Consider the following 115,343-nt stretch of genomic DNA (forward strand, 5'->3'; position numbering starts at 1 on the left):
TGTACCGATCGGAGATGGGACCAATGCTCAGGCCCTGGTTCGGGTCGAGGGGCGAACAGCCCCCGCGGGGCCCGGGGCAGCGCCCCGGCGCGGCGCGTTGACGCGCGCAGCGCCACGTCCCAAATCCCTCGGGGAGGGTGCACGATGGATGCCATTCGAGGGCGGGACGTTTTTGCCGCTTTTACGATGTTCGCCGCGGTCTGTCAGGCGCCGCGGGACGCGAGCGCGGCGCCGAGCCGCGTGACGTGCCCCGGTGGCGAGCTGCGCGTGGTCGCGCATAAGCTGACGGCGTCGGAGGGAGGCGAGGTGGTCGTCGCGGACGCGGTCGAAACGCCCGACGGGGGGATCGTCGTGGCGGGCCATTTCAAGGGGTCGCTCACGCTCGAAGACAAGGTCCTCCGGAGTGCCGGCGACGCGGACGCGTTCATCGCCGAGATCGACGCGTGCGGGGGGATCCGCGACTTTCGCGGATACGGCGACGCGCTGAATCAGAGGATCCTGGACGTTGCCGTGGATACGGCGGGAAATCGGTATTTCGTGGGCTACTTCGAGGGGCGAATCGATTTTGGCAGCGGCGCCCTCGAAGGTGGCGGGTCCTTCCTTGTTCGGATGGATCCGACGGGCCGAGTGGCCTGGATGCATCGCGCGTACGAGCAGGAAGACATTTACATTTACCATCTCGACATGCTCGCCACGGGTTCCGCGCCCGGGGTCTTCGTGCTCGGCAGCCTGGAGGGGCACGCGGAGCTCGCCGGGATGCCGATCCACACCTCGGGCCTTCAGTCGTTCGTGGCTGCGTTCGATCCCGAGGGGCGGCCCTCGTGGAACACCGTCGTGACACGGAGCACCGACGACGAGGCGCTCGCCATGGAGGTGGACGCGGCCGGCCACGTGGTCGTCGCGGGACACAAGTCGACGGGCGCGAACCTCTTCGCGACGCGGCTCGATCCGCGCGGACAGCTCCTCTGGCACAAGCGATTCCGGGGCACGGGCTCGCAAAACGAGACTTTTTACGGGTTGGCGCTCACGCCCGACGGGGACCTCCTGCTCCGCGCTTACGGCGCGTTCGGCGAGCTCTCCGCGCCGCGCCCCGAGTCCGATACCGAAATCGAGTTCCTGGCCCGGCTGGATCGGGAGGACGGGCGCGTGATCTGGCGCCGGCCGGTCGCGAGTGATTCCACGCGTATCGCGGTGCAGTCCGGGGGCCGTATCCTGCTGGCCGGCCACGCCGCAGATACGGGAGAGCTCACCCTGAGGACGCTCTCCCCCACGGGCGAGGAGCTCGGGGCGCGTCGATTCGGAGGGTCGGTCCGCTTGAACGCGCTCCACGTGACGAAGGCGGATCAGGTCCTGCTCGCGGGGCGATTCACGGGCACTCTCGATTTCGGTGCCGGCCCCCTGTCCTCCGGGGATCTCCCCGCGGCGTTCGTCGCGAGGTTCTCGCCCTGATATCGTGCAACAGCCCTGCCGCTCGGGGGCGTCTCGTCTCCGCTCCCGCCTCCGCTCCGTTCGCCTTAGATTCTCCGAGGAAGGGAGGGAAGGATGAAGAAATCGACGAAGCTCATCGCCGCACTCGCCGCCTTGATGGCATCGGCCATCTCCATGCCCGTGTTCGCGGACGAGGCCGCGAACGCGGCGGAGACGGAGGAAGCCGAAGCTCGGACCGTGACCGTCGGGGGGCTCGGTGAGGTCATGGTGGCGCCCGATTCGCTGCGCACGAGCATTTCGGTCCGTGCCCGGGCCACGACGCTGGTCGAGGCGCGGACGGAGGCCGCGAGCAAGACACGCTCGATCATGCAGGCGCTGGAGCGCCTCCGGATCCCGGATATGCAAGTTCGGACGGTGGAAATCACGGTGACACCCATCACGGAGCGTCAGAGGGAAGAAGATGAGACGCCGCCGCGGATCATCGGCTACGAGGCGGAGAGCAGGCTCTCGGTCGCCCTGCGGGGCGTCGGGACCGAGATCCTGCGCGTCGTCGGCCCGCGGATCCTCGACACGGCGCTCGGCGCGGGCGCCAATGTCGTCGGCGGGATCGATTTCTTCCTGAGCAAACCGCGCGAGGCATACCGGCTCGCGCTTGCGGCGGCGGTGCGCGACGCGGAGGAGAATGCCAAGGTGGTGGCCGGCACGGCGCGGGTGGATCTGCGCGGGCTCCGGACGATATCGACGGAGGTCGCACGAAGCATCGAGTACGCGCAGCAGGCCGTGTACGAAGATTACGGAATGGCTGCCGGAGGGGGGTCGGAGTCCGTCGAATTCCCGGTCGAGCCTGGAGAGATCCGGGTGACGACGCAGGTGACGGCGAGCTTCGATTTCGCGGAGTAGGCGCAGAACGGGGTGATCGCGAGAATCACCCCGTTCGTCCCTTTTCCTGCGGCCGACTCGTCACATGCAGGTGAGGGCCTTGTCGAGCCCCTCGCAATAGGTTGCCTCGAACGTCCCTTGCCGCGTCTCGCCGGTGTCGAACGTGAACGTGTAATCGCCGCGGAGCGTGGTGTCGTCGAACTGATCGACGACCACGTTTCCACCGACGATCTCGCTCGTGAACGTGGCCTTTTTCTCCTCGTAGTGCCGGAACACCCCCCAGGCCACCTTGGCGCTTGCCGGCGTCGTCGCCTCGTCGAACGTGCCGACGTCATAGGTCCCGGGACCGGGATTCTGGGCGTGCAGGGAAAAGGACAGCATGACGTTCACGTTGGGCTCGTTCGTCCCGGTGCACCCGTCGGGAAAGACGCCGCAGGCATCGTCGAAATTCATGATGTGGACCATCGGCGAGATCCACGGCGTCGTCATCGACTCCTTGCGCGCCCAGATCGTCGAGCGGGGCGTGAGAGTCGTGTTTCCCACGGTGATGACGTCTTCCGGCGTGTCGCTGGCGGCATCGGGCGTGGTGCCGCCGCAACCGGCGGCGAGTGCGAAGGAGAGACTGAGGAAAAGATAAGGCTTCACGAAACACCTCCAGACTTGCACGTCATCGCGCATGCGCGCGCTCCGGCAAGCTGGGGGCAGGTTTCCGCCGACCGAGCGACCTCTCGCGTTCGGGGCGAAGGCTTGTTACCCTCGCCGCGCGATGCACCACCGGTTCGTTTCCGGCGCAAAGCTCTTGTCGATCGGAGCGGCGCTTTGGGCCTTCAGCGTCACGACCTCTTCCTCCGCCGCCGAGACGAGGCCGGTGGTGCCGGAGGCGCCCTCGTCGGGGTTCGTCCTCGGCACGAACATGTCGGTCGTCCCCCTCGACGACGACGTCCTTCGCGAGGAGGTGATGCTCGGGTACAAGTTCGGGCGCCTCTTGCTCGGTGTATCCGGGTATTACGCCAAGCACGACGTCGAGCTGCACCCGGAGTTCGGCCATTCGCACATCAAGGAAGAAACGTTTTGGGTCGGCCCCGAGGCTCAGGTCGCGTTTCTTCGTTCCGCGAATGCGCAGGTCGAGATGATCGGCCTCTTCGGAGCCGGCGCAGGGACGTGGAGGCGGTGGAGCACGGAGACGGAGTACGTGGGCACGGACTCGCCGCTCTCCGGCATCGACGGCGAATTCGTGACCAAAGAGACCTCAGGCCAGGGCGTACGCTTGCGGTGGCAGCTCGGGCTCGGCGTGCGATTCTGGTCCCACCCCGGGTTCGGAATCCACCTCGCCGGCGGGATCCTCGGCGATTACCGCCTGAGTAACTCCGGCTCCTTCGCCGAGCCCCCCGTGCAAGGGTTCGTCCAGGCGGGCCTCGTCGGCGTCCTCGGGGCGCCCACCACGGCCGTCACGCAAAAAGAGCCGCGCCCCGGATCGCCGGACTTCGGCATTGCATTGCAATCTGTCGTCTCGTCCTCGCCGCGCGCGGCCCTCGACGCCAACCTCGGGCTCGGGATCACCCTGCACCGTCTCACGCTCCTCGTCGGCGTCGACGTCCCCAAGTTCATCGATTTTGGTGCGTCCATTCCGAACCTCGAGCTGCAGGGGACCGTCTTCCGCTCCGCGGATCGGCGCCTGGAGCTCTTCCTGTCGAGCTCCGGGGGATACGCCGTCTACCCTTCGAGACCCGCGCTCCGCTGGAAGGCTGCGCCGGGGCTACGATTCTGGTCATCGCCTGGCGTGGCGTTCACCGGCGCCGTCGGCGTGCTGGGGGAAACGTACGACAAACCGTACGATCATGGCGACCCGCAAGAGAAGCACCACCACCTCACGATGTTCGGGCGGATCGGGATCCTGTCGGTGATCGGGCTGTGAAATCCGGGATTCCCCAGTCTATTTACACGCCGCTTCGAGCTCCTTGGCAGCCTTGCTCCAGGCTTCCTTCTCTTCCTCCGACCACGCGCTCGGATCCTTCTGCGTGAGCGCGGCCCGCGCCGCCGCTCGTTTCTGCTCGATCGAAGCGATGGACGCAGACGCGGAATGCATTTTCGACTCGCCGGGCGAGACGACGATCGTCACGAGCGAGCCCACGGCGCCGAGCCCCGCCGTCACGATGCCCGTGATACCCGTCACCGTCTTGATCGTCTCGGGGGAGTCGATCACATACGACCCAATGCCGCCGATCGCGCCGCCCACCGTCCCGACGCCGCCCGAGATCGAGCCCATGATGGTCTTGAACTTCTGCTGATCCTGCTTGGCTTCCTCGTAATCGTAGAGGAGCTGCGCCTGACGCTGGCTACAGACACGATCGGCGCGCTCGGCTTGACGCGCCACGTCTTCCGGCCATTGCGGCTCCCCGGTGATCAATGGCTCGCTCGGACGCTTGAGCGGAGTCGTCTCGTTTTTGGCACATCCGATCGACATCACCGCGAGCGCCATCCCCATGACGCTCACCGCCCCGAACGGCCTTCTCCCCACAAAAAGCCCCACGCCATCCCCCATACGTTGCCCCATCGATTTCCCCATGATGCGACCGTACCACCGACGGCGCGCGCCAAACAAGAAGGCCCGCACCTTTTCGTCAGGCGTTCGTCTCGCGCCGTAATCCGAGCCGCTTCATCCGGCTCTGGAGCGTGGTGGGGGGCAGGCCGAGGATGGCGGCGGCGCCCCCTTCCCCATAGATGCGACCGCCCGTCGCGCGGAGGACCCGCTGAATGTGGCGTCGCTCATTTTCGGCAAGCGTGACCAGCGCCTCCGTGGACCCGCCCTCCCCCGCGGCGGGCCGTTTGCGGGCGAGCGACACGAACAGGGCGAGGTCCGCGCGCTCGATCGTGCCCGATGCGGCCCGGATCGCCCCGCGCTCGAGGATATTCGAAAGTTCGCGAATGTTGCCCGGATAATCGTGATGCCGCAGCGCATCCTGCGCCCCCGCGGAGAGGCGGAGCGACGCTTTGCCCACCCGCGCGGAGAGCTCCTGCAAGAGGACCCGGCAAATTGCCGGGAGGTCCTCCATGCGCTCGCGCAGCGGCACGAGGCGCAGCGGGTAGACCGATAGCCGATAATAAAGATCCCCCCGGAACCGGCCCGCGGCGACGGCTTGCTCGAGGTCGACGTGCGTCGCCGCGATGACCCGCACGGAAACCTTGATCGCCTGCTCCGCGCCCACGGGCAAGACCTCGCCTTCCTGCAATGCGCGGAGGAGCTTGCCCTGGAGATCGAGGGGCAGCTCGCCGATCTCGTCGAGAAACAACGTCCCGCCGTCCGCGGCCCGAAAGAGGCCGGGGCGGGCCCGGAGCGCGCCCGAAAAAGCACCACGCTCGTGCCCGAAGAGCTCGCTTTCGAGCGTCCCCGAGGGCAAGGCCGCGCAGTTGACGGGGATGAACGGGCGCTTGCCGCGCGGGCTCTTTTCGTGGATGAAACGCGCCAGCCGCTCCTTGCCGGTGCCCGTCTCCCCGATGAGCAGCACGGTCGAGCTCGTTCCCGCGACGAGGGCCGCCTGCCGCGCGAGCTCGCGCACCTGAGAACTGTCGCTGTCGCCGAGCACGGAGGCGTCCTCGGTGATCTCGCCGATGCGGCGCTCGAGCGCCGCGGCCCGCTCTTCACTTTCGAGGCCCGCGCGGGCGAGCCGCTGGTTCTGGCGAATGCAATGGATCGAGAGCGCGAGCAGGCGCCCGAAGACCTCGACGAGGTCGACCACGGCGCGCGGATAAGGTCCGCACCGCGCGCGGTCGATCGACATGACCCCAAAGACCTCGGAGCCGGTCACGAGCGGCACGACCATGCACGCGTGGCCGTGCGGAAAATCCATCAATCCGTCGAAGAGGTCGCCGTCGCCGTGGGCGTGGTCGTCCTCGGTGAAGACGCGGCTCCTGCGCTCCTCGATGGCGAGCCGGATGGAGGGGAAATGGTCGAGGTGGATCCGGTATTCGCGGACCTCGGGGCGGAAGAGCGAGCCACGCCCGGCCCTCGCGCGGAGCAAGGCGCCTTCGAGCTCGAAGATGACCGCGAGATCGTAGGGCGCGATGCGACCGAGCCATTCGAGGCCCCGGTGCAAGAGCTCGTCGAGCGCCGCCGGCGTCCCGTCCGCCAGCTGCGCCAGGTCCGCGAGCTCGCGCGTACTCCCGGCGACCCACTCGTCGAGATTCATACGGCAAGAGTAACCGACCCGTCTCGACGCGCGCAACGACGCCTCGTTGTTTGAGCACCGACGGTTCGGTGTCGCGCAACGATATTTCGCTGCGCACCGACCGGTCGTTGTCATTGCGCACAGCGTCATCCAGCAAAATCAAGAAGTTACCGGTTCTGGCCGGCTGGTACGTGGTGTGCCCGTCGCGCCGTCTGCGGGGGTGGCTGCGAGGAGGACGAGGATGGAGCGATCGGGGAACGAGAACGGGCGACGGCGCATGAGCGCGTCACGGGTGCTGGCAGGTGTTTTGGCGTCGGTGGCGCTCGTCGGCGCTTGCAGCGGGGAAGATGGGACGGGCGGCAACGCGCCGATCGCGCCCTCCCTCGACCAGGAGCTCACGGAGCTTCTCGCCGCCGAGGGCGTGAAGCCGGTGGAGAAGCCGGCGGCGCAGGATCCGGGGCTCGTGAAGCTCGGGCAATTGCTCTTTTTCGAGAAAGAGCTGAGCGGCCGGCGGAACATCGCCTGCAGCACGTGCCATCATCCTTTGCTCGGGTCCGCGGACGGGCAAAGTCAATCCCGCGGCCAGGGCGCGACGGGGCTCGGGCCGCAGCGGGTGCACGGGCCGAAGAGCCTGTTCTTGGCCCGGAATACGCTCTCGATCTGGAACCGGGGCGTGAAGGGCTGGGACACGATGTTCTGGGACGGACGGCTCGCCGGCAATCCCACGGACGGGTACATCTCGCCCGCGGGCGACGCGACGCCGCAAGAATTCTCGAATGCGCTCGCAGCATTCTTCATCATCCCGATCACGCCGGGCGAGGAGATGCGCGGGTTCCAGGGTGAGCTCGACGTGAACGGGAACCCGAACGAAATCGGCGACCTGACGGACGCGGATTTCGCCCAGATCTGGCCGCTCGTCGTGGCGCGCGCGATGGCCATCCCCGAATACCGGGACGCGCTGCTCGCGGCCTTCCCGGGGACGACGGAGGCCGATATCAACGTGGTACACCTGGCCGAGGCCGTGGGCGCCTTCATGACCGACGCGTTCACGGCGCTCGATACGCCGTTCGATCGGTACCTCGCCGGCAATCATGGGGCGCTGTCGGACGCGCAGAAGCGAGGCGCGATGCTGTTTTATGGGCGCGCGAACTGCGGGTCGTGCCATAGCGGCTCGCTGCAGACCGATTTCGGCTTCCACAACATCGCGGCGCCGCAGGTGGGCACGGGCAAGGGCGAGGAGGCGCCGCTCGACTATGGGCGCGGGCGCATCACGCTCAAAGAGGAGGATCGGTTCAAGTTCCGGACGCCGTCGCTGCGAAACACGGAGCTCGAAGGGCCGTGGATGCACAATGGCGCCTACGCCCACCTGGAGGACGCGGTCCGGCATCACCTCGATCCCGAGGCGTTCTTGAAGGCGTACAACGACAAGCAGGTCGAGCCCGAGCTCTGGGGCACGTACCAAAACAGCGAGGAGACGCGCAAGACGCTGCTCGCGTCACTGGATCCAATGCTGAAGGTGGAAGGCGCGCCGCTCACGGACGCCGAGGTCGCCGATCTGATGGCCTTCCTGTCGGCGCTGACCGATCCCGCGTCGTTGAATCAGCTTTACCTGATCCCGGACAGCGTCCCGAGCGGGCTGCCCGTGGACGATTGACGCCTTAGCCCCTCTCCACGAGCGCCGCCACCCGCTGCCTGAGCGACGCATCCGCCGACGGCCCGAGATACGACGTGGTGTCGGCCGCGAGCGCCGCGATCCGATCCGACCGTCCCCGCGCCCGGAGCAGCCCCGCGAGCCGCTCCACCACGTCGATCCACGGATCCCCGCCCATCGGCCGCGCCAACCGCTCGGCCTCCTCCGCGTGCTCCAGCGCCTCGGGCCCGCGGCCTGTTTTCTCCGCGAGGTCCGCGAGGAGGAGCCGACACTTCACGGCGCGCCCCGACAAACCAAGCTCGGTGCACAACGTGAGCGCGCGGAGCGCTTGCACCTCGGCCTCCAGGAGCTCGCCTTTTTCGCGCAGGTGATGCGCCAGGTGAAACCCCGAGTGCGCCTGCGCCAGCACGTTGCCCTCGCGCACCGCGAGCGCGTGCACCGCCTTCTGATCCTCGATCGCCTCGTCGAGCCGACCCATCGCGGCAAACGTCATCGCCCGACCGCTGCGCGCCGCGACCTGGCCCCACACGGCCGCGAGCGGATCGCCCTCCAAGGCGAGCTCTTCGCCGGCGCGGATCGCCGCCTCGAACACCTCGATCGCCGCGTCGTACCGCCGCACGTCGCGCAGCAAATTGCCGAGGTCGTGGCCAGCCCGCACGACCGCGGGCAGGTTGTCCGAGCCGCGGAGCGTCTCCCAGCCCTTCTCGGCGAGCGCGAGGCCCTCCTCGATTTTGCCCTGGCTGCGGAGCTGAAAGCCACGCGTGCAGAGCGCCTGCGCCGCGTCGAAGGGCCTCCCCGCGCGCCGGAAGAGCTCCTCGGCTCGTTCGAGCTGCGAGACCGCCTCGGGCCAGCGCGCGCGCTGGTGCGCGGTCTCGGCGCAGAGAAGGTGACAGCGCGCGCGCACCGTGAGCGCCTCCTCGCGCGTGTCGTCGCTGAGAAGCGCGAGGCTTTGCTCGACGCGCTCGCTCGCCTCGTCGAAGCGGCCGAGCCAGAAGAGCGCGATGCCGAGGTCGAAGAGCGCGCGGGCCGCCGCGAGCGGGTCGTCGTCCCGCAATCGGCTGCGCAAGGTCTCCGCGGTCATGAGCGCCTCGACCGCGTCGACGAACGCGCCGAGGGCGACGGCGCGGCGGCCCGTGAGGCGCGCATACTGCACGATGCGCTCGATCTCGTCGGTCTGGCTGTAGTGATGGAAGAGCGCGGGCAGGTGCGGCGCGAGCTTGCCGGCGTGCAGGCGCTCGATGGACGCGGCGGCGAGATGGTGCAGTACGCGCTTGTTGTCCATGAGCACCGTGCCGTAGATGGCGTCCCGCGCGAGCACCTGCCGGAAGGCGAACGTCTCCTCGCCGCGCTCCTTGCGGTGCGAGAGGATACCCCGGCGGACGAGCTCGTGAAGATGCCGTTGCGAGGTCCGCTCGTCGCCGAGCGCAGATGCAACGGCGTCAAAAAGATCCGCGCTGAACTCCACGCCGAGGATGCTCGCGTATTGCAGCGTGGTGCGGAGCTCCGGCTCCAGCCGATCGAGGCGCACGAGGAGCATGCCGACGAGCGAAGAGGGCACCGTGAAGCGCCGGAGGGACGCGGCGTCGGCCGTGACCATGCCCTGCTCGCGCAAGGACAGCGAGAGCTCCTCGGCGAAGAGAGGGTTGCCCGCGGCCCGCTCGACGAGCAGGCGCACGACATCCGCCGAGGGCTCCTCCCCCGCGAGGTGGACGGAGATCTCGCGGATCTCGTCGTCCGTGAGGGGCGCGAGCGGGACACGCGTGACCGCGACGTGCTCGGGAAGCGTGGCGATCTCGCCGTCGCGGCTCGTGACGAGGAAGACGACGGGGAGCGTGGAGCGGTAGCCGCCGAGGACGCGGCCGAGGAGGTCGAGGCTCGTCGCGTCGGCGCGGTGCATGTCGTCGAGGACGCAGAGGACGGGCCTTCCGGGCCGAAGCGCGCTCGCCCTCCGCGCGAGGGCTTCGAGCAGAAGGGTGAGCGTCTGCTGCACGCGGCTCTGGAAGCCGTCGGGCCCGTACTGGTCGACGAGGTCGTGCCCGCCGAGGCCGAGGAGGAAGTCGACGACGGGCGCCTTGGCGATGAGCTCGCTGCGGCGGGCATCCTCGAGCGCGGCGGCGAGGGCGCCGATCTCGGTCGTCGTCTGCAGCGCGTCGATCATGGTCGCGCCGGGCGGGAAAAAGACGCGGCGGAGGAAGGCGACCCAGGCGCCGTACGGCGCGGCGGAGGCCGGGTGCGCCCGGACGACCAGGGTACAGCGCGCGTCGTCGACCTCGACGCGCCGCAAGAGCTCGTGCACGAGGCGCGACTTGCCGACGCCGGGCCCGCCCGTGACGAGCCCGAGGTGCAAGCCGCCGCGCGCGCGCGCCTCGGCGAGCAGGCCTTCGAGCGTGGAGAGCTCGGCGTCGCGGCCGACGAAGGAGCGATCCTCGGGGGCACCGGCGCGGCTCTTGCGCGGGCCCTCGGCCTCGGAGGGTCCAAGGATCTCGTAGGCCTCGCTCGGGCGCGCGCGGCCCTTCATCGAGATGGGCCCGAAGTGCCGCTCCGTGAACCTGCCGCCGAGCAGGTCGAGCGTCTCGCGGCTGACCACGACGGCGTTGAGCGGCGCCGAGCGCTGGAGCATCTCGGCGAGGTTGATGCTCTCGCCCGTGAGCATGGCGTCGCCGCCGCGCGTGACGAACCCCGTGTGGACGCCGATGCGCATGGAGAGCGCGCAGCCGATCTCGGCGAGGGTCGCGTTGATCTCGTGGCGGTGATCGAGCGCGGCGAACGCGGCGGCGACGGCGCGCTCGGCGTCGTCCTCGTTCGACGCGTGATACCCGAAAACGGCCATCAAGGACTCGCCCGGCGGCCTGTCGACACGCGCGCCGGCCGTCTCGAAGGCGCGGCCGATGACCTCGGAGATCTGCGTGGCGATCTGCTCGATGTCCTCGGCGCCGAGCGTGCTCTCGCATGGCTCGTCGAGCGCGAGGCCGACCATGGCGATCGTGAGGTGCCTGCGTTCGCCCTTGCGCAGGCTCGGCCGCGGGACGTCGGCCCCGGCGCGCGCGCGGCCGAGCCCGGCGAGCTTCGACTGGATGCCCGCGAGCTTGGGCACGGGCGGCGGCGGCGGGATCGAGACCGTCTTGCCGCGGGTGATCGCGACCGTGGCCTCGTTCTCGAGGCTCGCGCGGCGCGTGGGCACGCTCGATCGTTGCGCGGCGCGGCGCAGGTCGTAGAGCACGGCGCGATCCGCGGCGAAGGGCTCGAGGGCGCGGGCGAAGGCCGCCGCGTCGGGGAACCGTTCGATCGGCTCGATGCGGATGGCGCGCATGACGGCGTCGGCGAGGCCGGGCGGGACGTTCGGCGCGGCGGCGGCGAGGGGGCGCGGGGGCTGCCTCTCGGCGAGCGCCGTGAGGTAGCCGATGAGGCTCGCGCCGGGCCACGGGCGCACGCCGGCGACGAGCTCGTAGAGCACGACACCCGCGGCGAAGACGTCGGTCCACGGCCCGATCGCGCCGTGATCGCGGACCTGCTCGATCGCCATGTAAAACGGCGACCCCACGAGCTCGCCGGGCCGCGTGTTCGGATCGTCGACGAAGTGGGCGACGCCGAAATCGAGCAGCTTCGGGATCTCGCCGAGCACCTCGCTCCGCGCCAGGAAGATGTTGCGCGGCGTGATGTCGCGGTGGATGACGCCGAGCTTGTGGACCTTGTGCAGGACGTCGAGGACCTCGAAGACGATGCGCGTCGCGTACGCCGGCGCGAGCGGCCCATCCGTGAGCCGCTGCTGGAGATCCTCGCCTTCGAGGTACTCCATCACCATGTACTGCGTGTTGTCGTCGAGCCGGTCGATGTCGAAGATCTGCGGCAGGCGATCGTCGCGGATGCGGCTCGCGGCGAGCGCCTCGTTGCGGAAGCGCTCGGCCATCGCGGCCTTGCCGGCCATCTCGGGGCGGACGGTCTTGATGACGACGCGCGAGCCGAGCACGGGGTGCGCGGCCTCGTAGATGATGCCCATCCCGCCCGTGCTCATCACGCGGACGATGGGGAACTTGCCGATGCGCACGCCCTTCTCGAAGGCGCGCAGCGCGGGCCCGACCCCGTCAGGCAGGGGACCGGGCAGCGTCGAGCCCGCGCGCGGCCCTCCTGAAAAGCCGCCGGCCAGCGTGTCGTGATCACGTATGGGGAAGCGCCCCGAAGGGTCCGCCACGCCGTCCTCCGCCAAGACCAGGATCGCCACGCCGGGCGACTGCCCGGGCCGCGCGTCCGCAGCGGGCGTTCGTACCTAGTTTGCCGGGGCTCCGCAAGGGGCGGCGGGTTCGATGTCCTAGGCGGCGCGGTGTCCGTGTCCGCCCTTGCCGACGATCGCGACGGTGCTCGCCTGCGGGCCCTTCTCGCCGAGCTCCTCCTCGTAGCGGACCTCGGTGCCCACGGCGAGCCGCGAGAAGCCGTTGTTGAGCACGCTGTTCTTGTGGAAGTACACGTCGTACCCGTCCTCGGCCTCCAGGAAGCCGTAGCCGCTGTCCGGGAAGATCCGCGCCACCCTTCCGTGCGGTGGCCCGACGCGCGTCTTCACCTCACCCCGCTGCTTCTTCACGTACTCCTGGAGGAGCCGGCGCGCGCCGTCGAACGCCTCGTGCACCGCGACGTACACGTCCTCGTACGCGCGCTGGTGCGGCTCCTCGGCAGACTCGCCGCCGACCACGAGCTCCTCGCCGGGCACGGTCATGTCGATGCGCACCCGGTAGACGTTGCCCTGGTGACGCCGGCGGGACTCTGGCTCGATCGCCACGCGGCACCCCATGATCCCACCGTAAACTTCGTCGAGCTTCTCGGCCTTCTCGCGCACCTCGCGCGCCACGGACTCCGACGATGGCATGTCGCGGAACGTGATCTGGAGCGGTAACTTCATGGAACCTCCATGGCGCCAGTCCGTCGGGCCGCCTCGGGCGCCCGCCGGCCATCGACCCTTCTCCCCCTCACATTCGGCTCCGTCCGCGCTGCGGCAAGACCCGGCGCGCCCGTCAGGGTGTGGCACGGCTTGCTTCTTCGCTCCATGGTCGACCGGACCGCCGAATCGAAGTATGGTGCCGCCGGGACGAACGAGCTCTGATGCGACCGCTCATGATAGGAGTTGCCGGCGGCAGCGGCTCCGGCAAGACGACCGTGGCCCGCCGTATCGCCGAGGCGCTGCCTCCCGCCGGCGTGACCATCCTCGAGCACGACGCGTATTACCGCGACCGTGACGACATCTCCTACGAGGAGCGCTGCGGGCTGAACTTCGATCACCCGGAGTCTCTGGAGACCGAGCTTTTGGTCGAGCACCTCGCCGCCCTCCGACGAGGCGAGGCCATCGACGTTCCCCGGTACGACTTCAAGACGCACCGCCGCGCGCCCGATTCGCGCCGGGTCGCGCCGACGCCCGTGGTGATCGTCGAGGGCATCCTGGTGTTCGTCGAGGCGAAGCTCCGCGAGCAGCTCGACATCAAGATCTACGTCGACACCGACGCCGACATCCGCGCCTTCCGCCGGATCCGCCGCGACATCGAGCACCGCGGCCGGACGTTCGAGTCGATCCGGGAGCAGTACTACCGGACCGTGCGGCCGATGCACCTCATGTTCGTCGAACCCTCGAAACGCTGGGCCGACGTGATCATCCCCGAGGGGGGTGACAACAAGATTGGCATCGATCTCGTGATCGCACTCATCCGCCAGATGCGCGGAGCCGAGATGGCCGGCTGAGTTTGGCGCGACGGCCGGGTGACATCCTGCCCCGAGTTGGGGTAATGGACGCGCCGTGATCAACACCGACCACGATCCGACGAGGCCCGCCTCCCTGCCCCCGCCGCCGACCACGATCCTCTGCGTGTCGAGCTACTTCAAGGGCAACGACTTCCTGAAGCAGGCGCGGCGCGAGGGTTGTCGGGTCATCCTGCTCACGCTCGAGTCCTTGCTCGGCAAACCCTGGGCGCGCGAGGACATCGACGAGATCTTCGGCATGCCGACCTTGAACGATCGGCGCGCCGTGGTGAACGCCGTCAGTTACCTCGCCCGTACGCGCGAGATCGAGCGCGTCGCGCCGCTCGACGACTACGACGTGGAGCTCGCCGCGCACCTGCGCGAGCACCTGCGCATCCCCGGCATGGGCGAGACGACGGCGCGGTATTTCCGCGACAAGCTCGCGATGCGCGCCCGCGCCAAGGATCGCAGCATCCCGGTGCCGGACTTCGTTCACGTGCTGAACGACGAGCGCGTGCGTCGCTTCTTGCGCACGGTGCCGGCGCCGTGGCTGCTCAAGCCCCGCTCCGAGGCCGCGTCGCTCGGCATCAAGAAGCTCGACCGCGAGGAGGACGCTCTGCGCGTCATCGAAGAGCTCGGCGACGATCGTTCGCGTTACTTGCTCGAGCGGATGATCCCGGGCGAGTTCTTCCACGTCGACTCGATTGTCTCCGAGAAGCGCATCGTGTTCGCCGAGGCGCACCAGTACCGGACGTCGCTCTTCGAGGTCGTGAACCAGGGCGGCCCCTCGGCGACGCAGACGATCGATCGGTCGAGCGACCTCTGGCGCGAGATCATCGATATGAACGAGCGGGTGATCGAGCACATGGGCCTCGTGCGGGGCGTGACGCACATCGAGTACGTGCGCTCGGCCGAGGACGGCCGGATCTACTTCATCGAGGCGGCGGCGCGCGTCGGCGGCAGCCACACGGCGGACGTGGTGGAGGCGGCGACGGGGATCAACCTGTGGCGCGAATGGGCGAAGGTCGAAATCGCGCAAGGCGAACGCCCGTACGTTCTCCCGCCGCGGCGGTACGACTACGGCGGCCTCGTGCTCTCGCTGTCGCGGCAGGAGCATCCGGACATGTCGGCGTACACGGATCCGGAGATCGTCTGGCGCACGCCGGAGAAGCCGCACCACGCGGGTCTCATCGTTCGCGCTGACAACCCGGCCCGCGTGCGCGAGCTCGTCGAGGATTATGCCGTGCGGTTCGTCGGTGATTTCACGGCCGTCCTGCCGCCGCCGACCCAGGCGACGGCTTGACCTTGCCTTTTCCCCTCCCCGCCCCTAGGTTCTCTCCCGCCGGCTGACAGCCGGCCCGGACGAGACGCGCCGTACCCGGTCAGGCAAAGACGACGCACCCCGAAGGAAGGAGTGCGTGTCATGGCGTGGGTATCCCTCATCGTCGCAGGGCTGCTCGAGGTCTGCTGGGCCATCGGATTGAAGTACACGAACGGGTTCACCCGCCCGCTCCCGAGCGTGCTGACGATCGCGGCGATCGTGGCGAGCATGTATTTGCTCGCGTTCGCGACGAAGTCTCTGCCGATCGGGACGGCCTACGCGGTGTGGGTGGGCGTCGGCGCGCTGGGCACGGCCATCGCTGGCATCGTGCTGTTCGGGGAGTCGGCGGCGCCGGCGCGGGTCGTCTTTCTCGCGCTTTTGCTCGCCTCGATCGTCGGCTTGAAGGCGAACGCGTGAGCGTGGACCGCCGCCGGGTGTGTCACGACGAACTGCATCGTTGCCGGAGCCGCTCCAGACCGTCGAGGAGCAGCTCGAGCCCGAACTGGAAGTCGTGCACGCCGCGGTGGGCGCCGTCGATGACGAGCTCCGTCAGCGCGCGCATGTAGGGGTATTCGTCGGCGGGGAGCCGCGGGAGGAACATCTTCGCCGCGCTCGCATACTCCGAGGGGTCGAGCGGGAAGTTGAGCTCCTGCATCGTGAACCCGTAGATGTGGCTGTCGATCGCGTTCCACGCGCGATCGGCCATCTCGTAGGAAAAACCCGCTTCCCGCAGGCAGCCGAGCGTCGCATTGATGTAGCGGAGCATCGCCGGCCCCACGTTGACGCGTGATCCGACCAGCATCGGAGCCCACGGGTGGCGCAAGAACACCTCGTGGGCCGAGGTCGCGCGCTTGCGCATGGCCGTCTTCCAGTCGGCGCCGCCGATCGCGGGCACTTCGATCTCGGCCACGACGAGGTCCACGATGCCGTCGAGCAGGTCGTCCTTGCTCGCGACGTGGTTGTAGAGCGACATCGCCTCGACCCCGAGCTCCTGCGCGAGCCTGCGCATGGAGAGTGACGCGAGGCCCTCCTCGTCAGCGACACGGATCGCGGTGCGCAGGATGCGCTCCCGCGTCAGGGGGTCGCGTCGGGGCGCGCGCCGTTCGGGATTTTTGGCTTTGGCCATCTCGTTTCGCGCTGCCACCTTGACATACTTACGGTGTAAGTACAAGCTGTACTTACACCGTAAGTTCGACACGCCACTCCCGACCAGGAGACGGACCATGCACGCGCTCGTTCAACCCGAATACGGCTCGCCCGATGTCTTGCGGCTCGAGGAGGTCGAGACGCCGACCATCGGCGACGACGACGTCCTCGTCCGCGTGCATGCCGCATCGGTGTGCAAGGGCGACGTGCACCTGCTCACGGGCAAACCCTACCTCGTGCGCCTGGGCTTCGGCCTGCGGCGGCCCAATCGCCGCATTGCAGGGCAAAACGTGGCCGGCACGGTCGAGGCCGTCGGACGCAACGTCACCACGACGAAGCCGGGCGACGAAGTCTACGGCCAAGTGACCAGCGGGTTCGCCGAATACGTCCGCGCGCGCGAAAGCGAGCTCGCGCCGAAGTCGACGAGGCTCACGTTCGAGCAGGCGGCCGCGATGCCCGACTCGGGCATGACGGCATTGCAGGCGCTACGCGACGCGGGGCGGCTGCAGGCGGGACAGCGGGTCCTCATCAATGGTGCGTCGGGCGGCGTCGGATCGTTCGCGGTTCCGATCGCCAAGGCCATGGGAGCCGAGGTGACGGCCGTGTGCAGCACGCGGCACGTCGACAAGGTGCGGTCGATCGGCGCCGACGAGGTCGTCGATTACACGAAAGAGGATTTTACGAAACAAACCGGGCGCTTCGACGTGATGCTCGACCTCGTGGGAAACCGCTCGCCTTCAGCGTGCAAGCGGGTGCTGAAGCCGACGGGCACGTACGTGTCGTGCGCGGGTTCGCCGGGCGGGCAGTGGATCGGGCCGGTCGTCTGGATCATGAAGGTGATGCTCACGGGCATGTTCGCGAGCCAGAAGATGGCGCCGTTCCTCACCAAGCCGCGGCGTGAGGATCTGATTGCATTGAACGATCTGGTGGAAGCCGGAGCGCTTTTGCCGGTGATCGAGCGGGCGTACACGTTCCGCGAGGCCGCCGAGGCGGTGCGTCACGTGGCCGAGGGGCATGCGCAGGGAAAAACCGTGATCGTCGTCCGACAGTGAAGGAGGTCAGGCTTGCTTCTTCGCGCGAAATGCCTCGAGCGCTTGGACGGCCCCGCCGGCCGCGTGTGTGCCTCCGGCGGCGTTCTTCGCCCATGAACGCAGAATGGGCATCAGCGCCGGCCGCTGAATCCGAAGCTCGTCCAGCACGGCGTTCGCTTGTCCTCGCACGAGGGAGGCCATGATCCGCGCAACCTCCTCGGCCGTGATGGGCCCCCGAAACCCCTCTACCGCGGCGACGTACGCGCGGTCGTATTTGGTTCGCTCTTCATGCACCCCGCGGGACGCTTCATCCGCGAGCTCGCGCGAAAAACGTCGCTCGATCGCCGCGTACGTCCGCTCCGAAAGTTCATTTCGCCGCAAAATATCGGCACGCGAATCGCGTTGCTCCGCGATTTCAGCCGAGAGCGCGGCAAAATGCTCGATCGTGAAGGTCGCCGGATCGAGCTCGGGCAGAGGCTCGGGCGCGACCTCGACGGGCGCGGGCGGCGCGGCGATTTCGGGTGGCGCGGCGATTTCGGGCGGCGCGGCGGCGCGGACCGTCGCGAGGGGCCCGATCATCGGCGGAGCCGCCGGCAGGCCCGGCGAGACCATGTCCGGCGGCGAGGGGCGCGAAGCGGGCGGCGGATCAAAATGCAGCGCCGGCGCCGGCGGCACGGACGACGGGGGCCGCGAGGGCGGCGGCGCCGGCGGCGGCGCGGGCAATACGCCCCCCAGGACGGCGAGCGGGGCTTTTACGAAGGGCAACGCCGCCCCCGGATCGACCCGCGGAGGCTCGCCCGACAGGCTCGTGGTTTCCTCGACCGAGAGGGCATCCGCGAAATCACCCGGCGCGAATGGCAACGCGGGGGACACCGCCGCCTGCTGGCTCGAGCGCCAGTCGAGCTGCACGGTCCCGGGCGCGCCGTGGCCCGAGAGCTGCCGATCGCTCTCCTCGGTCGTCACCACGACACACCCGTCTTCATTCGACGACGACAGCGGCACCGTGCCCCGCCAGGTGAGCGAGCAGATGCCCCGGTTCGTGTCGATGAAGAGTGTATCGCACCGGAAACGCAGATCCGCGAGCGCCCCGCTCTTCTGCACGAGCGCGCGCGGCGTGATGAGCCGCAGGCGCGTCGAGAGCTGCGGCGTATGCGGGTGGAGGTTCGTCAGCGTGATCCGCTCGTCCCCCCGGAGCTCCGCGACCCGCTGATCGAGCGGCGCCGCATTGAAGAACGACGCGTCGATCCCGGCCGGCAACGGTCCCTCCCCCAGGCGGTGCGGATCCCAGCCCCCCGCATGCCGCGGGAGTTTGTCGCTGCGCTCCGGCCACGTCGGCGCGATCGGCCCGAAGCCGACCGGCGGAATCACGTCCGAAGGCCTCGTCAGGCGGAATCCCGGCGGCACGAGGTTCGGCACGCGCCTCTGGTGCCTCGGGTCGGGCGGCGCATTCGCCTGCACGCCGACCGGGTTCGTCGTCCCCGGCCCGCCCGCGGCCCGCTCCCATCGAAGCGCGATCCGGCCCGCCGGAGGCTCCTCGAGCAGCCGCCCGTCTGTGGTCCACGCGCGCTCGCCATGCACCTCGATCGTCTTGTCGAGCACGTCGGAGACCACGAGCCGCGCGAAAAAAGGCCCACTTTGCGCGGTGTGATGCGCGTAGGCGTGGCCGACGAGCAGGATGTCCACGCCCCGCTTGAATGGGACGAGGTCGCTCGCCCCGCTCAGGCTTCGTCGCTCGTCGTCGTCCCAGTACTCGTCGCGCTCGTTCGGATCGTCCTGCTCCTCGGCGAGGACCGACAGCTCGGGCGCGAGGGCGAAGGTCGCCTTGCAGACGACCGTGAGCGCATACGCGCCCTCCCGCGGCTGCCAGACGATGGAGCCGACACGAAGGGGACACGCCGAGACGACTTCCATCGAGGCCATGACGGAAACGCCGCGCGCCTCAGGGCGCCAGGAGCAGGACGCGCACCTGGCTCGGGACGATGCGCATCCCAGGCGCGTTCGTGCTGTTGTGGATGTTCACGCTCGTCAGGCGCGTGCCCGGCAGGCCGCCCACGAGCACGGAAAACGCGGCCGTGAGGCTGCGCGTCGGGCCCATCACGGTCCCGGACGCCACGCCCGTCGCGATGCCCGGATTGTCTCCCAGGCTGATCGGGATCATCGTCGCCAGGTTGTGCGCGGGCGTGCCGCCATAAAGCACGACCGGGACAAACGGGATCCCGAGCGGGCCGATGGAGAGGTTCGGATACGGGATCGGGATCGGCGCGGGCGCGGGCGGCACGGGGGTCAGGCACACGTCGGGGAAGCCCAGGTTCAGCCCGCCCATCTGCGAATTTGCGAACATGGTCCGAGCCTCCTAACCGAGCTGGATCTGCTTGCCGTCGACCTTGATGAGCTCCTCGGCGTGCACGACCGCGTGCTCGGCGCGCATGGCGAGCGTCGTCTCGGCGGCGTAGTCGACCTTGTTCGCCTTGAGCTGGTCGATGTCCTCGACGGTGCGGAACGAGCGTTTTACGCGCTCGGAGACGCGCTCGAAGATCGACTCCCGCGTGGTGCCCACGGTCTTGATCGCCTCGATCTCGGCCTTGAGGCGATCGCCGAGGTAGGCGAGCTTCTGCACGAAGAGCTTGCCCTCGAGCGCGCTCACCGAAAGCGCCCGGCCGACGAGGCTGATCTCGTCGCCCGACGCGACGCTCACGCCCTTGGCTGCACGCAGGCCGAGTTTGCCGGAGCCTGTGACGAGGTCGAGATCCCCTTCGACCTCGATTTTCGTTGCCGCCTTCGTCTCGCCCTCGGGTCCTTCGAGCACGGCGAGCACGAAGCACCGCCCTCCGGGGCCGAAGGAGCAGAGCACCACGTCGCCCGGAGCGGGCGCGACGAGACAGCTCTTCGCGCGCCGGGCCGCGCAATCGAAATCGCCCACGCGGACCGTGACGACCCCGTCTTTCACGTCGACGACCGTCCCCTCGTCGATCGTCGTGAGCTCGCGATTCAACTTCCGTGCGGCGCTGTGCATGGCGTCTCTCCTGATCGAACGGTCAATACGGCGGGTTCCAGTCCTCGGACGTGACGACCTCGGCCTCGTCTCCGAGGGCGGCGGCGCGGCTGCACCAGATCGTATCCTTGTCTTTGACGCGGTGGAAACGCGTCCGGAAGACCTTCGCCCCGGTGAAGTCGGCCGCCGAGACATCGGCGTGCGTGAAGTCGGCGTAGGTCAGATCGCAGCCTGAAAGCCGCGCCCCCTCGCACGCGGCGCGGTGGAAGATGGCCTCGTCCACGCGCGCGCCCGAAAGATCGGCGAGTGGCATCTTGGCGTCGGCGAAGAGCGCTCGCGTGAGGCACGCCTTCGTGAAGGTCGCGCGCGCAAGCTTCGCCTCGACGAAGATGGCCTGCTGCGCCTCCGCGCCGTCGAAGCACGCGCCCGCGAGGTTCGCGCGCATGAAGTTGCACTGACGCACGATCGCCCGCTCGAAGGAGGCGCCCTCGAGGTCTCCGTCGATGAACTGCGACAGCGTCAGATCCATCGCCGCGAAGCTCACGCCGCGGAGCTTGGCGCCGATGAAGAGCGTGTTGTCGAAGCGCGCCTCGGCGAAATCGGTCTTCTCGAGATCGGCCTTGTAGAGCGTCGTCTGTTTGAGGCACGCCCGGGCGAGGATCATACCTGTCACCGTCGACTCGACGAACCCGGCGCGATCGAGGTTCGAGCCCGAGAGATCGGCGCGCGTGAGATCGCTCTGCGCGAATCCCGAGATCACGAGGTCGGATCCGGCGAACCGCGCCTCCGTGAGATCACACTGGTAAAACTTCACGACGGGCATGTTCCCGCCGCGCAGATCGGCGCCGCGCAGGCTCGAGCGATTGAACACGGCGTGGCGCAGGTTCGCCTTGTCCATGCGGGCGCCTTCGAAGTCGCACTCGCTGAGCACGCTCTCCTTGAACAGGCATCCGCTGAGATTCGCCCCGCGGAACGAGACGTTCTCGAAGATGCCGCCGGAGAGATCGGCGCCGGCGAGATCCAGACCGGAGAGGTCGACCCCGGAGAGGATCTCCCCGCCCTTGACCATCTGCACGAGCTCGCTTTTATCCACGGCTCTCCTTGCTGCCTGGCTTGACCACGGCGCGCGGCGTGGTCGGATCCACCGTGGTCGCGGCGCCCGCGCTGCCCTTCGGCGAGACACGAACCTGCGTGACGAGGGCATCCAAAAAGCTCGTTTTGTCGTCACCGACGGCGCGCAAGAGGTCGGCGCGGAAGAGGTTCGCGCCCTTGAAATCGGCGCGGCCGAGCTTGGCCTTGAGGAAGATCGCGCCCTCGAGGTTCGCCGCGACGAGGCTCGCGCCCGTCAGATCCGCGCGCATGAACAGCGCGTTCTTGGCAACGGCGCGGTAGAGCTTTGCTTCCCGCAAGACGCACTTCGAGAGGTCCGACGAGGAGAGCGTCGCGCCGCTGAAATCCGCGTGGCTGAAGTCGGCCTCGCGCAGCGTCGCCGCGGCGATCGTCGCCCCCGTGAAATCCGCGCCGACGAAGGAGCAGGGCTCGGCGAGCCGCATCCCGCAGAGGTTCGCCTGCAGGAACGACGCGCCGTCGAGCGTGCACCGCACGAGCGAGGCGTGCTCGAGCGTCGCGTTCGCGAAGTTCGCGTTCCTGAGGTCGACCTCGACGAGCATCGCGTGGACGAACGTCGACGCCCGCAGATCACAGCCGCGCAGAAGGTTGCCCTTCATGATGCACTTATCGAAGCGCGCCCCCGCGAGAGCCGCGCCGTCGAGCAGAACGTCGGAGAGATCGGCGAGCTCGAACACGACGTCGCGGAACGACGCGCCCGTGAGGTCGGCTTTGCTGAGGATCGCGCTGTGCAGCGTGACTCCGTCGAGCTTCGCGTTCCTGCCGTTCGAAGCGCCGAGGTTCGCCTCCGTGAGATCGGCGCCCGTGAGATCGGCGCCCACGAACGCGGCCCCCGCGAGCACCACGCGCGAGAGCTTCGCACCTGAAAGGTTTGACCCCGAAAGATCGGCGTTCTCCAGGAACGCCTCCGTGAGATCCACGCCGCGGAGGTCCATCTCGGAGAGATCGGCCCCCGAGAGGTCGATCCGCGCGAGGCTCCGGCCCTCCGCGTGCGCAGCCGCGACGCGCCTCCGCAGCTCGCTGCGCGCGGGTTCTTCGAGGCGACCGGGACGGTGCTCGGCGAGATGGGCTCCGTCGCGATACGCGTTCCGCGCCTCCTCCTCGGCCTTCCGGAGCTTCTGCTCCGTGGCTGGATCCGCGAGCGCCGCGTCGAGATCGGGCGTCGCGACGTTCGCGTTGTGGCAAAGCGTCTGGATGTCGCGCAGGCGCTCGAGCTCCTTGTCCGCGGAAAACTTCGGCGGCCCGGCGGCTTCCTTCTTCATCCGCTGGACCTCGGCGTCGTAGTCGAGGCCCGCCGTGGCGTAGCGCTTGCGCGCGTCCGCGAGCGCCTTCTCGTGCGCCGCGTCCATCTTGCGTTGCGCCTCCGCGAGATCCCGCTCCGAGCGCTCCACGAAGTCCGGAAGGTCCCCGAACGAGGGCCCGTCCACGGGCTTCGGCCCCTCGACGACCGGCACGAGATCCGGATCTCCGCCGGCCGCCAGGATGGCCGCGCGTGTTTTGTCGGCCTCGCGCCGCGCGCGCTCCGCGAGGTTTTTCTGGAGCAGGTTTTCCGAGCGCGTGAGATCGAACATCGCGTCGATCTCCCCGCCTCCCGAGGCCTTGCCGCCCGCGTCCGGCGGCAAGAGATCGCCGTCGCGGAACACCTCGGAGGCCTCGCGTTTCGGATCGAGCCTGCGCGCGAGCACGGCGCGGTAGTGCTCGATCGGCCGGGGCGCCGCGCGATCGTCCGCGGCGACGAGCAGGTGGAGGATGTCGTCGGCGTCATCCTCGGCGATGGCCCAGAGCCCGCGGAAGGAGAGCGCCACACGCTCGTGGTGCGGGAAGAGCTGCACCGTGTCGAGGTGCAGCGGGATCTCGCGGAACACGTCTCCCTCGGCCGTCCGTTGGGTCACAAAGCATCGACCGACGACGCCCGGCAATCGCCCCTCGATCCGAGGTTTGTCGGGGTGCATGTTCTCGACGACGATCTCCTCGACGCCCTCGAAGTAGCCGGCCGCGAGCTTCTGGTCGTTCGGCGCGGCGTTCCACATGGAGAGGTCCATGTCCTTCGCCAGGCCCGGCAGCTCCTCGCGCATCCACTTCGTGTCGTAGGTGCCGATCTTCGGCCACCGCTGGGCCCAGAGCAGATCGTAAGGCCCGAAGCCCGCCGGCTGCGGGCGATCGGACGTGCTCTTGATGAGCTTGTCCGGCAGCTCGATGTTCGGCAGCCGGTGCACCGCGCGCCCGTCCTCCAGGACCTTCGCGAACCCCACGCCGATCGGGTTCTGTGGAAACCCCTCGCCGCCGAAGGCCCGGTCGTAGCGGATGGGCATCTCGGTGAAGAGCTCGGGATCACTCGGCGTGCCGTCGCGCCGGAAGACCCGATCGCCGATGACGTAGAGCGTCTTGTCGATCGGGCCGACCTTCACGCGCACCGAGGCGGCGGGCCGCGGCACGCGATTCGCCGTGTAGCAGCGGCCGTGGACGAGCACTTCGCCACGCTGCTTGGGCATGCACTCGTCGATCACCGCCTCCTTGCCGAGCTCCGCGGCCGCGAGGCGCCAGAGCTCGACCTCGGAAAGGAGGTTTCGAGCGGGGCCGAGATCGCAGAACACGAAGATCGTCGGGACGAAGTAGTGCTTGCGATCGAGCTCGAACGTCCGCGTCAGGACGCCGAGCTTCATGGGCTTGATCGTCTTCAAGGTGCCGTCACGTGAACGTATGCACGCCCGAGGGGTGGATGAGGACGCCGATGGCCACGAGCTTCACCCCGTCCTCGTCGAGCTTCGCGCCCGCGGCCGTGGACTTGAGGCCCGTCGTGCGGAGGTTCAGACCCGTGAACGACATGGCCGTGCCCTTCGCGGAGGCCGTGAGCGCGCCGTAGCTCGTGGACTTGCCCGTCGCCGCTGCTTTGAACACGAACATGTTCAGCTTCACCCCGACAAGGTGCAGCTTGATCAGCATGTTGATGTCGAGGCTCGACGCTTGATGCGTGATCGGGCCCGCCGCGACGTGGATGGTCGCCGCGCCGACGTCCACGGTCTCCGAGCCTCCGATCTCCGTGTCGTAGTTCCCGCCGATGAGCTCGCCGAGCACGGCCCCCGCGTGGATGGTCCGCGCGCCGGCGATGTCCGTCGTCTGGTTGCCGCCGTAGTCCTGAAGAACGATCGCCCCGACGGTCTGATCCCGCGTCGCGCCGTAGGTCTCGGTCCAGTCCGCCGCGATGCTCGTCGTCCGCGCCGCGCCGTACGTCTCGCCCACATCGCCGGAGACGCTCTCTTTCAGGGCGCCGCCGACGATGTTCGCGTGGCTCGCGCCCGTCTGCCGCGCCTCGTTGCCGCCGATGATCACGAGCCGGCTGCCGCCGATCATGCGGATCTGGTTCGCCCCGATGGTCTCGGTCTGGTTTCCGCCGACGGAGAGCGTGTCGTTCGCGCCGATCTGGATGGTCTGGTTGCCCCCGATCTCCTCGGTGTTGCTTGCCCCCACGGTCATGAGCGCGTCGGCGCCGACGTTCTCCACGCGCTCGTTGCCGACGCTCGTGACCATGTCCTTGCCGGCGTTCATGTAGATGCGCTCGCTGCCGGCCGTGTCCTCGAACGAGATCTCGTTGCGCACGCCGCCGCCGGGCGTCGAGAGCGACCACATCGTGCTGTGCGTCGGATTCGTCTGCGCGGGACGGTTTTTCCCGTTGTAAACGCGGCCCGTGACGAAGGGGCGATCGGGATCGCCGTCCTCGAACTCGACGATGACCTCGCTCCCGACGCGCGGGTGCCAGAGGCCGCCCTGGCCGCCGCGCGCGAACGGCTCGCTCACGCGGACCCACTTGCTGGAGGCCTCCTTGGCGAGCCGTTTTTCCTCCGTGTCCCAATGAAATCGGAGGCGCACGCACCCGATCGAGCGCGGGCCCCCGAGGTTCACCTCGGCCCCGCGCGCGCTCGGCTCCGCCGTCACGAACGCGGTCTGGGATCCGAGGATCCGAGGCTTGCGTGTCCTTCGCGCGGGGCGGAAGCGGCTCTCGGAGACGTCGCTCCCGCGCCCGCGGCAGGCGCACTCGATCTCGACGCGGAACGGCTCCGCCGGGGCGCCGCCCGCATCGACCGAGAGCACGCCTTGCTGATGGCCGACGGCCCAGAGGCGCGTGACGAGGTACTCGCCCTCGTACCGGGCCTTGGGGTGCTCCAGCGTGAAGATCGATCCGGCCGAGAGCACGCGCGTGACCCCCTCGCCGACGGCGAAGGATGCCTCGGTGTGGAGCTCGTCGAGCCTCGCCTCCGCGAGGGGCCCTCCGAGCTCGGCGCTCTCGAACGAGCCGCCGTGGAAGGCGTACACGGACAAGTCCTGCGATGCGCCCGAGAGCGCGTCCACGTCGAGCGCAGGCTTCTCCCAGCTATACGCGCCGAGGTGGACCTTGGTCTCGCGCAGCCGTGCGCCGAGGCGGAACGTGCCGATCGCGCGGCCGGGTTTGCCCGGACCGAACACGTCGTCGCCCGGGACGCGCGATCGGCCGAAGTCCTTGTCCGAGAGCACGAGCAGGCTCGCGTCGTCGGTGTGCTCGAAGTGGTAGCTGATCCCCTCTTCTTCGAGCAGCCGCGCCACGAAATCGAGGTCGCTCTCGTTGTACTGGACCACGTACGGCCGCGCCTTCGGATCGTCGAGCCGGCTGCCCTTGATGCGAAACGTGAAGCGCTCGGCCGCGGCCGTGAACGCGGGCGGGCCGACCGGAGGATCGAGCGAAGCGCCCGAGGCGAGCGTCATTCCCGCGTCGGTGCGGAGCACGCTCTCGAGGATCTGCCGCAAGGTCTTGTCGAGGAAGATGCGGCTCCGCGTGCGGTACCGCGCGCGCGCGAGCGGCGGCTCGAGGACCACGCGGTAGACCGAGCCCTCGGGGACGGTGGTGAGGTCCTCGGCCTCGGTGACGACGCCGTGCACGACCTTCCACGCGGGCGCCGAGGCCGTCGCGATCCAGAGGCTCGCGCGCTTGCCGATCATGGCTTCGGGATCGAGATCGGCCTCCTTCGCGAGGAGATGGAGCTCGTAGCGGAAGAGGCGGCTCATCCCCTCCTCGCCCTCGAAGCGCGCGACACGCAAGGGCTCCGGGGCCTCGGCCTCGTCCTCCCACGCAAACACGAAATCGTCGGTGTTCATCGGTTTCCTCGTGCCAACGCGAGCGCCCTCAAAGCTTGATGATGAGCCCGACCCTCGTCTTGACCCCGTTGTTCTGCATGTGTCCCCCGTCGACGCGCGTGAGCAGGCCGAAGAAGTCCACGTCCGCGCCGACGAACTCCAGGTTGAGCCCGGCGGCCGCGGCGCTCACGCCCATCGTCGACGACGAGTACCCCGTGGCGCCGAGCGCGATCCCGCCGATGGTCACGTCGAGGCCCGTGATCGTGTACTTGGCGACGTCGACGTCGCTCCGGTTCGCGTCGAGCGCCTTGTACCGAGGCGCGAGGTAAATCGCGCCGCCACCCGTGGTGAGCGTGTGATCGGCGGCGACCTTCGTCGTCACCGAGCCCGCCACGATGCGGATCGAGGCGGCGGAGACCGTCGTGTCGAGGCTCGCACACGAGAGATCACGGTTGCCCCCGACCATCTTGAGGTGCGCCGCGCCAAACGACTGCGTGTGCGCGCCCGTGATCGTCGTGGTCCGGTTGCCGCCCACGGTCTCGGTCTCCGACGCGGCGACGCTCGTCGTCAGCGTGCCGCCGATCTCTTCGATCACGCCGCCGCCGACGAGCTCGCTGTGCGCGGCGGCAATCGAGATCGACTGATCCGCACCAACAAAATGCCCCTCGTTGCCGCCGATCACCGTCGTCGCGTTCGCGCCGATCGTCGTCGACACGTTCCCCCCGATGAGCGCCGTATCGTTGCCGGCCACCGTGACCGTCTCGTCGCCGCCGATCGTCACGGAGCAGTTCGCGCCGATGGTCTCCGTGTCGTTCGCACCGACCTTCATCGCGCTGTTCGCGCCCACGGTTTCGGTGCGCTCGTTCCCGACGTCGGTCTCCATGTCCTTGCCGGCGTTCGTGTAGATGCGCTCGGCGCCCGAGGTGTCGTCGAACGTGATCTCGTTGTGCACGGCGCCGCCGGGGCTCGCGTTCGACTTCAGCGTGCTGATCGTGGGGGCGCCCCCGTGGTAGGGCCGGTTCTTGCCGTTGTAGACGCGGCCGACGACGAGGGGGCGATCGGGATCTCCCTCCTCGAAGTCGACGATGACCTCCGTGCCCACGCGCGGGTGCCACACGCCGCCCATGCCGCTGCCCGCGAAGGGCTCGCTCACCCGCACCCAGGCACTCGACGGCTCCTTCGCGAGCCGCGCCTCGTCCGTGTCCCAGTGGAACCGGAGGCGCACGCAGCCGATCTGCGCGCCCACCGGCCCGCCGACGTGGATCTCCGCGCCCGACGAGGAAGGATCCGCCGTCACGATGGCCGTTTGTGTACCAACGATCCGCGGCCTCGGCGTGACACGCGGCGGGCGGAACCCGCTTTCCTCGATCGAGGTCCCCTGCCCTCGCCGCGCGCATTCGAATCGCGCAAGGAAAGGCTCGCTCGCGCCGCCGTCCGCGCCGCTCGGGAGCACGCCCGCTTGCTCGGCCACGACCTCGAGCGAGGTCACGAGGTACTCGCCTTCGAGGCGCGTTTTCTTGTGTTCGAGCTTGAAGAGCGTCCCGGCGCCGAGGACCCGCAGGTGCCCCTCGCCCCGCGCGAACCGTGCCTCGGTCCTGTGCCGTTCGAGCCGCGCCTTCGCGAGTGGCCTTCCCTGGCTCGCTTCGTCGGGATAACCGCCCGGATACACCACCTCGAAGAGATCCGCGTCCTTGCCGCCGGCCCGCGCGGCCATCTCGAGACCCGGCTGCTTCCAGTTGTACTCGCCGAGCGAAACCGCCTCGGGCCGCATCCTGCCGCCCGTGTAAAACCCGCGGATCTCGCGCCCGTCGATGCCGATGCCGACGAGGTCCGGCAAGAGGCGCGGGCGGCCCGCGTCGCCGTCCGAAAACACGAGCAGGCTCGTCTCCGCGCCATTCTCGACGTGGTAGGTGATCCCTTCCTCTTCGAGCAGGCGCGAGACGAACGCGAAATCGCTCTCGTTGTACTGCACGACGAACGGTCGAACGCGACGGCTGTCGAGCCGCGAGGTGTCCTCGACGCGCCACGCGAACGCCTCCTTCGCGGGCGAAAACCCGGCGTCGCCGAGATCGGGCGCCAGCGCCTCGGCGCCCGCCTCGTGGACGAGCGGATCGCCGAGGAGCACGGCCGAGACGATCTCGCGGAGCGTCTTGTCGAGGAAGATCCTGCACCGCCGTCGATGCATCGCGCGCGCGAACGGCGGCGCGAGCACGACACGTAGCGTGCGTCCCTCCGGCAGTCGGGAAATCTCCTCGGCCTCCACGACGATGCCGTGCACGGCCTTGAATGCAGGCGCCGAGAGCGTCGCGATCCGCAGTGTCGCTCGTTTGCCCACGAGCGCCGGAACCGCGGTGGTCCCGACCGGATCGAGCAGGAGGATCTCGTAGCGGTAGAGCGACGAGATCGCCTCGATCCCGCGAAACCGCGCGATCCGCAGGGAGGCCCAAGGGGAGGCCCCAGCGGCCTCTTCACAAGCGAACGTGTAGTCGAAGTTCGGCATACGTCCTCTTGGTCTCAAGCCTCGACGTTTGGCCCGCCGCCCTGGTTGTCCACGCCCGACGCGACGAGCCCCACGGCCGCGATCTTGAGGATCCCGCCGCACATCCTCTTCTCGTAACCGTACGCGCTCGGGCTCGCGCCGCTCTTCGACTTGGCGATCCCCGTGATGTCACGGGTCATGCCGATCGCCTCCAGCGTGATCACGTTGATCGACATGGAGGAGCCCTGCGCGTCGAGCTTCGCGCTCTTGATGTCGTCCTCGAATCCCGAGAACGTGAGGTGCAGCGGGCCCGACCGCGTGATCGAGCCGCCGACCTCGAGCGTCTGCGGTCCCCCGCTCGCCTCGATCTCGACCGCGCCCACCTTCGTCGTGACGCTGCCCGTCACCACGGTGCTGTAGTTGCCACCGATCATCATCAGCCGCGCGGCGCTCACGTCGAGCGCGTGCGAAGCCGCGCTCTCGGTCACGTTCCCGCTCACCGAAACCTTCATCATCGCGCCAAAGCTCTCGGTCACCGCGCCGCCCACGGTCGTCTCGCGCGAAGCCCCATATGACTCGTTCACATCCGCGCCGACGCTCTCCGTGACGCTCCCGCCGACGCCGATCGTCTGGGAGCCGCCGACCATGTTCAGTTCGTTCGCGCCGACCGAATGCGCGAGGTTGCCGCCGATGATGGTCACCGCGTTGCCGCCGATGGTGATCGTCTGGTTCCCGCCGATCGTGAGCGTGTCGTTCGCGCCGACGCTCTCCGTGCGATTTGCGGCGATGGTCTCGGTGTTGTCGCCGCCGACGGTCATCTTCGCGTTCGACACCACGCTCTCGCGCCGGAAATTCGCGACGTCGGTCGTCTGGTCTTTGCCGGCGAAGGAGTGCAGCACCTCGCCGCCCGCCGCGTCGCCGAACATGATCTCGTTGTACGTGCCGCCGCCGGGCGTCGAGAGCGACTTCATCGAGCTCTCGTGCCCCGCGCCGCGCGCGGGCAGGTTCGCGCCGTTGTAGACGCGGCCGACGACGACGGGTCTGTCCGGGTCGCCCTCGTCGAAATCGACGATCACCTCGTCGCCGACGCGCGGATGGAACACGGCCCCCTCGCCGGCGCCGGCGAAAATCTGGCTGACGCGCACCCACAGGCTCGAGGGCTCCTTCGCGAGGCGCGCCTTCTCCGTGTCCCAGGCAAACCTGAGCCGCACGCAACCCACGCTGAGCCCGTCCGGCCCGCCGACGTTCACCTCGGCCCCGGTGCCGGGATCGGCCGTCACCACGGCGGTCTGCACGCCACGGATGCGCGGCTTTGACGTGCGAAGCGCAGGGCGGAACCGCGACGGCTCGACGGCGCTCCCCGCGCCGCGCCGCGCGAGCTCGAAGCGCGCCTCCCACGGCACCACGTCCTCGGCCGCCGGCTGTGACAGGACGCCCGCTTGCGCCCCGCGCACGTCGAGACGCGTCACGACGTACTCGCCCTCGTGGTCCGGCTCCTGGGCCTCGAGCTCGAAGATCGATCCGGCCGAGAGCACCCGAACCGAGCCCGCGCCGGCCGCGTACCTCGCCTCCACGTGATACCGATCGAGCCGCGCGGACGCGAGCGGCTCGCCTTTGCCAGGCGCATCCGCGTACGCGCCGGGATAATGGTACTCGGCGAGATCGCCGCTGCCGGCCTTGGCCATGATGTCGAGCGTCGGCTTCCTCCAGTCGTGATCGTCGAGCACGACACGCGTCGGGCGCAGGCGCGCGCCGAGCGCCACGTGACTCACGCTCCGGCCGGGGATCGCCGCGCCGAGCTGCGCGGGCGCGAGGCGCGGCCGGCCGGCGTCGTGATCGGTCAGGACGAGCAAGCACGTCTCCCGGCCGTTCTCGAAGTGGTAGCTGATGCCCTCTTCCTCGAGCAGGCGCGAGACGAACGCGAAATCGCTCTCCTCGTACTGCACGACGAACGCTCGCGCGCGTGGATCGTCGAGCCGCGAGGTGTCCGTCACGCGGAACGTGAAGAGCTCGCGGGCGGGGGAAAAGGTTTCCGTATCGTCGTCGTCTTCGACTTCGGCGGCGCTCCGGTGCTCCATGAGCGGATCGCCGGCGAGGACGGTCTCGAGGATCCGACGGAGCGGTTTGTCGAGGAAGATGCGGCACCGCGTGCGGTGCTGCGCCCGCGCCCAGGGCGGGTCGAGGATCACGCGGAGGAGCGTGCCCTCGGGGACATCGGCGAGCTCCGAGGCCTCGCGGACGATGCCGTGAACGACTTTGAAAGGCGGGTTCGACAGCGTAACGATACGCAACGTCGCGCGTTTGCCCACGAGGTCGCGCGGATCGACGTCGGACGCGCCGGCCTTCGCGAGCAGGGTGATTTCGTAGCGGTACGGCTCGGAGAGCGCTTCCCGACCGCGGAAACGCACGACCCGGAGCGCCCCCCACGCCCCGAAAGGCCCCTCGCCGGGTATGGCTTCGCACGCGAAGGCGAAATCGTCATTGGGCACGCGCGGGTTCCCTTTCCTCGATGGGGATGTTCACCTGGCGCGAGCGGGGTTTCAAGGGGGCTGGTGGCGGTGACGCGAACGTAAACGTTGACGCGCGCGGTAATCGTATGCAAGATTGCTCGTTTTGGCGGGCGTCGCCGCAATCAATTCATTACGAAACGCGACGGAGGACACTCCCGATCCGCACCCCTCGCGAAATCGGAGGCCCAAAGCCTTGCCTTGCCGGCCGGTCGGCAGGTCATCGAGGTTTCGCATACGTTTCTCCACACTTCCGTTCCAGACGATGTAGGATGCGCGCTGGAGAACGAGCTGATGATCGAGCGCGCGACCCTGGGTGGTGTGGAATTCGAATACGATACCGAGCGGAAGACGTTACGCATGGGGGGCAACCCCGGCATTTTCATCTGGGTCGAGAGTACCCTGGCCGGGCTGCTCTCAGGGCTGCAGCGTATGGTGGGCACCGAGCGGATCCGGCTCTCGCTCCACGGCGGCGGGCGCGACGGCGTCGATGAGGATTGGGCGTACATCTGCCAGTCTCCCACCTTCGAACAGGGCTTCGCCCAGCTCACCCAGGTGGCCGCGTCCGCTGGCTGGGGCGTCTGGGAGCTCGTCTCGCTCGATTCAAAGGCCAAGGAGGCCCGCGTCCGTGCCCGAAACCACTGGGAGGCCGACTGCCAGAAGGCGCTCGGGGTGAGCTGGGGCTCGAGTTACCTCGGCGGCAAGTTCGCGGGGATCTTCCAGCGGTTCTTCGGGGTCTCGCAATGCTGGGCCGAGCAGGTCGCATTCGCGACGAAGGGGGAGGACTACGACGAATTCGTCATCCGGCCCTCGGAAACGAGCCTGGAGGACCGTGTCGAGCGCCTGCTCGGCACCGACGAGGCGACCAAGGCCGACCTGGCGGTGGCCCTCGAACGGGTGCGCAAGGAGGTCGAGGAGCGCGCCGAGACCGAAAAAGAGCTGCGGGAAAAACTCGACCTCATCGCGCGTCAGGAGGAGGCCATTCGCGCCCTGTCCACCCCGATCATCGAGGTCTGGGACGGCGTGATCACCCTGCCGCTGATGGGCGTCGTCGATAGCCAGCGCGCCGCCGAGACCATGGAGCGGTTGCTCGAGGCAATCGTGCAGAAGAACGCGCGCAACGCAATCATCGATTTGACCGGTGTGGACGTGATCGACACGTCCACCGCCGACCACATCCTGCGGCTCGTCCGCGCCGCCGAGCTGCTCGGCGCGCGCTGCGTGATCACCGGCATCCGCCCCGCCGTCGCCCAGACGATGGTGTCGATTGGCATCGATCTGTCGAAGCTCGTGACGCTCGCCAGCCTGCGCGACGGCCTCTTGCTCTGCATGGGCGGAGCGCGCACGGCCCGTCGAGCGAGTGCTCGGTAGAACATCCACGTATCTTCAGTTTTCGCCTTCCTTTCCAGCAGACCGCGGCGGCCCCGCGCGAGGCAGCTCCACCGTGAACATCGTTCCGCTGCCCAATGTGCTCTCGACACGAATCGAGCCGCCGAGGGCCTCGACGATGGAACGCACGATATAGAGCCCGAGGCCGAGGCCGGCATACGCGCGCGACGAAACCGCCCGTTCGAACCGTTCGAAGATGTACGGCAGGCGATCGGGAGGGATGCCGATGCCATGATCGCGCACCGTGAGCCGCGCCATTCCATCCGCCTCGCCGACCCAGATCTCGATCGGACGACCGGAGCCGAACTTGATCGCATTCGAGACCAGGTTGGTGACGACCTGCTCCAGGCGGATGTGATCCCAGCGTCCGACCATGGCTGGCTCGGCGTGCAGCGTCAGTGGACAGGCGGCCCGGGACAAGTCCTCCGTGAAGCGCTCGGTGACGTCACGGACGACGGCTGGGAGATCGACGTCCTCGATTTGCAAATGGAGGCGCCCGGTCGTGATTCGCGTGACGTCGAGCAACTCCTGGATCAGGCGCGCGAGCTTTTTTACTTGTCGCTCGACCCGCGTCAGGGACGGCGGCAATGGATCGCCCGATTGCGCTGAGCCTCTCTTCAACGTCTGCACGTCGAGCTGGAGGCTCGCAATCGGCGTGTTCAACTCGTGCGACGCAATCGACAAGATTTCATCACGCAGGCGAACGGCAGCCTGCGCGTCACGGTAGAGGCGCGCGTTGTCGATGGAGATGGCCGCGCGGCGGGCGAGCTCGGTCGCGAGCTCGAGGTCGGCGGGGCTGTATTGCCGACCGAGCGTCGCACAGCCGAGGGAGAGCACCCCGATCGTCTGTCCGCGAACGGAGAGCGGCACGGCCATCGCCGAACGCGTGCCGAGCGCCCGGATCAGGCGCGCATGCTCGTCATCAATGGCGTGCGCCTTGAGGACCTCGTCCGTGACGAGAGGCAGCAGCACGGGCTTGCCCGTGCGGAGGACACGACCCGCCGGCTGGGGCGAGCTCGCGTCGGCCGCGTAGTGCTCCTCGAGCTCGCGGAGAAGCGCCTCATTGGAGGGATCACGGTGCGCGCCGCCGAGGCGCCGGATCACGCCCCCCTCGCCGACGTCGATCACGCACCAGTCGGCCATCGACTGCACGCAGAGCCGCGCCAGCGCGGCGAACCTGGTCGAAAAATCCAGCGACTCCGAAAGGATCTCGGAGGCCGTGGCGAGAAACTTCATGCGCTGCTGCGCCCGCTCGGCGGCGGCTCGCGCCTTCTGTTCTTCGACGACGACCATCGCGAGGAGCAGGATGAGCAGATTGAGGACCGCGACATACGTTTGTACGGTCAGGACGCGCGCAGCCACGGACGCGCTGCTCATGGCGAAGGGGCCGCGTCCTTGACTCGTGTGCAAGGTCGCCATGAAATCGACGATGACCGTGGCCGCCGTTGCGCCTCGGGGTCCGAATCGAATGGCCGCCCATGCCGTCAGGGGGAACAGGAGGGCGGGAAGCGCCGATTCGATCTCACGCGGCCGCACGCTGGCGAACACCCAGTACGCCCCGACCGTCAGTATCACGAGCAGGCTCAATGCTTCGGCAGCGCGGCCGGAGCGCGACGGCTCCGGCTCGGTCCACGTCAGAAACAGCGGACACAGCAGGATGACCCCGAGGGCATCGCTGCTCCACCAGGCGACCGCTACCTTCCAAAACGAGTGTTCGCCCAGCCACGCGACGCTCGCAGCCGCCGCGACGAGGGTGCCGGGAAGCGCCCCGACCACGGCTCCGAGGAAAACCAGACGCACGACGTCCCAGGGGCGCCGGAACACGAAAACCGGGTGCGCCTGTCGGCGCAAGAACGAGGCGCCCGTGAATGGCAGGAGACCGGCCGCGGCGCCCCAGGCGATGGCCAGACCGGGCGGTTGCCCGTGCAGCAAGACGACCAGCACCTCTGCCAGAAAAATAACGAAGAGCCACGCGGACCATTGGGCCGGCGTCGTGCGGAGAAACCAGGCCATGGTCAGCCCGCTGGGCAGCCAGAACACGGCATTGTTGGCGGGCGGGAAGACGAAAAGGTAGCTCGCTTCCGAGAGACCGAGGTGGGCCAAAAAGAGCACGACGCAGGCGAGGACCGTCCGCGCCGGCTGGACGCTCATGAGCCAGCGGCGCAGCCCGCCCGCGAGCACGCCGCTTTCGTAATCGGCGGAAAACGTCCCCATGCGGACCAAAAAACCTTCTGGCCCATACTACGATCGTAGGGCCGCGCGACCACGCGTCACTTCCACTTCCGCCGCCGCTCCGCTCTCGCCTGCGCGGCTGCTCCGGCGTACGCGTTCGGTGTGGCTCGTCCGAGCGTCGCGCTCCCGAAAACCGCAGGACCCAGAAATCAAAGAATTCCGCTCGCGTCGACGGCTCGCGTGATCCATGGTGCCCGCCCCATGGCCACCCGCACGGTTCCAGCGAAGAAAACCTCCAAGCGCACACCCGCCGCGACGAAGAAAAAACCCGCGCGCACGGCATCCGCGAAGCCGGCGCCGAAGCGCGCGCCCGCCGTGGAAAAAGCACCCCCGAGCCCCGAGCAGGCGGCGCACGCCTTCGACGCGGTCGCGTACCGCCGCAACTGGCGAAATGGCTCGCGCGGCGGGCGGGCGCTGCTCAAGAATCCCCATTGCGACTATGGCACCGCGCTGATGCTCTACTGGCTGGGCGCGCCGTACTTCGAGCGGCAATACGCCACCGATCGGGAGATCCCCGAGTTTGCGCGGGCAGATATCGCCCTGATGCGCGAGCTCGAGCAGCGCCTCCTCGCGCGCGACTTCGCCACCGCGGTGGTTGCCTTCAACCCGCGCCGCGACATGCACTGCTCCATCGATCCGCTCGACTGGGTGACGCCCAATCCGAACCATCCGCCGCTCTTGCGCCCGCCCCCGCCCGCGGCGCTCATGGAGCCGAGCGTGCCCGACCCCGCGTGGGAAGCCGCGGGGCGCCCGTCGGGGCGCCCGGTCTGGCAACCCCAAAAGCCCTGACGCCGTCGCGCCCACGCCGCGGGCTCAGAACCCGTCGCGATCGGTCGCCTTCAGCAAAATCGAAAGCCCGCGCTGCGGCGCGCCATTGAGGTCCTGCGGCATTTGCCGCAGGATGTCGACCGTCGCCGCCCACAGGCCGCGCTCCGCCGCGGCGGACAGCAGCGGCCCGTTGCGGTACGAGCGCATCCCCTTGCTGATCGCCATGAACGCCCGGTGCGCCCCGGCGAGGTCGCCGGCCGCGGCCATCACCGCCGAGACCTCTTGGAGTACGATGTCCGGATACCCCTCGCCTCGGGCCATCTCGATCGCTTGATCCAGCAGCGCGGTGCATTCGTCCGCGAGCCCGCCGCGGGAGGCGAGCGCCGCCATGCGCTGGAGCGGCTTGCGCTGCTGCTCCAATTGCTCGCGGGCGCGCGTGAACCACGCCATCCATTCCGGATGCGAAGGATCCAGCGAGCCGAGCACGCCGACGCGCACCTCGAACACGTCCAGCTTGTTCGGCGCGCCCTTTTCGAGCTTCGCCGCGATGTCGAGCCGCCCGAGCGCCGCCGCTGCGCCGGCGAGGTGGCACGGGAAGTCGAGGCTCTGCTTGCGTAGCTTCGGCGCCGCCTTGAGGATCGTCTCGAAATGCTTGCCGGCGCGCTCTGGGGCCACACGCGCGAGGCCTAGCAAGTACTTAGCCGAGCTCTCGTACTTCGGCACGAGCTCCTCGGCCATGGCGGCCTCGGCGCGGGCCGGCTCGCCGGCGGCCGCCATCGCGGCCGCGAGTCGGAGGCGCGCTACGGTGGTCGACAGTCCGTCGAATTCGGAGAGCCACGAGACCGCGGCATCCCATTCCTTCAGCGCGATGAGCCGGGAGAGCCCGCGGTCGAGCAGCTCGAATTCGTTGTGCGCGTCGCGCTCCTTCATCTGCGAAACGAGGGATTTCAGCTCCGCCGCCGACGCGCGCGGACAGATCGCCGAGAACACGGCCCGCGTCTCGGTCCACGACGGCTTCTCATCTCCGCTGGCGATCATGTCTATCGCCTCGTGGATCCGCCCGACCGCGGCCAGGGCCTCGGCGACCACGCCGCGATTCTCGCTCGCATTGGTCTCGGGGTCGACCGTGGCAATGGCCGACGAAAGCAGTTTGTCGCCGCGGGCCTTTTCGCCGAGCAGCACCCAGCCCGCGCCGATCATCGCCTGCGGCCGCGACGCGCTGTGCTGCTTGGCTTCTTTCTTCGTGAGCAGCTTCTCGGCCTCCTCGAGCCACCGGCGCAGGGTCTTCGTCTGCGCGTCTGTCAGCGCCTCGCCTTTGCGCCACGCGAGCGCGGCCACGACCGTCTCTCCGCGTGCCCGGGCCGAAAACCACGGATCGTCCCATTTGGGCCAGCCGCCGGTGCCGTCGAGCGCTGCCGCGGCCCGATCAAAAAGGCCGAGCGCCATCACTCGCTCCGCGAATTCCCGCCGGTAATTGTCGCCGTGATATCTGACGCGAAGCGACTTGATGCCCTCCTCGACCAGCGCCGCGACGTCGTCGATCGAGCCTCCCGGCGGCGGCCACTTCACTTTCTGCGGCCTCGCCGGCGCCTTGCCCTTCTTGCCGAACTTGCGCTTGAACGACGCCGACGCCGCGGGATCGGCCGCCGCCGCCGCCGCGTCCGGCCACACCTTCGCCTCGCCCCAGCGCCACGGCCACGCCCATTTGCGATCGATGACCCACGCGATCTTGGCGTCGATCTCGGCCACGCTGGCGCTCGCGTCGGGCGGCCCGATCACCACGCCCTCGGGCAATGCCGCGGCCACCCGCTCGCCGTCGAGCGGGAATGCCGGATTCCAGTCCCAGGTCGATCCAAAATCGTCGCCGCCGAGCGCGAGGGGGCTGTCGCCGCTCGCCTCGATCGCCGGGCGAAACCGACCGAGCTCCGCCCCGTCGTGATCCCGGAAAAACACAAGCCCTTTCGCCGTATTGCTGACGAGCACGCCGTCGCCATACGCCACGCCGCCGCTCGGCGCGGCAATGTCGAGCCGTTTTGCCGGCGCGTCGCCGAGCTCCCAGACTTGCAGCCGCCCGCCCACCAAAATCGCCGCCGCGCGACCGTCGGGGCGCCACGAGAATTCGTACGTCTCGTCCTCGTCGGTCCGCGGCGCTGGCACGTCGAGGCTGTAGCGGTACGTGCCGCGGTCGTAGATGAAGATCCCCGGTTCCGCCCGCCACTCGTTCTCGGGTTGCACGATCGCCGCGAGCCGCGCGCCGTCACGCGAATAGAGGAGCGACGCGGCACCGACGTGCATGGGCAGCTTGCCATTGGGCAGACCGGTGCTCGCGTCGTAATAAACGATGCCGGCCGGGTGCATCACGAATTCGTTTCCGTCGGGGGAGAACGAGACCGGCGGATGCGCCTTTTGCTCCCACAAGATCTTTCCAGTCTTCGCGTCGAGCGCGAAGACGTGCGACAAACCGCTGGTACCGACGATGCGATCGGGGTGCGACCAATCGATGCCACCCATCGGGTGCAGGCGCGGCTCGGAGTGCGGATCGTTTGGGTCCGAACGGTCGGTCGATTGACACCAGCGCGGCGCGGGCCGCCGACCGACGAGCGGTACGATCGCCCCGAGCGCGAGGTTCGGGCCCCAGCAGGCGATATAGACGTCGCGGCTGTTCGACGACCACGCCCACGACGGCGGCCGGTTCCATCCGTCGGTCACGTAGGCGCACGAATCGGGCTCGCCGGACGCGCCGAACGGGTCGAAGCTGCCGACCCCGTTGGTATCGAACGCGAGGCCGACGCGCTTGCCGTCGGGTCGCCATTGAATGCAGCCGCCATGATCGGGCCAACCGACCCCGCCGCGCACGCGCAGCATGTTCACGCAGCGCCCGGCCCGCACGTCCCAGATTTGCAGCACGCCGCCGTGATCGTAGTCGTCGCCGACCCACGACCCGGTGGCGAGGAAACGCCCGTCGGGCGAGAGCTCGCTCTCACTGACCTCGACGTCGTGCCCGTGCGCGTGCTGCAGCGTCGCGCGGGGTCGCAGTCGCGCCGTCGCGGCGCGGTGGGCCGCCGTGATCCCGTGCGCCGCTTCGTGGGCGTAGAGCACCTCGCGCAGGTCCGAAAGATCGCGATCGGCCTCGAAGTCGTCCCACGGCAGCGCCTCGATCGCGGCCGTGAGCGCAGGCCCGGGCACCTTCGGGTCGAGCGATGCGAACGACGACGACGCGCGGCTCGAACGCGCCGGCGCCTTCTTCTTCTTCGGACCGGCGAGCAGAGCCATCAGTTCGTCCTCGCCGAGCACCGTGATTCCGAGGCGCCCCGCCGCGTCGATCTTGCTGCCGGCCTTCTCGCCCGCGAACAGGACGTGCGTCGACTTGCCGACGCTGCTGCCGATCTTGGCCCCGAGCGCCGCGAGTTGCTTCTCCGCCTCGGCGCGCTTCAGCTTCGAAAAGGTACCGGTGAGGACGACGGTTTTCCCGCGAACATCCAGGGCCATGGCTCACGGATCTACACGTTTTCCCGCGCACGATCCATCGCCAGTGCGCGCTCGATTGACTTCGCTCGCCTGTAACGCTCAACTCTGCCGATGGAGATCGGGGGATGAGCGAAGCCACACTCGATACGAAGCCTGCGGAACCTGAAGCGCCCACCGCGCCCGAAGCGCCGGCCGCGCCCGAAGCGCAGGCCTTGCTTGATTTCGAGCGCGCCGAGTTCGGCGAGCCCGCGGCCAAGCACGTGCAGTGCGGCATCTGCGCGTCGGCCATCACGACCGCGTACTATCAGCTCCTCGACAAGGTCCTGTGCAGCTCGTGTCGTGACGGCGTGCATCGCTCCGTCGAAGATGCCCGCAGCGGCGCGGCCTTCGGAAAGGCTTTTCTCCAGGCCGGCGCCGTCGCCTTCGGCCTCGGCCTCGTGTACGCGCTCTTCGTCCACTTCACCCAGATCCAGCTCGCGCTCGCGACCATCGGCATCGGCTTGCTCGTCGGGCGCGCCGTCCAGCGCGTCACGCGTGGCTTCGGCAGCACGAAACATCAGGTGCTCGCGGTCGTGCTCACGTACCTTGCGTCCGCGATGGGCTACCTCCCGGTGATCCTCGGCGCGTTCCAACAAGGCGACTCCGGGGAGCAGAGCCTCGGCCTCGTGGGCGGCGTCATCTACTTCGTCCTCACCGCGGGCTTGACGCTCGCCGCGCCGTTCCTCGACATCACGAGCGGCTTCAGCGGCGTGCTCGGCGCGCTCATCATCTTCTTCGGCCTGCGCACCGCGTGGCAGGCGTCGCGAGGGATCGGCGGTCCCGTCGCCATCAGCGGCCCGTACCAGGTGAACCCGAGCCCGACCCCGTGAACGACGCCGTCTCGCGCTGCGCGGCCTGCGGAGTGGAGCTCGCCCCGGGCATGCTCGCTTGCCCCGCCTGTCGCAAGCTCGTGCACAGCGCGCGCCTCGCGGCCCTGGCCGCGGACGGCGCGGCCGCCGAGCGCGACGGCCGCTTCACCGACGCCCTCACGCACTGGCGCGAGGCGCTCGGCCTCTTGCCCCCGGGCAGCACGCAACACCGCGTGGTCGGCGAGACGATCCAACGGCTCAGCCTGGCCCTTGAAAAGGCTGGCAACACGCCAAAGTCGCAGGGCGGCCGCGCGAAGGCGGTGGCGGGCCTCGGCGCGGTCGCGCTCGTCGCGTGGAACCTCAAATACTTCCTGCTCTCGCTGCTCGGAAAGGCGAAGCTGCTCCTCTCGGGGCTCGCGTCGTTGCCGACGCTGCTCTCGATGTTCGCGTGGATCGCGCTCGATCGATCCCGCGGGCTCTCGTTCGCGCTCGGGCTCGTGGCCTCGATCTACGTGCACGAGATGGGACACGTCGCGGCGCTTCGACTCTATGGAATCCAGGCGACCGCGCCGATGTTCGTGCCCGGCCTCGGGGCCCTCGTGCGAATGCGGCAGTATCCGATCGACGCCCGCGAGGACGCGCGGGTCGGGCTCGCAGGGCCCGTGTGGGGATGCGCCGCGGCGGCGGTCGCGCTCGCGGCGGGGCTCGTCCTGAAGGAGCCCACGATGCTCGCGGTGGCGAGCGTCGGCGCGACGATCAACGTCTTCAACCTGGTCCCGGTCTGGCAACTCGACGGCGCACGCGGCTTTCGGGCGCTCGATACGCGGCAACGGGGGATCGTGCTGACGATCGCCGCGCTCGCTGCGCTGCTCTCGGGCGACGTGATGGGCTGGGTCGTGTGCGCGGCGGGAAGCTTGCGGCTCAAACGAGATTTGCCGGCGGAGGGAGATCCGCGCGCATTTCGCACGTTCGCCGGGCTTCTCGTCGCCTTGTCGGCGATTGCGTGGGCGGCCGGGAAGGCCGCCCCGCCGGGCTGATGATCAGAAGCAGAACACCTTGCAGAGGACCTCGCCCACGTCGTCCGCGACGTCGGTGACCCCGCCGGCCACGTCGTCCGCGAGGTCCTCGAGGTCCGACACGCCGCCCTCGAACCAGCCCAGGGTCGAATCGAGCGTCGAATTCACGACCGACCCGGCCGTCGAGGTCCAGTTCGTGAGCTCGGCGGCTGCATTCTCGGCCGTGGACATGAGCGCGGTGCTGGCCGTCGCGGCGGCACTGTTGAGCTTCGAGCCGACCTCCTGGGTGGTTCCATGCAGCCAAACCGTCGACTCCCGCGCGGCCTCCCGCGTCCACACCACCGCGACGCCCGCGTGATGGCTGATCACGATACGGCCGTCGTTCACCGCGTCGACGAGGCCGACGCGGACGTCCGCGGTCCAGTCGATTTGCCACGCGTGGAGGTTATAGGCCATGGTCAGGAGCGACTGGTTCCAGCCGACAACCCAGTTCTTCAGCGAATTGAACGAGGCGACGGCGTCGCTGCCCTTCACGTAGACGGAGACGCCGACCGGGACGACCACGAGCGGGACGCTGAACCCGTATTGCCCATCCTTGCCATACTTGAGCTCGCCGTACAGGCCCACGCCGGCCGACAGGTTGAGCGACGCGGTCGTGCCGGAGGGATCACCCACGCCCGTCGTGAGGACGACGAGGTTCGATTCGAAGCCCAGCGAGACGCCGTCGTCCGTGAACATCGCGCCGGCCTGGCCGGAGCCGATCTCCACCGAGCTATACCCGAGCGCGTTCTGCGAGGAGCTCGAGAGGAGCGAGCCCGAATAGGTCATGCCGTAGCGCGACGACTCGAAATCACCCGAAAACGTGCCCACCGCATACGTGCGCCCCTCGGGCAGGCCTTGGCGGGCCGCGTCGAGCTCGGCCGCCTCGACCGTCGTGCCCACGTTCGCCACGAGATCGGAGACCGTCGCGAGCAAACCCGCCTGCTGCGTGACGCTGAGCGTCTCCCAGAAGTCCGTGCCGACGCCGAAGTTGTATCCGGCCGTGCGCAACGCCTCGGCGATCACGAAGGGATCGGCCACGACGAACCCATTGCCGCCCGGCAGCTCGACGACGAGCAGGAGATCCGGGACGCTGTCGGCGTCGACGTCCTGATAGACGAACTTCATGGTCGGCGCCGGGACGTCGTCGAGGGCGTGCGTGAGGGCGAGGCGCGGGCCTTCGAGCGTCGTGCTCTCTTTCGCGGCGAACGCGAAGTTCAGGTACGGCGTGTATTTGGCGCGGATGAGAACGAGCGTGATCTTGCCGTTCGTGTCCGCGTTGATGAAATCGACGAGCGCGTCGCTGGTGAACGAGACGGTCTTGCCCACGTCGGTGCGCTTCACCGTGAATTGCCCGAGCGAATCGACCTCCGAGTTCCGCACGCCGTCGGACGAGCTGTCGATCTCGTTCGAGAACGTCGCGTCGTTCGCCGTCGCCTCGTTGAAGCTCTCGGACGCCGCGCCGTCACGGATCCCGAAGACGGCAAAGTTCAAGCTCTCCGGGACCGTGCCGACGTCCTGGAAGTAATTCGCGACGTCGAGGCGCACGGTGGCCTTCTCGACCTTGGTGCCAGGCGTCATCTCGAAACGAACCACGCCCTTGCGTGTATTGGCGTGCGTGCCGCCGTTGTTCTTCACGAGGATGTTGCTCTCGGCCCCGTGGACCGTCGCATCCCCGTAGCGAGCATAGGTGTCCGCGCCTGCGCCGAGCGTCTCTTCGGCCTGAATGAAGAGGCGCGGCCCACTCAGGGTCGTGTGCTCCTTCGAGGCGAACGCAGTGTCGAAGCTGTTGCTCCGGAGGACACGCGTGATGATGAGCGTGATCACGCCGTCGCTATCGGCGTTGATGAAGTCGACCAGGGCCGCGCTCGAGAATCGCACGGTCTTGTTGAGGTCGGCCTGCGTGAGCGTGATCGTCCCGAGCGGGTCTTTCGCGGTCGTGGCGGGGTTACCGTCGAAGACGCCGGCCGCGGACGTGTTCATGCCCACGGCGGTATTGGTGATGACGCCGAAGAAATTCGACCACTTGGCCGATTCCTCCTCGACGTCTTCCATGGATCCCGAAGCCTCGGCGAGGCCCCAGATCCGGAAGTCGCAGGAGAGCGCCTCGTCGAACCTGGAGAGGTCGAGGTAAAGCGCCGCGTCCGTGGCCTTGTCGGTTGGGTTGATCTGGAACCGCATGACGGCCGACACCGCGTTGTACGATTGGTCCGTGCTGGTGTTGCGCTTCATCTTGACGACGAGCTCGGTCGAGCCGCCGTAAGGGCCCGCGCTCTCGAGGTCCACGTGGGTGTCGTCGGTCGGCGTGACGACGGTGGCGCGGGCGATCGCCGCGTTCCCGACGAACGCGAGCGCAAATGCGATCCATCGCAAGAGGAAGGTCCTGAAGTGGTCGTGGCAGTGGTTCACGGTGCCTCCGAAGGTCGTCGAGGCGGGCTCATCGGCGCCTCACGAATCGAACCTAGCTCGACGCCAAATCTCCACAATGGCCAGGGTTCGCCACGGGATGTCCACGCGTGGACACCCTCGAAGTGGAGATGGCCGAGCCGCGTCGTTCGATGGTAGGCTCGGCCTGACGATGGGGGCATGGCATGGCCAATCTCGGCCACCCGGTGCTCCGGAAACGAACATCTCATGGACCTCGAAGAGCTCCGAGCCTTTCTCGCGGTGGCCGAGGCCGGCTCGTTCCTGGCCGCGGCGACGTCCCTCCACATGCCGCGCGCGACCTTGCGCCGGAGGATCGATCAACTCGAAGCGCGCGCCGGTGTGCCCCTCGTCGATCGGACGCGGGACGGGGTCTCCCTCACCGAGGCGGGCAAACTCCTGGCGGCGCGCGGGCGGCTGATGGTGCAGGAGTCGAACGCGCTCCTGCAATCGGTCCGCGAGGCCGGATCCGAGCCGGCCGGCGTGCTTCGTGTCCTCTTGCCCGTGGGTTTGCCCCCGCAGCTCCTTCTCCACGTGCACGGCATCGCGCGCAAGTACCCGCGCCTCGCCTTCCGGCTGCATTTCAGCGACAATCCCGTCGGGGGTCTCATGGAGAACGTGGACCTCGCCCTCCATTTCGGCGACACGAGCCCCGCGGGGCCGTGGGTCTCACGCGAGCTCATGCGCGTCCGCATGTGGCTGGTCGCGTCGCGTGAATACCTCGCACGGCGCGGAACACCGCGATTCATCGAGGAGCTCGCGAATCACGATTTGCTCGCCTGGGAGGCACCGGGCGAGGATGGACGATCGTGGCCGCTGCTCCGCGGCGGCACGTTCCCGGTCGCGCCGATCGTCACAGCGCAAGACATTCACGTGATTCGGCAGATGGCGGTCGCGGGACGCGGAATCGCGCTCGTCCCCGACCCCGGGATCCCCGACGACGGGGTCCCCGCGGGCACGATCGTCTCGGTCCTGCCGGACGTCGTGGGCCGGGAAATCGGATTCCGTGTTGTCGTGCCGGCCGTGCTCTCCGAGATCCCGCGCATCAAGGCGATGCTCGATCTGCTGGAGCCATTTCTCGGGAAACTCGGGCTGTGATGGTCAGCGACGGCGTTTCACGGGCTCCGGGGATCGGCGTGAGCGGCGTCTTTTGAGGATTCTCTCCCGCGGGCGAACACCGCGTGGAGCAGGATGCCGGTCACGCTGCCGGCCGTGATGCCGCTTTGCAGGATCACCTGAAGCCACGGGGGCAAACTTCGCCAGAACCCCGGAGCGCTGAGCGGGATGAGGCCCACGGCCAGGGTCGCGGCGACGATCAATCCATTCATGCGCCCCTGCTCGCTGTCGAAATCGACCCGCGACAGCGTGCGCAACCCGCTCGCGGCCACCTGCCCGAACATGAGCAGCCCCGCCCCGCCGAGCACGGGCGCCGGAATCGCCGCGACGAGCGCCGAGAGTTTCGGCAAGAGGCCGAGCACGACGAGGATCAGGCCCGCCGCCGCGACGACCCAGCGGCTCCGCACGCGCGAGAGCGCCACGAGGCCCACGTTCTGCGCATACGCGGTGTACGGAAATGCATTCAGCACGCCGCCGAGCATCGTGGACAAACCATCGGCGCGCAGGCCGCGCGCGAGCGCCTCGGGCGTCAAGGGCCTTCCCGTGAGCTCGCCGAGCGCCACGAAATCCCCTGTCGATTCCACCATGACGACCAGCATGACGAGGGCCATCGAGGCCACCGCCCCCGGATCAAAATGCGGAAGCCCGAATGCGAAGGGCTTGGTCACGGCGATCCATTGCGCCTCGCGCACGCCCGCGAGATCGAGCTTGCCGAGCGCCGCCGCGATGAGCGTCCCCGACACGAGCCCGAGCAGCACGGCCACGCCTTGCCAGAATCCCGTGAGCACGCGTTTGTAGAGAAGAACCAGCGCGAACGTGGTGAACGCGAGCCCGAGCGCCGCCGGCGCGCCGAAATCGGGGGACGACGGATCCCCGCCGCCCGCCCAGCGCACGGCGACGGGGAGCAAGGAAATCCCGATGAGCGTGATGATGCTGCCCGTCACGACCGGCGGGAAAAACCGGAGCAATCGCGCGAAAAACGGCGCGACGAGCAAGGTCAGCGCGCCGGCCGCGATGACGGCGCCGTACACGGAAGGGAGGCCGCCCGTCTTGCCAATGAGGATCATCGGGCCGACGGCGGCGAACGTACACCCCTGGATGACCGGCAATCGCACGCCGAAGCCCGGAAAGCCCACGGTCTGCACGAGCGTCGCGAGGCCGCAGGTGAAGAGGTCGGCGCCGATCAGATAGACGAGCTCTTCCCGCGAGAGGCCGAGGGCGCCGGCGACGATGAGCGGCACCGCGACGGCGCCGGCGTACATGGCGAGCACGTGCTGGAGGCCATACGCGAGAAGGCGCGGCAGCGGCAGCCACGCGTCGACGGGATCGGGGGCACTTTGCGAGGCCATGGCCGAGGATCGCCCCGCGCGGCCGCGAACGCAAGACCCGGGCAAGCGCGCCCGCGGCCGTGATGGGCTCGACAATCGTCCTCAGCGCAGCGGCAAGCGGAAGCGCGCCCCCGGGCCCTCGTCTTCCTCGACTTCCGGCGCGAGCGGCGCGGCCATCCGGGCGGCCGAAGGATCGAACGGCACGTCGGCCCAATCGAAGATGCGGCTCATCGCGTGCAATCGCTCGTCCTCGGGCAGGTCTGCGATGTCCACGCCGTGGTGCCCGTCGGGCACGATGTACCGGAATGCGTCGTTCTTCGCCCGGGCCTCGAACGGGTTGGTGCTCCAAGGATCGTTTTCACCATAGATGAAGAGCATCCGCTCGCCACGCACCCACGTCCGCGCTTCGATGTGCGCCATGAGGCCGTAGTCGAACGGGATCGTCACCGGCACGGGCGTCAGGTTTTTCGCTTGATCCTCCCCCGGATACCGCAAGAGGTCCATCAAGGGGGCCTCGTCGAAACGCGGATGGCCGAGCTGGGTGGCCGACTGGTAGAAATAGGGCCCGTAGTACACGTTGATGGTCTCGTCGTCGTAGTTGAACGGGGCGCCGAGGTAGTCGACGAAGAAGTGAAGCAGCTCCTCGTCGCTCGCGTCCGGCGCTGGGAGATGAGGTTCGCAGAAATCCACGGGGCAGAACTGCCAGTAGAAAAACGAGGCCTCGACGACGCCGAACTCGAAGGCCCGGTCGGCCCCCACGATATCGTACGTGAGGCCCCACTCGGCCATCTCCGCCACCATCATCGGCACGATCTGCTCACGCCGGGCCAAAAGGGCGCGCTGGTATGCGATCAACCTCGCCCGCATCACCGGGTCCCCCACCTGACGGATGAAGGTGACGTACCGCGGATCGCTCGGCGAATAGGTGGACGGCGACACGTAGGCGACCGTGCCGTCCACGTCGTCCGGGTGGTAGTAGCGATGATAGATCGAGGTCATGCCGCCCTTGCTGGAGGCGCCGGAAATCCAGCGACCTGAATAGACGGGCCTGAACGCCTGCGCGATCCGGTGATGATCGCCAGCGGCCTGCTCGATATCGAGGTGCTCGTACGTCGGGCCCGGAGGCACGGATTCGCCATAGTAGCGGTGCTCGACGTAGATCTGATTGCCCTGGAGCATGGCCGCGACCTCGCCCTCGATCACCCTCCGCGTGTTCACGGCATACCCGCTGGTGAGGAACGACGTGGGCGCGTCGAAGGAGCGATGCAGAAGGGCGATTTTCTGGGTGAAGCGCGGTCCGTCCGGGTCGTGGTGATCCACGGGCTGCTCGAACTTGAGCACGAAGAAACGCGTGCCCGGGATGTTCGAGGGGTTCTCGCTGACCACCGTGAGCCCGGGGATCGACGCGAGCTCGGCGAGGACCTCGTCGGTCACGGCCGCCTGCGCAGCGGCGACGGATTCGTCCAGCGAAGGGCCCTCTCCGGTGCCGCACGCGGCGACGCCGAAAGCGAGGAGGATCGATATCACGGGAAAGGTACGATTTTGCCGCATGTCCATGCCTTTCATTTTGGCAATCGGCGTGCCGGGCGTCACGCCTCGCAGCAACGCCATGCCCGCGCGCCCCTCCGGTCCCCGTGCACATGTCGAGCAACCGGCTTGCGCGAATCGCGCAAACCGGACGTCGACATCGCGCGATTCGTGCAGTCGAGGACGCGCGTGCCGGCTCTGACGCGGCGCATGAATCGCCGAACAAGCGGGGCGCGACCTGTGGTACGCTCCCGTCACGATGTCCGCGCCCTCCCCTGCCCTCACGTTCCCCCGCGTGTACAACGCAGCCGAGCATTTCATCGATCGGCACCTCGCCGAGGGGCGCGGCGACAAGACCGCGGTCATCGACCCTCAAGGCGCCGTCACCTACGCGGAGCTCGCCGAACGCGTGAACCGCGCGGGAAACGCGCTCCGCGGGCTCGGCGTCCGGATGGAGGAGCGGGTGCTCTTGTGCCTGCTCGACGGCCGTGATTTCCCCGCCGTCTTTTTCGGGACGATGAAGATCGGCGCCGTCCCGGTGCCCGTGAACACACTCCTACAGCCCGACGATTACGCGTACTTGCTCGATGACAGCCGCGCCCGCGTGCTCGTCCTCTCGTCCTCACTTTATCCGAAATTCGAGCAGCTCCTCGGGAAGGCGCAATTCCTCCAGCACGTGGTGCTCGTGGGCGAGGAAGACGAGACCTCCGGAAAACACGCGCACCTCGGCGCGCTCCTCCGCGCCGCCGAACCCACGCTCGCGGCCGCGCCGACGACGCCGGATGACGTGGCCTTCTGGCTCTACTCGTCCGGCTCGACCGGCCGACCGAAAGGCGCGGTGCACCTGCATTCCCATCTCCAGCAGACCGCCGTTCTTTATGGAGAGCGCGTGCTCGGGATCACCCCCGACGACGTGGTCTTCTCGGCGGCGAAATCGTTTTTCGCGTACGGCCTCGGCAATGGGATCACCTTCCCCTTCCACGTCGGCGCGACCGCCGTCTACCAGCCCGACCGCGCGACGCCCGACACCGTGATGCGCGTGCTCCGCGAAAAACGCCCCACTATTTTTTACGGCGTCCCCACGCTCTACGCCTCGATCCTCGCCGATCCCAAAAACAACCGCGAGACCGGCTCCGATCGCCTCCGCGTCTGCGTCTCCGCGGGTGAGGCCTTGCCCAAGGAGATAGGCGAAAAATGGCTTCTGCGCTTCGGCGCGCACATCCTCGACGGGATCGGCTCCACCGAGATGCTCCACATCTTCATGAGCAATCGGCTTGGCGACGTGCGATACGGGACCTCGGGCCGCCCCGTCCCCGGCTACGACGTGAAGCTCGTCGACGATGCGGGCGAGCCCGTGCCCGACGGCGAGGACGGCTCGCTCTGGGTACGCGGGCCGTCGAGCTGCGTGGCCTACTGGAACCAGCGGCAAAAAAGCCTCGACACGTTCCACGGCGCCTGGACCCGCACGGGCGACCGATACGTGCGCGACGCCGAGGGTTATTTTACGTATGCAGGGCGAAGTGACGACATGCTCAAGGTGTCGGGGATCTGGGTCTCGCCGTTCGAGGTCGAGAGCGCCCTCACCGCGCACGAGGCCGTGCTCGAAGCCGCGGTCGTGGGCCACGCCGACGAGGCGAAGCTCGTCAAGCCCAAGGCCTTCGTGGTGCTGAAGCGGCCGGACGAAGCGTCGCCGGCGCTCGCGGACGCGCTGAAGGATTTCGTGAAGGGGCGGCTCGCGCCCTACAAATACCCGCGCTGGATCGAGTTCGTGCGCGAGCTGCCGAAGACGGCGACGGGGAAGATCCAGCGTTACAAGCTGCGGGAGGGATGAGGTCTCGCGCGGATCCCGTCGAGCAAGAGCGCCTTGCAGTGGGCGAAGGCCTCGGGAAAACTCATCCCGAGCGCGGCGAGGACGTCCGGGCGGAGGATGTTCTGCACGTTGTTGATGACGATACGGACGACGAAATCCTCGGGCACGTCGGGCCGGAAGACGCCCGCGCGTTTGCCCGCGGAGAAGAGCGCCCGCGAGCGCGTGTGGACGACCTTGCTCCGCCATTGATCAACGCGCGTCCAGAGCGAAGGCGCGTCGCGCTGCAGATCGGTGAGCAGCGGCCCGCGCGCCTCTTCGTAGCCGGCGGCGACGATACGCATGAAGCGCTCGAGTTTGTCCTCGAAGCCCAAGCTCGTATCGTCGAGCACGGCCGCGAGCTCGGCGTCGATCGCAATGAACGTGGCGTCGATGACCGCTTCGCAGAGCTCCTCCTTGCTCGCGAAATGGCGGTAGAGCGTCTTTTTGCTCATGGCGAGCTCGCTCGCGATCTCGTCCATCGTGACGCGGCCGAACCCGTGCGCGAAAAAGAGACGGCGCGCGGCGGCGAGGATGCGGCCGCGCGCCTCCGCCTCGGCCGTCACGCGACGGCCCGCTGCACGGGCCCGAGGTACCGGAGCGGCGCGCCCTCGGACGGACCCAGGGTCACGTTGCGGCGCACGACGTGCGGCGGCTCGGCCGAGAGCACCTGGAAGCGGTGCGCCGAAAGCAGCGTGCCGAGCACGATCTTCATTTCGTAGAGCGCGAACGCCGCCCCGAGGCAACGCCGCGCGCCGCCGCCGAACGGCAGATACTCGAACGGCGTGAATTTGCGCTCCAGGAATCGCTCGGGCCGGAACACCTCGGCGTCGGGGTACACCTCCGGGTGATTGTGCACGAGCACGATCGCCGCCATCACGGCGACCCCGGGCGGGAGCTCCCGACCGCGGAAGGTGAACGGCGCGAGGAGCTTACGCGAGACCATCGGGAGGATCGGATGTTGCCGCAAGGCCTCGTCGCATACGGCCGAGAGATAAGGCAATTTGACGAGCGCCTCGGGCGCCGGGGTCGGGCCGAGCTCGCGAATCTCGGCGAGGAGTCGATCACGAATGCGCGAGTTCCGATGAATGCCGTCGAGCGCCCACGCCATGCCAATGGCCGTCGTCTCGTGGCCGGCGATGAGCATGGTGCGCAGCTCGTCGTCGATTTCCTCGTCGGACATGGGCCGGCCGTCCTCGTCGCGCACCGAGAGCAGGAGGCTCAGGATGTCGTCGCGGACCTCGCCGCTCTTGCGCCGCGCCTCGATCTCCTCGGCGATGAGGGCGTGGAAACGCGCGACATACTGCTGGAAACGCGCCCAGGGGCCGAGGCCGCCGAAGGAGCGGCGCAAGGGCTCGATCATCATGAGCGGCGGCGTGTACGCCTCGATGTAGCCGACGATCGCCTCGCGGAAGAGCGCCACGCGCGCCGGATCCCGCACCCCGAAGACGGCCTCGATGATGACCTCGAGCGAGATCTCCTGGGTGAGATCCTGCGCCTTGAACTTCGCGCCCGCGGAGAGCTCGGACGCCTTGCGCAATGTGATGTCCGCGATGAGGTCGCCATACGCGCGCATGCGATCGCCGTGGAAAGGCGGGGTGAGGAGCTTGCGCTCGCGGCGATGGCGCGCGCCGTCGAGCAGGAGCACCGAATGCCGGCCGACCACGGGTTCGAGCGGGAGATTCGCGTACGGGGTGAAAAGGGACGGATCCGCGGTGAAGATCTCGCGGATCCCCTCGGGATCCCCCGTGGCGACGACGTGCCCCATGGGCAGCCGGAGCGTGAACGGGTCACCGTAACGGCCGACGGCATCGAGGAAAAATCGCTTCGTGTCGCGGGCGAACTTGAACGCCTGGAGCGCGGGGAAACGAGGACCGGCAGGCAAGGTGTGCATCGAGGCCTCCGTGGGAACCAAGGAAACTGTGTCGGTTTCTACGGTTTCCGGCAAGCGTCAAGAATGTGCTCTCGGTTGCGCAGGCCCGTCCTCTACGCTCCCACCACGACGCTGCCCATGTACCCGACGACCCCGCCCAAGAGCCCCACCGACCTCGTGCGCGACCTGAGACAGCTCGGCGTCCGCGCGGGCAACACATTGATGATCCACGCTTCGCTTCGCATCATCGGCGCTGTCGAAGGCGGCGCGCGTGGCGTCCTCGACGCCCTCGACGAGGCCGTCGGCAAGACCGGAACCTTGATGATGGTCCTCGGCGCGCGCGACGACTGGGCCTGGGTGAACGAGCTCCCCGAGCACGAACGCGCCGCGCATCTGGAAAACGCCGAGCCCTTCGACAGCCTGCGTACGCCCGCGGATCCGGACGTCGGTTACCTCGCCGAAGCGCTCCGCCAGCGCCCCGGTACGATCGTGACGGACCATCCCGAGGGGCGATTCGGCGCTCGTGGCGCGCGGGCCGCCGAGCTCCTCCGTGATCCGCCGTGGCACGATTACTTCGGTCCCGGCTCGCCGCTCGAAAAACTATGTGAGCTCGGCGGGCGCGTGCTCCGCCTCGGCGCCGATTTCAATACGACGACCGTGCTGCACTGGGCCGAGTATCTCGTCGATCTGCCGGACAAACGCCGGGTACGTCGACACCGTCGCATCGTCGGGATCTCGGCGCCCGAGATCCGCCATGTCGATTGCCTGGACGACAGCGATGGGATCGTCGTATGGCCCGGCGAGGATTATTTCGCGCTCATCTTGCGAGAGTATCTGGACACGGGCCGCGCGCGCCAAGGGACCGTGGGCCGGGCGCGGAGCGAGCTCCTCGAAGCCGCGGACCTCGTGAGCTTCGGCGTCGCCTGGATGAACAACCACTTCGCGCCTCAAGCGAGTACGAGACGCATGTGAACGCGGGAATGCCAGTCGATGCCGTGTTCACGTTGCGCCTCGGTCACCACACGCATCTCCGGGGACCATTCTTCCGGCGGGACCACGACGAACCCGTGACGCGCATACCAGGGCATGTTCCAGGCGACATCCGATTGCGTGTTCAGCACGAGGGTCCGCTCGCCCGCCGCGCGCGCCCGGGCGATCGAATCGCGCAAGAGCGCCGTCCCAATGCCGAGACGCCCATGCGACGGGAGCACGCTCACCTGACCGAGGCAGAGCTCCGCGCCGAGCCGGGTGACGAGGAGCCAACCAACGACCTCGCCGTCCACCTCGGCGACGGTGATTCGCCCGGCCTCCACGGCCCGCTTGGCCACGTCGAGCGGAATGGTCTCCCCGTCGAGGAACGACGCATGAGCCGTCTCCCGAAAACGCTCGTCCGCGGCGCGCTCGATGGCCCCGAGCACGGGGATGTCTTCGGCGCGCGCCGGCCGCAGAATGAACGAGGTCACGCCCGAGCTTTACCACACCTCCCTGGCTCGGGAACTCCGCGCGCCCCGTGGACTCCCTCTCCCATGGTTCGTGTTCTCGCCTGCGCCGTTTCGATGGTGCTCCCGGCGCTCGGGCTCGCCTGCAGCCCGACGCGCCCGCCCGTCGAGCCGCCGCCCGCGCCCTCCTCGGCGCCCGCCCCGACCGAAGATCCGCCTCCGCCCGTAACGCCCCGCGCGCCGGTCTCGACCGCCGACTGCCCCTTCCACTGGACGCCTCACGAGATCGGCGCGAGCGTGCTCCGACTGCCAGCCGAATACGGCGGTCGATTCATGAACCCGCTCTACGACGCGGCCTGCGCCTGCGTGCGCCCGGGGGAAGCCGTGCACATGCTCGCCCGCATCGTCCCTGAGCGCGGGACGATCGAGGCTGTGACCGGCAATCGCGAAGACCTCCCGACACACGCCGATCCGAGCATCGACGCCTGCTTCGCCACCGTGCTCGGGACGACGACCTTCGAGCCGTTCGAGGTCGGCAGCGACGTCGTCTGCCCTGAAGAGCCACCGCCGCCGCCCAGCAAAGGCCCCCCGTTCTTCCGCCCCCCGCGCCTGGCGAATTGCCCCGCGCGTGGCGAGCAGACCTCGAAAATCATCTATCCGCTCCTCGTGGACCGCCGCAAAGAGGCGCCCTCGCCCGCGCCGGTCGAGGGCCCGTAAAAAGACCTACTTTCTCGTCCGCTGCGCACGCGCGAACTGCTAGAAGTCGTTCGTGCTCTCGGTCGTGAATTTCGTTCGCCTGGTGAAGGTCGCCGCGTGGGCGGTGTTCCTCCTCGTCTTCCCGCCCATCGCCTTTGCGAACGGGATGTACGCGGCGACCGTCCTCCTTGCGGTGCTGGGCCTCCTCCTCGACGTGACGGCGCTCGGAGAGCTCCTGCCCTCATCCACACAGCCGAAGGTGCGGCGCGGCGTCGTCGCGACCATGGCGCTCCTGCACATTTCGCTCCTCGCCCTGTCCGTCGTCCGCCTCGTGTCTCCGCGTTATGGCGCGTGGCAACGTATCGCCGGGACCGACGAATGGAACAATGCCGCGCTGGTACGTCCCGAGCACGGGCCGCTGCTCGCCGTGGGCCACAGAGACGTCCTTTCGCTCGGCAAAGAGGGCAGGTTCGTCCCGGTGCCCGACATCGCGGGCCCCGTGCACGTGATCGGCGCGGGGGCGCATCGCGCGTGGTTCGTCGACGTCGAGGGCCAATTCGCGTGGGGCTACGATGGAGCGTCCCTCGAAAAAGTCCCGCTCGGGTGGGACGCCTCCGCGCGGATGCCCGAGGGCGCCGCGCTCGACGACGCGTTTTTCGTCGTTGGCTCCCGCGGGCTCGTGCGCGTGGCGCGTGACGGCCATCAGAGCAAGGTGCTCGACGGCACATCGATCACCGGCGTCGCCACCGATGGATCACGCGTCGTCGCGGTGGGCTCGAACGTCTTCGTGAGCGAGGACGGCGGACGGCATTTCAAGGATCGCGGGCCCACCGGGCTCCAGGCTCCCTCGGTGTACGCGGGCGGAGGCTCCTATTACCTCGTGCAAGGCGGGATCATGTCCTCGCGGCTCTTCGTGAGCGAGGCGGACGGGCGCCTCGAAGAGCGAAAGCCGCCGATGCGCGACATTCGTGTAATCGCAGTGGATCCGCACGATGGCCGGCGTGTATGGGTCGGGACCTGGGGCGAAGGGATCTGGCGCTCCGAGGACGCAGGGCGAACCTTCCAGGATCTCGAGCTCGAGGGGCTCGAGGTGCAATCCCTGGTGGTCGATTTCTCGACGAAGGATGCGTGGGTCGCCGCGACGAACCTCGCGACGCCGAGCGGCGTGTATCATTACGGGGCACGCTGACCCCAGGGGCGAAAGCCGGCCGTGGGACGAGGGCTTGCGGGGGCAAGGCCGCGGAAACATGAATCCGCTCGGCAACACGTCTCCGGCGGCCTTGCGCGGGGGGATCTGGTATGCGGCGGGTTTCTTCCATCATCGCGGCAATCGGTCTCTTTTGCGGCTTCCACGCCCCACGGACGGCGGCGGCCGACCCGATGGTGATCCGGATCGACGGTGGAGCCGTCCACGGCAAGACGGAGGGCGAGGTCCAGGTCTGGAAAGGCATTCCTTTCGCCGCGCCGCCAGTCGGCGCGCTCCGCTGGCGGGCGCCAGAGCCGGTGAAACCCTGGAAAGGCATCCTCGAAGCCTCGGCGTTCCGGCCGAACTGCATGCAGACCGACGATGTGGCGAACATCTCGGAGGATTGCCTTTATCTGAATGTCTTCCGTCCGACGGCGCGCACGGAAAAAGCCTTGCCCGTCATGGTCTGGATTCACGGCGGCGCCCTCGTCCGGGGAGGCGCTTCGCTTTATCCAGGCGCGGGCCTCGCGCGGCAGGGCGTCGTGCTCGTGACCCTCAATTATCGCCTCGGCCGGCTCGGGTTCTTCGCGCACCCGGCGCTCGCGCGCGAGGCGCCGAACGAGCCGCGTGGCAACTATGGCTACATGGATCAGATCGCGGCGCTCCGGTGGGTGCAGCGGAACATCGCTGCATTCGGCGGAGATCCGAACAAGGTGACGATTTTCGGCCAGTCCGCCGGCGGCGGCTCCGTCCTCGTCCAGATGACCTCGCCGATGTCGCGTGGCCTTTTCCACCGGGCCATCCTGCACTCGGCCGGCCTCCCGACCGCGCGCGCCGCGGCGATGCCCCTCCGGGAGATCCCGGCGGCGGAAAAGATCGCCGTCGATTACGCAAAGGCCTTGGGCATCGTCGGCGCGGATGCGGCGGCGCTCGCGGCGCTCCGCTCGCTCCCTGCCGAAAAGCTGGTCGCGGCCAGCGATAGCAATGCGGTCCTCTGGGAATTGTCGGGAGGTCCCCAGGTGCCCGGCGTCGCGGGCGCGATACGCGACGGTCGCCTCGTCGTCGAATCCCCCGAGGCGGCGATACGCGCCGGTCGGCAAGCGAAGATCCCGGTGATTTCGGGCGCCACCGCTCACGACCTTGCCACCGGATCGGCGCGGACCAAAAAGGAGCTGTTCAGCATCTTCGGTCCGCTCTCCGCGCGGGCGCGGACATTGTACGATCCCGACGGGAACGCCGAGCTCTCCGCGCTCGTCCCAAACGTCCATGCCGACCGGGTGATGGTCGAGCCTTCGCGTCACCTGGCGGAAGCGATGGTCCGGGCCGGGCAACCTGCCTATTTCTACCGGTTTTCCTACGTAGCGGAATCGCACCGGGGTCAGGCCCCAGGCGCCACCCATACCACCGACGTTGCCTTTGCGCTCGATGCGCCCTCCGCGGCCACGGGGGACCAGACGACCTACGCGGATTGGGCGATGGCGCGGACGATGAGCAGCTACTGGGTCGCTTTCGCGAAGACCGGCAATCCGAACAGCCCAGGGTGCCCCGCGTGGCGAACGTACGACCCCGAACGACGCGACGTGCTGAATTTCACGAACGACGGCGTGGTCTTCGGGCCCGATCCGCTGAAGGACCGCCTCGATCTCTGGAAGGCGGTGTTCGAGGGCGCGCCTGCGGCCGTGACGAGTCCTCGGAGCCCCACGGCGCCGGACCGGCGCTGAGGCGCCTCAAGGCTGGGGCGCCGGGGCGGGCTCGACGCGGAGGAACGAGGGCACCTCGTCGAACGAGGTGTCGAGGACCAGCTTGTCGAGGTCCATGCCGCCGGGCAGCGGCTCGCCTTTCATGGCAAACGCGAGCTCCACGGTCTGTCCGGGGGCGAGCTCGATGTCCTTCTCGAACGGTCGAACGACGTTTCGCTCGAACGTCGCGAAGGGCTCGAAGTACGGCCCTTTGACGCGGTCCTCGAGGGGCCGCACGTAGCCGCCCTTGTCCTTTCCGGGCTTCGGCGCCGGGAAGGCCGAAGGGTCGAGCAGCCGGAGCCACAGGGGCGGCTCGATCCGGCGGAAAAACGAGTTGATTGCGAGGCGCGCGCTGCCGGACCGGCGGAGCGCCGCCCGAAGCACGCAGCCCTTCTCGGTGCAGGTCAGATCCGTCACCCGCAGCGCGATCGCGCCCCCAGAGAGGCTCGTCCATTCGCGCGGTTTGCCCGTCCGGCGCCCACCGTGCAATCCTCGCAGCAGGAGAGGGGACGCGAAGGCCGCGGGATCCGCCTTGCCGACGGGCTGGGCGAGGAGGCGGATGGTCGCTCCATTCGGCACGACGGGGCGATGATCGAAGCCGACGGGGCGGATCTTGCCTTCGCGGACCTCGCCGAAGAGCTGGACATCGAACTGGGCCCCCGCCGACGAGATCATCTTCAGGTTTTTCAGCGGGCCGATTCGGCCCTGGAACTCGTCCACCTCAAGGGGCGCGCCGGTGTGATTGACGACGTCGAAGCCGAGCACGCAGGGCCGCTCCTTGAACTCGTCGCGCGTCTTGAACGCGACGTGCTTTCGGTACTTCTTGGCCACGTCGGGCCCGCACGCATACGAGGTCACGCGCACGGCGATGCCGCCGTCCGCCATTGGCGTGGGACCGTCCGCGGGGGCTTCCAGCTTTCCGCGCATCGCTTCCACCGCCGCGCCGAGCTCGTCTTTGATGCGCTTTTCCTGCGCCGCGAGGCGCTCGACCCGGCGCTCGACCCGCGGATCGTCCCATCCCACGAGGCCCGCCAGGTTCTCGATGGCCGAGCGAGCGCTCCACGCGCCGCTGTCCCCCCCCATACCGAGGCCGAAATAGCGCTCGGAGAGGTCCGGCCGGACGGCTTCCATGGTCGCGAGGGCCTTGTCCGCGACATTGCGTGGCTGCTCGAGGTGCCGCTCGACGAGCTCCCGCCCGAGCGGGCGGCACTCGAGCTGGCTGACGCGCCCTTTTGCGGTGAGGGGATAGCTGCCATTGAACGTGGCCGCGACTCTCTCGATGCCGTCGTCGAACACCAGATCCCGGTCGATCGAGGTCACGCGCACCTTGGCGCCCTTCTCCAGCGTCACGAGCGGCACGGAGAACCACATCTCCATGGTGTCCTCGGGGCCGCCGGCGCGGCATCGCACGACCTCCTTGCCCTGCGTGATCGAGACGTCGACCGAGAGATCTGCCTCCCCGTCGAAATCCCCATGGTTCTTCGTATTGATGCCAAGCCTGCAGATGAGGCCGACCTGCTCGCCCTGGAGCGGCCCGCTCGAGGCGACGAAAAGGGCGTGGCGATCCGTCGGCTGGGGCGCGTAGCTCTCGCTGGCCATGCTCCAGATGGGCTTCTTGGCACGGCTGGATGCGGGCGTGCCGAGCCGCTCGGGGATGGGCTCGAGGGGCGGGGGCGCCGGGGGCTTTTCCGTCGCCGGGGAGGCGGGGAGCTTCGATGCGGCCGCCTCGGGGCCGGCCGTGGACAGCGCCGGGCGCGGCCGCGGCGCGGGCTCCCCGTCGAGCTCCCGCAGCATCTCCTGCAAGCCGCCGCTGCAGCCGGCGACGAGGAGCAGGCAACCGAGCGCGACGCGACCGAATCCCGGGCTGTGGGGCATGGCCAGACCCCAAAACGGGACTGCAAAACGAAAGCGGCGTCAAGCATCCTGTGGCCTTTCCGGGTCGGGCGCGCTCCCGCGCGCGCCTTGCCAATGGTATCCTCGAGCCGTCCCGTACCACCTCGCCCACCCCCGTCCTGACACCGACGGCTCGCTCCTTCGACGCTGGTGCCCCGAAGGGAGCATCCGATGCGGAACCATCAGCGAGCGGCGGCGATTCGTGCAGAGATCGAGCGGAACGAGGGGCGAGGACGGGGGAAGGCGTATCCCGAGCGCGTGCGTCGGCAAGCGATCGAATACTTCTGGCCGCGGCGTGATGAGGGGGCGACGATTGCGGAGATCGGACCCGAGATCGGCCTGCACTGGCGGACCTTGTACGGCTGGGCCAAGGGCGGCGTGTCGCCGCAGCTGCCCATGGCTGGTTTCTCGCCCGTAGAAATCATCGAGGCCCTGGCCGCCGAGGTTCGCGGGCCTATCGTCGTGCAGCACCGCTCCGGCCTGCGCGTCGAGGGACTCGACCTCGACGCGCTCGCCGAACTGTTGCGGAGGCTTTCGTGATCGGCTCGACGCGGCAGGTCAGGGTCTACGCGTATCGAGAGCCCGTCGACATGCGGAAATCATTCGATACGCTCACGGCGCTCGTCGCGCAGGGCCTTCGCCGCGACGTGATGTCGGGTGAGATATTCCTCTTCGTGAGTCGCAGCCGCCAGCGGTGCAAGGTGTTGTTCTGGGACGGCACGGGGCTTTGCCTCTTCTCGAAGCGGCTGGCAAAGGGCCGATTCGCAGCGCCGTGGGCGCGGCCTGGGGATGGTCCGCTCGTGCTCACGACGAGCGAGCTCGCGCTCCTGCTCGAAGGGAGCGAGCTCATCGGACGAATGCCGCTCTCGCCGCCGCCGTACACACCGGCCAATCGGGTCTTGCGCTGGGGATGAGCGTTTTTTACGCGGACCGTCGGTACATTCGAGGGGGCTGACGACATATACAGTCCCGCACGTCCGCGGGTACCGGTCAAGACGCGGCAGGGCGAGGCGTTACGGTCGTCCTGGCCTCCCCATCCCGGAGATGAGCGAGCCGACGAGAGGACCGATGGATGCAACCGACGAGACGCCACGCACTCCGCTCGAGTGCATCGACGGCGAACCCTTCGTGTTTGCGGTTCGTCGCAAGCGATCAATACTGCTGCCGCTGTGACTTCGCCTTGCACGAGCACAGCTAGAAGGGTCGTGCGCGGGTCGGTGCGTCTCGATTCCCGGGTGCAACTCCACTCGTGAATCAGGACTGCTCCGCTCGAGACAGCGCAGACGAGGTCGGTGCCGAGCCGCCGGTCAAGAAGTCGATCAGCCCGTGCGGGGCGTTGTCGTCGTCGAAGCAGAGCTCGAAGGTCCGCGCGGCCTCGGCGGCGGCCTTCGCGCTCCGGACGAACATGGTTTCCTCGTACTCGACGAGCGCGGCTTCGAGGTCGCCTCGGTGCGCGGCAATGGCCTTGCCGAGCTCGGCGCCGTCGTACATCGCGAGATTGGCGCCCTCACCGTCGGGCGGCATCAGATGCGCGGCATCGCCGAGAAGCGTCACGCCGGGCACGCGCGCCCACCGATGTCCGGCCGGGAGCGCATGGATCCTCCGGGGGACGGGGTCTGTCTCGCCGTCGCTGATCAGCGCGGTGAGCTCCGGCGCCCAGCCGTCGAACTCCGCCGCGACGCGAGCCTTCGCCGCCTTCGGGTCGGCGAAGTCGATGCCCGCGATCCACTCCTGCGGCTTGGTGAGCGCGACGTAGATGTGCAGGACGCCGTTGGTCTCGCGGTGGGCGACGATGCCCTTGCCGGGCGCGAGCGCGAGCAGGGACCCGCCTCCGACAACCTTGGCGCTGGCCGGGTGGCGCGCGTCGGCGTCGAGCAGGTACGTCTCGATGAACGAGGTGCCGACGTAGGCGGGCTTCACGTCGGACAGCAGCGGCCGGATCCTCGACCAGGCGCCGTCCGCACCGACCACAAGGCTCGTGGTCACGGTCGACCCGTCCGCGAACGTCAGCGCGTGCTGCTCGTCGCCGAGCGGGTGAATGGCCGTGAGCTTGCGGCCCCACTGGACGGTGCCGTGAGGGAGCGAGTCGAGCAGGATGCGCCGGAGATCGCCACGATGCACCTCGGGGCGACCGCCGCTGCCGTCGTCGGGCTGGTCGAAAAGGACCGTGCCGTGCGGGTCGAGCACCCGCGTGGCCTCGCCGCCTTCATGGATGATTCGGCGGAATTCGTCGAACAGTCCGGCCGCCTTCAGCGCGAGTTGTCCGTTGTAGTCATGGATGTCGAGCATTCCGCCCTGCGTGCGCGCATCCGCAGACGCATCGGCCTCGTAGACGGTAGCGGCGATGCCGTGGACGTGCAGCACGCGAGCGAGCGTCAGCCCGCCGGGGCCGGCGCCAATGATGGTGATGGGAGTCATCGTGCTTCCTTTCGACCTGGAGACCTCTCGGCGACGCCGCCATCGGCCTCTGGAACGCCGTTCCAGAACCCAACGTGGAACGCCGTTCCAGACCTGTCAAGATGGGGCCATGGCAAAGGCAACGCGCGGGTCGGAACGACGTGAGGATGCGCTCTCACGCGAGCGGATCGTCGACGCGGCCATCGAGCTGCTCGATGACGAGGGCGAGAACGGGTTGACCTTCCGCGCGCTCGCCACGCGGCTTTCGACGGGACCCGGCGCGATCTACTGGCACATCGCGAACAAGAGCGAGCTGCTCCTCGCCGCCAGCGACGCCGTCGTCGCCCGCGCGATGGGCGAAGTCCTCGCCTCCGCTACGCCGCACGAAGCGATCCGCAGGATCGCCGTCGGCGTGTTCGAAGCGATCGATGCGCATCCGTGGGTGGGCGTGCAGCTCTCCCGCGCTCCGTGGGAGACCGCGACGCTGCGGATCTTCGAGCGCATCGGGCGCCAAGTCCAAGCGCTGGGGGTTCCAGGCGGCGCCCAGTTCACGTCGGCGTCGGCGCTTCTGAGCTACATCATCTGCGTGAGCGTCCAGAATGCCGCGAACGGCCGCCTGCTCGAGCCGTCCGTGGACCGCGCTGAGTTTCTCGAGACGCAGTCGGCCCGGTGGAAGGAGCTCGACGCCCACGAGTATCCGTTCACCCGGACAGTCGCTGCCCAACTGCGCGAGCACGACGACCTCGCCGAGTTCCTCGCCGGCATCGATCTCATCCTCGCCGGGATCGCGGCTTCTCTCTAACGAGTCGTCGAGCGGCGCCCGGCCAACGGATGTCAGGTCACCGCTCGGCCGGCCAAACGCAGGGGCGTGTCGATTTTCCGTTACCTCTTGCCTCGCCGCACATTGTTTTGGTCATGGGACCCTCTTCCAAGCCGCCCACCCTCCGTTGGCTCGCCCAGCTCCTTGGCCTACGGCTCGAGATCAAGCGCATCGTCGAGAGCGACGAGACGTACACGCGCGAGTCCGCGGACGACAAGGTGCAGCGGGTATACACGAATGCCGTCCGCAAGCTCCCGGATTACACGCCGCACCCTGACGGCATGAAGCCGTGGCTCGTGACGATCACGCGGAACGTGATGGGTAAGGCGCACCGCGACACCAAACGTCACCAGGAGGTATTTGAACCCGACGACGGGCACGTCGACACGGCCGAGGCGCCGGACGTCTCGCCCGAGCGCGCGGCGGAGCTGAAGCAGGCCCTGGAGAAGGTGACGGCCGCTCTGCACGACATGCCCCCCTCGCAAGCTGCGGTGCTCTGGATGGTCTGCGTCGAAGAGCGGTCGCACGAGGAGGCTGGCGTGGCGCTCGGGATCTCCGAGGACGCAGCGAAGATGGCGCTCTCGCGCGCGCGGGAGTCCCTCCGGGCTCGGTTCGGCAACACTCTCTTCACAGCCCCGTCTCCCCTGCTCGCGCTGCTCTCCGACTGCGTTCACTTGCTCGGGCACCTCTGGGCCTTCCTCATGGCCATGTTGTTCGCGTCGCTCGCGCTCTCGCCGCGCGAACCCGACAGCGAGCTTCACGCCGTGGCCACGGGCGTGGCGCACGTCGTGGCAGCCTCCGCCGCGGACGTCGCGCATGCCGCGAAGCCGGTGCCCTCGTTCGATCACGCTGGTGCATTCGTGCCCGTGCCCGTCATAGCGCCGCCCACGCCGAAAATGCAGCGGCACACGCCGCGGCGTCCCCTGGTCGACAGCGACAAACAAGGCGTCCCTAAGAGCGGTTTGTCCGCGGACCCCGAGGGTTCGTCCGGGAACACGTTGTTCTAGGATCCGAGCCTCCGCGTGTGATAAAGATCCTGGTCCATGCGTGCGATCGTGTGCGGTTCGATTTCGCTTCTTGCGTCGCCCGCGGCGCGGGCGCAGAGCCTCCCCAGCACCACCGACGAGAGCCCCGAGGCGGACGTGGAGCTGCGGTTTCAGGCCTTCGCGCAGCTCGGGGACCGCGAGCGCGCCGCGGGGCACTTGCGTGAGGCTGCCAGGGCCTACCGCCAGGCGTTCAACGTCCGGCACGATCCGGTCATCGGGGGACGCCTCGGGCTCGTGCTGGTCGAGGGCGGCAGGCCCGAGGATGGGGCAGAGCTCTTGCTCAACGCGATCCATCGAGCCCCCTCCACGACTCCCGCGGAGCGGGCGGAGCGCAAGCGCTTCTTCGAAGCGCACGAGGTGGCGCGCGAGCACGGTTCATGGGTCGAGGTGATCGTCTCTCACGCTGGCGCGCGTGTGACGGTGGATGGCATTGATCGGAACGACGAGGGAGTGGAAGCTCGCGGGCCTCGCGTGCATGAACAACACGGATGATGACGCCTGCGCGCCGAACGACGCTGGCACGCGGTATTGCGTCAGTGATCCCGGGCCGGGATGGCTTCAGTGTGTCGTTCGTGAAGGGGCCGACGCGCCATGCCCGGACAACTACAGATGGGCGCGGTACGAGATGTACCCTGAGGACGCGGTATTCGACGATCGCGACTGCGAGGAGTGCGACGCGAGCGCTTCCGCGGACGCCGGCTCTCGGATTGGCTCCCTCCACTTCCGCCGCCTCGCTCGGCGAGGTCCACCTTCGTTGCCGCGGGCGCTGTCGCGCACGATGAACGCGGCGAGCAGCTCCTCCTCGATCTTATGCGCGCGGAGCCTGCCTATCAGAAAGCCGCGATCCACATCGCCTATTACGCAGCCCAAGCTCCCGGATCTTCCAGAGATGCGGCGTGGCATCAAAGCGAGATGCAGGGTCCCGCATCGCGGCTGCTGCGTCGCCGCCTCATCAGGACAACGCCACGCCGGGGGGTTACTTCGACGTCGGAGGCGGGAGTTCCGGCGTCGTGCGCGCTTCGAGTTCTTTCCGGACCTGCCGGTGCTCGCCCTTCGGCAGCAGGTTTGTTTGCCCTGTGCGCCGACGCGACCACGGCGTCGTCCCGCTGAGCTTGCACTTCTCCTGCAATTGATGGACTGACGCTCACCGCTCATCCTTGATTTGCGCCGTTCGTCACGGCCGGCCGCGCTTTCGTATCTGAGCGCTGGCCTGCTGTCGCCCTGCCCTCTAGCCTCTTCCTTGCGTTCCACTCCAAGGAAACTGCCATGCTCTTGCTCCGCCATCTGCACAAGACCTATGACAACGGCGTCCACGCCACGAATGACGTCAGCCTCGACATCCCCACCGGCCTGTTTGGCCTGCTCGGCCCGAATGGCGCGGGCAAGTCCTCGCTGATGCGCACCATCGCCACGCTGCAGACGCCCGACAGCGGCAGCATCCACTTGGATGGTGTGGATGTGCTGCGCGCTCCTCTGGCCCTGCGCCGCCGGCTGGGTTATCTGCCTCAGGATTTCGGGGTCTATCCCAAGGTCAGTGCGCTGGAACTGCTGGACCACTTCGCCGTCCTCAAGGGGCTGACCCGGCGTGGCGAGCGTAAAGAAGCCGTGGAAGCCCTGCTCCACCAGACCAATCTGTGGGAAGCACGCAAGCGGGCTGTGGCCAGCTACTCGGGCGGTATGCGCCAGCGCTTCGGCATCGCCCAGGCCCTGCTCGGCGCGCCGCGCCTCGTGATCGTCGATGAGCCGACGGCGGGCCTGGATCCGGACGAGCGCAACCGCCTTCTCAATCTGCTGGCGCGCATCGGCGAGAAAGTCATCGTGATCCTGTCCACGCATATCGTGGAAGACGTGACCGACCTGTGCGCGCGCATGGCCATCATCGGCAAGGGCCGGGTGCTGGTAGAAGGCGAGCCGCAGGCGGCTATCGCCACGCTCAAGGGCCGCATCTGGCGCGGCGCCGTCAGCGATGCGGACCTGCCGGACTTCCAGCAGCGCTTCACGGTCCTGTCTTCGCGCCTGGTGGGTGGTAAGCCGCAGATCAACATCTTCGCGGAAGCCCAGCCCCATGCGGGCTTCTCCCAGGTCGAGCCGGGCCTGGAAGACGTCTACTTCCTGCAGCTGCGCGCGGCAGCCTGAGGTGCGGATCATGTGGAAGAGCTTTTTCGCCTTCGATCTGCGCTACCACCTGCGCCAGCCCCTGCTCTGGATCAGCACCCTGCCGCTCGTGCTGATCTCCTTCCTGTCCGCCAGCAGCGACAGCTTCCGCATCGGCGGGGCGATCGGCAATGCGCACATGAATGCGCCCGTCGTCATCGTCAACCAGCTCGGCGTGTTGAGCATCATCGCGATGTTCCTCGTGACCGTCTTCCTGGCTGGCGCCATCCTGCGCGACAGCGAGGTGGGCATGGCCGACCTGCTGTTCGCCACGCCGATGCGCAAGTTCGACTACCTGCTAGGCCGCTTCCTGGCAGGCTTCGCGACCTGCCTGCTGGTATTCGGGCTGATCACGGTGGCCATGATGATCGGCTCGCGCATGCCTGGCATCGATCCCGCGCGCATCGGGCCTTTCTCGCTGCAGTCTTATGCCTGGGGCTTCTTTGTCTATGTCGTGCCGAACCTGCTCTTCGTGTCGGCGCTGCTGACGCTACTGGCCGCGACGACGCGCTCGATGATGATGGTCTATGTCGGCGTGCTCGGCTTCGTCGCCCTGTGGTCGATTGCTGGCTTCCTCGGCGGGCGCGCCGATAGCGCCGTGTTGGCCGTGCTGCTCGATCCCTTCGGTGTGCGGGTGCTGGCCCAGGCCACGCGTTATTTCACGAGCGCCGACATGAATGTGCGTCTGCCCGAACTGAGTGGCGCGCTGCTGATGAATCGTGCCTTGTGGACCATGCTCGCCCTTGGCATGTTCGGCACGACGCTGGTGCTATTCAAGCCCCTGCGGGTCGGAACCGGGCGTGGCAGGCGCAAGCGCCGGGCCGTACGGGAAGTGGCGGCCAGCGCGGCGCCATCCACGCCGCTGCGCCGCATGGAACCACTATTCGGTGCGGCGACGGCTTGGCATCAAACGGCCCGCCTGCTGCGCGCCGATGTGCGCGCCGTCCTGCGCAGCCTGCCCTTCCTCGTCATGCTCCTGCTGGCACTGGCGAACTTCTTCGCCAACTACACAATCGGCGGCATGCGCTTCGACAGCACGCCGTACCCGCTCACACGCCTGATGCTCGAAGAACTCGCGGGCGGCCTCAATGAGATGCTCGTCATCGTGCTGCTCTTCTTTAGCGGGGAATTGGTCTACAAGGACAGGCAGGCCCGCATCGACGGCCTGGCCGACGCCCTGCCCGTGCCGAACTGGGCGCCGCTGCTCGCCAAGTGCGGCGCGCTGGTGGCGATTGTGCTGGCCTTCCTGCTCGCTGGCGTGGTGGCGGCCGTGGGTATCCAGCTCGTGGTTGGCGGCGCGCCCGTCGACGTCATCCTGTATGCGAAGGGCACGCTGATCTCCTCGGCCTACTTCGTGCTGATGGCGATGGCGCTGCTGGCCCTGCAGGTCGTAGCAGGGAACAAATTCCTCGGCTACGCGCTTGGCATCGCGGTGCTCGCATCCGGCCCGGTGCTGCGCGGCCTGCGTATCGAGCACCATCTGTCGAACTTCGCATCCCTGCCGACGCTGCGCTATTCGGACATGAACGGTTACGGCCACTATATCGCGGGTTGGGCGTGGTTCGTGCTGTACTGGGGCCTGCTTTCGGCAGCCATGCTGGTCGCGGCCCAGGGCTTTTGGGTGCGCGGCACGGCCCCGCGCTGGCGCGAACGGGTGAAGGCTGCCGCAGCGGCCCTGCGTGGCCGCGCCGGCGCCGCACTCGCGCTCTGCCTGTCCGGCTTTGCAGCGGCGGGCGGCTGGATCTACTACAACACGAATATCCTCAACGATTACCAGTCCAGCGAAGCCCTGCTCGACTTCCGCGCCGGCTACGAGAAAGCCTACCGCAAGGACATGGACCTGCCTCTCCCCAGCCTGACGGGCATAAGGGCCGAGGTGGACATCTTCCCGTCCGAGCACGCGCTGCGCATCCATGGCCACTACGTCCTGCAGAACAAGACGCAGGCGCCGCTTGTTGTCCTGCGTATCCAAAACGATCTGCGTGCCACGACCCATTTCGACAAGCTGCCCGCAGGCCGCCTGGTACGCGACGACAGGCGCTACGGCGTGCAGGACTGGCAGCTCGACCAGCCGCTTTCGCCTGGCGCCAGCATTGCCCTCGATTTCACGGTGGAGGTGCGCAGGCACGGCTTCACGAACGACGGCATGCCCGATCCTGTGAACGACAACGGCACCCTGTTCGCGTTCGAGGATTACTTCCCCAAGTTCGGCTACAACCAGTCGCTCGAAATCGACGACGCCCAGGCCCGCAAGGCGCGCGGCCTGGGCGAGGCGCACCGCATGCCCAAGCTGGAAGATGGCCAGGCCCAGTCCAAGAACTACTGGAAGCTGTTCGGCATCGATGCCGATTTCATCGACTTCGAGACCACTGTCTCGACCAGCGCGGACCAGACCGCGCTGGCGCCCGGCTCCCTCGTGAACAGCTGGGAGAAGGATGGCCGCCGCTACTTCCACTACAAGATGGACCGGCCGATCCTGCCCTTCTTCGGCTATCAGTCGGCGCGCTGGGAAGTCAAGCGCGACCAGTGGAACGGTCTGCCCATCGAGGTCTACTACGACATCAAACACGCCTACAACATCGACCGCATGATCGCGGGCGCGAAGGGCGCGCTCGATTACTACACGGCCCATTTTGGTCCCTATCCCTACAAGCAGGTGCGCATCGTCGAGACCCCGCTCTACCAGAGCTATGCGCGCGCCTTCCCGACGCTGACGCCCTTCTCCGAATCGCTCGGTTTCATCAGCGACCTGCGCGACCCGGCCGCAGCCGACCACGTGTTCTACGTCACGGCCCACGAACTAGCGCATCAGTGGTGGGGTGACCAGGCTATTGCCGCCAACGTCCAGGGTGGCGGGCTGGTGACAGAATCGCTGGCCGAATACTCGGCCCTGATGGCCGTCGAAAAGCATTACGGCGCCGAGACGGTGCGCCGCATCCTGCGCTTCGACCTCGACGAATACCTGCGTGGCCGCACCGCCGAAGGCGCCGAGGAGCAGCCCCTGATCCGCAACGAGAGCCAGACCTATCTGCAGTACCGCAAGGCCAGCCTCGTCTTCTACCGCCTGCGTGAAGAGATCGGTGAGGCGGCCGTGAACCGCGCCCTTCGGCGCTTCCTCGACGACAAACGCTACCAGACAACACCCTACACGACGAGCCGCGACCTGCTTGGCTACCTCCGCGCGGAGACGCCCGCCAGCAAGCAGGATCTGGTGACGGACCTGTTCGAACGCATCGTCTTCTACGACAACCGCGTGCTCGCCGCCGAAGCCAGCCCGCGCGCGGACGGCCGCTGGGACGTGAGCGTCACGGTGCGCCTGGCGAAGACGGAAGCGGATGGCTACGGCAAGGAGACGGCCCGCGTCTACGACGAGCCGATCGACATCGCCGTCTTCGCAGGCGGGCGCCTGCTCCCTGCGGCGCAACGCATGCTGCCTGCCGGCGAAACGCGCTTCACGCTCACCGTGGCGGAAAAGCCTTCCGAAGTGTGCATCGACCCGCGCCAGCTGCTGATCGACCGCGTCCCGGCCGACAACCGCAGGGCTGTCGACATCGCTAACTAGAGCGCCGAACCGTTCGGCGCTCTGCGAGATCGCGAAGCGAGCTCGCCTCGGGGAACAGTTCGGATCATCCTGACCCGGGGTCGCCAACCCCGCGGATCTTGGCTGGATTTCCACGGACAGGGGGGGCCCTCGCCGCGAGCGTGGTGCCCTTTCCGCCGCCCTTTCCTTCGTGCGGCCCCGCTCCCCGTTCGTCACCTCGATCGGACGTGGGCCCCTGGGCGCGAACTCGGGGATCGCCTCATGGAGCGGACGGCACAGGTCAAGCCCGAGCTCGGCCGCCGTGCGTGCGGCACGTCGGTAGCGGTTGATCATGTCGCTTGACTTGTGCCCCGTTCGGTCCTGCACCCACGCCTCCGTTCGTCCGTTCGCGAGCGCCAGCGTGACGAACGTGGCCCGCGCGTCGTGAAGCCGGATCCGGGTCCTCGTCTCCGTCCGCGCGAACAACTCCGGCCGGCGAATGCCCGCCAACTCCAGATGTCGACGGAACCGGCCGGCAGTGTCGCTCGTGGTGAGCCGCTGTCCCTTCTGGCTTCCTTCGTCATACACGAAGACGTGCGCGTCCCCCGACACGCGCACGCCTCTCGCCGCGCAGTGGTCTCGCCAGGCGCGCAACGCCGCGACGACCCCAGGCGACAGTGCCCACGCACGGGGCTCATCCGTCTTATTCACATCGAGCACGATCGCCCCGAGGTCCAGGTTGATCTCAGTCCACCTCGTGTTCAGGGCTTCCGAGCGGCGCATCCCTTCACGATGAAGGAATCCGTAGAACAGGCGCCATTCCAGCGGAACCTGCGTACAGCCCAGCAACATCGCATCCTCATCGGGATAAAGCCACCCCTTCGCTTTTCCTGCTTGGTACCGCGGCACGAATCCACGCGGGAGCGGATGCACGGCGATATGGCGCAGTGGAAGGACCGCCAGCGAGCAGATCCGGTACACGAGCTGCGCGACGGAACGGCGCGAATTTGGCGAGAGCCTCGGTGGCAGGCTCCGCATAACGGCTTCCGCGTGGTCGAGCGTGAACTTGTCGATCGCCACGTCCCCGACCATCGGATAGACGTACTTGTCGAGCACGTATCGGTTGGTTTCTGCACTTCGTCGTCGCTTGACTCGATCGGGATAGAGATCCGCCAGCTCGCCGCTCGTCCACCGCTTGCCGATTTGCTCGATCGTCGGCGTCAGGTTCTTCTGCACCACCTGCCCCGATGCGATCATGTCAACGGCCTTGCGCACCTCGTCCAATGCCTTCCCGTCACGCACCGCGGCGCGCTTGATGATGTCCGGCGCGATGTCGTCGCGTGCGGAGCTTCGCGGCCAGCTCCGCCAGGATGGCTTGACGCGCGACGGCGCTCCGCTCGTCCTTGCATGTTTCGAGCATGAAGCTTTGCCGCTTCTTCGTTCCGATGGTGAGCCGCGCGAACCACTTGCCGCGCCGCTCGTAAACGTTCCCCGTGGCTAACCTGGGCATGTTCCAACTCCTCCAATCAGTGACCATCCAGGGAACAGCCGAGCGGCCGTGCCCTGCGATTCGGGCTCCTTCCCGCGGAGCCATGGGAGACGCGAGAGAAACTCCCCGTCGTGCCCCCCGGGGCCATGACGGCATCGCGGCACGTGTCAAGCAACGGATGGCGCGGGAGGGGGGGGTATGGCCCGTCTACGGGCCGCAGAGGCGAGAAGGCAAAGGCGACCGTACAACCCGCGGGGGCCGGACGGTTGTCAGACGCGCCGAGCACGGCGGTTCGTCGCTCGCGCGCGGCTCGGACTGGCCGGGCGCGGTTGTAGGCCGACGGCGCCGAGAATGTCGTCCGCGTGCTCCGCGGGCGCGGTGTCGTCGGTGGGCGCGGCGTCATTCGTGGCCGATGGGGAGGAAGGGGTGGCGCTCTGCTTGCGCGCGTTTTCTTCGAGCCACGCGACGAACGCAACGCGATTGACGATCCGAAGCTTCCCGAGCCGCGCGACGGGGACCGGGAAGTCCGGGGCGCGGATGGCCTCCAGGAAGACGCGCCGCGGGATGCCGGTCACCGCCTCGACGTTGCATTGCGAGAGGGTTTCGGGCGGGGGCGCGACGAGCTGGAGGACGCCCCGTGGGATCGACAAGGTCGCCGTGATGTTGCCGTCCGGGCTGCGGGACTCACCGATGGACATGTCCGCCCTCCCATGGCGCACGAAGGGGCGCCGTTGCGTGGATCCAATTCTCCCGCCCGTGGGGGACGCGAGACAAGGGAAAATCGAGGTCGCCGTCGAGTTCTATATATATAGCCGACTATACGTATAGCCATATAGCCACATAGTCATGTAGCTAACTATACAGGCGGCCGGCACATCCCTCGGCCGCCCACTCGGGGGCCCCCTCCCTGGCGGGGCGTGTGTAGCTGTTTTCGCGCAACTGGCGCCGGTGGGCCAAGAGGAATCGAAGCCCGAGGCGGCGTTCTATACATAATTCAAATTACATCAGCACGTATTACGTATTACGGCGCGGATGCTGGGCGGCGCGGGCCCGAGCCCCCCACTTCTCGGCGCATCCTCGGCCGGGCTCTCGGGGGGCGCTCCGCCGGCTCTCGGGAGTACCCGGAAGCCATGGCCCGAGAGCCACTCGAACCCGATGGCTCTTGCCATGGAAAAGCCATGGCTTTCCATGGATCCGAAGGGGATGCATTGCACCTCCCCCAGAGTGTCGCGAGTCCGCAAAATCCGGCTGATTTTGAAGGGTACGCGAACCCCCCACATCGTGAAACATTTCCGTGGCCCGTTGCCATGGCTCCGGCGAGCAAAAAGTGGATCGATTTCTGGACCCTCCATGGCCCCCGAGTCTGTGAAACAAGGGTGCCGAACCGACCTCCATGGCCCAAACACGGCGATTTCGAGGCCTGTCCGCGGAGGGCATGGCTCTTGCGCATGCAGCGAACGTGAAGTCCGATACCGACCCCGGCTCCGTGAAACATTTTCTGGGCCCGAGGCACGGCTCCGCCGAGCAAAAAGTGGATCGATTTGTGGACCCTTCTCGGACCCCGAGCCTGTGAAACAAGGGGGCATACCCGCCCGGTATGGCTCAAACGCGGCGATTTCGCGGTTCGTCCACGGAGGGCACGGTGCTTGCGGTGTCGGAAAAAGTGAACTGAAGTACAGAACCCAGCCCTGGGGAGGTGCCGAGCCCCGGCGTTCTACCGAAACATTCGTCGAAAACCGATTACATTGAGTGGCTTTTTCACGTCTTGATACGACGAAACAAGGGGGCTCTTCCCTGATTTCGGACACGTAGCTCGGCTTTTGCGGGTTTTCTTTGAGCAACTCGTCCCCAAGTCTTGAAGCATTCCAGCGCAGACGTAGCGGGCTCCGCCGGTTTCCCGCTGATTTTTGTGGATCGCGGGAAGCCAAATGTGCATAGTGGTCGGCTGGAGCTTCTGTATGGGTATGAGCGACGCCGCCGTGCGCCCCGGTTTGCCAATGCAAACACCAGAGGTGCAGCCTTCCGCAGTCTGCACTGCGGTCGTGCTCATCGGCGTTTGCGAATCCTCGCCGGATCTCGTGGCACTCGGGACGGCGCTGGGGGCATTCGGGGCAGGTCTTGCCGATGTTCCGAACGTCGGGCCCGCATCGATGATCGAGTCTATCCGGCGCAGCCTCGCGGACGCGGCATGGCGCCGAGCGGCGCAGGAGACGCTCGCGGATCAGCGTGTGCGATTGCTCGCGGGCGCGTTCCTCAAAGCCTGCGAGCAGCGCGTGCCGAGGCCAGTGTCCAACCCGGATGACCCGGCATGGCTTGCCGGAGTCCGGGGCGCGTACGAGGAAGACGAGCGTCTCCAAATCCTCGCCGACACCCTGCTCGGAATGCTTCGGTTCCCACGCGAGGCGGCATCCCCGGCGCCGTCTGCGCGCCCGGCGCCCACGCCCACGCCTGCACGCCCCGTGGCTGCGGCTCCCGCGCGCCCTGCGCCCACGCCCGCGCCGTCCGCGCGTCCTGCGTCTGCGGCTCCCGCGTGCCCCGCGCCCACGCCCGCGCCGGCCCCGTCCGCGCGTCCTGCGTCTGCGGCTTCTGCGCCCGCTGCGCATCCTGTGCCGCCCCCGCCGCCGCCCCCACTTGCCATATCGCTGCATACGGAACTCGCGTTGTACACGTTGATGGCAGTGACGCACGCGGACCGAGGGCTCAAGCACGCTGAATGGCAGCACTTGAACCTCGTGCTCGGCGAGAAGTTCGCGAGGTGCCAGCGTGTGCTCATGGATTCGAGCGTGCTCGCCATTGCGGGCGCCATCGTCGCGTACTCCCGCGCGAAGGGCGCGAACGCCGCCACGTTTGCCTTGTCTCCGACATCCGACGTGCCTGCTGAACTCGTGGCGGTCGTCGTCGGCGAAGTTCTGGCCGCGTGCCAGGACGCCCCCCCGATACCGCTCCGCGCGGAAGTCGTGGTCTACACGGCCCTTGCGGTGAAGAAGGCAGATCGGGGGCTCACTCCGTCGGAATGGGAGAACATCAACCGCGGGTTCGGCGGTCGGATCGAGAGGTGCCAGCGCGTGCTGTCGCATCCGAAGGTTCGGGCGGTGGCTGACGCCATCGTCGCGCGCGGCCGTGCCAAGCGCATCGACGTGACAACGTTCGCCTATTCGCCAGCAAACGAGGCGTACGGCGAGCTTTTGGCGGCTGCCGCCGGTGGCATGCTGATCGAGTCTCGACCCAAGCCCGCGGCACCGTCGCCGCCCGCGGCACCGTCGCCGCCCGCGGCACCGTCGCCGCCCGCGGCACCGTCGCTGCCCGCGGCGATGGTCCCCGCGCCCGTCCCCGCGGTCCCCACGGCAAAAGCGCCGCGGGCCCCCGAACCGCCCGTCCACGCGCCCGCGGCAACGGCCCCCGGCACCGCGCCGGCACGCGTCCCCGAGCCGCCCGTTCCCGGGCCAGCGGCAGAGGCGCGCGCCGATGTACCCTCTCGCGACGAGCTGCCGGTCCCCACGCCCGCAGGGGCCGAGCCGCCCGTTCCCGCGCAAGCGGCAACGGCCCGCGTTGCTCGCGCGTGTCCCAGGTGCGCGCGACGGATGCCGTTGGCGGCACGGCCGTGGCGGAGCACCGCGGCCAGGTCGGGTGTCGAACGAGACCCAACGCCGCCGGTTCCGCCGCCGCCTCCCGCCGTTGCCGCGCCCTTGCGACGTGAGCCCGTATCGCCCGTGGCTTCGGTGGCGCCAGCGGCTCCCGCGCATCTCGTGGCCCTTCCGGTCACCATGCCGACGTTGATCACCGTGGCGACCTCGGGCCCTGTCTCCGGCGCGCTGCCTGTTCCGGGGGTGATGACGACCTCGACGCGCGTTGCCGCAATCGGCGTGTCGTACACATTGCGCTCGACAGTCCACGAGCCTTTGCCCCGAGGCCGGTCGCCGCCGCGAGTTGTGGACGCAAAGGCGCCGCCTCGCGGGTGATAAGCCGGACGGAAGGAATGGGAGGCGCCAATCGTAAGTGGCCGCCGTAATTACGCTTGGCATTATCTCGCGCCTGCGCGTATCGTGATGACGGACGGCGGCGCTTCGGGGGGGAGCGTCGTTTTGGAGGCCGTCCCCGGCTCCCGGAAAGTTGCTGCTCGATACCGGTCGATCTTTCGGCCGCTCCCGGTAGCCGGCGTTTTCCGATGCGCTGCACCCCCGGGGGGCGTCGGCTCTCCAGCCCGCACGCTGGCAAGTCTCTCGGGGTTTTGCCGGCTGGACGGTTTGCCGGGGGTTGGTAGTATCTCGCCCCCGTGGCGAGACCTGCACGATGCGCTCCCGGTAGGACCTGAACTCACGGGTCCAATGCTCGATCAGCGCGGCTCGCGCGTCGGAACCAGGGGCGATGCGTCGCCGAAGGGCTCCTGCACCCCGACTCGGGAGCGCCCTTGCAGTAGCCGCTTGGCCCGAGCTGTGCTATGCGCTTCCTCATGTCGACGCGGCCATCTGTAAGCCGCACGTCCCGACGCCTGCTCGTGCTGGGGACTCTGGTCGCCACCATTGTAGGCTGTCTCGCCTATGCGTTCACCGTAAATCCCCCTGGGCTCTCGGCGGCAGAACGCCTTTCCGCACACTTGCACCCTCGGATGCCAATCAGCGCGGTCCAGCAGCAGGCCGAGCTACTTGGCTTCGCATGGCAAGTGCATCCCACGTCGCCAGAGCCCGGGTCTTCTGGTTCGCCGGGCCGAGAAAGCACGATTCACATCATCTGTCACCAACGACCTATCAATGGCACCGTGGAGAGTGGCCGACATGGCGCCATCGACGTTTGCGAGGAGCTTCGCCTCGCACCATCTTTCGGGGCGCTCTTCGCATCTCACTCTTGTAACATTGTCTTCAGAGGCGGCGAAATCGAGCGATTTTGGCTTTATGCCGATTGATGCGCAACGTTCTCGCGCGCCGGAAGGCGCCGGGTTTTTCACTGGTGCTGAGTGGCTCGAGCCGCCCGGCTCCGGACTCGTTCGTGCGGGAGGAGCGCACGCGGCAAGTGCGTGTGCAGCAGGTCACATCTGTAGTCGATCGAGGGCGCCAAAGGAGGCTTGGCGGACGGCATCGTCGCCAGGCGGGAACGGATATAACGAGATCCTCTTCGAGGATAAGAAGGGCGGCGAGTTCATTCGTGTACATGCCGAACGCGATAGGGCGGAGTCTATTCTTCGAAGCTCCCTTGCAGTCAATTTGGCCGCGGGACGCATCCGGTCCGGCAGAGTATTCCGCCCCCATTGCGTTCGGACATTATACGTCCGATTGCGGAGATCGATCTTGCGCTCGCGTCGAGGGTTGTTGCAGAACGGATCGTCAGGAAGAACGCGGGCACGCGCACACCGCCGCGGGGGCACGCGACCGTCGATTGCGGAGGGAATGTCAAGCCTTATCTCGGCCGGCCCTGTCCTTCGACGAGTCGGCTCACGCAATCCTGAGCCGACCGCTCGAGGACGCCATGGCTGCCTTGCAAGTGAGAAACCGCCCCTGATAGGTTTCCTGCATGACTGGCCTGAACTGCATGGTTGCCCGGATCGTTCGGGCAGCGCTTCGACGAGCAGTCCTGGTCACGACCGCTGCCGTGGCGGCGCTCGTGCTGGGGGGATGTACGTTCGGCGACGTGCCTGATGAGGCAGCACAGCCCAGCGTCGGGCCCTGGTTCGATGACAACTGCGTCCCCGTGGAGTGCTTGTTCGAATGCTGCGACGGGTGGAACTACTCCGAGAAACCGATCCTCCACGGAGGGGTCGTGTTGGGACCCAAGTGCGACGAACTCAAACAGAGAAATTCTGTCTACTCGGAATACGTTGATCTCATGGTGGAGAAGCAGAATTACTGCGCGGACGACTTCAAGTACTTGGAATCGGGGTATTGCCATGTCGTCAATCCACCAGACGTGGTCAAGGAATTCAGCGCCGATGGCCAGATCGTGTATGCGGGGCTGAGCTTCTTGGTCTGCCCAAAGCAGGGACAGTATGCGGCGCACCCCATGGTCGATGTGGAGATCATCCTCCAGGAGTGAGGGGCGTGGGCTGATCCTGCTCGTGCGCCTCCTCGCGATCTCCGGCATGGTTTCCACCGTCATCTGCCCCGCGGAGGTGTTCGCCCAGGAGGGCCCCTGCGCGCCCCCCGAGTCCTTTCACGGGTACTGGGGCGGCGGGCAGGTCCAGGTGCGAGAGCGCGTGGCGGGGATTCCGGTCCTCGCCACGACCCGTTTTTCGTACAGGCAGACGCGGTACTCTCCCTGTGCCAGTGGGACACCCGTGCTCCCGCCTGGGGTTGGAGAGGCCAGCATCAGCGTGGGTGTCCCTCTCTTCGACAACCGGCGCGGCGGGTGGCTCCTGCAAATGGCCGCCCGCGGGCAGGGCTCGCAGAGGGCGGGCGAGCCCGTGAGCGGCGTCGTCACCGGCGCGCCCGCCACGGCCGGCCACCTCAATCTCTGGGAGACGCCGCTGCCGTTGATCCAGCTCACGGGGGCGGCGTCCGCGGCCATCATGCCGCAATACCGAGACGTCCCCCTGTCGATCGCGTATCTCGGCGGTGTACGGGTATACGCTCTTTACCAGAAGCACGCGCAAGCCAATCTGGGCCTCATGGTCGGCGGCAGCAATGCCTTCGTCGATGTCGTCCCCTCGCTCGCCTTCCGGGGCAGCAATCTGGCGCTGGGGAGGTACAAAATGGCGATCGGCTTCGAGCTCCGCTCCCCCGTCACGTTCTCTTCTGGACCGGTACCTCTTCAGTGGCGACTCTGGGGCGCCTTGACGCTCGTGGTCGACAAGGTCGACGAGAACACGCGCGACCGCGCGCATGGAGCGCAGACGCCCTCGCCCTCCGTCGACCTGGTGCGTTCCCCCCCCGAATCCGCTCCGTCGACCCAGACCGCCTGGGAGATGACCTTGTGACTGCAACCGCTCATTCAGGGGGCAGCGCCCATTCTTTACGGCAAGCGCGGCGAGTTGCTTCCACCCATCCAGTCACATTTTGCTTTGTCCGACCGTTGTAGGTGAACTTTGACCACCAAATGCGGTTCTTTTCACTTTGCGTCAGCTCGTCCTCGTCCAGATGCGCGGGGAATTCATGGAACTCGGCGCACTTCTCGACGCTGTTGAGCAGGTACTCTGGAAGCCCTGCCTCCTCCACGCACGACGAGCTGGTCATCACGACGTTATGCAAGTTGATATGGCCATCGATGGTACCGCAAACGTACCCATTCTGCACCGTCTCTCGCACCCTACATTCCTGGACCTCTCGCCGTAGAGCCTCGACCTTGGCGGCCTCCTCCGGCGCGGCGTCTTGCGCCACGATGACGGGCGGGGCGATCTGCTCCTTCGCGAGCTGTCGCAATTCCTTTCGACACGCCGCGATCCCTTTCTTCACCTCCTCCGCGGAGACAGGCTCCGCGCTCTTCGACCGTGCCGGCGGCCTTCGCTCCCGGGTCGCCCAGCCGACCAGCACGCCGCCGCCGAACACGAGGCCGACCACGGTCAGCGCGACGAGGAGCCGAACGACGAGGCCAGCACGCTCGGGCTGCTCGCTCATAGGGGCACCTCCTCGCGCTTGCGCTGCTTCGACCCATCCACCCCCGGCGGGTACTTGGGGGGCGTCTCGGTGCACGTGAAGACGAACTCTTTCAGGCGGCGGAGCAGCTCGTCCTCCGTGAGCGTCCGATGGATCCGGATCGCCTCCGCGACGAGGCTCGATTGCTCCTTCGTGAGCTCGTCCGCGCGATAGTCGGGTGGAACGTCTGCGAACACGGCGCAGCGATCGAAGTTTTCCTCGACGAGATCCGCAGCCCGCGACTTGGGCCCGCACATCAAGCCATCCTTGGGCAAGGCCAGGAGCGCGTGGAACTGACGGGCCGCGGCGACGCAGACCTCCGCGCTGGTCAAGAGTCCGCGCCTCTTGCATTGCTTCAGCTCCCCTTCCAGCGCCTCGATGGTGGCTGGCCTTTCGCCCGCATCTCGGTTCGCGTCCCCGGGTGGAGCCGCGGCGTCCGAGGGGGTCGCTCCTCCTTGCGACCATGCCGCCAGTTTCTTCTGACACGCCGAAAGCTCTGCCTGTGTTGCGCGATCCGCTGTCGGTCCTGCTGGCTTCTCTGCGGCGGCCGATGGGCTTCGTTCCGGTATCGACCTGCCAGCGAAGATGCCAGCACCGAAGACAGGAACCAACAGAGCCGCCGCTGCAATGAGAGGAACGGGATGACGCGGCTTCTTGGCACCTTCCGTCATACGACGACCTCTACCGTCGGGTGCAACCGTGACCCAGGTCGCGCGCAGCGCGGCCCACTAAGCATCGTGAAGCATGAAGCGACACATTGTTCCGTCCGGTGGGTCCGTCCCCCTGTCGCCCGTTCGGCCGTGCTTCAGCCGCGCCGCGTAGCGGAGGCTTGCGCAGTCCACGAAGTAAACGCTACCACCGTGATATATCCTTGTCCGCCCAACTGGCATCATCTGCTCGTGCTGACGCTCCCATTGGGTAGGACTTCTCTACACTCCGTGCCGTCTTGCGGCTCCCAGGTCTTGATCTTGATGTCGACTCCCACTTCCGCTCGCGACTGCACCTGTACACACGTGAAAGAAACTGATCCAATGTTGCATGGAGTGTCGTCAACAATGGCGCCGAAATAGTGCACGCGATGTCCATCCCGACGTCCCGTCGACGATACCTTATACGCATCGGTGAGGGCCTTTGCGCCGGTGGTCGCATATCTTCCGGGAGAGCATACATCTTTTCGCACGACGACAATGGTAACCGGATCCATCGGTCGCCATCGAATCTTGCCGGTAGCTCGCTGCAACAAGTCGACCCACATCCTCGTATTCCTATAGCCGGGAATCTGCTCGAATTCACCGTAGGACGGCGTAACGATGGGCAGACTTACTTGAAGTTCGCCGCTGCCCACAAATCGTTCCGGAATCTCGGAAGTCGGCGTGAAGAACAGTGCCGCCCGCTGCTCCCAGAGATCCTCAAGGGGTTCGAGTTCCGCACGTGTAAACGGCGCCGGCTGACCTTGGTCGTCGTACATGCTTTCAAAGAGGTTCAGCCGGTTGCTCATGACGAGTACCCTCCACCTGTCATTTACTCAGTCCCAGAAGTCTTCAGTCGCAATCTCGCGTGGCGGAGGCTACGGGCGCTCATGCTGACCGGAAGGAGCCAGAATTGGTTGAAGTTGTTGGAGGACGGCGCTCTCGAAGCTCTCTCTCGCGGCGGTTAGTCTTCCAAGCGGGAGTTTAAGCAAATCGGACACCTTTTCGGGCGTTATTGCTTTCCGAAGCAGTGCAAGGGTAGGCTCATCTTGATACCACGGACCACCTCGACCAACCCTGCCGATCAGTAGCAGCGAGAGTCGTCCTACGAAGGCACGATAAGCGAAGAACGCCTGCCACAGTGGCTCGCTCAAGAATGGGCGCATCCGCTCGATATCTGTACTTTCCAAGAACATCTTCTGAACGTTGTCCTCAGAGACATTGCGGATGAGCGCTTTAGCGTTGTCATTGCTCAGGCCGCCTTGGTACTCATGCTCAAGAAGAACGTCCGCCAAGGTCAGCACGCTTGGTACGGCATCGCGAAGAGCGATGACACCATTCCAGAGACGCTCCGCGGCATCAAGCTGGCGCTGGGTGAGGATCTTCTGCCCTGGAACGCCCGTGGTTGCAGCGCTACCAGGCTTGTCGATGGGTGCTTCTAGGGTAGCATTTGACAGCGGGCTCAGACGCGGTGAGTCGCTTCTCTGCTTTGCTGCGCTGCTTGGTTCAGGTTCGGCGCGGTGCTGCTCAGGAACAGGTGTGATGGCGGTCGCTTGCAATACACTCTGGAATGCCGTGAACACATCGAGAGCCGTCCGTCCGGAGCAGGCTCGAAAATACGCTTCCTCGAGCAGGCGCTGTTCAACGCCATCGACACGGGTGGCGAATAGTCTCAAGACCTTGGCGAGGTCGCGTAGATCCTCATCGCGCGTTCGAGCGGCCGTTTTCGAGCCCACTTCCGCGAGGCTGTGAGTGTAGAGTATATCGACGACCGTAGCCCGCTCTCCAGCGATTAGAACATTCCCATCATGTAGGTCACCGTGAACAATGCCTGTTCGATGGATCGCTTCAAGCGCTTCGGCAACCTGCCTCATAAGCAACAATACAATTTGAAGCGATAAAGTTGCCGAGAGTTGCGATAGCGGCGGACCATCCACGTACTCCATGATGATCGCGCGTCGAAGCTCTTTAGATTCCGGGTGAGGTTGATCCTCTACGCTGTGCACGACGACGACGGCAGGGTGGCGAACGCGCGCGAGCGCCTTCGCATGCACAATGGCGTCTTGTTCCATGCGGCTTGGCGTTGTGCTGTTGAAGAACTTCACCGCCACGCGGCGGTCAAGCTGATCCTCGGCGCTCCACACCTCTCCAGCGGCACCCCGGCCGATCCGGTCATGAAAAATGAGCTTCATTACGATCTCGTACGTCGCTGATTGCAGGAAACAGGCTGGAAGGTAACGAAGGGCTGTCCCCACTGCCGGACGCCAGTTTCTGCCGCTGCGCTAAGAGCGGCCGGCAGCAAGCGCTTGTTGGGCAGCACCGTCACAGCTTCGTTTTGAGCTCGTCGATTAGGGCGATAATGTTCTTCTTCCGGATGTCGGGGTCCTCCACTTGAAGGTACTCAATCGCCCGGAAGTCGTCGCCTCGCTTCCGATTCTGCGGGGGCTCGAGTCCCTCGATGAGCAATGCTTCCATTGTCACAATCAACATGTCGAGGTTGAACGTTGAAGACGCCGGCGGAATAAGCTGACCGTCTTCGTCGACGGACGAGATACCGAACCACGAGAAACGGTCCCAGCGACCATTCAATCGGTCTGCCGTGTGTTGCCGGAGTCGAACGCCAAGGGGTTGATCGGTCGTTCGGCCAACGTACACGACCGACCTCCCGTCGTGGAGCAGGTACACGCCTCGCTGCGAACAGAAATTGACAGGCGCACTTTCAGGTTGCTGTTGGCCGAGGATCTTCGGGCTTGCTCCCCAGAGGACGTTCGCACGCGCCCAGTACATGCCGAACGCATTTATCAAACCCGTATCGTCATCTGTCTCGCTTTCTGCTGCCTCATTTGGACCGTGCTGAGAGGGGCCAGACGCAGGAGGGGGTGAAGCATGCCGAAGGGCGTACACTCCACGGGCGACACGAATAAATGGGGCGTTCTCGCCATCATTCTTCAGCGACTGCCCGATTGCAACGTTAACCGCGATCGCCGGAGTCGCGCCGAACTCAGATCGAAGGCGCTGCTCCGCGATCGCTTCTGCAATGTCGGCATAATGCATGGGCTCCGCACTGCCCTCGAGCACCTTGATTGCGGCGTCACGCCAGCCGTAATTTTCCATACCGTACGTTCTCCGAGGTGCCCTCGCGGCACCGATCTGAATGCCCGCCCAACGCTCGGCTCACCCGCGAGCGACGGAGGGGCGCCGGAGGCGCCACGGAGTCGCTCGTCGGCGTGCAGCCGTGGGTTGGGCGGCCCGGTTGCGGAGACTGCGGTCCGACGTCAATCATCCTTGCTCATAGCGTGGCTGAGCCCGCCGTCACAGTGCTCGCACCCGCTCGACTCGGTCTCCGAACAGTCGTAACCGACCCACCCTTCATCGCACCACCCGCAGTGTTGGAGCGCCGAGTCATCAAACTCCATGCCACAGGCAAAGCACCGGTATCCTTGCCCTCTCGCAACCACAACGCGCATCTCCAGGCACTCGCCACAAGAGTAACGCGTATCACCGACAATAGATCGCGTCTTGGGCGACATCGGCGCTTGGTCGTCCATAAGCCGTGCAAGGTCAGAAGGTGTGTGTGTCTCGCCGCACTCACACGCAACAACACCGACGAAGCCGTCCGCGAAAGGATGCCAGTTTCCGCAGCCGAAGTTCGCCACCTCCATGTTGGCATCGCAGACTGGGCAGTCGAGAGTCGTAACATATGACTCACCTTCTTCGAGGATCCCCGACTTCATCTCGCATACGGGGCACCGCGTGAGGTTGTCCTCGTTGGCGGGTTTCTTGAAGATGCCCTCTTTGGTCAACTCCTCGAAGCGGACTTCGAGGCACTTCTTGTGTTGGCGAAGGGTCGCGTCCACGGTCGCGATGCGGGCCGCAAACGCCGCGTACACATCCTTCCAGGTTACGACGAGGTGCTCGTGAATATGGTACCAGACGCGAAACTGCTCCCCAACGATCTGGGTGATATTCTGGGACGGAATGAAGTGAACAGCTTGATTGCGGTGTGCGAACACCGTCTTCAGGAGTACCGCTTCCCGTTTCAGAGGCGTTCCGGTCACACTTGTAATTGCATCTGTGAGTTCAGTGGCTTGAATGCTATACAGTGTGCCATCCTTGATTTGGCTCCAAGGCGTGGCGTGAGGTCGGCTGGCCACCAGCGTCCAGTGCTCGGCGAAGAGGCGCGCCTTCAGCAGCAACTCGATGCCGGTTGCAAAGTGAGAGACCGAGAACTCGGGCTCCTTCTCAAGCTCGGTTGCCGACTTCTCGATGAAGTGGAGCCCGTTGGCGATCAGGGCGTCGAGCCTCGTCTTTAGTTCTTTTGGTGTCGGCATGTGCGGAGTCCGATGGGCTTCGTTCGATGTGGGCGAAAGGAAATGCTAGTCCGTCGTGTCAAGCCCCTCTTGCGGCGTCGGGGGTTCGACCGCGCACGCTCCCCAGCGCGCCGCTGTTGGTTCTCTGGGTGGGCATCTTCGGCCAGACGCCGTCCGCCCAACTGTGTAATTAGCCCGCCGCCGCATAACCACCCCTCGCGCTGGTTAGCCCGCTGCGGCGTAACCACGCAGCCCGGCAGGATATGCAGCGGCGGCATAACCCGCCTCTTTCGGGGATTCGGCAGCCGCCAGCTTATCGCAACCGTTGCAGCAAAATTCGTGCCAGTGCGTACGCGCTCCAGCGGGCGGCATGCCTCGCGAAGATCGACAAGCGCGTTACTTGCCACACGCTGCGCCACAGCTTCGCCACGCACCTGCTGGAAGCCGGCACCGACATTCGTACCATTCAGACTTTGCTTGGGCACAGCGACGTGCGAACCACGATGATCTATCGATGAGGTCGGGGTCTTACGCCGTCCCCTGTGAAGGCTCAACCGGAAGTTCGCGACACCCCCGACACCCATATAAGAGCGTGTATCGCATGGTCCGTCCTGGTTGACAAGACAGATCCAGACCCCTCGGGGAGCACACATGCTGCGCGCCCCGCGCCGCAGCACCCGCTTGGGTTGTCCTACCTCTGCCGGCGCGTCCCTCGCTGCTCTTCGATGGTTGTGGCGGGCAGCGATTCGCAGAACGTGAGCGGCAGTCGCAATATAATCATCGGCGGGAGCCTCCTGGAGACGATCGGCGGGGCATTGTCCGGCGCGGGGCAGGATGCGCGAACCGCTTTGAATGTGCCTTAGATCGCAAAGTTGCCAGGAGCCCCCCGGGATGCGGAGACGATCTTCTGTTACCCTCCCGCGCGTCCGGCCTTGTTCTGGTCATGGGAAGATCTTCGAAGCCGACCGACTACCCGCCCGAGCTGGTCGCCGAGATCCTTGACCTCCGTCCCGAGGTCACGCGCCTCGCAGGCGATGGTCAGGCATACACACGGGATCCCGTGGACGACAGGGTGCAGCGCGTGTTCGTGAACGCGCTGCGCAACCTCTGGAGGTACACGCCGCATCCTGACGGCGCCAAGCCGTGGCTCACCGTCATCACACGCAACGTCGTCCGCGAAGCGCACCGGGCCACGCGGCGCTACGAAGCGGTGTTCGAGCCGGACGATGGACACGCCGAGACGGCGGAGGCCCCGGAGCCTTCGCCGGAACGGACTGCGGAGTTGCGAGAGGCCATCGAGCTGGTGACGGAAGTCTTGCAAGACATGCCGCGCTCGCAGGTCGAGGTGCTCTACCTTGTAGGCGTCGAGGAGCGGTCCCACGAGGAGGCCGGGCGGGTGCTCGGGATCTCCGAGGACGCCGCGAAGATGGCGCTGTCCCGCGCACGGAAGTACCTGCGCTTGCGGCTGGGCAACGACCCCTTCGTCATCGTTCCGCCCGTGCCGCTCGCAGCGCTCGAACGCCGGGCGCTCCTCCAAAGGCTGTTCGATTACGTGTATCCATTCGGGCACGCGTGGGCTGCGCTCATGGCCGTGGTGTTCTACCCGTTCATGTCGCGCGAACCGGCGCCCAGGCCAGCCGAACTGCACGCCGTGGCCACAGGCCCGGCGCGCGTTATCGCTGCATCGGCCCCGGATATCGTTCGGGTCGCGGCCCCGAGCTCGTCGCCTGGGGACAGCGCCCCGGCCGCTCACGTCGAGCCTCCGCTGCCGCACGTCACGCCAGCACCACACAGCCGCCATGTGCAGCCGACGGCGCCGCGAGGATCCACCGCGACGAACCCCGAGCCCTTCGTCCTCCCCCGTAGAAAGGGCTTGGATTTCCGCCCGCGGTAGTGAGGTTCGTTCCGTACACCCCTCTCGCCTTCGACCGGGCGCCGCGGTATCGTGCGCCGCGCATGCGATCCCTAGGTGTCGCGCTCGTCGTCCTTCTCGGCCTAACGACTCCCGCGCTCGCCGACGAACCTCGCGACGCGTCACCCGTACCGCCGGATGCGCTTGAAGACGCGGCGAAGAAGGCGCGCTTCACCTCGTACGTGATCGACGGGGATCGTGCGCGCGCCGCGGGACGAGCGACGGCGGCCGCGAGGGCGTACGCCGCCGCGCTCGACGTGCGCCACGATCCGCTGATCGCCGGCCGCCTCGGCGTCATCCTCGTGCAGCTCGGGAAGCCCGTAGATGCCGCGGATCTGCTGCTCGACGCGATCCAACGTGCGACGAACGCGACGGCAGAGGAACGTCAGGGCTTCTTGAAGGCGTACGACGCGGCACGCGCGGAGATGACCTGGGTTGACGTCACGATCTCGCACGCGGGGACAAAGTTGACGCTCGACGGGGAGCCGAGGAATCGCGAGGGGTTCTCGGCCTTGTCCATGTTCGTCGCGCCCGGCGAGCACGAACTGCGGGCGCGTCTCGATGGCTACGAGGACGCCGTGGAGACGTTCACGGCGCGGAAGGGGCAGGAGATGCGCGTCACGCTGACGTTGCGCGCGTTACCCGAACCCCTCCCGCCTCCGTTGAAGCTGCGGCGCGAGAGCCCGCGGAGGCCCGACTTGTCGTCGTCGCTCGACGAGCCGCCGGAGGATGAGCCGCCGCCGCGGGAGCCAATCGTCGGGGGCGTGGTGGGCGAGCAGAAAAAGGTGGGTCTGTGCGGCTCCGTGAGCGGTGGACCGATCGTCGTGTTCGGCGTCGCGTCATGGATGCCTGCGGTGGGCGCGATGATCGCCGGAAGTTTGAGGCCAAACGACTACTACGTGTCCCTCGGGCTCGAGGCCCGCGCCGCGTGGCTCACGTCGGGCATCGAGGGCGGCCACATCAACGCGATGACGGCGGGTGGGATCGCGAGCGTGTGCGGCCACTACAAGTGGTTCTTCGGCTGTGCGCTCGGGCATCTCGGGGTGATCAACGTCGAGTTCACATCGCAGGCTACAAGCCCGCAAGTTATACGTTTGTCAAACCCGGCTTCGGTGGACGGGCCGGTGTGAAGGTTCGAGTTACCGAGTCCTTCGCGCTCCACGCGGCGGCCGATGTCCTCGGCCTGTCGAGCGGCGTGAAGGTGGCTGTCGGTCCAAGGGTTCTCTCCGACCAACCGCCAGTGATGCTCGGCGTGCAGATTGGCGGAGGATGGGAGTTTTGAATATGCGCGCGGCCCTTCTTTTTTCGCTCGTTTTCAGCTTCGGGATCGCTGCTGCCTCATGCACGGCGGCCCCGTCTTTCGCGCCGGGTGAATGCGATCCCGAGTCGTACTTTCCCGATCCATGGTGCGTTGACGCCGGCACGGACGCGGGAGACGCCGGGACGGATGCAGAGGCGGGTCCCGACGACGCGGGGCAATCCGCATGCACGGGGCGCTGCGTTCCCGTGCCGAGCGGGAACGCGGGCTACTGGACGGAGATGGCGATCTCGTTGTTCGTAGCGGCGCCCGGCGCCCTTCCGACCGAGTGCCCCGCGGGCACTTCGAGCGAGAAGTTCCGCCTCTTCGCGGATCTCGACGCGCCGGCCGCAGAGTGCGAGCCGTGCGAGTGCGGGGCGTCGAAGGGCGCGTGTACTGGGTTGCCCGAGAAGATGGAGATCCGCGCCGGTGCGTGCGGAGAAAGTGGAGTCGTCTCCCTCCCTTTTGATGAACCGGCCGGTTGGGATGGCTCGTGTACGAGCAACAACGCCCTTCCGGCCGGTGTGCAGTGCGGGGGCGAGCCGTGCGCCCAATCGGTATGGGTGTCCCCGCTCCCAGGGCCGACGAGCGAGTCCTGCTCCCCCACGAGCGAGACGTCCAGTTTCACGAAGAAAACGGCGTGGAAGCTCGCCGGGCTGGCATGCATGGCCAACACGAATGACGATGCGTGCTATTCGGACGGGGGGACCGAGTATTGTGTGAGCGATCCCGGACCGGGGTGGCTCCAGTGCATCGTTCGTGAAGGCGTGGACGTTCCCTGTCCAGACAATTACCTTTACGCGCGTTATGAGATGTTTCCGGAGGACGGGCTCGTCGACAGTCGCGGGTGCGCCAAGTGCGAATGCGGCCAGCCCTCGGGAGGTGAATGCACGGCGTCGATACGGCTGTACGACGACGCCGCATGCTCCTCGCAATCCGAGCAGAGCGGTCTCCAGTCCCCCTACGACCAGTGCGTCAACATACTTCCCGTAGGCCACGCCATCGCCGGCAAGGCGATCACAGACCTCGCCTACGTGCCCGGGAGCTGCGAGGCGAGCGGCGGGATGCCTACGGGCAGCGCGGTGCGTGACGTGACGAGGGCGGTCACGTTCTGTTGCCTGCATCCGTTCTACCTGATCAAGTAGAGGCCGAACCGGGCCCGAGCCCTCCGCCGAAAAATCGGCACCGCCCGCGTTACCCCGCTTCGAGCGCAAGCATTGTTTGTGTCTGAGGGGCGAACCGTTCGTCCTTCCCAGTGGGTCCGCGTGTAGGCCGCCCCTTCCCCGTGGGCTGTCCGGAGCATCGCGGCCCCACTGGGGAGGGCGAAAGGGCTCGACGCCTCCGTTGGTCGCTCGCCGCTCGAAGCCGAGGCGCTGTCATTCAGCGCAAGGCGTATGCATGGCTCCATTGGCTCATTTCCGGTTACCCGGGGTGGCGCGTGGCAGCGCCTCGTCTTCGAGCGGCGAGGACTGACGAAAGCCGAACAAGGAAACGACTCGCAGGAGGGGGCGATGGGTAGTGGTTCTCTGGGCGAGCATCCTCCTATCGCCCCCTCCTGGGGGTCGTCTCCTATCGCTTGGAGGCCCATGGATACCGCGCGTGACATCGACGACGACGCAGAAACAACGGTCATGGACCGTCCAGCGCTTCCACCGCGGAGCGGGGTGCGCGCGAGCACGGTGCATCCCGAGCCGGTGCGGGACACGTTCGTGGATCCGCCCTCCGCGTGGAGCCGCGCCCGTGCCTTCGCGGGCGCCTTGCCGCACGATTGGCGCGAGCGCATCCGCAGAGCGCGTCTTTCGGACCGCCTACCGCCGCTCCCGCCGCCGCGGTCCACGAGGGCAACGCGGGTCTCCGCCGGGGCCGTTGGTCACGACGAGCGCGGGGAGCTGCTCCTGCTCGAAATCATGCGCGCGGACCCGGCCTACCAGCGCGCCGCCGTCTACGTCGCCAACTACGCGACGGCGCTTCGCAAGCACGGGAACGAGGCGTACGCCGAAGGGCTGGTCCATTACGCGCTTTCGCGGATGCGGCCGGATGCCGAGGGATTCGTCTCTTTCGCGCGGTTGCGCGATATCTTGTGCGAGATGTCCGTTTCCGGAACGCTCGTGCCCGCGCTGCTGCGCCTGGAGAAGTCCGGCGTTGTCACCATCACGAGAACCGAGGAAACGCCGTCGCTGCCCCATCGCGTGCAGCTCCGGATCCCCCTTTAAGGAGTGCGACAGCATGACAACCAAAGTTCCGCCGACGATGGAGACCGAGCTTGTACTTGCGAGCGATGGCGCGATCTACGTTCGATTCGAGGAGGAGCCGCCCCCAGGCCGTCGGGTGTTCACCGGCTACGCGCTGACCGCCGAAGAACGTGGGCAGCACGGCACGCAGGGCTTGCTCCGCTGGGCCTGCCTCCAACGCCTCGCGCTCGGGAGTGATGGGTACGTGTATGTCGAAGAGGGGACGATCGATCCCGAAGGGCGCAAGGAGTTCAGGGGTTACGCCCTGACCCCCGAGGAAGCCGAACGCGTCGCCCGGGAGGTCCACCGAACGGCGTTCAACGTCACCATTGCGGCGCGGATGAAGTGATGGTGAGCCCCGAGGAGGCTGGCGCCATTGCCGTGGTCTGCATCGCTGGCGTCGGCCCCCCGGATGTGACGTAGCCAAGGCAAGGCTACGTCGCGGGCTCGTGTGTCGTGCGCCCTTCGAGTTCCTTCCGGAGCTTCCGGCGCTCGCCCTTCGGCAGCTTCCGGGCGAGATCCGCGATACGATCCAGCTCGTCGTCTGCCGGGAAGGTGATGACGCAAAACGGGGACACGCCGAGCGCGGCCGCGATGCGTTCGACGGTCTCGATGGTGATCGCCGCGAGGCCCTGTTCGATGCTCGACAGGTGGCCTTTCGACATCGCGCCAGCGTCGGCAAGATCCTGCAAGGACATGCCGCGCTCCTTTCGTAGTTCGCGGATACGAGCGCCAACTTTCAGGCAGAGTGGCTTGGCTTCGGTTCGTCTCGGCACGGTTCCTCCCTACTCGCGCATGAGAGTATCCGAGATCCCTACCACAGCTCCTCACCAAGACAAACCCCGGGGACAAACGCTTGTGCGAGGCCCCCTCGGGCACGAGGGGGCAAGCCGGAACCTGCCGCCCGGGGTTCCGCGGGAGCTATGTCGGGGGCTCGTGCGGCTCGTGCGCCGTGCGCGCTTGGAGTTCCTTCCGAAGCTTCCGGCGCTCGCCCTTCGGCAGCTTACGGGCGAGATCCGCGATCAGCCCCACGAACGAGCCGCGCGCGCCATTTCGTTCCGCGAGCGGACGCTATGCGCTCGGCACGACGTTGAGCTCCGCGCGCAGCGCGTCGAGCGGCTTGGCGAAGTGCTCCCACGGGCGGAAGTCGCTCCACATGTCGCGCTTCACGAGGCAGCCGCGCGCGAACGCGCGCATCATCCGCGCGGGATCGGCGTGCATCGACTCCGCGGCCGCGACCGGCGCGACCTGCACGCCGAGGTGGTACTGCGCGAGCCCGAAGAGCAGACCGTAGAGCGGCTCGCCGCCGTGACAGCCCGCTTGGAACGACGCGACCTCGATCTCCTGCTCCGGGCTCGTGCCGAAGCCGCCGAGCACGTGGAGACAGTCGTGGACCACGATGATCTCGGGGCCCGCGCCGGGCTCGCCGGGGAACGAGAAGCCGTTCGACTCGATGAACTCGAAGTACCCGCGTCCCAGCGTGCCCTCGGGGCTCGACGCGAGCGCGCGATACCGCGCGGCGAGCGCGGGATCGGCGATGCCCATCATCGGCATGAGCTGCGCGACCATCGCCATCACCCCTTCTTCGCGCACCGTCTGACGGACCTTGTGCCCGGCGAGCGCGCGTCGCGCGATGTCGATGCGCGCGAGGAAGAGCTGGTGCTTCGCGAGCCGACGCGCGGTGCGCACCGGCGCGGGATCGAGCTCGAGCGCGGCGGCGAAGTGATCGAGCACCACGACCTCGTCGTCGGTCACGCTGCCGTCGACACACGCCGCGATCACCACGCCGGTGAGGATGCGCCCGCGGAATTCGCCCGGCGCGACGGCACGGGCGAGCTCGTCGGGGGCGATCGCCTGGAGCGTGGCGAGGTCGACGTGGCTGTGGAGCAAGTGCTCCTGCACGCCGCGGGGGAACGAGCGCTCGAGCGAGCTGAGCTCACCGTCCGCGGTGCAGACCGTGTAGAGCGCGCGCAGACCGGCGTGCGCGACGTGCTCGGGGACCGGAGAGAGCTGCATCGTCGTGACCTTGTGGGGCACCTAGGACAAATAAACCAGGATTTCCGCCTCCTCGGGGGGCGTAGCACGCATCTCGCGCGGCGGTCAACCGTGTCCTTCTACACCGCGCGGAGCGCCACGAGGCACCCGTCGGATCGGACGAGCGAGCCGCGGGAGGCCGCAGGGGCGTCCGTCAGGGCGGACGGGCGGGTCGCGGGAGGCCGCAGGGGCCCGACGCCGGCACAGCTCGCCTCAGCGCACCGCGGGCGGATGGTGAACGCTGCGCGGGAAGGGCGTCGGCGCCATGTGGAAAGGCGCGCGTCGCGAGCGGCTCCGCTACCGTCCAGCAGCTACACCATCACCAGGGACACGACCGAAATCATGACTAAAAGTAAATTGCTACGAATGGACAATGTCGGCATCGTGGTGGAATCTCTCGATGATGCCATCTCTTTTTTCACCGAGCTTGGCCTGACGCTTGAGGGGCGAGCCATGGTTGAAGGAGAATGGGCCGGACGCGTCACTGGACTGGGTAATCAGCGCGTCGAGATCGCCATGATGGTCACTCCCGACGGCCACAGCCGCCTCGAGCTCTCGCGTTTTCTCACCCCGTCTGTAGTCGCCGATCACCGGAACGCCCCGGTGAACGCCCTCGGCTACCTGCGTGCTATGTTCACAGTGAGCGACATCGACGAAACACTCACCAGACTCCGCAAGCACGGTGCGCAGCTCGTCGGCGAAGTGGTTCAGTACGAGGACTCGTATCGGCTCTGCTACATCCGCGGCCCCGAAGGACTTCTCATCGGACTGGCAGAACCACTCGGTAGTAATCGGTAACGGTTAAGGGAGAACCCCGCCCGCGTCAGTGGGTGGGGTTTGTGCGCGCACGGGAAGGGAGGGGCAAGCACATACTTGGATTCGAGGCCTCGGGCATTTGATCGTGTCCCATCCCGTGGTGTAGCTTCGGCGGCGTGAATGTCGAAGCCCATCACCACGGAAGCACGCTCACCGTCGCGCGGTCGATCGCCCTCCACCGCCGTGTGGAGAGGCTGTGCCGGTATCTGCCCGGCCGCCGATTGCACAGGAACGGCTCGCCGAGATCGCTGGCGGGAAGCTGCGCTATGAGTTGAAGAAGGCGTGGCGCGATGGGACACGATTCGTCGTTTTCGAACCGCACGAGCTTCTGGCGAGAGTATGCGCGATGATACCGCCGCCACGATTTCACATGATCCGATTTCATGGAGTGCTCGCCCCGAATGCGGGCCGCGCCTTTGGGTTTGTCCACGGATCCGGTGGAGGATCAGGCGCGCGCTCCGCGCCGCGCGCGCTCCTTGCCGGTGAAGAGCTCGACGAGGTAGTCGATGAAGACGCGCACCTTCGGCGGGACGAGGCCGCCTTGCGGGTAGAGCGCGTAGATCGGCACCGGATCGAGCGACTGCTCGATCAAGATCGGCTCGAGCGCGCCGTTCGCGATCTCCCGCCGGACGTACGGGTCGAACAAGTAGACGATACCGAGGCCCGCGAGCGCCGCGTCGACGAGCACGCGGCCGCTGCTCGCGTGGATTCGCCCGGTCACGCCGACCGTCAGCGGGCCGCGCGAGCTGCGAAAGCGCCACTCGATCGGTCGCCCCGACACGACGTAGCTGAGGCAGCTGTGGCGGTGCAGATCGGCGGGCGTCTCCGGCCTGCCGTGACGCTCGAGGTACTCGGGCGACGCCGCGGCGACGATACGGCAGTTGCCGAGACGCCTCGCGACGAGTCCCGACTCCGGCACGTCGGCCATGCGCAAGACGACGTCGATGCCCTCGGCGAGCGGATCGATGAAATGGTCGCGCAGGGTCAGCTCAAGCGAGACCTCGGGGTACTTCGCGAGGAACGACGGTAACCGCGGGCCGAGGATCATCTCACCCAGCACCGTGGGCGCGTCCGCCCGCAGCCGACCTCGGGGCGTCTTCCGCGCCGTCGCCATCGCGCGCTCCGCGTCCTCGACGTCGGCGAGGATCTTCACGCAGCGCTGGTAGAACGCGGCGCCGCTCTCGGTGAGCGTCACGTTGCGCGTGGTTCGATGCAGCAGCCGCACGCCGAGCCTCGCTTCGAGGCGCGACACCACCCGGCTCACGCCCGACGGCGTCAGTCCGAGCTGCTTCGCGGCGAGCGTGAAGCTGCACGCTTCGACCACCTTCACGAACGGCGCGATGTCCGAGAGCGACTGCATGCCCTCAACTTCGGTCAGTATTGACGTTGAGTCAACGATCTTATGAGCCGTATCGGCCTACTCATGCGGCCATTTTCACGTACTCATTGAGCGAGCGAGATCGCCGCAGAGCGGAGCTCGAGCGAACGTCCGCGGCCCAGATATGCCGTAGCGGCAACAGTTCGTTCGCGGTCCCTCGCGATCGCGGCCTCGCCCCGCCCAGGCTTGGGCTTCAGACGACGGAGATGCCATGAGCAAGACGGTCCTCATCGTGGTCGCGCACCCGGATCCAGCGTCGCTGAACGGCGCGCTCAAAGAAATCGCGATCTCCGAGCTACGCGAGCTCGGCCATCGCGTGCTGCTGTCGGATCTGTACGGGATGGGCTGGAAGGCGCCGTTCGACGGGGGCGACTTCCTCGACCGGAGAGACCCGACGCGGCTCTCGCTCGTGACGGAGTCCGGACACGCGTACGCGAGCGGGACGCAGACGCCCGACGTCATGGCAGAGCAGGAGAAGCTCGCGGCGGCCGACGCGGTCATCTTCCAGTTTCCGCTGTGGTGGTTCAGCATGCCCGCGATCTTGAAGGGCTGGGTCGATCGCGTCTTCGCCTACGGCCTCGCGTACGGCTACAAGAACGCCGGCAATCAATACCGCTATGGGGACGGCGGCTTCGCCGGCAAACGCGCGCTCCTGTCGACGACCGTCGGCGGACCGGCGATCGACTACTCGCCGCGAGGCATCAACGGGCCGCTCGAAGACCTGCTGTTCCACATCACGCACGGCACGCTCTTCTTCGCGGGGATGACCGTCCTGCCGACGCACGCGATCTACGCCGTCGATCGGCTCGAGCGCGAGGCGGCCGACGACGCGTTCATGCGCTGGCGAGGCCGCCTGCGGGGCCTCTTCACCGACGCACCGATCCCCTTCCGCCATCAGAACGCAGGCGACTACCCAGATCGCCACGTGCTCGACGAGAGCGTCGCGCCCGGCGTCCGCGGGTTCGCCGCGCACGTGGATACGCGTGTCCACACTGAGGGCCAGCCGCGTGGCTCGGAGACGTGACACCCATGAAGAGCCAAGCGAGGGCCCCGGACTCGAACGTGCCTGCGTGGACCGTTCGGGCTCGTCGACTGGCAGCGCGTGAATCGCGGAGCGGATCATCGTGACGGTGTCCTGCGTGGCCACCAGCGAACGTCGAAGCTGAACCGCTCGACCGCTTCTCGGTCCGAGAGCCCCCGGGGGACCCGGGATTCAGGAGTGCCTTCTTTGGCTGTTGGTTCTCGGCCCGATCTCCCGGGCGAGCCGGGCTAGTATCGCGGATCCGAACCGGGCGCGGTCTCCGAGTAGGAGTTTGCCCCGGAACGTGACGTTCTGTCCAGAAAAACCGACACGCGTGGGGCCCCCTCGTGCGGGGGCCCCCTCACCATGGGCTACATGTGGCGCTTGGCAGCGCGCAGCAACTTGTCGACGGCGTGGTGGGCAGCCTGTGCCGCGGCCGTGGCATCGGTCTCTGGGATCAGCCGAAAGAGCCTTGCCGCGGCATCGTGAGCGACGGTTGCAGCTTCTAGGTCCCCCGCCGCCGCTGCTGCGATCTCGCCCTGGACGAGCACCGCCAACAGCGCCGTCCGTGGGTCGGCTCCCGGGATGCCCCAAAGGGCGGCCACGGGGCCGGAAGTGGCACCAGCACGCGCCAACGGGGTGGATCTGTCGTCAGCCGGACGCGGATTAGGCGGGTTGCGCCGGGTCAGGGACCATGTAACTGTTCTCGGGGGGTGAATCGGCCGGGCTTTGCCCGGACGAGAGGGGGACGCGAGGCGTCTCCCTCGGGACGAAAGAAAGCTAGAACATCGAGCGGTTGTCAAACCGATCGATGTTCTAGAGGCGCTTGAGCTGCTTGAACTGGACGGCGCGGCGGCGCGACATGTCCACGTTCAAGCCGCTTTCGAGCTGCAGCACCAGGCCGCCCGCGGGCGACGGTTCCACGCTCCGCACGTAGCGCAGATTGACGATGTGGCGGCGGCTCACCCGCATGAAGTGCTGCGGGTCGAGCCGCTCTTCGAGCTGGTTCAGGGAGCGCAGCAGTAGCGGGCGGTTGTGGTCGAAGTAGACGCGCGTGTAATTGCCCTCGGATTCGAACAGGACGATCTGCTCCACGTCCACGAACCAGCAGCGTTCCCCGTCCTGAATGAAGACCTTGCCGTCCGTGGCCTTCTGCGGCGTGGGTGCGGCGTCGCGGCTGTATTTTTTCAGGGCCTGGGCCAGGCGTGGCGGTTCGATGGGCTTGAGCAGGTAGTCAAGCGCATTCGCGTCAAAAGCCTTGAGCGCGAACTGGTCGTAAGCCGTCGTGAAGATGACGGCGGGCGCGCGCTCCAAGGCCGCCAGCAGCTCGAAGCCGCTCCCGTCGGGCATGCGGATATCGAGGAACACGAGGTCCGGCGCCATGTGACGGATAGCGTGCAGTCCATCGGCCACATGGGCCGCTTCGGCCACGACTTCCACTTCCGGGTGGGCGTCGAGCAGACGCCGCAGCTCGCTCCGCGCGAGGCGCTCGTCGTCGATGATGGCGACTCTCATGCGGCTCCCTGTGGCAGTGTCACGGTGGCGCGCACCCAGCCGCCTTCCTCCGCGAGGACGCAGCTCGCCTGCGGGCCGCATTGCAGGGCCAGCCGCTGGATGGCGTTCGACAGGCCAAGCCGCGTGGACGTGCTGGACGCGGCGAGCCGGCCCTGGTTGCATATCTCGACGTGCACCAATCCATCGGCGCCGAGGCGCGCCGATATCCTGACTTCGCAGGGCGCGACCGTGCGCTCGACGCCGTGCTTGATCGCGTTCTCGACGAGGGTCTGCACCACCATCGGCGGCACCGGCGTCGCCGCCAGCGCCGGATCGATGTCGATATGCGCCCGCAGGCGTTCGTCGAAGCGCAGCTTCTCGATGCCGAGATAGGCGCTAACGGCCGCCATTTCCGCGCCGAGGGGGATGGTGCCGGTCTGATCCGTTTGCAGGCGCTGGCGCATCATGCCCGCGAGCTGGCTGACGGCATGGGCGGCGGCCGGCGCGTCTTCGTAGATCAGGGCGCGGATGCTGTTCAGGCTATTGAAGAAAAAATGGGGATTGACCTGGAACTGCAGGGCGCGCAGCTCGGCATCCTTCACGCTCACCTCCAGCTTGAGCTTTTCCAGCTCGGCGCGCTGGGCGCGGCGGCGCGCGAGGGCGACCGCATAGCACAGGGTCCAGACGGCGAAAATGGCGAACCACAGGACGAACAGCATGGCGTAATCGACAGGACCTGTCGACGGATCGCGCAGCAGAGCGCCATCGCGGAAGGCCAGGTCGGCGGCGAGCAGGCAGCCCGTCTGCAAGACGGCCAGCACCAGCAAGCCGGCGATGATGCGGCCGAAGGGAATGCCGGTGGCGCGGTCCACCCACGCGCGCCGCTTGAGCTGGAGCCGCCAGACATGGGACAGGCCGAGGCCCGTCACCATGCAGAAGCTCTTGGCGAGCGCGAAGCGCAGCATCTGCTGCGTATCGCCGCTGGACGAGGATAGCACGCCGACGCAGGCCAGCGCGCCCCAGCCGGCCAGCTGACAAAGCCAATAATCACGCTGTGTTGTCTGCTCCTGCATGGTGGTCCCGAAGTGAAGATGATCGAACGAGGCGCATGGTAGCAGTAGAATTGAGGGAATGTCGCCTCCGCCTTTCTCCATAGCCTCGCTTACGCACCTCTTGCCCATCCTCCTGTCGCTCGCCGTGACTCTCAAGGGGTGGGCATGGTTTCCGGAGTGATCCGTGGAGCGGCGGCCCGTTGCGGGGCACGGGCGTCGGGCGAGGTCCTCCGCTCGCCGCCGCCGTGGCCTCGCCCTTGGAACACCGCCAGCAGGGGCTTTCCCCTCGGAGGACTGGCGGCGCTGGATGATGCCAGCGCTGGGGGCGCGAAAGCAATCCTCCTGCCAGCACCTGGCGGCCTCGCGAGCGCCCACCCGGACCTCTCCTGGCGCCGTCGACATGTCGAAGCGCGGGGCGTCGACGTGTCGACGGGCGCGAGCGAGGCACGCGTTCCATCGACGCCCCGGCGGGCATCGAATAAAATCGTAATCGCTTAGCCAGGAGGACGGAGGAAACGTTCCGCGGTGCGACATCGCGAAGCTCGGAGCGGGAAACGGTCCCGGCGGCGTCGTAGAGCAACAACCAGCTCACTTCTACCCCAAATTACGCAGCCTTGGCAGACCTGGACACGTCCTTCGCGTTGCCTACCCTTCAGACCTGGACAAAGTCCTTCGCGTTGCCTACCCTCCTGCGAAACGGCCGCCCTAGGCGGAGAGGGTGAGATGAGAGCTCGACTCGGAAGCCTTTTGGCGATTTCTGGGGCGGTCCTGGCGATGGGGGCGCTCGCAGCATGCGGTGACGACACGGGCGGCACGACCACGAACAATGCGAGCTCGAGCGGCTCGGCGGGCGCGGGCGGCTCCGGCGGCGCGGGTGGCTCAGGGGGCGCGGGTGGCTCAGGGGGCGCGGGCGGCTCGGGCGGGATGCAGGTGACCCCGGATGGATCGACGGCGGTCGTCGCGCTGCTCGAGACGACGGATCTGCACACGAACATTCTGAGCTACGACTATTTCAAGCTGGTGGAGGACAAGGCGATCGGCCTCGAGCGCACCTCGACCCTCGTCAATCAGGCACGCGCCGAGTTCCCGAACAACCTGCTCGTCGACAACGGCGATACCATCCAGGGCACCGTGCTCGCCGATTACCAGGCGCTCGTCACGCCGCTACCTTGCGATCAAACGCTGGCCATGTACAAGGCCATGAACCAGCTGAAGTTCGACGTGGCAGGCATCGGCAACCACGAATTCAACTACGGCCTCGCCTTCCTGTCGCAGGTGACCCATACCCCGTTCGACGTCCCGGACCTCGATCTGAGCGGCTCTTCGGCCTGCGCAGGCCCGCTGTTCCCGCAGGTGAACTCCAACGTCTTCAGCATGAAGACGAACGAGACCATCTTCCAGCCGTCGGTCCTCGTCACGAAGACCATCACGGCGACGGGGCCCGACGGCACGGCCGTCGAGAGCACGCTCCGCATAGGCTTCCTCGACTTCACGCCCCCGCAGATCTTGAACTGGGACAAGAGGTGGCTCGATGGCAAGGTGTTCACGAAGGGCGTCGAGGAGGTCGCCGCGCCGCTCATCGCCGATCTTCGCAAGAACGGGGCCGATCTCGTCGTCGCCATCATCCACGGAGGCCTCGACAACACGCCGTACGTGCCGTCCCTCGAGAACCAGGCGTGGCACCTCGCTCACGTGCCCGGCATCGACGCGATGCTCATGGGGCATTCCCACCAGATCTTCCCCAACGCAAAGAGCACGACGCCGCAGTTCGACCTGCCCGAGGTCGACAAGGCCCTCGGCACCGTCGCGGGGGTACCCGCGGTCATGGCGAATTTCTGGGGCCAGCACCTCGGCGTCATCAAGCTCGGCCTGACCTACGATGGCACGAGCTGGACCGTGGACAAGACGAAGACCCTCGTCGAGGCCCGCCCCATCGCGACCACGTGCGAGAACGGGCTCCCCGCCGCGTGCGATGCGATGGAGCAATGGCTCACGGGGGCGCCCTGCGCGTTCGCGACGATGTGCAACATGCAGCCGGACAAGACGAAGGTCTACGTCCCGGCCGACCCGGCCATCGCGTCGCTGCTCGATGCCGAGCACCAGGCGACCATCGCTTACGTCAAGACGCCGATCGGCACGACCGATTTCGAGATGACGACGGTGTTCGCTGACGTGGGCGACGTCGGCGCGATCCAGATCGTCAACGAGGCCCAGGCAGATTACGTCGCGTCCTACATCCAGGAAAACCTGCCCCAGTACGCGGGGCTCCCCGTCCTGTCGATGAGCGCCCCGTTCAAGACCGGTTTCCAGGGCGGGACCGATTATACGGACGTGATGGCCGGCAGCCTCGCCATCAACAACGCAGCCGACCTCTACCTCTACGCGAACACGCTCCAGGCGGTGAAGGTGACCGGCGCGGAGATCCTCGACTGGCTCGAGCGGGCGGCGACGCGCTTCCTCCAGATCGATCCGGCCCAGACGATGCCGCAACCGCTCATCAACCTGGCGATGGCCGGCTACAACTTCGACATGTTCACGGACACGCGTATCTCGTACGAGATCGACGTGACGCAGCCGCTGCCGCCCATGGGCATGAAGGCGAGCGGGCGCATCAAGAACCTGATGTTCGAGGGGGCGCCCATGGATATGGGCCAGGAGTTCATCGTCGCGACGAACAACTACCGCGCGAGCGGCGGCGGCAACTTCCCCGGGCTCGACGGGTCGAAGACGATCTTCGCCGCGCCCGACACGAATCGCGAGGTGCTCATCGCGTACATCAAGAAGATCCAGAACATCACGCGCGCAGAGCACGGCTCCGCGCGGAGCTTCCAGTTCACCAAGGTCACGACCATGGGCCCCGTCACCTTCACCTCGGCGCAGAACGCGCTCCCGAAGGCGCAGGCCGCCGGGCTCACGAACATCTCGCTCATGCAGCAGGACGACGGAAGCGGCAAGTCGTTGTCGATTTACGCCATCGACCTGAGCCAGTAAGCTCTCATTGGGTGTGCGACGTGTCACGCTGATCGGCGGTGCGGCCCTGTCCCTCACCGCCGCCCTTCTCCTCGTTTCATGGCTTGGCCGAAGTGCTCGCCGAGAGCCCGATCGCCCTGCCCTCGCCGGTTTGCCCGCGCCGCCGTCACGATCCTCGACCAAGCCCCGCGACGGCCTTGCCATGCGAAACCTCGGTTTCCGTCTGCTCGGCCTCTCCGACCCGGAGCAGGTGAAGGCCGGGATGCATACGCTGACGAGAGCCGCGGAGCAGGGAGATATCGAGGCGGAGATCGCGCTCGGGAGGATCTACCTCGCGGGTATACCCGCGGTCCCCAAGGACGTGAAGCGCGCGCGTGGTCATTTCCTTCGCGCCGAACCCTCGCGCCACCCGAGCGCCGCCTACTTCCTCGGCGTCATGAGCCAGAATGGGCAAGGGGTCAGGGCCGACCCTCGGGAGGCCGCGCGCTGGTTCGAGATCGCTGCGGAGAGAGGGTCGCCGGACGCGACGTTCCTGCTCGCCAATGCGTACCGCGCGGGCGCAGGCGTGCCGAAGGACGACAAGAAGGCCCTCGCGCTGTACGAGAAGGCCGGCGAGCTGGAACATGCGCCCGCGCTGCAAACGCTGGCCATGGCGTATCTCCATGGTGAGCTCGGGCTCGAGCCCGACGATGCCGAATACCGGAGGTACATGATGGAAGCCGAGCACGCCCTCCAGCACCGACCCGTCCCGCCTTGAGCGCGGGGTGCTTCCCCACCGCTTCGTGGGCGGCTCGCGCGGCTGCCGTCCTCTCGTCATCCGATGCACCCGTCGCTCCCGAGCGCGAGGGTCTGGACGAGTGCCCAGAGGAGCAAGCCCCCGACGCCAAACCTCCTGACTTCGTCGGCGCGCAATGCATAGCCCACGAACACCGCACGGCCCGGGGGCGGGGCGCTCTCGAAGGTAAAATAAAGCTTTCCATCGCTGGCGAGCGCGAACGCCGTGGCCAACTCCGCAGATTCGGCTGTCTCGGACTCGGGTATCCTTTTCTTGGACGTGCTGTTCCTGGACATGATGGTGTCTCCTACGTTTCAAAGGGGGACCCGGAGCCGGAGCTGCACGCGCTCGGGTCGAGCATCGTCTATGGTGAGCGAGACGATGCCCGCTCTTTCCAGCCGAAGCAGGGCGGGCACGAGCGCGCCCGAAAACGACAAGTTCGGGAGTCTGTCCCGCAACCGTGCGAGCGAGACGAAGCCGTCGCTGTCCACCCGCATCCGAGACAGTGCGAAGTGGACGAGGCCCTCGTCGTGTGCATCCTCCCCGAGTTTCCGAAGCTCGCACGCGTAATACGCGCCGTGGATCGCGGCTTTCTGAAAGGCAGGCTCCGCGCGCATGAGATCGAGGAGGAGCTGCTCGCCGCGTTCATCGCGCGCGACAGCGCCCGCGGCAACCAAGGTGGACCTCTCCGAGCGAGACAGGGGAAGCGGAGGGAGCCGATCCGAGAGCCGGCGCCGGCGCAAGCGCTCTCGTAGACGGTAGACGAGGGCATGGGCCAGAGCCCCGAGGCACCTCCAACGCGACGGTGGATCAAAGACCGTATCTCGGGGCGGCGGCTCTGAATGCACGACGCTCGGGCGAATGCCGCTTGGTGGCGGCGGAAGCAGCGCTTGGCGGACCATCACGGCTGTAGCGGCGTCGTCGTCGGTATCCTGTCGGGCGCTCATCTTTCTTCTCCCATTTTTGCGGCGTCGCCGACCCGAGGCGACGGCGAATCGATGGCGCGCGCGCGTTTAAAAAGGGGCGCCTCGAACTCGCAGCCGCCTGAGATCGGCGACAAACGACCCCTAGGAGAGGGCGAAGGGCTGCGCTCGCCCAGAGAAGCATGCCCATCGCCCCCTTCTGCGGGTCGCTTGTGTCTTGTGAAGGAGCGAGATGCTCGCCCCTTCAGGAGACAAACAATGCGCGAGCGGGCACGAGGTAACGCGACCGCTGTCGTTTTGTGGGAGAGTGTCGTACCCGAGAGGCGGGTATCAGTTGATGAGGTAAAACGGGTAGAGGCAGCAGAAGGTGACGGCCTTGGTCATGTCCCTCTTGGCCTCGCCCTTCGGCGCTCCGCCGGTCGCGGCGCACGTGCCGGGCACGTATTCGAGGTTGGTGATCGCCTTGCCGGCGAGTGCGTGGCCCGGGGGACCTATGTTTTGACACTGGTCATGGGGAGACAGCATGCCGAATTGCTCCGATTGAGAGGAGCAGACCGGCCCCTCATAGAGGTGAATCGATGCGGTGCATGCACTCCCCTCGGGCGGCCCGCATGCGCACTCCTCGCAGTCGCGTTCATCAATGACGGCATCCTCGGGGAACATCTCGTACCGGGCCCAGTTGTAGTTGTCCGGGCAGGGGGCGTCGGCCCCTTCGCGAACGACACATTGGAGCCAGCCAGGGCCGGGATCGCTCACGCAATACTGCGTCCCTGCGTCGGCGCAGGCGTCGTCCACCGTGTTATTCATGCACGCGAGGCCCGCGGTCTTCCACTCCCTCGTCGTGGTGAACGCAGGTGTCTCGCTCTTAGGGCTGCACCCCTCCTCGTTTGTCGGCCCGGGGAGCGGTGAAACCCACACGGACTGGGCACACGGCTCCCCGCCGCACTGCGCACCGGCCGGAAGGGCGTTTTCGCTCGTGCAGGAGCCATCCCAACCGGCCGGAGCATCAAAAGGGAGGCTGGCGGCCCCGCTTTCCCCGCACGCCCCCGCGCGGATCTGCATCTTCTCCGGCAGTGCTTTGCACGCGCCGGTCGAGGGGCCGCACTCGCAAGGCTCGCACGCGGCGGCAGGGGCGTCGAGGTCTGCGAGGAGGCGCCACTTCTCCGCGGAGGCACCCTCTGGACACTCCGGAGGTGCTGCCATCGCGTTTGACGGGTATACGAGGAGAGAGACCGCGACCTCCGACCAGTACCCGGCGTTTCCGCTGGGAACCGGGACGCACCGGCCGGGGCACGCGGATTGACCCGCGTCGGGTTCGGTGGGACCGGCTTCTGCATCGCCAGCATCCGCGCCCCCGTCCGGGATGCACTCAGGGGCGGGAAAAACCGCGTCTGGATCGCACTCCCCAGGAAAGAAGGATGGCGGCGCCGTGCAAGAGGCAGCGATCACGCCGAGGCCCAAAGCGACCGAGCAGATAAAAAGCTTTTGCATCTTCAAAATTCCCAACCTCCACCAAGCTGCACACCGATCATGACCGGGGGCTGATCGGAGACGACCGTCGATCCAACGGCCACCTGAACGCCGCTCGACAGACCGAGAACGTCAGCTTCCGCGCGGAGCGCAAATGACTCCGTGACTCGAACGTGCGCGCCGACGCGCGCGCCCGCGCCGGGCTTGATTGCCGAAAAATTGGCCGGTTTGAAGCTCTGTACTGCGAAGTCGACAGTGATTACGCCCAAATGCCCGAGGGCGCAGCCGAAGATCCACTTGTAGTGCCCGCACACACTCGCGATGCCGCCCGCTGTCATCGCACTGATTGGGCGGTCCGCCACGCCCGTGGTCAGCCATGCCGCACGAGCCTCCAATCCGAGCGACACATAATCGTTGGGCTGCACTCCTCCCGCAAGTGTCGCCCCCACGGCCGGCATCCACGACGCCACGCCAAACACCACCACCGGACCCGCCCCCACGAATCCGCGCAACCCCTTCTTCTCGCCCGCGTGGGCTTCCTTGGGTTGGTCGTCGTACGCGAACGGGTCCTCCTGCTTCGTGAAACCCGGTCCGGAGACCACAGCGGACAAAGTCGCGGTCGGGTCCTTCTCCGGCACATAGACCGCCGGCTCCTCCTCCACCTTGCGCGCCGTCAGGGGAACGGAAACCTTCATGTCCTTCCCCTTCACGGCCGTGAACTTCACGACCGCCTCTTCGAAGCCGTCGAGGGTCGCCCGGATCTCGTGCTCTCCTCCCGCCACGAACGTCCAGAAGGCCGAACGCCCCGCATCGTTCCGATCGATGCCGTCCACCGTCACACGCGCGCCCGCGTGAGAGACGAATATCTCGACCCACGAGCCATGAGCGCGCGCCACCTCGTGCGCCTCGAAGAAACGCCTGCGCTCTGCACGCTCCGCGGGCGTCGTAGCCGGGGCCTGATGGAGCGCGTAGAGCAGCAGCTCGGCGGCATCCTCGGGCCTGCCGCCCTCGACCAGCACGAGCCCGAGACGCCCCGAGACGAGCGGATCGGACCGCACGTTGAGCGCCTGGCGGTACGCCTTGGCAGCTTCCCGCAGCCGCCCCGCGGCGCGCTCGCGGTCCGCGAGCTGCGCGAACGCCTGGAACCGTAGCTCCACGTCCGCCTCGGGGCTCTCGTCGGTGGCGCTGGGGAGACTGCTCTGCGCCCGCGCCGCGGGCGACGCGAGAAGCAAGATCGAACAGCACACGATCGCGCGCATGGGGCTCGATTATTAGCACACTCGGAGGCTCGGATCCTAGTGGGACGTGTCCGCGGACGAACCCTTCGGGTCCGCGGACAAACCGCTCGTGGGGCGGCCTTGCTTGTCGCTGTCGACCAGGGGACGACGTGGCGTGTGCGGCGTGTGCGTCTGCTTCTTCGGCGTGGGTGGCTCCATGACGGGCACGGGTGAACCAGCGTGCTCGAACGACGACGCTGGCTCCGCGGCGTCCGCCGCCGCGTGCGCGACGTCCGTGGCGGACGCTGCCACGGCGCGCGCCGCACCCGCGGCCACGTCGTCAGGCCCACGCGGCGAGAGCGCGAGCGACGCGAACATTATGGCCATGAACAAGGCCCACAGATGGCCGAGTCGCTGAAACCAGTCGAAGAGCACGAGCAGGGGAGGCGGGACGGAGAAGAGTTCGTCGCCGAGACGCTCCCGCAACGTGTCGCGCGCGCGAGAGAGCGCCATCTTCGCCGCGTCCTCGGAGATTCCCAGCTTCGCCCCGGCCTCGTCGTGCGAATGCCCTTGGACGCACACCATCCACAAGACCGCGGCTTGGGAGGGGGGCAGGTCTCCGACAGCATCCATCACCTTGTGAAGGGCCTGCTTCAACTGCGCCGCGCGCTCGGGCGAGGGCTCCGATGTCGCGAACTTGGCCACGCGCCCAGCGTCGGATTCGAACACCTGCTGGTGCCGGCGAGTGATCCGGCGCGCTGTCCCCATCACGTTCCGCGCGATCGCCACGACCCACGGCTTCATGCCGTCAGGGTGCGGGGCGTAGTTGGGGAGGTCGCCGAGCGCATTGGCGATCACCTGCTGTTCCTTGTCGTCCGCGGAGTCGCGCGTGCGCGCCTTGTCGCTCCGGACGATGCGCCGGACATCGAGCCGCAAGCCGAGGAGCTCGGCGCGTCGGCGGCGTAATCGGATTTGGACGATCCCATGCCTACAAACAATGCGCGGGGAAGCGAGAGGTAACAGAAAATCGACGCGGTCCCGTCGACGCGTTCCGTTTTCGCAACTCAGTTTACAAATCTACCCGTCCCCTGCGGCACTCGCCGGCATCGCCGATCGCGGCCACCGGAATGGTGCTGGAAGCGAATGGATCCACGACGCCCACACTCGCATCACATTGCACGGGCGTCGACGATTCCGACGCGAACCAGGCCCCCGGCACGTTCTCGCAGAGCTTTCCGTGCGTCTTCATCGCCTCCTCGACGTGGAGGTCGACGCCGTTGCTCTCCTCGGGAAGGAAAAGCTTGCTCGGACACATTGCCTTTGAGGGCGGCCTTGCGCAGGTAAAACGACGCCTCCACGGACGTCAGCGCGTCGGGGCCCACCACCTCGAACGCGCGCATCCCCTGCACTGGCAACGTCGTGTCGACCGACACCGTGACCGCGGTCGCGATCGGGCGCGCACCTCCGCCCGCTCACGCAGGCGAAGCGCCCCCTCCCCGCGGCGCCTACCTGCCGGCGAGGCGCGGAGAGCGGCGTCGATAGCCAGCGGTGGCGAGATGGAGACTCGCGTTTTCCAGACGCTCAGGCAGTCACGCGGATCGACACCACTCCATACCCGCGCTCCTCTCGCTCCGCCCACGCGGTCAGCGCCGCGAACGACGGATCGACGACCGCCGCCGCGAGCTCGGCGTCGCTCACCCCCTTGCGCACCGCCCAGGGGACCAGCACCAGCCGGTCGCCCGGCTCGACCGCGATGTCGAACGCCGGCTGGGCTCGCTTGGTGCGTCCGAAGCATGAGGCGGAGGCGTTGCCGAGGAGCTTCCGTATCTCGGCGCCCCCCTCTCCTTCGAGCATTTCCTTCGTGATCTGGCCGCTCGCGAGCATGTCCTCGATCACGCCGTGCTCGTCCACCGCGATCGACGCCTGCCCGCCGCGCACCCGGTAGACGCGCGCAGCCCCGCGGCGCACGAGGCGCACGAGCCCCGGCACCACGGCGGCGATGACGCCTTCGGCGAGCGCGTCGAAGGCTGGGTCGGCGACGTTCATGGCGGCGAGCGCGGCGTCGATGCGCGCCGCCAGCGCCTCGGGGAGCGCCAGCGGATCGGCGGGCAGCGGCGCGCGATCCAGGACGTGCGAGGTCCAGCGGTGGTGGCGGTGGCGGACGCCGAGCGGCGGCGTCGCGGTCACGACCGGGAGCGGCGCGCCGTAGGCGGGCTCGGCGAGCAGCTCGCCGAGCACCCAGCGGCACACGTCGGCGCCGACGTCGCCGCAGTAGGGGGCCACCCCGCGGAACAGCGCGGCCACCGCGGCGCCGCCGGGTCGCGGGCTCCACACCTCGGCGTGCTCCAGGCCCCGCGGCCCCCACGCGAGCGCGGAACGGAACGTGATGCCGCCGTGGGAGGCCGCGCGCCGGCCGTATGGTGGAGGCGGCCAGGCCTCGCCGCGCGCCAGGGCGACGTCCTCGAGGCCCACCACCACCGCGGTGTCGCCGAGCGAGAGCGCGCCGGTCGGCTTCATGCCCTTGCGCAACGCCGGCAGGCCGGAGCACACGCCCCGCGCCACGTCGATCACCTCCGCGCTGTAGACGCCCACGTAGGCGCTGTCGCCGCCGATCACCAGCACGCGGCCCCCGTCGATCGCCACCGTGGCCGGGTACATGCGCGGCGCGCGCAGATCACCGGTCGGCGTGAAGGAGCGGGTCGCGAGATCGAACACGTCCACCTCACGCGTCACGCCCGGCCCGGAGGACGGGAGCCCCGAGACCACCAGCGCTCGCCCCTCGCCCAGCGAGACCAGGAACGGGGTGCGGCGCGGGCGCGCGGGCGGCGCGATGGGCTCGAAGGTGAAGGCCTCGGTGTCGAGCACGAAGTACGCGGTGGGTGGCAGGGGGGCGAAGAACCCGCGATCGTTCGCGATCAGGAAGCGGCGCGCGTCGAGGCGCGCCATGACCACGCGGGAGAGCGGCGGTCCGGGGATCGGCGTCCAGGTGTCGCGCGCGGCGTCGTAGAGCTCGGCCACGTGCGGGCTCCGCTCGTGCTGGCCGCCGAGCACCAGCACCCGATCGCCGGGCAGCAGGAGCTCCGCGCCGCCGGTGCGCGCGGCGCGCATGGACGCGGCGCGCGCCGTCGTGAGCGTGCACGGATCGAGGATCTCGACGGTGTCCGTCCCCCCGCCGGCGATCACCACGCGCCCGTCGCCGAGCCGCGTGGCCTTGGGGGCGACACGCGCCACCTGGAGCGGGATCTCGCGTGTCTCGCGCGCCGAAAGCGACACCACGTCGGCGTTGGCGAACGGCTCCCCGCGCATCGGCGGCTCCCCGCCGGCGACCAGCAGTCGATCGTCGTCGATCATCGCGATGGCCGGCGCCGCGCGGGCGCGCGACAGCTTGGCGATCGTGTGGAGAGCGGCCTCCGAGGATCGCGAGGGCAGGCCGCGCGCGGCCTCGTGGATCGTCGGCGCGCTGATGTAGAGGCCGCCCAGCTTGTGGAACAGCAGGGTGACCGGCCCGACGTCGAGGAACGCGAACGTCGACAGCGACGCGGCGTGGGCAGGCCCGCCGCCCTTGCGATCGAGCAGCACGGCGACGTGCACGCCGGGCGTGGAGCGCAGGCTCCACCCGGGGTCGCCCGGCTCCAGGATCACGTGGACCGGGGCCACGCCCGGGTCGGGGAGGACGATCTCGCAGGCCGGATCGCTGCCGATCCGAACCGGCGCGTCGGTGCGCAGCAAGAGGCCCGCGGCGGCGCCGTCGAGCACAGTGATCTCCACGGGCGTCATCGCGCCAGGATACGACGTGGGCGCCGCCCGCGTCGCGCGGTTCGACGTCGTGCCGATCCGGTTCTTGCGGCGTCCAGAGTCCCGTGCGACCAGGCGCCATGCTCGGCCATCGAGACGTCCCCTCCAAGCTCGACGCGATGATCGCACGCGAGCTCCACCTCGGGTACTCGGACGACGAACGGATCGTCGAGGATGCCACCGAGCAGTTCCCGGATCACGGCGAGCCCGTGGTTCGGGCGGCGCTCGCGGCCGCGCTGGAGAAGCGCGCGATCGAAGAGCGAGGGTGGCCCGAGACCACCGACTGCGATCGCCTCGACAGCGCGTTCGCCGCGCTGGAAGCCGAGGGCGTCGTGGCGCGCCAGAGCTTCTGGTGCTGCACGAGCTGCGCGATCCCGGCCATCAAGGCGGAGATGATGGACGAGGAGGCCCGCGGCACCGCGGTGCGCGGCTATGTCTACTTTCACTGGGGCATGCTCGACGACGTCGCCTCCGGAGGCCCGCTCGGCTTGCAGTGCGGCGGCGCGATCGCGGACGACGACAGCGCGCACGGCCGGATCGTCGAGCGCGTCGTGGCCGCCCTGAAGCGCGCCGGTCTCGCGGCCGAAGGGCGCAGCGAGCGGACCGTGGAGGTCGCGCTCGACTGGAAGAAACGCCGGCGCGCGCCGCCCCGGCCCGACGACGCGAAGTCGATCGAGGAGCACGTGGCGGCGTGGGAGCGCGCGTTCGCGACGGCGATCCTCTGCTGCGTACCGAACATGTTCCCGATCGAGCTGGGGCCCGCGCTGGTGTCGGTCGGCGCCGGCGCGCTCGCGGCGCGCTTGGCCTCCCGGAGCACCCGTGCCGGGATGGCCGATATCACCGCGCGCGCCTTGGCCGGCGCCGGCGAGGAGGCGCTCGCCCGCGAGGTGCTGCTCGCGGCGTACCGCCGGCATCCGTCGGTCGACCGCCGGTGGGACAATGACCTCACCACGGCGCTGACCCGCGATCCCGCGCTCTCGTACATCGCTCTCCTCCTGCGCGGCGGCCTTTCGGACGACGTCGTCGCGCGCGTCGCCGTCGCCCGCATCAGTCCCCTGCCGCCCACCATCTTCGCCGCGGCGGCGAAGGCATGGCTCGCGTGCCTCATGCGGGAGGCGGGCCGGCCCATCTCGAAGTACCAGGAGGATCGCTGGATCGGCGATTCGCGCGCTGTCTGGTCGTACGACGAGAGGACCCCCTACGAAGGGCGCGATGCCCGCGAGGGCCGCGTGCTGCTCGCGGCCGCGCTGTGGTCTTACCTCACGCCGGAGGAAAGCGAGGGCTACACAGACCCCGCGTTCGGGTGGCTCTGGTCCAGCGAGGAGCTCATCGAAAAGCCCCAGTCGCTCGCGCGCCGGGGCGCGTTCCGCGCGTGTGCGATCGCGAACGATCTCGAAGCGCGCCTCGACGAGGTGGAGGGCGGCGCCGTGCCGGATCTCATGGAGGAGATGATCGCGGCCGGCGAGATCGACATGGCGCGCGCGCTGCTTCCGAAGATCGATGGCGACGACCGGACGCTCGCCCTCATCGCGCTCGGCGAGCTGCCGCCCGTGGACGTGAACGCCACGAAGGAGCGCATCCGCGAGCTCGAGACGTCCTACCAGGATTGCCTCATCACGTACGCCGAGTGGGAGCGGGGGCCGGTCGTCGCGGCCCATGCCCTCGCCGCGAGCGGAGATCCCGAGTCCGCGTTGGCGCTGCTCACCGCGAGCCTCGAGGAGAAGGTGGCGGAGAGCAAAGCGGAGGTGGCCGCGGCGCGCGCGACCCTCGACCAGGCCGCCGCCGCGTCGTTCGAGATCGACTGGACAGCGCGCGCGCAGGACGTCTCCCCGGAGTGGACGCCCACGGACGAGCGGAGGCTCGAGAGCACAACTCGGGAGCTCACCGCGACCGAAGCGCAGGGCCTCATGCAGGTGCGGCAGCGCATGCGGTCGCTTTCGCGGTTGCTGGTGAAGCTCGCGGCCGTCGATCGCGAGCGCAGCAGCAAGATCTTCGACGACGTGGTGGAGCGCTTGGGCGTGGGCCAGGCGTGGTGGGGGGAATGCGTGACGGTGATGATGGCCGTCGGTCGCCTCGACGAGGCGCTGAAGCTCGATCGAGCTCCGGAAGCGCCGTCCATGGGTCGGCGCTCGATGGAAATCGCGCGATTGCTGCTGCTCGCCGGGCGGCGCGACGACGCCCTGGAGCGGCTCATCGCCTTCATGGCGAAGTGGGCGTGGCCCCGCGAGCTGCTCGACGTGGGCCTCATGCTCCTCTCGCTCGCTCCGCCCGAGAAGCGCCCCGCGATCGCGGCGCGCCTCCGCGCCGCGTACGACCGCGCCATCGTGGTGCTCGACGAGCTGGCTCCGCCTCCGCAAGCGGCGCCGTGCAGGGCACGGCTACTTCGCTCAGCCTGGTAGCATCGTCGCGGTCCCGGCCGACGGGACGAGCACGGTGGCGAGCACGCCGAGGTCGAACTCGCTCCCGATGGCGGCGGCGAGGCGGAGGGCTTCCTGCGTGGTTCGCGGCAGGCGGGCGATGGTGCGCACCATCAGATCGACGACGTTTTCGCTGTAGGCGAGCTCGTCGAGTCGTTTGAGGTCCCAGTAAAAACCCGTCCCGGGCTGTTCTCCGATCCGGCCAACCTGATCAGCAACCCCAACGACATCAACACCGTCACCGCCTTCGATTACCTCGGTTGGCACTATCCGCTCCGGAAGGGCGTCGAGGACGAATGTGCACTCGCCTTCCTCGAAGCCGCGTCCGACGACCCAGTCGTGGCCCAGGCCTCCGAGGACGCGCTCGCCGACCTGAAGGCGAAGGATCTGGCGAGGACGTTGATCTTGGACGACTAAAGCGCGAGCACATCGCCGCAGTGATCAGGCCGCCCCTTCCGGCTCCCAGAGCGCGCATGGCCTCCCCGCGGACAAACGCTCCCCAGGACCTCGCCCACGTGCGCTCGAAGCCCTGTCGATGGCCGAGGAGGGCCGGATCGATGAGCTCGTCGAGGTCGTCATGGGCCTGCTCGCCCGGGTCCGGGACGAAAACACGGCCCTCGCGGCGCGGCGCTCTCTCGGCCACGCAGCCGTTCGGCACCCGAGTCGGAGTCGCAAGCGTTCAGGTGGCGTAGCTTTCACGTACAACGCGGGGAAGAGCGGGGCGGAGGTGAAGCCTACGCGGCTCACGTTGTCGCGACGGAGCGTCTCGGGTTCGTCGGCGAGAACGTCCGATACGAGCTGAAAAAAGTGTGGCGCGACGGGACGAGGTGCGTCGTGCTGGATCCCTACGATTTTCTCGCTCGGGTATGCGCGATGGTGCCGCCGCCGCGTTTTCATATGGTGCGGTTTCACGGCGTGCTCGCGCCGAATGCGGCATTGCGAAGAGAAGTCGTTTCGTCGGCACGGTCATCGGCAGCGCCGAACGTCGCGCCACCCCGAGCGCCTTTGCAGTTACCTCTATTCGGTGAGCATTTCGATGTGGACGACGCCACCGGAGCCGGTGCGCTTTCGGGAATGGCAGCGAGAGTTGCCCCAGGGGCACACGCTTACGCATCGGCGGTCCACGCGCCGAGAGCCCCGCGCGGGCCAACCCTTCGCGAATCGCATCCGGTGTAAGCGTAACGTTTCGCCACCGCATCGTGCTCGCACACTTCGGACACGCTGTCACATCGATGGCGAACACATGTCGCAATCATGCCGTAGTCGGGGATACGGCCGCGGCGGGGGGGCGGCGGGGCGACGGTTCCTGCTCGAGGGTGAAATTGGCTGGTTATTTGCCCTAAGCGCTGACGCGGAGACCATCGAGATACGGCTGATCTCGATGAGAGATCGGTCCGTTCAGGGGCTCGGATACGACCAGCGCAGTGCTTCGGCGCTCGTGAAGCCGTAGCAGCAGTCGCTCGCCTCCTCGGGTATGAGCTCTGGCTTCAATCGACCTCCGTCGACGACGCCCGCGTAGAAGTAGTAACTGGTCCCGAGGAGCAGGAGCGCCTCCCGGCGGGTCGGATCTCGGAGCTCGACCTGCTGCAGATCGGCGGACGCAAGATCTGGAGCGCCGGTTACCGTGAAGGTGTTTTTCCAGGAACCCGACGGGAAGCCAGGGGGACCGTAGGCTTTTCCGACCGCGAACGCTTCCTCGATCACGCAACGATCCGCGACGCTGCCGAGCTCGAGCGTGAGCGTCATTTCGTGTCCGTAGCTGTCGGGCGCTCCACAATCGAGGGAGTGGAGATCCACCGGCAGATCGAGCTCGAGTCGGTGAGCGCTTCGTCGATGAGAGGCACCGTGCTCCTCGTAGACGCGAAACAACGGGAGCTCGTCGCAGGCGCTGGGCGAGCTCGAGGCGGCCTCTCGTGGAGGCGGCGGGCCGCCGTGAGAGCAGCAGGTCATGAGGGCGCCGAGCGCGAGAAGAGACGAACGGCTGCGCATGGTTTCGAAGACGCTCGCTGAGCGGACCCTATTCCGCTCGGCCGAGCTCGTGAGGGCAGACGTAGCAGCTCTTCCGAGAAGCCTGCACGGGATAGCCGCAGCGAGGACAGTTGCGCGAGGCGTCGAGGCGCCCGTCGAGGACCGTAGTGATACCGCGTTCTCGAGCTCGCCAGCGTTGGGCGGAGCGCTGCTCCGCGGTCGGGACGATCGGCTCGGCGGGTCGCCCGATGACCATGCGCGGCAATTCGCTGTCAGCCGGTTCTTCACGCGCGATGCAGTGACCCTGGCGCGCGTGAGCCAATGTTTCTTCGTCAGTGACGCAGAAGTGAACGTCTTCACCGCATTCGAAACAGTGCCGCACGCTCTCTCGTCCCATGGGCGCGAGCTCGTCCCAGGTCCGCGGACACACGACTTTCATGCGAACCTTACAGTTTCGGACGGTCCGAATCGTCTTCATGCGCCAAGAGTCAGGCTACCGGATCGGGCTAGCGACGCCAGGTGCGTTTGAGACGACGCGTACACGCTGTAGAATCAGCGCATGTCTGGTCATGGGACGACTCTCGGGACGCTGCTGCTCATCGTCGGGCTTTTCGTCGGGTTCGGTGTGTCGGAGTCTTTGACCGGCGTTCTCCCGCTCGATGCCAGAGGTTCGGCGCTCGTCGCGGGCGGTGTGGTGATAGCGGGTGGTGATGTCGCCATTCGGACGCGGTGGGGGATGGGCCGCTCGACGGAGCGGTACCTTCTGCCCGGTAACGGTCCGAGGCTCGGCTTCGCCCCTGCCTGGGTCATCGGTTTGGGGCTCTTGATTCTGGAGGCGGTCTTGTCGTTCGGCAGCTGAGGCGCCACAGCTGCACATAGGCGCGCTACTTTCGAGGCTTGAGCAGGTGACGCTCGACATGAGGCAACACCTCGCTCGCGCGCTCGGAGGCGAGCTCGTGAGTCCCGGCGGGGATCACCACGAGCTCGGCGTCGGGCAAGAGCTCGGTCAGGCGCCTCCCGACGGCGACCGGGCTGATCGGATCGGCGTCACCCCAGAGTAAGAGAACCGGGACCGCGATCTGGCCCAGGCGCGGCGTGAGATCCTCTCGCGCATCGAGAAACCAACGCGGGGCGTGCGGGTTCTGAGCCGCGAACTCTCGGCGCCAGTCGAGCGCACCGAGAGCGTGGACGTCGATGCCGCCCGACGTGACCGAGAGCACGAGCGATCGCACCTGCCGCTCGGAGCGCGATCAGCCCGCCCATGGACTGCGCGAACAAGATGCCATGCGTGCCGCACATCACCGGACAAGCCCGGGTCGGGGTCCATTCGCACCGGGAGAAGAGGCCTATGCACGCTCCGCACCACGGCAAAGGAAAGTCACTTTTCCACGGAGATTTTGCGAGGGGCCCGCTCAGAAACCACTGTTTCACGGCTGCCGCCAACCCGGCAGGGCCACTTTTCGATCCACTTTTTGTTGAATCATGAGGGGCTCGACGAGCGCGCTTCTGGTCGTTTTCACGGCGAGGACCCACATGGGCGAGGTGAACACCACGCGCCCGGCAAGAGCAAACCACCGGAAACGCTTGGAGCTCGGAATGTCAGGCTCCTGTTCCCCGGGAGTTTTGTGCCGTCCCGTCACGAGCCCCTTCATTTCCAGGGGTCAGCCCTCAGCATAGGCCACTTTTCGATCCACTTTTTGCACCCCCTGACGCGGCACTACCGCTGATGTCTCGACAATCGACGCGGAGCAGTTCGCAATCCGAGCGAAATGTGGGTGCGATGGTGGCCGGTTGCGGGTCCAGACCGCGGTCAATCAAGGGGCGGAAGCGCGCCGACCGCATCAAACAATCCATAACCAGTGCCAGAAGTCGGCTCGCTCAACCCATCGTTATTGCTCATCAAATCGATTGCTTTGGTGCTCAATTTCGTGATAAGCATGAAGACCCGTCCGATCGGGTGGGCCCCAGAGCCCCGGGACGGCATCCTTAGAAGGAGGGCGACATGTCGGACTCTCGCGCCGAGTCGACGACAACCATCATGGCGACGTTGGCCATCCCGCCGAACGCACTCCGGATCACGGCTCCGCCGCCCGACACCATCTCACAGCGGAACGTCGAGGCGATGACCGGCATCCCTCCGAGGGTCTTTCTGGAGGTCGTGCGTGCGCCCGGGTTTCCGCTGCCAGTGACGCGACTCGGAAAGCTCCGAATCGTCAACCGCGCCGCTTTCGTGGCATGGGTCGAGCAGGGTGCGTTTCGAGCAGCGCCGCCGCCGCCGCCCATCGCCGACGCAGCGGGCGAGCTCGAGGGCGAGAGTGCAGGCGAAATCCTGGAAGCGGTCGGACTGACGGAAACGTCGCGACGAGCTGCGGGACGTGCTCGCTCGCCAAGACCATAGGCCCCGGTTTAAGCAGCCGACGTGCCGCTCTGGCGACAGCCCGCGCTTGACACCGTGCGCGATGCCGCCATGGGCCCTCGCCGGGGCGCGGCGACGGTGCCGCGTTCTCCGGACTCGGCTCGCGTGAGCCGTTTCCAGCACGCCCAGCCTCGCTTGGCCGGCTATGCCGGCCGAGCGGCAAGGGCCGGAGGTTCATCATGCCCAGGGTAGCAACGGGGAATGTGTACGAGCGGCGCGGCAAGTGGTTCGCGCGGCTCACGATCGGAACGAAGAAGCGGCAGAGCTTCATGCTCGAAACCTGCAAGGATGAGGCAAGTGCCCTCGCTCGCCGAGCGATTTTGGCGGAGCTGGCCGCGAAGCTTCGCAAGTGCGGTAGGGACGACATTGCGCCAGACATCATCAAGCGCGCCGCAATGCGTGACGGCAAGGCACTGGACGAGGTGCGCAAGGCCGTTGACATGATCGCGTCGGGGCAGGTGGTGCAGAAAAACCTGACGCCGACGATCGCGCAAATCGGCAAGCGGTGGACGAGCGGCGAGCTGGCGGATCTTCATCCCGACCGGGTCAAACGAAGGCGGGCCGCGAAAGGCGACAGCTACTGGCTCGGCAGGTATGTCTATCCCATGGTCGGGGACGTGGCGATCGACAAGTTCTCGCTCGACCACGCGGAAGCCGTCATGCGGAGCTTGCCAGCGAAGCTTGCTCCAAATTCGCGTCGCTCGGTCGCGCAACTCATGCATCGCATCTGCTCGTTGGCGGTCCTTCCACTGCGCCATATCGCCGCGAACCCGCTCCCGCCGGGATTCGTACCGCGGTATCAGGCAGGAAAAGCGAAGGGGTGGCTCTATCCCGAGGAGGATGCAATGTTGCTGGGCTGCGCCGAAATTATACTGGCGTGGCGCATTTTCTATGGCTTCCTTCACCGAGAGGGGATGCGGCGATCGGAAGCCCTTCACATGAAGTGGTCTGACATCAACCTGGACCTCGGGGCGGTCGTGCTCGATGTAAACAAGACGGACGAGCCCCGTGCGTGGGCACTATCGCCCGGGGTGGTTGCTGCGTTGCGCGCGTGGCGAGACCATTGCGCAGCCAGAGGCTTGGACGTGTCAGGGGACGCGCTCGTGTTCGTGTACGACGAAGGAACGCGGACGGGACAGGGGCTCAGCATCAGTGATGCTGCCGGCCGGTTCCGTCGACATCTGGAGCTGGCGGGCATTCGCCGGCCGGAGTTGTTCGCGCGGACGGAGGCGAGGATGCCGATTCGGCTTCACGACGCGCGGGCCACGTTCGTCACGCTCGCGCTCGCGAAAGGACGGACGGAGGCGTGGGTGCAGGACCGAACGGGGCACAAGTCGAGCGACATGATCAACCGCTACCGGCGTGCCGCACGCACGGCGGCCGAGCTGGGGCTCAAGGAGTGCCGTCCGCTCCACGAGACGATCCCCGAGCTGGCTCCTCGGCTGGGCCCCCGTCCGATCGACGCGACGATCCCCGAGCGGGCCCCCACGAAGGAAAGGGCGGCGGAAAGGGCACCACACTCGCGGCGGGGGACTCCCGTATCCGTCGAAATCCAGCCAAGATCCGCGGGGTTGGCGACCCCGGGTCAGAGTGATCAGAACCGTTCTCCGAGGTTCCCTTCGGCTCTCCCGCCGCGCTCGGACCCAACCTCCATCCGCTCCAGGGTCCTTGTGAACGTGCGTTTACATCCCCCCCGCGCCGGCGCGCGCTCGTCTACTCCGCCGCCTGCCCCAAAAACGCCGTCAACATCGCCACCGGGCTCCCCGTCGGTCGTCCGAATTGCCAATCCGGCGG

92 protein-coding genes, 4 pseudogenes and 1 riboswitch (1 of these 97 running past the window's edge) are annotated in these 115,343 nt (G+C 67.5%); of the genes and pseudogenes, 44 read left to right on the plus strand and 52 right to left on the minus strand.

What is annotated here, in order from left to right:
• Window positions 1-144 precede the first annotated feature (144 nt).
• Window positions 145-1,449, plus strand: coding sequence for a hypothetical protein (locus KEG57_RS36280; RefSeq protein ID WP_272424284.1), 1,305 nt, complete (start codon window positions 145-147; stop codon window positions 1,447-1,449).
• 93 nt (window positions 1,450-1,542) lie between these two features.
• A complete protein-coding gene (locus KEG57_RS36285) occupies window positions 1,543-2,328 on the plus strand; it encodes an SIMPL domain-containing protein (RefSeq protein ID WP_272424286.1) in 786 nt (261 codons plus the stop codon).
• Between the two features lie 60 nt (window positions 2,329-2,388).
• Here the strand turns inward: KEG57_RS36285 and KEG57_RS36290 are convergent, their stop codons facing one another.
• On the minus strand, window positions 2,389-2,952 hold the full coding sequence (locus tag KEG57_RS36290; protein WP_272424287.1) for a hypothetical protein: 564 nt from the start codon (window positions 2,950-2,952) through the stop codon (window positions 2,389-2,391).
• Window positions 2,953-3,057: 105 nt separating this feature from the next.
• Window positions 3,058-3,222 carry a hypothetical protein gene (locus tag KEG57_RS36295; RefSeq protein WP_272424290.1) on the minus strand — a complete coding sequence of 55 codons (165 nt, stop codon included), beginning with the start codon at window positions 3,220-3,222 and terminating at the stop codon, window positions 3,058-3,060.
• Here KEG57_RS36295 and KEG57_RS36300 point away from each other — a divergent pair.
• Window positions 3,221-4,222: a hypothetical protein gene (locus KEG57_RS36300; RefSeq protein ID WP_272424292.1), complete on the plus strand. Its 1,002-nt coding sequence runs from the start codon at window positions 3,221-3,223 to the stop codon at window positions 4,220-4,222. The two genes, KEG57_RS36295 and KEG57_RS36300, sit on opposite strands and share 2 nt — an antisense overlap.
• 18 nt (window positions 4,223-4,240) lie before the next feature.
• Here the strand turns inward: KEG57_RS36300 and KEG57_RS36305 are convergent, their stop codons facing one another.
• Window positions 4,241-4,873 carry a hypothetical protein gene (locus KEG57_RS36305; RefSeq protein ID WP_272424294.1) on the minus strand — a complete coding sequence of 211 codons (633 nt, stop codon included), beginning with the start codon at window positions 4,871-4,873 and terminating at the stop codon, window positions 4,241-4,243.
• Between the two features lie 55 nt (window positions 4,874-4,928).
• Window positions 4,929-6,494, minus strand: coding sequence for a sigma 54-interacting transcriptional regulator (locus KEG57_RS36310; protein WP_272424295.1), 1,566 nt, complete (start codon window positions 6,492-6,494; stop codon window positions 4,929-4,931).
• Window positions 6,495-6,750: 256 nt separating this feature from the next.
• On the opposite strand from KEG57_RS36310, the gene KEG57_RS36315 reads away from it, so the two are divergent.
• Entirely contained in the window at window positions 6,751-8,127 is a 1,377-nt protein-coding gene (locus KEG57_RS36315) for a cytochrome-c peroxidase (RefSeq protein WP_272424297.1), read from the plus strand.
• Window positions 8,128-8,131: 4 nt separating this feature from the next.
• Here KEG57_RS36315 and KEG57_RS36320 read toward each other — a convergent pair whose 3' ends face one another.
• Both KEG57_RS36320 and KEG57_RS36325 read right to left on the minus strand, forming a co-directional pair.
• Window positions 8,132-12,343, minus strand: coding sequence for a serine/threonine-protein kinase (locus KEG57_RS36320; protein ID WP_272424298.1), 4,212 nt, complete (start codon window positions 12,341-12,343; stop codon window positions 8,132-8,134).
• A gap of 87 nt (window positions 12,344-12,430) precedes the next feature.
• Complete coding sequence (locus tag KEG57_RS36325) at window positions 12,431-13,015, minus strand: HPF/RaiA family ribosome-associated protein (protein WP_272424300.1); 585 nt, start codon at window positions 13,013-13,015, stop codon at window positions 12,431-12,433.
• Window positions 13,016-13,227: 212 nt separating this feature from the next.
• Between KEG57_RS36325 and udk the strand changes: the two genes are divergently transcribed.
• The 3 genes from udk (at window position 13,228) to sugE (ending at window position 15,580) form a co-directional block, all read left to right on the plus strand.
• Window positions 13,228-13,845 carry a uridine kinase gene (udk, locus tag KEG57_RS36330; protein ID WP_272424301.1) on the plus strand — a complete coding sequence of 206 codons (618 nt, stop codon included), beginning with the start codon at window positions 13,228-13,230 and terminating at the stop codon, window positions 13,843-13,845.
• A 55-nt stretch (window positions 13,846-13,900) separates the two neighbouring features.
• On the plus strand, window positions 13,901-15,145 hold the full coding sequence (locus KEG57_RS36335; RefSeq protein ID WP_272424303.1) for an ATP-grasp domain-containing protein: 1,245 nt from the start codon (window positions 13,901-13,903) through the stop codon (window positions 15,143-15,145).
• A gap of 34 nt (window positions 15,146-15,179) precedes the next feature.
• Window positions 15,180-15,244: riboswitch (guanidine-III (ykkC-III) riboswitch) on the plus strand.
• 21 nt (window positions 15,245-15,265) lie between these two features.
• Window positions 15,266-15,580 carry a quaternary ammonium compound efflux SMR transporter SugE gene (gene sugE / locus KEG57_RS36340; protein WP_272424304.1) on the plus strand — a complete coding sequence of 105 codons (315 nt, stop codon included), beginning with the start codon at window positions 15,266-15,268 and terminating at the stop codon, window positions 15,578-15,580.
• Window positions 15,581-15,602: 22 nt separating this feature from the next.
• On the opposite strand, the gene KEG57_RS36345 is transcribed toward sugE, so the two are convergent.
• Window positions 15,603-16,289 (minus strand): TetR/AcrR family transcriptional regulator, encoded by a 687-nt coding sequence (locus KEG57_RS36345; RefSeq protein ID WP_272424305.1) that lies wholly within the window; start codon window positions 16,287-16,289, stop codon window positions 15,603-15,605.
• A 97-nt stretch (window positions 16,290-16,386) separates the two neighbouring features.
• Here KEG57_RS36345 and KEG57_RS36350 point away from each other — a divergent pair, with 97 nt between their 5' ends.
• A complete protein-coding gene (locus KEG57_RS36350) occupies window positions 16,387-17,361 on the plus strand; it encodes an NAD(P)-dependent alcohol dehydrogenase (RefSeq protein ID WP_272424306.1) in 975 nt (324 codons plus the stop codon).
• Window positions 17,362-17,367: 6 nt separating this feature from the next.
• On the opposite strand, the gene KEG57_RS36355 is transcribed toward KEG57_RS36350, so the two are convergent.
• From KEG57_RS36355 to KEG57_RS55835, 8 genes are read right to left on the minus strand one after another with little or no spacing between them, the layout of a single operon-like run.
• Window positions 17,368-19,260, minus strand: coding sequence for a DUF2169 family type VI secretion system accessory protein (locus KEG57_RS36355; protein ID WP_272424307.1), 1,893 nt, complete (start codon window positions 19,258-19,260; stop codon window positions 17,368-17,370).
• 19 nt (window positions 19,261-19,279) lie between these two features.
• Window positions 19,280-19,681: a DUF4150 domain-containing protein gene (locus KEG57_RS36360; protein WP_272424309.1), complete on the minus strand. Its 402-nt coding sequence runs from the start codon at window positions 19,679-19,681 to the stop codon at window positions 19,280-19,282.
• Between the two features lie 12 nt (window positions 19,682-19,693).
• Window positions 19,694-20,353 (minus strand): DUF3540 domain-containing protein, encoded by a 660-nt coding sequence (locus KEG57_RS36365; RefSeq protein WP_272424311.1) that lies wholly within the window; start codon window positions 20,351-20,353, stop codon window positions 19,694-19,696.
• Window positions 20,354-20,375: 22 nt separating this feature from the next.
• Window positions 20,376-21,425, minus strand: a complete 1,050-nt coding sequence (locus KEG57_RS36370) for a pentapeptide repeat-containing protein (RefSeq protein WP_272424312.1) — start codon at window positions 21,423-21,425, stop codon at window positions 20,376-20,378.
• Complete coding sequence (locus tag KEG57_RS36375) at window positions 21,418-24,123, minus strand: DUF2169 family type VI secretion system accessory protein (protein WP_272424314.1); 2,706 nt, start codon at window positions 24,121-24,123, stop codon at window positions 21,418-21,420. The genes KEG57_RS36370 and KEG57_RS36375 overlap by 8 nt, the downstream gene beginning before the upstream one ends.
• 25 nt (window positions 24,124-24,148) lie before the next feature.
• Window positions 24,149-26,587: a type VI secretion system Vgr family protein gene (locus KEG57_RS36380; RefSeq protein ID WP_272424315.1), complete on the minus strand. Its 2,439-nt coding sequence runs from the start codon at window positions 26,585-26,587 to the stop codon at window positions 24,149-24,151.
• 28 nt (window positions 26,588-26,615) lie between these two features.
• Window positions 26,616-29,066, minus strand: coding sequence for a type VI secretion system Vgr family protein (locus tag KEG57_RS36385; protein WP_272424316.1), 2,451 nt, complete (start codon window positions 29,064-29,066; stop codon window positions 26,616-26,618).
• A gap of 14 nt (window positions 29,067-29,080) precedes the next feature.
• A complete protein-coding gene (locus KEG57_RS55835) occupies window positions 29,081-31,534 on the minus strand; it encodes a type VI secretion system Vgr family protein (protein ID WP_272424317.1) in 2,454 nt (817 codons plus the stop codon).
• Window positions 31,535-31,846: 312 nt separating this feature from the next.
• Here KEG57_RS55835 and KEG57_RS36395 point away from each other — a divergent pair, with 312 nt between their 5' ends.
• Window positions 31,847-32,923, plus strand: coding sequence for an STAS domain-containing protein (locus tag KEG57_RS36395; protein ID WP_272424318.1), 1,077 nt, complete (start codon window positions 31,847-31,849; stop codon window positions 32,921-32,923).
• A 15-nt stretch (window positions 32,924-32,938) separates the two neighbouring features.
• On the opposite strand, the gene KEG57_RS36400 is transcribed toward KEG57_RS36395, so the two are convergent.
• A complete protein-coding gene (locus KEG57_RS36400) occupies window positions 32,939-35,155 on the minus strand; it encodes a sensor histidine kinase (RefSeq protein ID WP_272424319.1) in 2,217 nt (738 codons plus the stop codon).
• A gap of 219 nt (window positions 35,156-35,374) precedes the next feature.
• Between KEG57_RS36400 and KEG57_RS36405 the strand changes: the two genes are divergently transcribed.
• Window positions 35,375-35,962, plus strand: a complete 588-nt coding sequence (locus KEG57_RS36405) for a DUF4274 domain-containing protein (protein ID WP_272424321.1) — start codon at window positions 35,375-35,377, stop codon at window positions 35,960-35,962.
• A 24-nt stretch (window positions 35,963-35,986) separates the two neighbouring features.
• On the opposite strand, the gene KEG57_RS36410 is transcribed toward KEG57_RS36405, so the two are convergent.
• Window positions 35,987-39,430 carry a WD40 repeat domain-containing protein gene (locus KEG57_RS36410; protein WP_272424324.1) on the minus strand — a complete coding sequence of 1,148 codons (3,444 nt, stop codon included), beginning with the start codon at window positions 39,428-39,430 and terminating at the stop codon, window positions 35,987-35,989.
• Between the two features lie 104 nt (window positions 39,431-39,534).
• Here KEG57_RS36410 and KEG57_RS36415 point away from each other — a divergent pair, with 104 nt between their 5' ends.
• On the plus strand, window positions 39,535-40,278 hold the full coding sequence (locus KEG57_RS36415; RefSeq protein WP_272424325.1) for a hypothetical protein: 744 nt from the start codon (window positions 39,535-39,537) through the stop codon (window positions 40,276-40,278).
• Entirely contained in the window at window positions 40,275-41,294 is a 1,020-nt protein-coding gene (locus tag KEG57_RS36420) for a site-2 protease family protein (protein WP_272424326.1), read from the plus strand. Before KEG57_RS36415 ends, KEG57_RS36420 begins: the two co-directional genes overlap by 4 nt.
• A 3-nt stretch (window positions 41,295-41,297) precedes the next feature.
• Here the strand turns inward: KEG57_RS36420 and KEG57_RS36425 are convergent, their stop codons facing one another.
• Window positions 41,298-43,721, minus strand: a complete 2,424-nt coding sequence (locus tag KEG57_RS36425) for a hypothetical protein (protein WP_272424328.1) — start codon at window positions 43,719-43,721, stop codon at window positions 41,298-41,300.
• A 225-nt stretch (window positions 43,722-43,946) separates the two neighbouring features.
• Here KEG57_RS36425 and KEG57_RS36430 point away from each other — a divergent pair, with 225 nt between their 5' ends.
• Window positions 43,947-44,834 carry a LysR family transcriptional regulator gene (locus tag KEG57_RS36430; protein ID WP_272424329.1) on the plus strand — a complete coding sequence of 296 codons (888 nt, stop codon included), beginning with the start codon at window positions 43,947-43,949 and terminating at the stop codon, window positions 44,832-44,834.
• A 17-nt stretch (window positions 44,835-44,851) separates the two neighbouring features.
• Here the strand turns inward: KEG57_RS36430 and KEG57_RS36435 are convergent, their stop codons facing one another.
• On the minus strand, window positions 44,852-46,201 hold the full coding sequence (locus KEG57_RS36435; protein ID WP_272424331.1) for a nucleobase:cation symporter-2 family protein: 1,350 nt from the start codon (window positions 46,199-46,201) through the stop codon (window positions 44,852-44,854).
• Window positions 46,202-46,282: 81 nt separating this feature from the next.
• A complete protein-coding gene (locus KEG57_RS36440) occupies window positions 46,283-47,791 on the minus strand; it encodes a S28 family serine protease (RefSeq protein WP_272424332.1) in 1,509 nt (502 codons plus the stop codon).
• 175 nt (window positions 47,792-47,966) lie between these two features.
• On the opposite strand from KEG57_RS36440, the gene KEG57_RS36445 reads away from it, so the two are divergent.
• Window positions 47,967-49,538, plus strand: coding sequence for a benzoate-CoA ligase family protein (locus KEG57_RS36445; RefSeq protein WP_272424333.1), 1,572 nt, complete (start codon window positions 47,967-47,969; stop codon window positions 49,536-49,538).
• Here KEG57_RS36445 and KEG57_RS36450 read toward each other — a convergent pair.
• Both KEG57_RS36450 and KEG57_RS36455 read right to left on the minus strand, forming a co-directional pair.
• The gene (locus tag KEG57_RS36450; protein WP_272424334.1) at window positions 49,517-50,119 is read right to left on the minus strand and encodes a TetR/AcrR family transcriptional regulator; all 603 of its coding nucleotides are present in this window, start codon (window positions 50,117-50,119) and stop codon (window positions 49,517-49,519) included. The two genes, KEG57_RS36445 and KEG57_RS36450, sit on opposite strands and share 22 nt — an antisense overlap.
• Window positions 50,116-51,447, minus strand: a complete 1,332-nt coding sequence (locus KEG57_RS36455; protein ID WP_272424336.1) for a cytochrome P450 — start codon at window positions 51,445-51,447, stop codon at window positions 50,116-50,118. Before KEG57_RS36455 ends, KEG57_RS36450 begins: the two co-directional genes overlap by 4 nt.
• 75 nt (window positions 51,448-51,522) lie before the next feature.
• Between KEG57_RS36455 and KEG57_RS36460 the strand changes: the two genes are divergently transcribed.
• Entirely contained in the window at window positions 51,523-52,398 is an 876-nt protein-coding gene (locus tag KEG57_RS36460) for an AAC(3) family N-acetyltransferase (RefSeq protein WP_272424337.1), read from the plus strand.
• Here the strand turns inward: KEG57_RS36460 and KEG57_RS36465 are convergent.
• Window positions 52,374-52,889, minus strand: a complete 516-nt coding sequence (locus KEG57_RS36465) for a GNAT family N-acetyltransferase (protein ID WP_272424338.1) — start codon at window positions 52,887-52,889, stop codon at window positions 52,374-52,376. The two genes, KEG57_RS36460 and KEG57_RS36465, sit on opposite strands and share 25 nt — an antisense overlap.
• Window positions 52,890-52,952: 63 nt before the next feature.
• On the opposite strand from KEG57_RS36465, the gene KEG57_RS36470 reads away from it, so the two are divergent.
• From KEG57_RS36470 to KEG57_RS36480, 3 genes are all read left to right on the plus strand, one after another.
• Window positions 52,953-53,582, plus strand: a complete 630-nt coding sequence (locus KEG57_RS36470; RefSeq protein ID WP_272424339.1) for a hypothetical protein — start codon at window positions 52,953-52,955, stop codon at window positions 53,580-53,582.
• A gap of 52 nt (window positions 53,583-53,634) precedes the next feature.
• Window positions 53,635-54,750, plus strand: a complete 1,116-nt coding sequence (locus tag KEG57_RS36475) for a WD40/YVTN/BNR-like repeat-containing protein (protein WP_272424341.1) — start codon at window positions 53,635-53,637, stop codon at window positions 54,748-54,750.
• A 110-nt stretch (window positions 54,751-54,860) separates the two neighbouring features.
• Window positions 54,861-56,468, plus strand: coding sequence for a carboxylesterase/lipase family protein (locus tag KEG57_RS36480; protein ID WP_272424342.1), 1,608 nt, complete (start codon window positions 54,861-54,863; stop codon window positions 56,466-56,468).
• A gap of 6 nt (window positions 56,469-56,474) precedes the next feature.
• Here KEG57_RS36480 and KEG57_RS36485 read toward each other — a convergent pair whose 3' ends face one another.
• A complete protein-coding gene (locus KEG57_RS36485) occupies window positions 56,475-58,361 on the minus strand; it encodes a hypothetical protein (protein WP_272424344.1) in 1,887 nt (628 codons plus the stop codon).
• 276 nt (window positions 58,362-58,637) lie between these two features.
• On the opposite strand from KEG57_RS36485, the gene KEG57_RS55840 reads away from it, so the two are divergent.
• Together KEG57_RS55840 and tnpB are read left to right on the plus strand one after the other, a co-directional pair.
• Window positions 58,638-58,919, plus strand: a complete 282-nt coding sequence (locus tag KEG57_RS55840) for a helix-turn-helix domain-containing protein (protein WP_272424346.1) — start codon at window positions 58,638-58,640, stop codon at window positions 58,917-58,919.
• Complete coding sequence (gene tnpB / locus KEG57_RS36495; protein WP_272424348.1) at window positions 58,916-59,293, plus strand: IS66 family insertion sequence element accessory protein TnpB; 378 nt, start codon at window positions 58,916-58,918, stop codon at window positions 59,291-59,293. The genes KEG57_RS55840 and tnpB overlap by 4 nt, the downstream gene beginning before the upstream one ends.
• Window positions 59,294-59,633: 340 nt before the next feature.
• On the opposite strand, the gene KEG57_RS36500 is transcribed toward tnpB, so the two are convergent.
• On the minus strand, window positions 59,634-60,797 hold the full coding sequence (locus KEG57_RS36500) for an FAD-dependent oxidoreductase (protein WP_272424350.1): 1,164 nt from the start codon (window positions 60,795-60,797) through the stop codon (window positions 59,634-59,636).
• A gap of 109 nt (window positions 60,798-60,906) precedes the next feature.
• Between KEG57_RS36500 and KEG57_RS36505 the strand changes: the two genes are divergently transcribed.
• From KEG57_RS36505 to KEG57_RS36525, 5 genes are all read left to right on the plus strand, one after another.
• Window positions 60,907-61,578, plus strand: a complete 672-nt coding sequence (locus KEG57_RS36505; protein ID WP_272424352.1) for a TetR/AcrR family transcriptional regulator — start codon at window positions 60,907-60,909, stop codon at window positions 61,576-61,578.
• 113 nt (window positions 61,579-61,691) lie between these two features.
• Window positions 61,692-62,603 carry an RNA polymerase sigma factor gene (locus tag KEG57_RS36510; RefSeq protein WP_272459351.1) on the plus strand — a complete coding sequence of 304 codons (912 nt, stop codon included), beginning with the start codon at window positions 61,692-61,694 and terminating at the stop codon, window positions 62,601-62,603.
• 36 nt (window positions 62,604-62,639) lie between these two features.
• Entirely contained in the window at window positions 62,640-63,134 is a 495-nt protein-coding gene (locus KEG57_RS36515; RefSeq protein ID WP_272424354.1) for a hypothetical protein, read from the plus strand.
• A gap of 774 nt (window positions 63,135-63,908) precedes the next feature.
• Entirely contained in the window at window positions 63,909-64,778 is an 870-nt protein-coding gene (locus KEG57_RS36520; protein ID WP_272459352.1) for an ABC transporter ATP-binding protein, read from the plus strand.
• Between the two features lie 10 nt (window positions 64,779-64,788).
• Window positions 64,789-68,358, plus strand: a complete 3,570-nt coding sequence (locus KEG57_RS36525) for a M1 family aminopeptidase (protein ID WP_272459353.1) — start codon at window positions 64,789-64,791, stop codon at window positions 68,356-68,358.
• A gap of 297 nt (window positions 68,359-68,655) precedes the next feature.
• Here the strand turns inward: KEG57_RS36525 and KEG57_RS56215 are convergent.
• From KEG57_RS56215 to KEG57_RS36535, 3 genes and pseudogenes are all read right to left on the minus strand, one after another.
• Window positions 68,656-69,573, minus strand: a pseudogene (locus KEG57_RS56215) (tyrosine-type recombinase/integrase); the annotation flags it as partial.
• Between the two features lie 37 nt (window positions 69,574-69,610).
• Window positions 69,611-69,826, minus strand: a complete 216-nt coding sequence (locus KEG57_RS36530) for a hypothetical protein (RefSeq protein ID WP_272424359.1) — start codon at window positions 69,824-69,826, stop codon at window positions 69,611-69,613.
• Window positions 69,827-70,074: 248 nt separating this feature from the next.
• Window positions 70,075-70,503, minus strand: coding sequence for a hypothetical protein (locus tag KEG57_RS36535; RefSeq protein WP_272424360.1), 429 nt, complete (start codon window positions 70,501-70,503; stop codon window positions 70,075-70,077).
• A 4,191-nt stretch (window positions 70,504-74,694) separates the two neighbouring features.
• Here KEG57_RS36535 and KEG57_RS56220 point away from each other — a divergent pair.
• Genes KEG57_RS56220 through KEG57_RS36545 form a run of 3 tightly spaced genes read left to right on the plus strand, consistent with a single transcriptional unit; the run spans window position 74,695 to window position 76,709 of the window.
• Complete coding sequence (locus KEG57_RS56220) at window positions 74,695-75,435, plus strand: bacteriophage T4 gp5 trimerization domain-containing protein (RefSeq protein ID WP_372518209.1); 741 nt, start codon at window positions 74,695-74,697, stop codon at window positions 75,433-75,435.
• A complete protein-coding gene (locus KEG57_RS36540) occupies window positions 75,389-75,829 on the plus strand; it encodes a hypothetical protein (RefSeq protein ID WP_372518207.1) in 441 nt (146 codons plus the stop codon). The genes KEG57_RS56220 and KEG57_RS36540 overlap by 47 nt, the downstream gene beginning before the upstream one ends.
• A gap of 22 nt (window positions 75,830-75,851) precedes the next feature.
• Window positions 75,852-76,709: a hypothetical protein gene (locus KEG57_RS36545; RefSeq protein ID WP_272459354.1), complete on the plus strand. Its 858-nt coding sequence runs from the start codon at window positions 75,852-75,854 to the stop codon at window positions 76,707-76,709.
• 10 nt (window positions 76,710-76,719) lie between these two features.
• Here KEG57_RS36545 and KEG57_RS36550 read toward each other — a convergent pair whose 3' ends face one another.
• From KEG57_RS36550 to KEG57_RS36575, 6 genes are all read right to left on the minus strand, one after another.
• Window positions 76,720-77,346, minus strand: a complete 627-nt coding sequence (locus KEG57_RS36550) for a hypothetical protein (RefSeq protein WP_272424363.1) — start codon at window positions 77,344-77,346, stop codon at window positions 76,720-76,722.
• Window positions 77,343-77,696 carry a hypothetical protein gene (locus KEG57_RS36555; RefSeq protein ID WP_272424365.1) on the minus strand — a complete coding sequence of 118 codons (354 nt, stop codon included), beginning with the start codon at window positions 77,694-77,696 and terminating at the stop codon, window positions 77,343-77,345. The genes KEG57_RS36550 and KEG57_RS36555 overlap by 4 nt, the downstream gene beginning before the upstream one ends.
• Window positions 77,697-78,253: 557 nt before the next feature.
• On the minus strand, window positions 78,254-78,862 hold the full coding sequence (locus KEG57_RS36560; protein ID WP_272424366.1) for a hypothetical protein: 609 nt from the start codon (window positions 78,860-78,862) through the stop codon (window positions 78,254-78,256).
• A 69-nt stretch (window positions 78,863-78,931) separates the two neighbouring features.
• On the minus strand, window positions 78,932-80,245 hold the full coding sequence (locus KEG57_RS36565) for a protein kinase domain-containing protein (RefSeq protein WP_272424367.1): 1,314 nt from the start codon (window positions 80,243-80,245) through the stop codon (window positions 78,932-78,934).
• Window positions 80,246-80,375: 130 nt separating this feature from the next.
• Window positions 80,376-81,167, minus strand: coding sequence for an HTH domain-containing protein (locus KEG57_RS36570; protein ID WP_272424368.1), 792 nt, complete (start codon window positions 81,165-81,167; stop codon window positions 80,376-80,378).
• A gap of 161 nt (window positions 81,168-81,328) precedes the next feature.
• Complete coding sequence (locus KEG57_RS36575; protein ID WP_272424369.1) at window positions 81,329-82,384, minus strand: hypothetical protein; 1,056 nt, start codon at window positions 82,382-82,384, stop codon at window positions 81,329-81,331.
• 242 nt (window positions 82,385-82,626) lie between these two features.
• Here KEG57_RS36575 and KEG57_RS56465 point away from each other — a divergent pair, with 242 nt between their 5' ends.
• The 6 genes from KEG57_RS56465 to KEG57_RS36605 all read left to right on the plus strand — a co-directional run bounded on the left by KEG57_RS56465 (window position 82,627) and on the right by KEG57_RS36605 (window position 88,152).
• Window positions 82,627-82,881: a tyrosine-type recombinase/integrase gene (locus tag KEG57_RS56465; protein WP_272424371.1), complete on the plus strand. Its 255-nt coding sequence runs from the start codon at window positions 82,627-82,629 to the stop codon at window positions 82,879-82,881.
• Between the two features lie 425 nt (window positions 82,882-83,306).
• Window positions 83,307-84,257: an RNA polymerase sigma factor gene (locus KEG57_RS36585; RefSeq protein ID WP_272424373.1), complete on the plus strand. Its 951-nt coding sequence runs from the start codon at window positions 83,307-83,309 to the stop codon at window positions 84,255-84,257.
• 62 nt (window positions 84,258-84,319) lie between these two features.
• Window positions 84,320-85,405, plus strand: coding sequence for a PEGA domain-containing protein (locus KEG57_RS36590; protein WP_272424375.1), 1,086 nt, complete (start codon window positions 84,320-84,322; stop codon window positions 85,403-85,405).
• Window positions 85,406-86,237: 832 nt separating this feature from the next.
• Window positions 86,238-86,717, plus strand: a complete 480-nt coding sequence (locus KEG57_RS36595; RefSeq protein ID WP_272459355.1) for a hypothetical protein — start codon at window positions 86,238-86,240, stop codon at window positions 86,715-86,717.
• Between the two features lie 441 nt (window positions 86,718-87,158).
• Window positions 87,159-87,785, plus strand: a complete 627-nt coding sequence (locus tag KEG57_RS36600) for a hypothetical protein (RefSeq protein ID WP_272424378.1) — start codon at window positions 87,159-87,161, stop codon at window positions 87,783-87,785.
• Between the two features lie 13 nt (window positions 87,786-87,798).
• Window positions 87,799-88,152, plus strand: coding sequence for a hypothetical protein (locus KEG57_RS36605; RefSeq protein WP_272424380.1), 354 nt, complete (start codon window positions 87,799-87,801; stop codon window positions 88,150-88,152).
• A gap of 85 nt (window positions 88,153-88,237) precedes the next feature.
• Here KEG57_RS36605 and KEG57_RS36610 read toward each other — a convergent pair whose 3' ends face one another.
• On the minus strand, window positions 88,238-88,579 hold the full coding sequence (locus tag KEG57_RS36610; protein WP_272424381.1) for a helix-turn-helix domain-containing protein: 342 nt from the start codon (window positions 88,577-88,579) through the stop codon (window positions 88,238-88,240).
• 295 nt (window positions 88,580-88,874) lie between these two features.
• Window positions 88,875-89,819, minus strand: coding sequence for a hypothetical protein (locus tag KEG57_RS36615; protein ID WP_272424382.1), 945 nt, complete (start codon window positions 89,817-89,819; stop codon window positions 88,875-88,877).
• Between the two features lie 384 nt (window positions 89,820-90,203).
• Between KEG57_RS36615 and KEG57_RS36620 the strand changes: the two genes are divergently transcribed.
• Both KEG57_RS36620 and KEG57_RS56230 read left to right on the plus strand, forming a co-directional pair.
• A complete protein-coding gene (locus KEG57_RS36620) occupies window positions 90,204-90,635 on the plus strand; it encodes a VOC family protein (RefSeq protein WP_272424384.1) in 432 nt (143 codons plus the stop codon).
• A gap of 214 nt (window positions 90,636-90,849) precedes the next feature.
• Window positions 90,850-91,041 (plus strand): annotated as a pseudogene (locus KEG57_RS56230) (transposase); the annotation flags it as partial.
• Window positions 91,042-91,098: 57 nt separating this feature from the next.
• On the opposite strand, the gene KEG57_RS36625 reads toward KEG57_RS56230, so the two are convergent.
• On the minus strand, window positions 91,099-92,013 hold the full coding sequence (locus KEG57_RS36625; protein ID WP_272424385.1) for a LysR family transcriptional regulator: 915 nt from the start codon (window positions 92,011-92,013) through the stop codon (window positions 91,099-91,101).
• Between the two features lie 229 nt (window positions 92,014-92,242).
• Here KEG57_RS36625 and KEG57_RS36630 point away from each other — a divergent pair, with 229 nt between their 5' ends.
• Entirely contained in the window at window positions 92,243-93,055 is an 813-nt protein-coding gene (locus tag KEG57_RS36630; protein ID WP_272424387.1) for an NAD(P)H-dependent oxidoreductase, read from the plus strand.
• A gap of 813 nt (window positions 93,056-93,868) precedes the next feature.
• Here the strand turns inward: KEG57_RS36630 and KEG57_RS36635 are convergent.
• Together KEG57_RS36635 and KEG57_RS36640 are read right to left on the minus strand one after the other, a co-directional pair.
• On the minus strand, window positions 93,869-94,567 hold the full coding sequence (locus KEG57_RS36635; RefSeq protein WP_272424388.1) for a LytR/AlgR family response regulator transcription factor: 699 nt from the start codon (window positions 94,565-94,567) through the stop codon (window positions 93,869-93,871).
• A complete protein-coding gene (locus tag KEG57_RS36640) occupies window positions 94,564-95,619 on the minus strand; it encodes a sensor histidine kinase (protein WP_272424389.1) in 1,056 nt (351 codons plus the stop codon). The genes KEG57_RS36635 and KEG57_RS36640 overlap by 4 nt, the downstream gene beginning before the upstream one ends.
• 702 nt (window positions 95,620-96,321) lie before the next feature.
• Between KEG57_RS36640 and KEG57_RS36645 the strand changes: the two genes are divergently transcribed.
• Entirely contained in the window at window positions 96,322-98,589 is a 2,268-nt protein-coding gene (locus KEG57_RS36645; RefSeq protein ID WP_272459356.1) for a 5'-nucleotidase C-terminal domain-containing protein, read from the plus strand.
• 181 nt (window positions 98,590-98,770) lie between these two features.
• Window positions 98,771-99,325: a tetratricopeptide repeat protein gene (locus tag KEG57_RS36650; protein ID WP_272424392.1), complete on the plus strand. Its 555-nt coding sequence runs from the start codon at window positions 98,771-98,773 to the stop codon at window positions 99,323-99,325.
• Between the two features lie 56 nt (window positions 99,326-99,381).
• On the opposite strand, the gene KEG57_RS36655 is transcribed toward KEG57_RS36650, so the two are convergent.
• The 7 genes from KEG57_RS36655 to KEG57_RS36685 all read right to left on the minus strand — a co-directional run bounded on the left by KEG57_RS36655 (window position 99,382) and on the right by KEG57_RS36685 (window position 106,730).
• A complete protein-coding gene (locus tag KEG57_RS36655) occupies window positions 99,382-99,639 on the minus strand; it encodes a hypothetical protein (protein WP_272424394.1) in 258 nt (85 codons plus the stop codon).
• Window positions 99,640-99,657: 18 nt separating this feature from the next.
• Entirely contained in the window at window positions 99,658-100,020 is a 363-nt protein-coding gene (locus KEG57_RS36660) for a hypothetical protein (RefSeq protein ID WP_272459357.1), read from the minus strand.
• Between the two features lie 576 nt (window positions 100,021-100,596).
• On the minus strand, window positions 100,597-101,073 hold the full coding sequence (locus tag KEG57_RS36665; RefSeq protein WP_272459358.1) for a hypothetical protein: 477 nt from the start codon (window positions 101,071-101,073) through the stop codon (window positions 100,597-100,599).
• 686 nt (window positions 101,074-101,759) lie between these two features.
• The gene (locus KEG57_RS36670; RefSeq protein ID WP_272459359.1) at window positions 101,760-102,968 is read right to left on the minus strand and encodes a hypothetical protein; all 1,209 of its coding nucleotides are present in this window, start codon (window positions 102,966-102,968) and stop codon (window positions 101,760-101,762) included.
• A gap of 63 nt (window positions 102,969-103,031) precedes the next feature.
• Window positions 103,032-103,889: an RNA polymerase sigma factor gene (locus KEG57_RS36675; protein ID WP_272428492.1), complete on the minus strand. Its 858-nt coding sequence runs from the start codon at window positions 103,887-103,889 to the stop codon at window positions 103,032-103,034.
• A 133-nt stretch (window positions 103,890-104,022) separates the two neighbouring features.
• Complete coding sequence (locus KEG57_RS36680) at window positions 104,023-104,268, minus strand: hypothetical protein (RefSeq protein ID WP_272428490.1); 246 nt, start codon at window positions 104,266-104,268, stop codon at window positions 104,023-104,025.
• A gap of 266 nt (window positions 104,269-104,534) precedes the next feature.
• Window positions 104,535-106,730 (minus strand): hypothetical protein, encoded by a 2,196-nt coding sequence (locus KEG57_RS36685; RefSeq protein ID WP_272428488.1) that lies wholly within the window; start codon window positions 106,728-106,730, stop codon window positions 104,535-104,537.
• Window positions 106,731-106,828: 98 nt separating this feature from the next.
• Between KEG57_RS36685 and KEG57_RS36690 the strand changes: the two genes are divergently transcribed.
• Window positions 106,829-109,147, plus strand: coding sequence for a DUF6891 domain-containing protein (locus KEG57_RS36690; protein ID WP_272428487.1), 2,319 nt, complete (start codon window positions 106,829-106,831; stop codon window positions 109,145-109,147).
• On the opposite strand, the gene KEG57_RS36695 is transcribed toward KEG57_RS36690, so the two are convergent.
• Window positions 109,136-109,432, minus strand: a complete 297-nt coding sequence (locus tag KEG57_RS36695) for a hypothetical protein (protein WP_272428484.1) — start codon at window positions 109,430-109,432, stop codon at window positions 109,136-109,138. The two genes, KEG57_RS36690 and KEG57_RS36695, sit on opposite strands and share 12 nt — an antisense overlap.
• A gap of 495 nt (window positions 109,433-109,927) precedes the next feature.
• Between KEG57_RS36695 and KEG57_RS56470 the strand changes: the two are divergent.
• Window positions 109,928-110,131: pseudogene (locus KEG57_RS56470) on the plus strand (transposase); the annotation flags it as partial.
• A gap of 432 nt (window positions 110,132-110,563) precedes the next feature.
• On the opposite strand, the gene KEG57_RS36700 reads toward KEG57_RS56470, so the two are convergent.
• Window positions 110,564-110,911 (minus strand): hypothetical protein, encoded by a 348-nt coding sequence (locus KEG57_RS36700; protein ID WP_272428483.1) that lies wholly within the window; start codon window positions 110,909-110,911, stop codon window positions 110,564-110,566.
• A gap of 781 nt (window positions 110,912-111,692) precedes the next feature.
• Between KEG57_RS36700 and KEG57_RS36705 the strand changes: the two genes are divergently transcribed.
• Window positions 111,693-111,992, plus strand: a complete 300-nt coding sequence (locus tag KEG57_RS36705; RefSeq protein WP_272428481.1) for a hypothetical protein — start codon at window positions 111,693-111,695, stop codon at window positions 111,990-111,992.
• A gap of 25 nt (window positions 111,993-112,017) precedes the next feature.
• Here KEG57_RS36705 and KEG57_RS55850 read toward each other — a convergent pair whose 3' ends face one another.
• The gene (locus tag KEG57_RS55850) at window positions 112,018-112,365 is read right to left on the minus strand and encodes an alpha/beta fold hydrolase (protein ID WP_272428479.1); all 348 of its coding nucleotides are present in this window, start codon (window positions 112,363-112,365) and stop codon (window positions 112,018-112,020) included.
• 578 nt (window positions 112,366-112,943) lie between these two features.
• Window positions 112,944-113,072 (minus strand): hypothetical protein, encoded by a 129-nt coding sequence (locus KEG57_RS36715; protein WP_272428477.1) that lies wholly within the window; start codon window positions 113,070-113,072, stop codon window positions 112,944-112,946.
• A 63-nt stretch (window positions 113,073-113,135) separates the two neighbouring features.
• Here KEG57_RS36715 and KEG57_RS36720 point away from each other — a divergent pair, with 63 nt between their 5' ends.
• The gene (locus tag KEG57_RS36720; RefSeq protein WP_272428475.1) at window positions 113,136-113,531 is read left to right on the plus strand and encodes a hypothetical protein; all 396 of its coding nucleotides are present in this window, start codon (window positions 113,136-113,138) and stop codon (window positions 113,529-113,531) included.
• A 161-nt stretch (window positions 113,532-113,692) separates the two neighbouring features.
• On the opposite strand, the gene KEG57_RS36725 is transcribed toward KEG57_RS36720, so the two are convergent.
• Window positions 113,693-114,454, minus strand: coding sequence for a hypothetical protein (locus tag KEG57_RS36725; protein WP_272428473.1), 762 nt, complete (start codon window positions 114,452-114,454; stop codon window positions 113,693-113,695).
• A 33-nt stretch (window positions 114,455-114,487) separates the two neighbouring features.
• On the opposite strand from KEG57_RS36725, the pseudogene KEG57_RS56235 reads away from it, so the two are divergent.
• Window positions 114,488-114,859, plus strand: a pseudogene (locus tag KEG57_RS56235) (hypothetical protein); the annotation flags it as partial.
• A 403-nt stretch (window positions 114,860-115,262) separates the two neighbouring features.
• Here KEG57_RS56235 and KEG57_RS36730 read toward each other — a convergent pair.
• On the minus strand, window positions 115,263-115,343 hold the end of the coding sequence (locus tag KEG57_RS36730) for a M17 family metallopeptidase (protein WP_272428471.1). Its footprint extends 1,470 nt past the window's final position; the window shows 81 of its 1,551 coding nt (coding positions 1,471-1,551); the start codon falls outside the window, past its right edge — the gene reads right to left on this strand; the stop codon is at window positions 115,263-115,265.

This window comes from Polyangium jinanense (genome assembly GCF_028435365.1).

What these genes read in the sequence shown, in the direction of transcription:
- KEG57_RS36380 (WP_272424315.1), bottom strand. Translation starts at nt 26,587, where the DNA reads ATGAACACCGACGATTTCGTGTTTGCGTGGGAGGACGAGGCCGAGGCC.
- KEG57_RS36625 (WP_272424385.1), bottom strand. Translation starts at nt 92,013, where the DNA reads ATGCAGTCGCTCTCGGACATCGCGCCGTTCGTGAAGGTGGTCGAAGCG.
- KEG57_RS56220 (WP_372518209.1), top strand. Translation starts at nt 74,695, where the DNA reads ATGCCGATTGATGCGCAACGTTCTCGCGCGCCGGAAGGCGCCGGGTTT.
- KEG57_RS36510 (WP_272459351.1), top strand. Translation starts at nt 61,692, where the DNA reads ATGGGACCCTCTTCCAAGCCGCCCACCCTCCGTTGGCTCGCCCAGCTC.
- KEG57_RS36550 (WP_272424363.1), bottom strand. Translation starts at nt 77,346, where the DNA reads ATGAGCGAGCAGCCCGAGCGTGCTGGCCTCGTCGTTCGGCTCCTCGTC.
- KEG57_RS36455 (WP_272424336.1), bottom strand. Translation starts at nt 51,447, where the DNA reads ATGCACACCTTGCCTGCCGGTCCTCGTTTCCCCGCGCTCCAGGCGTTC.
- KEG57_RS36620 (WP_272424384.1), top strand. Translation starts at nt 90,204, where the DNA reads ATGGACAATGTCGGCATCGTGGTGGAATCTCTCGATGATGCCATCTCT.
- KEG57_RS36655 (WP_272424394.1), bottom strand. Translation starts at nt 99,639, where the DNA reads ATGTCCAGGAACAGCACGTCCAAGAAAAGGATACCCGAGTCCGAGACA.
- KEG57_RS36570 (WP_272424368.1), bottom strand. Translation starts at nt 81,167, where the DNA reads ATGGAAAATTACGGCTGGCGTGACGCCGCAATCAAGGTGCTCGAGGGC.
- KEG57_RS36650 (WP_272424392.1), top strand. Translation starts at nt 98,771, where the DNA reads ATGCGAAACCTCGGTTTCCGTCTGCTCGGCCTCTCCGACCCGGAGCAG.
- KEG57_RS36700 (WP_272428483.1), bottom strand. Translation starts at nt 110,911, where the DNA reads ATGACGCTCACGCTCGAGCTCGGCAGCGTCGCGGATCGTTGCGTGATC.
- KEG57_RS36435 (WP_272424331.1), bottom strand. Translation starts at nt 46,201, where the DNA reads ATGGCCTCGCAAAGTGCCCCCGATCCCGTCGACGCGTGGCTGCCGCTG.
- KEG57_RS36415 (WP_272424325.1), top strand. Translation starts at nt 39,535, where the DNA reads ATGAGCGAAGCCACACTCGATACGAAGCCTGCGGAACCTGAAGCGCCC.
- KEG57_RS36705 (WP_272428481.1), top strand. Translation starts at nt 111,693, where the DNA reads ATGTCTGGTCATGGGACGACTCTCGGGACGCTGCTGCTCATCGTCGGG.
- KEG57_RS36680 (WP_272428490.1), bottom strand. Translation starts at nt 104,268, where the DNA reads ATGTGTCCGAGCAAGCTTTTCCTTCCCGAGGAGAGCAACGGCGTCGAC.
- KEG57_RS36315 (WP_272424297.1), top strand. Translation starts at nt 6,751, where the DNA reads ATGAGCGCGTCACGGGTGCTGGCAGGTGTTTTGGCGTCGGTGGCGCTC.
- KEG57_RS36500 (WP_272424350.1), bottom strand. Translation starts at nt 60,797, where the DNA reads ATGACTCCCATCACCATCATTGGCGCCGGCCCCGGCGGGCTGACGCTC.
- KEG57_RS36600 (WP_272424378.1), top strand. Translation starts at nt 87,159, where the DNA reads ATGGATACCGCGCGTGACATCGACGACGACGCAGAAACAACGGTCATG.
- KEG57_RS36595 (WP_272459355.1), top strand. Translation starts at nt 86,238, where the DNA reads ATGGCCAACACGAATGACGATGCGTGCTATTCGGACGGGGGGACCGAG.
- KEG57_RS36480 (WP_272424342.1), top strand. Translation starts at nt 54,861, where the DNA reads ATGCGGCGGGTTTCTTCCATCATCGCGGCAATCGGTCTCTTTTGCGGC.
- KEG57_RS36720 (WP_272428475.1), top strand. Translation starts at nt 113,136, where the DNA reads ATGTCGGACTCTCGCGCCGAGTCGACGACAACCATCATGGCGACGTTG.
- KEG57_RS36535 (WP_272424360.1), bottom strand. Translation starts at nt 70,503, where the DNA reads ATGTCCATCGGTGAGTCCCGCAGCCCGGACGGCAACATCACGGCGACC.
- KEG57_RS36280 (WP_272424284.1), top strand. Translation starts at nt 145, where the DNA reads ATGGATGCCATTCGAGGGCGGGACGTTTTTGCCGCTTTTACGATGTTC.
- KEG57_RS36310 (WP_272424295.1), bottom strand. Translation starts at nt 6,494, where the DNA reads ATGAATCTCGACGAGTGGGTCGCCGGGAGTACGCGCGAGCTCGCGGAC.
- KEG57_RS36575 (WP_272424369.1), bottom strand. Translation starts at nt 82,384, where the DNA reads ATGCCGACACCAAAAGAACTAAAGACGAGGCTCGACGCCCTGATCGCC.
- KEG57_RS36430 (WP_272424329.1), top strand. Translation starts at nt 43,947, where the DNA reads ATGGACCTCGAAGAGCTCCGAGCCTTTCTCGCGGTGGCCGAGGCCGGC.
- KEG57_RS36530 (WP_272424359.1), bottom strand. Translation starts at nt 69,826, where the DNA reads ATGCCCAGGTTAGCCACGGGGAACGTTTACGAGCGGCGCGGCAAGTGG.
- KEG57_RS36525 (WP_272459353.1), top strand. Translation starts at nt 64,789, where the DNA reads ATGTGGAAGAGCTTTTTCGCCTTCGATCTGCGCTACCACCTGCGCCAG.
- KEG57_RS36385 (WP_272424316.1), bottom strand. Translation starts at nt 29,066, where the DNA reads ATGCCGAACTTCGACTACACGTTCGCTTGTGAAGAGGCCGCTGGGGCC.
- KEG57_RS36440 (WP_272424332.1), bottom strand. Translation starts at nt 47,791, where the DNA reads ATGGCGTTGCTGCGAGGCGTGACGCCCGGCACGCCGATTGCCAAAATG.
- KEG57_RS36585 (WP_272424373.1), top strand. Translation starts at nt 83,307, where the DNA reads ATGGGAAGATCTTCGAAGCCGACCGACTACCCGCCCGAGCTGGTCGCC.
- KEG57_RS36515 (WP_272424354.1), top strand. Translation starts at nt 62,640, where the DNA reads ATGCGTGCGATCGTGTGCGGTTCGATTTCGCTTCTTGCGTCGCCCGCG.
- KEG57_RS36345 (WP_272424305.1), bottom strand. Translation starts at nt 16,289, where the DNA reads ATGGCCAAAGCCAAAAATCCCGAACGGCGCGCGCCCCGACGCGACCCC.
- KEG57_RS36685 (WP_272428488.1), bottom strand. Translation starts at nt 106,730, where the DNA reads ATGACGCCCGTGGAGATCACTGTGCTCGACGGCGCCGCCGCGGGCCTC.
- KEG57_RS36505 (WP_272424352.1), top strand. Translation starts at nt 60,907, where the DNA reads ATGGCAAAGGCAACGCGCGGGTCGGAACGACGTGAGGATGCGCTCTCA.
- udk (WP_272424301.1), top strand. Translation starts at nt 13,228, where the DNA reads ATGATAGGAGTTGCCGGCGGCAGCGGCTCCGGCAAGACGACCGTGGCC.
- KEG57_RS36360 (WP_272424309.1), bottom strand. Translation starts at nt 19,681, where the DNA reads ATGTTCGCAAATTCGCAGATGGGCGGGCTGAACCTGGGCTTCCCCGAC.
- KEG57_RS36400 (WP_272424319.1), bottom strand. Translation starts at nt 35,155, where the DNA reads ATGGGGACGTTTTCCGCCGATTACGAAAGCGGCGTGCTCGCGGGCGGG.
- KEG57_RS36565 (WP_272424367.1), bottom strand. Translation starts at nt 80,245, where the DNA reads ATGAAGCTCATTTTTCATGACCGGATCGGCCGGGGTGCCGCTGGAGAG.
- KEG57_RS36470 (WP_272424339.1), top strand. Translation starts at nt 52,953, where the DNA reads ATGGTTCGTGTTCTCGCCTGCGCCGTTTCGATGGTGCTCCCGGCGCTC.
- KEG57_RS36615 (WP_272424382.1), bottom strand. Translation starts at nt 89,819, where the DNA reads ATGCAGCTCTCTCCGGTCCCCGAGCACGTCGCGCACGCCGGTCTGCGC.
- KEG57_RS36410 (WP_272424324.1), bottom strand. Translation starts at nt 39,430, where the DNA reads ATGGCCCTGGATGTTCGCGGGAAAACCGTCGTCCTCACCGGTACCTTT.
- KEG57_RS36325 (WP_272424300.1), bottom strand. Translation starts at nt 13,015, where the DNA reads ATGAAGTTACCGCTCCAGATCACGTTCCGCGACATGCCATCGTCGGAG.
- KEG57_RS36640 (WP_272424389.1), bottom strand. Translation starts at nt 95,619, where the DNA reads ATGCAGGAGCAGACAACACAGCGTGATTATTGGCTTTGTCAGCTGGCC.
- KEG57_RS36605 (WP_272424380.1), top strand. Translation starts at nt 87,799, where the DNA reads ATGACAACCAAAGTTCCGCCGACGATGGAGACCGAGCTTGTACTTGCG.
- KEG57_RS36690 (WP_272428487.1), top strand. Translation starts at nt 106,829, where the DNA reads ATGCTCGGCCATCGAGACGTCCCCTCCAAGCTCGACGCGATGATCGCA.
- KEG57_RS36635 (WP_272424388.1), bottom strand. Translation starts at nt 94,567, where the DNA reads ATGAGAGTCGCCATCATCGACGACGAGCGCCTCGCGCGGAGCGAGCTG.
- KEG57_RS36285 (WP_272424286.1), top strand. Translation starts at nt 1,543, where the DNA reads ATGAAGAAATCGACGAAGCTCATCGCCGCACTCGCCGCCTTGATGGCA.
- KEG57_RS36295 (WP_272424290.1), bottom strand. Translation starts at nt 3,222, where the DNA reads ATGTTCGTGCCGAGGACGAACCCCGACGAGGGCGCCTCCGGCACCACC.
- KEG57_RS36645 (WP_272459356.1), top strand. Translation starts at nt 96,322, where the DNA reads ATGAGAGCTCGACTCGGAAGCCTTTTGGCGATTTCTGGGGCGGTCCTG.
- KEG57_RS36405 (WP_272424321.1), top strand. Translation starts at nt 35,375, where the DNA reads ATGGCCACCCGCACGGTTCCAGCGAAGAAAACCTCCAAGCGCACACCC.
- KEG57_RS36715 (WP_272428477.1), bottom strand. Translation starts at nt 113,072, where the DNA reads ATGCTTATCACGAAATTGAGCACCAAAGCAATCGATTTGATGAGCAAT.
- KEG57_RS36395 (WP_272424318.1), top strand. Translation starts at nt 31,847, where the DNA reads ATGATCGAGCGCGCGACCCTGGGTGGTGTGGAATTCGAATACGATACC.
- KEG57_RS36365 (WP_272424311.1), bottom strand. Translation starts at nt 20,353, where the DNA reads ATGCACAGCGCCGCACGGAAGTTGAATCGCGAGCTCACGACGATCGAC.
- KEG57_RS36485 (WP_272424344.1), bottom strand. Translation starts at nt 58,361, where the DNA reads ATGCCCCACAGCCCGGGATTCGGTCGCGTCGCGCTCGGTTGCCTGCTC.
- KEG57_RS36300 (WP_272424292.1), top strand. Translation starts at nt 3,221, where the DNA reads ATGTCGGTCGTCCCCCTCGACGACGACGTCCTTCGCGAGGAGGTGATG.
- KEG57_RS36375 (WP_272424314.1), bottom strand. Translation starts at nt 24,123, where the DNA reads ATGAAGCTCGGCGTCCTGACGCGGACGTTCGAGCTCGATCGCAAGCAC.
- KEG57_RS36560 (WP_272424366.1), bottom strand. Translation starts at nt 78,862, where the DNA reads ATGAGCAACCGGCTGAACCTCTTTGAAAGCATGTACGACGACCAAGGT.
- KEG57_RS36520 (WP_272459352.1), top strand. Translation starts at nt 63,909, where the DNA reads ATGCTCTTGCTCCGCCATCTGCACAAGACCTATGACAACGGCGTCCAC.
- sugE (WP_272424304.1), top strand. Translation starts at nt 15,266, where the DNA reads ATGGCGTGGGTATCCCTCATCGTCGCAGGGCTGCTCGAGGTCTGCTGG.
- KEG57_RS36590 (WP_272424375.1), top strand. Translation starts at nt 84,320, where the DNA reads ATGCGATCCCTAGGTGTCGCGCTCGTCGTCCTTCTCGGCCTAACGACT.
- KEG57_RS36305 (WP_272424294.1), bottom strand. Translation starts at nt 4,873, where the DNA reads ATGGGGAAATCGATGGGGCAACGTATGGGGGATGGCGTGGGGCTTTTT.
- KEG57_RS36445 (WP_272424333.1), top strand. Translation starts at nt 47,967, where the DNA reads ATGTCCGCGCCCTCCCCTGCCCTCACGTTCCCCCGCGTGTACAACGCA.
- KEG57_RS36665 (WP_272459358.1), bottom strand. Translation starts at nt 101,073, where the DNA reads ATGAATAACACGGTGGACGACGCCTGCGCCGACGCAGGGACGCAGTAT.
- KEG57_RS36630 (WP_272424387.1), top strand. Translation starts at nt 92,243, where the DNA reads ATGAGCAAGACGGTCCTCATCGTGGTCGCGCACCCGGATCCAGCGTCG.
- KEG57_RS36350 (WP_272424306.1), top strand. Translation starts at nt 16,387, where the DNA reads ATGCACGCGCTCGTTCAACCCGAATACGGCTCGCCCGATGTCTTGCGG.
- KEG57_RS56465 (WP_272424371.1), top strand. Translation starts at nt 82,627, where the DNA reads ATGCAGCGGCGGCATAACCCGCCTCTTTCGGGGATTCGGCAGCCGCCA.
- KEG57_RS36355 (WP_272424307.1), bottom strand. Translation starts at nt 19,260, where the DNA reads ATGGCCTCGATGGAAGTCGTCTCGGCGTGTCCCCTTCGTGTCGGCTCC.